Annotated in this window: 90 protein-coding genes and 1 pseudogene (2 of these 91 cut by a window edge); 19 read left to right on the plus strand and 72 right to left on the minus strand. The window is 53.0% G+C overall.

Annotated features, from left to right (window positions below; translation table 11 throughout):
* Positions 1–835 carry the 5' portion of a PQQ-dependent sugar dehydrogenase gene (locus tag ACFOLF_RS12780; protein ID WP_210045226.1) on the minus strand. Its footprint begins 281 nt before the window's first position, so the window shows 835 of its 1,116 coding nt (coding positions 1–835); it begins with the start codon at positions 833–835; its stop codon lies beyond the left edge, outside the window.
* 189 nt (positions 836–1,024) lie between these two features.
* Between ACFOLF_RS12780 and ACFOLF_RS12785 the strand changes: the two genes are divergently transcribed.
* From ACFOLF_RS12785 to ACFOLF_RS12795, 3 genes are all read left to right on the plus strand, one after another.
* The gene (locus ACFOLF_RS12785) at positions 1,025–2,242 is read left to right on the plus strand and encodes an AI-2E family transporter (protein WP_210045227.1); all 1,218 of its coding nucleotides are present in this window, start codon (positions 1,025–1,027) and stop codon (positions 2,240–2,242) included.
* A 141-nt stretch (positions 2,243–2,383) separates the two neighbouring features.
* Positions 2,384–3,931: an MDR family MFS transporter gene (locus tag ACFOLF_RS12790; RefSeq protein WP_210045228.1), complete on the plus strand. Its 1,548-nt coding sequence runs from the start codon at positions 2,384–2,386 to the stop codon at positions 3,929–3,931.
* Positions 3,932–4,241: 310 nt separating this feature from the next.
* Complete coding sequence (locus ACFOLF_RS12795) at positions 4,242–6,857, plus strand: LuxR C-terminal-related transcriptional regulator (protein WP_210045229.1); 2,616 nt, start codon at positions 4,242–4,244, stop codon at positions 6,855–6,857.
* A gap of 66 nt (positions 6,858–6,923) precedes the next feature.
* Here the strand turns inward: ACFOLF_RS12795 and ACFOLF_RS12800 are convergent, their stop codons facing one another.
* The 3 genes from ACFOLF_RS12800 to ACFOLF_RS12810 all read right to left on the minus strand — a co-directional run bounded on the left by ACFOLF_RS12800 (position 6,924) and on the right by ACFOLF_RS12810 (position 10,617).
* Positions 6,924–8,135: an MFS transporter gene (locus ACFOLF_RS12800; protein WP_210045230.1), complete on the minus strand. Its 1,212-nt coding sequence runs from the start codon at positions 8,133–8,135 to the stop codon at positions 6,924–6,926.
* A 150-nt stretch (positions 8,136–8,285) separates the two neighbouring features.
* Positions 8,286–9,152 carry an MBL fold metallo-hydrolase gene (locus ACFOLF_RS12805; protein ID WP_379113590.1) on the minus strand — a complete coding sequence of 289 codons (867 nt, stop codon included), beginning with the start codon at positions 9,150–9,152 and terminating at the stop codon, positions 8,286–8,288.
* A gap of 121 nt (positions 9,153–9,273) precedes the next feature.
* Positions 9,274–10,617 (minus strand): TrkH family potassium uptake protein, encoded by a 1,344-nt coding sequence (locus ACFOLF_RS12810; RefSeq protein ID WP_210045232.1) that lies wholly within the window; start codon positions 10,615–10,617, stop codon positions 9,274–9,276.
* Positions 10,618–10,840: 223 nt separating this feature from the next.
* On the opposite strand from ACFOLF_RS12810, the gene ACFOLF_RS12815 reads away from it, so the two are divergent.
* Positions 10,841–11,266, plus strand: coding sequence for a pyridoxamine 5'-phosphate oxidase family protein (locus tag ACFOLF_RS12815; protein WP_210045233.1), 426 nt, complete (start codon positions 10,841–10,843; stop codon positions 11,264–11,266).
* 851 nt (positions 11,267–12,117) lie between these two features.
* Here ACFOLF_RS12815 and ACFOLF_RS12820 read toward each other — a convergent pair.
* The 5 genes from ACFOLF_RS12820 to ACFOLF_RS12840 form a co-directional block, all read right to left on the minus strand.
* Positions 12,118–14,502 (minus strand): glycoside hydrolase family 95 protein, encoded by a 2,385-nt coding sequence (locus ACFOLF_RS12820; protein WP_210045292.1) that lies wholly within the window; start codon positions 14,500–14,502, stop codon positions 12,118–12,120.
* A 15-nt stretch (positions 14,503–14,517) separates the two neighbouring features.
* Positions 14,518–15,606, minus strand: a complete 1,089-nt coding sequence (locus ACFOLF_RS12825) for a Gfo/Idh/MocA family protein (protein ID WP_210045234.1) — start codon at positions 15,604–15,606, stop codon at positions 14,518–14,520.
* Positions 15,607–15,624: 18 nt separating this feature from the next.
* Positions 15,625–18,036: a glycoside hydrolase family 31 protein gene (locus ACFOLF_RS12830; RefSeq protein ID WP_210045235.1), complete on the minus strand. Its 2,412-nt coding sequence runs from the start codon at positions 18,034–18,036 to the stop codon at positions 15,625–15,627.
* A 304-nt stretch (positions 18,037–18,340) separates the two neighbouring features.
* On the minus strand, positions 18,341–19,198 hold the full coding sequence (locus ACFOLF_RS12835) for a creatininase family protein (protein WP_210045293.1): 858 nt from the start codon (positions 19,196–19,198) through the stop codon (positions 18,341–18,343).
* 21 nt (positions 19,199–19,219) lie between these two features.
* Positions 19,220–20,188: an aldo/keto reductase gene (locus ACFOLF_RS12840; RefSeq protein ID WP_379113588.1), complete on the minus strand. Its 969-nt coding sequence runs from the start codon at positions 20,186–20,188 to the stop codon at positions 19,220–19,222.
* A 392-nt stretch (positions 20,189–20,580) separates the two neighbouring features.
* On the opposite strand from ACFOLF_RS12840, the gene ACFOLF_RS12845 reads away from it, so the two are divergent.
* Entirely contained in the window at positions 20,581–21,510 is a 930-nt protein-coding gene (locus ACFOLF_RS12845) for a phytanoyl-CoA dioxygenase family protein (protein ID WP_210045237.1), read from the plus strand.
* Positions 21,511–21,677: 167 nt separating this feature from the next.
* Positions 21,678–23,312, plus strand: a complete 1,635-nt coding sequence (locus ACFOLF_RS12850; protein ID WP_210045238.1) for a hypothetical protein — start codon at positions 21,678–21,680, stop codon at positions 23,310–23,312.
* Here ACFOLF_RS12850 and ACFOLF_RS12855 read toward each other — a convergent pair.
* The 6 genes from ACFOLF_RS12855 to ACFOLF_RS12880 all read right to left on the minus strand — a co-directional run bounded on the left by ACFOLF_RS12855 (position 23,300) and on the right by ACFOLF_RS12880 (position 28,089).
* Positions 23,300–23,638: a hypothetical protein gene (locus ACFOLF_RS12855; RefSeq protein WP_210045239.1), complete on the minus strand. Its 339-nt coding sequence runs from the start codon at positions 23,636–23,638 to the stop codon at positions 23,300–23,302. The two genes, ACFOLF_RS12850 and ACFOLF_RS12855, sit on opposite strands and share 13 nt — an antisense overlap.
* Positions 23,639–23,708: 70 nt before the next feature.
* Positions 23,709–24,278, minus strand: a complete 570-nt coding sequence (locus tag ACFOLF_RS12860) for a hypothetical protein (RefSeq protein WP_379113586.1) — start codon at positions 24,276–24,278, stop codon at positions 23,709–23,711.
* 52 nt (positions 24,279–24,330) lie between these two features.
* On the minus strand, positions 24,331–24,489 hold the full coding sequence (locus tag ACFOLF_RS12865) for a hypothetical protein (RefSeq protein ID WP_379113584.1): 159 nt from the start codon (positions 24,487–24,489) through the stop codon (positions 24,331–24,333).
* Positions 24,490–25,108: 619 nt separating this feature from the next.
* Positions 25,109–25,831: a VOC family protein gene (locus tag ACFOLF_RS12870; protein ID WP_210045240.1), complete on the minus strand. Its 723-nt coding sequence runs from the start codon at positions 25,829–25,831 to the stop codon at positions 25,109–25,111.
* 41 nt (positions 25,832–25,872) lie between these two features.
* The gene (locus ACFOLF_RS12875) at positions 25,873–27,423 is read right to left on the minus strand and encodes an RNA polymerase sigma factor (protein WP_210045241.1); all 1,551 of its coding nucleotides are present in this window, start codon (positions 27,421–27,423) and stop codon (positions 25,873–25,875) included.
* A gap of 90 nt (positions 27,424–27,513) precedes the next feature.
* Entirely contained in the window at positions 27,514–28,089 is a 576-nt protein-coding gene (locus tag ACFOLF_RS12880) for a dihydrofolate reductase family protein (RefSeq protein WP_210045242.1), read from the minus strand.
* A gap of 180 nt (positions 28,090–28,269) precedes the next feature.
* On the opposite strand from ACFOLF_RS12880, the pseudogene queF reads away from it, so the two are divergent.
* Positions 28,270–28,557: pseudogene (gene queF / locus ACFOLF_RS12885) on the plus strand (preQ(1) synthase); the annotation flags it as partial.
* A 276-nt stretch (positions 28,558–28,833) separates the two neighbouring features.
* Here queF and ACFOLF_RS12890 read toward each other — a convergent pair.
* The 6 genes from ACFOLF_RS12890 to ACFOLF_RS12915 form a co-directional block, all read right to left on the minus strand.
* Positions 28,834–29,007: a hypothetical protein gene (locus tag ACFOLF_RS12890; RefSeq protein ID WP_210045243.1), complete on the minus strand. Its 174-nt coding sequence runs from the start codon at positions 29,005–29,007 to the stop codon at positions 28,834–28,836.
* A gap of 166 nt (positions 29,008–29,173) precedes the next feature.
* Positions 29,174–30,463: an alpha-L-fucosidase gene (locus ACFOLF_RS12895; protein ID WP_210045244.1), complete on the minus strand. Its 1,290-nt coding sequence runs from the start codon at positions 30,461–30,463 to the stop codon at positions 29,174–29,176.
* 30 nt (positions 30,464–30,493) lie between these two features.
* The gene (locus ACFOLF_RS12900; protein ID WP_210045245.1) at positions 30,494–31,339 is read right to left on the minus strand and encodes a helix-turn-helix transcriptional regulator; all 846 of its coding nucleotides are present in this window, start codon (positions 31,337–31,339) and stop codon (positions 30,494–30,496) included.
* 109 nt (positions 31,340–31,448) lie between these two features.
* Positions 31,449–32,270: a carbohydrate ABC transporter permease gene (locus ACFOLF_RS12905; RefSeq protein WP_210045246.1), complete on the minus strand. Its 822-nt coding sequence runs from the start codon at positions 32,268–32,270 to the stop codon at positions 31,449–31,451.
* On the minus strand, positions 32,270–33,142 hold the full coding sequence (locus tag ACFOLF_RS12910) for a carbohydrate ABC transporter permease (protein WP_379113582.1): 873 nt from the start codon (positions 33,140–33,142) through the stop codon (positions 32,270–32,272). Before ACFOLF_RS12910 ends, ACFOLF_RS12905 begins: the two co-directional genes overlap by 1 nt.
* 130 nt (positions 33,143–33,272) lie before the next feature.
* Positions 33,273–34,640, minus strand: a complete 1,368-nt coding sequence (locus tag ACFOLF_RS12915) for an ABC transporter substrate-binding protein (RefSeq protein WP_210045247.1) — start codon at positions 34,638–34,640, stop codon at positions 33,273–33,275.
* A gap of 229 nt (positions 34,641–34,869) precedes the next feature.
* Here ACFOLF_RS12915 and ACFOLF_RS12920 point away from each other — a divergent pair, with 229 nt between their 5' ends.
* The 3 genes from ACFOLF_RS12920 to ACFOLF_RS12930 all read left to right on the plus strand — a co-directional run bounded on the left by ACFOLF_RS12920 (position 34,870) and on the right by ACFOLF_RS12930 (position 39,194).
* A complete protein-coding gene (locus ACFOLF_RS12920) occupies positions 34,870–36,714 on the plus strand; it encodes a cache domain-containing sensor histidine kinase (protein WP_210045248.1) in 1,845 nt (614 codons plus the stop codon).
* Positions 36,715–36,786: 72 nt separating this feature from the next.
* Positions 36,787–37,533, plus strand: coding sequence for a response regulator transcription factor (locus ACFOLF_RS12925; RefSeq protein ID WP_210045249.1), 747 nt, complete (start codon positions 36,787–36,789; stop codon positions 37,531–37,533).
* Between the two features lie 212 nt (positions 37,534–37,745).
* The gene (locus ACFOLF_RS12930; protein WP_210045250.1) at positions 37,746–39,194 is read left to right on the plus strand and encodes an ABC transporter substrate-binding protein; all 1,449 of its coding nucleotides are present in this window, start codon (positions 37,746–37,748) and stop codon (positions 39,192–39,194) included.
* 197 nt (positions 39,195–39,391) lie between these two features.
* Here the strand turns inward: ACFOLF_RS12930 and ACFOLF_RS12935 are convergent, their stop codons facing one another.
* Positions 39,392–39,904, minus strand: coding sequence for a MaoC family dehydratase (locus tag ACFOLF_RS12935; protein ID WP_210045251.1), 513 nt, complete (start codon positions 39,902–39,904; stop codon positions 39,392–39,394).
* Between the two features lie 233 nt (positions 39,905–40,137).
* Here ACFOLF_RS12935 and ACFOLF_RS12940 point away from each other — a divergent pair, with 233 nt between their 5' ends.
* Entirely contained in the window at positions 40,138–40,704 is a 567-nt protein-coding gene (locus ACFOLF_RS12940; RefSeq protein WP_210045252.1) for a GNAT family N-acetyltransferase, read from the plus strand.
* A 219-nt stretch (positions 40,705–40,923) separates the two neighbouring features.
* Here ACFOLF_RS12940 and ACFOLF_RS12945 read toward each other — a convergent pair whose 3' ends face one another.
* The 12 genes from ACFOLF_RS12945 to ACFOLF_RS13000 all read right to left on the minus strand — a co-directional run bounded on the left by ACFOLF_RS12945 (position 40,924) and on the right by ACFOLF_RS13000 (position 54,460).
* Positions 40,924–42,135 (minus strand): MFS transporter, encoded by a 1,212-nt coding sequence (locus ACFOLF_RS12945; RefSeq protein ID WP_210045253.1) that lies wholly within the window; start codon positions 42,133–42,135, stop codon positions 40,924–40,926.
* 177 nt (positions 42,136–42,312) lie between these two features.
* A complete protein-coding gene (locus ACFOLF_RS12950) occupies positions 42,313–43,290 on the minus strand; it encodes an ROK family protein (protein ID WP_210045254.1) in 978 nt (325 codons plus the stop codon).
* A 35-nt stretch (positions 43,291–43,325) separates the two neighbouring features.
* Positions 43,326–44,024, minus strand: a complete 699-nt coding sequence (locus tag ACFOLF_RS12955) for a copper homeostasis protein CutC (protein ID WP_210045255.1) — start codon at positions 44,022–44,024, stop codon at positions 43,326–43,328.
* Positions 44,025–44,045: 21 nt separating this feature from the next.
* Positions 44,046–45,500 (minus strand): M17 family metallopeptidase, encoded by a 1,455-nt coding sequence (locus ACFOLF_RS12960; protein ID WP_210045295.1) that lies wholly within the window; start codon positions 45,498–45,500, stop codon positions 44,046–44,048.
* An 87-nt stretch (positions 45,501–45,587) separates the two neighbouring features.
* Complete coding sequence (locus ACFOLF_RS12965; protein WP_210045256.1) at positions 45,588–46,580, minus strand: ABC transporter ATP-binding protein; 993 nt, start codon at positions 46,578–46,580, stop codon at positions 45,588–45,590.
* Positions 46,577–47,581 carry an ABC transporter ATP-binding protein gene (locus tag ACFOLF_RS12970; protein WP_379113580.1) on the minus strand — a complete coding sequence of 335 codons (1,005 nt, stop codon included), beginning with the start codon at positions 47,579–47,581 and terminating at the stop codon, positions 46,577–46,579. Before ACFOLF_RS12970 ends, ACFOLF_RS12965 begins: the two co-directional genes overlap by 4 nt.
* A gap of 13 nt (positions 47,582–47,594) precedes the next feature.
* Positions 47,595–48,506 (minus strand): ABC transporter permease, encoded by a 912-nt coding sequence (locus ACFOLF_RS12975; protein ID WP_210045257.1) that lies wholly within the window; start codon positions 48,504–48,506, stop codon positions 47,595–47,597.
* 40 nt (positions 48,507–48,546) lie between these two features.
* Positions 48,547–49,473: an ABC transporter permease subunit gene (locus ACFOLF_RS12980; protein WP_210045258.1), complete on the minus strand. Its 927-nt coding sequence runs from the start codon at positions 49,471–49,473 to the stop codon at positions 48,547–48,549.
* Between the two features lie 96 nt (positions 49,474–49,569).
* Positions 49,570–51,204 carry a glutathione ABC transporter substrate-binding protein gene (locus ACFOLF_RS12985; protein WP_210045259.1) on the minus strand — a complete coding sequence of 545 codons (1,635 nt, stop codon included), beginning with the start codon at positions 51,202–51,204 and terminating at the stop codon, positions 49,570–49,572.
* Between the two features lie 121 nt (positions 51,205–51,325).
* Positions 51,326–52,483: an ROK family transcriptional regulator gene (locus tag ACFOLF_RS12990; protein ID WP_210045260.1), complete on the minus strand. Its 1,158-nt coding sequence runs from the start codon at positions 52,481–52,483 to the stop codon at positions 51,326–51,328.
* Between the two features lie 385 nt (positions 52,484–52,868).
* Positions 52,869–53,486, minus strand: a complete 618-nt coding sequence (locus ACFOLF_RS12995; RefSeq protein ID WP_210045261.1) for an NUDIX hydrolase — start codon at positions 53,484–53,486, stop codon at positions 52,869–52,871.
* Positions 53,487–53,521: 35 nt separating this feature from the next.
* Entirely contained in the window at positions 53,522–54,460 is a 939-nt protein-coding gene (locus tag ACFOLF_RS13000; RefSeq protein ID WP_210045262.1) for a M15 family metallopeptidase, read from the minus strand.
* A 125-nt stretch (positions 54,461–54,585) separates the two neighbouring features.
* Between ACFOLF_RS13000 and ACFOLF_RS13005 the strand changes: the two genes are divergently transcribed.
* Positions 54,586–55,503, plus strand: coding sequence for a phosphotriesterase family protein (locus ACFOLF_RS13005; RefSeq protein ID WP_210045263.1), 918 nt, complete (start codon positions 54,586–54,588; stop codon positions 55,501–55,503).
* A gap of 278 nt (positions 55,504–55,781) precedes the next feature.
* On the opposite strand, the gene ACFOLF_RS13010 is transcribed toward ACFOLF_RS13005, so the two are convergent.
* Together ACFOLF_RS13010 and ACFOLF_RS13015 are read right to left on the minus strand one after the other, a co-directional pair.
* Positions 55,782–57,239, minus strand: a complete 1,458-nt coding sequence (locus tag ACFOLF_RS13010) for an MFS transporter (protein WP_210045264.1) — start codon at positions 57,237–57,239, stop codon at positions 55,782–55,784.
* Positions 57,240–57,513: 274 nt separating this feature from the next.
* Positions 57,514–58,086, minus strand: a complete 573-nt coding sequence (locus ACFOLF_RS13015) for an isochorismatase family protein (RefSeq protein ID WP_210045265.1) — start codon at positions 58,084–58,086, stop codon at positions 57,514–57,516.
* A gap of 111 nt (positions 58,087–58,197) precedes the next feature.
* Between ACFOLF_RS13015 and ACFOLF_RS13020 the strand changes: the two genes are divergently transcribed.
* Positions 58,198–59,085 (plus strand): TetR/AcrR family transcriptional regulator, encoded by an 888-nt coding sequence (locus ACFOLF_RS13020; RefSeq protein ID WP_210045266.1) that lies wholly within the window; start codon positions 58,198–58,200, stop codon positions 59,083–59,085.
* Positions 59,086–59,796: 711 nt separating this feature from the next.
* Here the strand turns inward: ACFOLF_RS13020 and ACFOLF_RS13025 are convergent.
* The 21 genes from ACFOLF_RS13025 to ACFOLF_RS13125 all read right to left on the minus strand — a co-directional run bounded on the left by ACFOLF_RS13025 (position 59,797) and on the right by ACFOLF_RS13125 (position 85,701).
* Positions 59,797–61,050 carry an MFS transporter gene (locus ACFOLF_RS13025; protein WP_210045267.1) on the minus strand — a complete coding sequence of 418 codons (1,254 nt, stop codon included), beginning with the start codon at positions 61,048–61,050 and terminating at the stop codon, positions 59,797–59,799.
* 128 nt (positions 61,051–61,178) lie between these two features.
* Positions 61,179–61,430, minus strand: a complete 252-nt coding sequence (locus ACFOLF_RS13030; protein ID WP_210045268.1) for a hypothetical protein — start codon at positions 61,428–61,430, stop codon at positions 61,179–61,181.
* A gap of 45 nt (positions 61,431–61,475) precedes the next feature.
* A complete protein-coding gene (locus ACFOLF_RS13035) occupies positions 61,476–62,339 on the minus strand; it encodes a phytanoyl-CoA dioxygenase family protein (RefSeq protein WP_210045269.1) in 864 nt (287 codons plus the stop codon).
* Between the two features lie 36 nt (positions 62,340–62,375).
* Entirely contained in the window at positions 62,376–63,179 is an 804-nt protein-coding gene (locus ACFOLF_RS13040) for a phytanoyl-CoA dioxygenase family protein (protein ID WP_210045270.1), read from the minus strand.
* 173 nt (positions 63,180–63,352) lie between these two features.
* A complete protein-coding gene (locus ACFOLF_RS13045; protein WP_210045297.1) occupies positions 63,353–64,237 on the minus strand; it encodes a carbohydrate ABC transporter permease in 885 nt (294 codons plus the stop codon).
* A 63-nt stretch (positions 64,238–64,300) separates the two neighbouring features.
* Positions 64,301–65,191 carry an ABC transporter permease gene (locus ACFOLF_RS13050; protein WP_210045271.1) on the minus strand — a complete coding sequence of 297 codons (891 nt, stop codon included), beginning with the start codon at positions 65,189–65,191 and terminating at the stop codon, positions 64,301–64,303.
* Between the two features lie 82 nt (positions 65,192–65,273).
* On the minus strand, positions 65,274–67,028 hold the full coding sequence (locus ACFOLF_RS13055) for an extracellular solute-binding protein (RefSeq protein WP_210045272.1): 1,755 nt from the start codon (positions 67,026–67,028) through the stop codon (positions 65,274–65,276).
* Positions 67,029–67,226: 198 nt separating this feature from the next.
* On the minus strand, positions 67,227–68,384 hold the full coding sequence (locus ACFOLF_RS13060) for an NAD(P)-binding domain-containing protein (protein WP_210045298.1): 1,158 nt from the start codon (positions 68,382–68,384) through the stop codon (positions 67,227–67,229).
* A 33-nt stretch (positions 68,385–68,417) separates the two neighbouring features.
* Positions 68,418–69,845 carry a response regulator gene (locus ACFOLF_RS13065; RefSeq protein WP_210045273.1) on the minus strand — a complete coding sequence of 476 codons (1,428 nt, stop codon included), beginning with the start codon at positions 69,843–69,845 and terminating at the stop codon, positions 68,418–68,420.
* Positions 69,823–71,580, minus strand: a complete 1,758-nt coding sequence (locus tag ACFOLF_RS13070; protein WP_210045274.1) for a cache domain-containing sensor histidine kinase — start codon at positions 71,578–71,580, stop codon at positions 69,823–69,825. Before ACFOLF_RS13070 ends, ACFOLF_RS13065 begins: the two co-directional genes overlap by 23 nt.
* 132 nt (positions 71,581–71,712) lie before the next feature.
* On the minus strand, positions 71,713–72,690 hold the full coding sequence (locus ACFOLF_RS13075; protein ID WP_210045275.1) for an aldo/keto reductase: 978 nt from the start codon (positions 72,688–72,690) through the stop codon (positions 71,713–71,715).
* 137 nt (positions 72,691–72,827) lie between these two features.
* On the minus strand, positions 72,828–75,491 hold the full coding sequence (locus ACFOLF_RS13080) for a hypothetical protein (protein WP_210045276.1): 2,664 nt from the start codon (positions 75,489–75,491) through the stop codon (positions 72,828–72,830).
* A 98-nt stretch (positions 75,492–75,589) separates the two neighbouring features.
* The gene (dgoD, locus tag ACFOLF_RS13085) at positions 75,590–76,771 is read right to left on the minus strand and encodes a galactonate dehydratase (protein WP_210045277.1); all 1,182 of its coding nucleotides are present in this window, start codon (positions 76,769–76,771) and stop codon (positions 75,590–75,592) included.
* A 640-nt stretch (positions 76,772–77,411) separates the two neighbouring features.
* Positions 77,412–78,704 (minus strand): group II intron reverse transcriptase/maturase, encoded by a 1,293-nt coding sequence (gene ltrA / locus ACFOLF_RS13090; protein WP_379219461.1) that lies wholly within the window; start codon positions 78,702–78,704, stop codon positions 77,412–77,414.
* 647 nt (positions 78,705–79,351) lie between these two features.
* Complete coding sequence (locus tag ACFOLF_RS13095; protein ID WP_210046277.1) at positions 79,352–80,032, minus strand: TIGR00266 family protein; 681 nt, start codon at positions 80,030–80,032, stop codon at positions 79,352–79,354.
* Between the two features lie 329 nt (positions 80,033–80,361).
* The gene (locus tag ACFOLF_RS13100; protein ID WP_210046278.1) at positions 80,362–81,291 is read right to left on the minus strand and encodes an MBL fold metallo-hydrolase; all 930 of its coding nucleotides are present in this window, start codon (positions 81,289–81,291) and stop codon (positions 80,362–80,364) included.
* Positions 81,288–82,328: an ABC transporter substrate-binding protein gene (locus ACFOLF_RS13105; protein WP_210046279.1), complete on the minus strand. Its 1,041-nt coding sequence runs from the start codon at positions 82,326–82,328 to the stop codon at positions 81,288–81,290. Before ACFOLF_RS13105 ends, ACFOLF_RS13100 begins: the two co-directional genes overlap by 4 nt.
* A 115-nt stretch (positions 82,329–82,443) precedes the next feature.
* Positions 82,444–83,208 carry an ABC transporter permease gene (locus ACFOLF_RS13110; protein WP_379113574.1) on the minus strand — a complete coding sequence of 255 codons (765 nt, stop codon included), beginning with the start codon at positions 83,206–83,208 and terminating at the stop codon, positions 82,444–82,446.
* Complete coding sequence (locus ACFOLF_RS13115; RefSeq protein WP_210046280.1) at positions 83,141–83,980, minus strand: ABC transporter ATP-binding protein; 840 nt, start codon at positions 83,978–83,980, stop codon at positions 83,141–83,143. Before ACFOLF_RS13115 ends, ACFOLF_RS13110 begins: the two co-directional genes overlap by 68 nt.
* Before the next feature lie 20 nt (positions 83,981–84,000).
* Entirely contained in the window at positions 84,001–84,654 is a 654-nt protein-coding gene (locus ACFOLF_RS13120) for a Crp/Fnr family transcriptional regulator (RefSeq protein WP_210046281.1), read from the minus strand.
* Positions 84,655–84,918: 264 nt separating this feature from the next.
* The gene (locus ACFOLF_RS13125) at positions 84,919–85,701 is read right to left on the minus strand and encodes a nucleotidyltransferase domain-containing protein (RefSeq protein WP_210046282.1); all 783 of its coding nucleotides are present in this window, start codon (positions 85,699–85,701) and stop codon (positions 84,919–84,921) included.
* 158 nt (positions 85,702–85,859) lie between these two features.
* Between ACFOLF_RS13125 and ACFOLF_RS13130 the strand changes: the two genes are divergently transcribed.
* The gene (locus tag ACFOLF_RS13130) at positions 85,860–87,185 is read left to right on the plus strand and encodes a helix-turn-helix transcriptional regulator (protein WP_210046283.1); all 1,326 of its coding nucleotides are present in this window, start codon (positions 85,860–85,862) and stop codon (positions 87,183–87,185) included.
* Entirely contained in the window at positions 87,160–87,978 is an 819-nt protein-coding gene (locus ACFOLF_RS13135) for a WYL domain-containing protein (RefSeq protein WP_210046284.1), read from the plus strand. Before ACFOLF_RS13130 ends, ACFOLF_RS13135 begins: the two co-directional genes overlap by 26 nt.
* Positions 87,979–87,996: 18 nt before the next feature.
* On the opposite strand, the gene ACFOLF_RS13140 is transcribed toward ACFOLF_RS13135, so the two are convergent.
* The 6 genes from ACFOLF_RS13140 to ACFOLF_RS13165 form a co-directional block, all read right to left on the minus strand.
* Entirely contained in the window at positions 87,997–89,061 is a 1,065-nt protein-coding gene (locus ACFOLF_RS13140; protein WP_379113572.1) for a HAMP domain-containing sensor histidine kinase, read from the minus strand.
* Positions 89,051–89,746, minus strand: coding sequence for a response regulator transcription factor (locus ACFOLF_RS13145; protein WP_210046285.1), 696 nt, complete (start codon positions 89,744–89,746; stop codon positions 89,051–89,053). Before ACFOLF_RS13145 ends, ACFOLF_RS13140 begins: the two co-directional genes overlap by 11 nt.
* Positions 89,743–90,363 (minus strand): DedA family protein, encoded by a 621-nt coding sequence (locus tag ACFOLF_RS13150; protein WP_210046286.1) that lies wholly within the window; start codon positions 90,361–90,363, stop codon positions 89,743–89,745. Before ACFOLF_RS13150 ends, ACFOLF_RS13145 begins: the two co-directional genes overlap by 4 nt.
* Complete coding sequence (locus ACFOLF_RS13155; protein ID WP_210046287.1) at positions 90,360–90,995, minus strand: phosphatase PAP2 family protein; 636 nt, start codon at positions 90,993–90,995, stop codon at positions 90,360–90,362. Before ACFOLF_RS13155 ends, ACFOLF_RS13150 begins: the two co-directional genes overlap by 4 nt.
* Before the next feature lie 7 nt (positions 90,996–91,002).
* Positions 91,003–91,581, minus strand: coding sequence for a class I SAM-dependent methyltransferase (locus tag ACFOLF_RS13160; protein WP_210046288.1), 579 nt, complete (start codon positions 91,579–91,581; stop codon positions 91,003–91,005).
* Positions 91,582–91,834: 253 nt separating this feature from the next.
* On the minus strand, positions 91,835–92,767 hold the full coding sequence (locus ACFOLF_RS13165; protein WP_210046289.1) for an alpha/beta hydrolase: 933 nt from the start codon (positions 92,765–92,767) through the stop codon (positions 91,835–91,837).
* A gap of 150 nt (positions 92,768–92,917) precedes the next feature.
* On the opposite strand from ACFOLF_RS13165, the gene ACFOLF_RS13170 reads away from it, so the two are divergent.
* Complete coding sequence (locus tag ACFOLF_RS13170; protein WP_210046290.1) at positions 92,918–93,352, plus strand: RrF2 family transcriptional regulator; 435 nt, start codon at positions 92,918–92,920, stop codon at positions 93,350–93,352.
* Positions 93,353–93,461: 109 nt separating this feature from the next.
* Here ACFOLF_RS13170 and ACFOLF_RS13175 read toward each other — a convergent pair whose 3' ends face one another.
* Positions 93,462–94,817 (minus strand): dipeptidase, encoded by a 1,356-nt coding sequence (locus ACFOLF_RS13175; RefSeq protein WP_210046291.1) that lies wholly within the window; start codon positions 94,815–94,817, stop codon positions 93,462–93,464.
* A gap of 338 nt (positions 94,818–95,155) precedes the next feature.
* On the opposite strand from ACFOLF_RS13175, the gene ACFOLF_RS13180 reads away from it, so the two are divergent.
* Positions 95,156–96,253, plus strand: a complete 1,098-nt coding sequence (locus tag ACFOLF_RS13180; protein ID WP_210046292.1) for an L-dopachrome tautomerase-related protein — start codon at positions 95,156–95,158, stop codon at positions 96,251–96,253.
* Between the two features lie 181 nt (positions 96,254–96,434).
* Positions 96,435–98,144: an alpha-keto acid decarboxylase family protein gene (locus tag ACFOLF_RS13185; RefSeq protein ID WP_210046333.1), complete on the plus strand. Its 1,710-nt coding sequence runs from the start codon at positions 96,435–96,437 to the stop codon at positions 98,142–98,144.
* Between the two features lie 160 nt (positions 98,145–98,304).
* On the opposite strand, the gene ACFOLF_RS13190 is transcribed toward ACFOLF_RS13185, so the two are convergent.
* Genes ACFOLF_RS13190 through ACFOLF_RS13200 form a run of 3 tightly spaced genes read right to left on the minus strand, consistent with a single transcriptional unit; the run spans position 98,305 to position 101,418 of the window.
* Positions 98,305–99,789 (minus strand): nicotinate phosphoribosyltransferase, encoded by a 1,485-nt coding sequence (locus ACFOLF_RS13190; protein WP_210046293.1) that lies wholly within the window; start codon positions 99,787–99,789, stop codon positions 98,305–98,307.
* A gap of 1 nt (position 99,790) precedes the next feature.
* Complete coding sequence (locus ACFOLF_RS13195; protein ID WP_210046294.1) at positions 99,791–100,600, minus strand: ribose-phosphate pyrophosphokinase; 810 nt, start codon at positions 100,598–100,600, stop codon at positions 99,791–99,793.
* Between the two features lie 53 nt (positions 100,601–100,653).
* Positions 100,654–101,418, minus strand: a complete 765-nt coding sequence (locus tag ACFOLF_RS13200; protein WP_210046295.1) for an NUDIX hydrolase — start codon at positions 101,416–101,418, stop codon at positions 100,654–100,656.
* A 631-nt stretch (positions 101,419–102,049) separates the two neighbouring features.
* Between ACFOLF_RS13200 and ACFOLF_RS13205 the strand changes: the two genes are divergently transcribed.
* On the plus strand, positions 102,050–103,507 hold the full coding sequence (locus ACFOLF_RS13205) for an amidase family protein (RefSeq protein WP_210046334.1): 1,458 nt from the start codon (positions 102,050–102,052) through the stop codon (positions 103,505–103,507).
* Between the two features lie 267 nt (positions 103,508–103,774).
* On the opposite strand, the gene ACFOLF_RS13210 is transcribed toward ACFOLF_RS13205, so the two are convergent.
* The 5 genes from ACFOLF_RS13210 to ACFOLF_RS13230 all read right to left on the minus strand — a co-directional run.
* Entirely contained in the window at positions 103,775–104,644 is an 870-nt protein-coding gene (locus ACFOLF_RS13210) for a hypothetical protein (RefSeq protein ID WP_210046296.1), read from the minus strand.
* A gap of 36 nt (positions 104,645–104,680) precedes the next feature.
* A complete protein-coding gene (locus tag ACFOLF_RS13215) occupies positions 104,681–105,598 on the minus strand; it encodes a TIGR03943 family putative permease subunit (protein WP_210046297.1) in 918 nt (305 codons plus the stop codon).
* 10 nt (positions 105,599–105,608) lie between these two features.
* The gene (locus tag ACFOLF_RS13220) at positions 105,609–106,721 is read right to left on the minus strand and encodes a permease (protein ID WP_210046298.1); all 1,113 of its coding nucleotides are present in this window, start codon (positions 106,719–106,721) and stop codon (positions 105,609–105,611) included.
* Between the two features lie 29 nt (positions 106,722–106,750).
* Positions 106,751–107,947, minus strand: a complete 1,197-nt coding sequence (locus ACFOLF_RS13225; protein WP_210046299.1) for a HupE/UreJ family protein — start codon at positions 107,945–107,947, stop codon at positions 106,751–106,753.
* 87 nt (positions 107,948–108,034) lie between these two features.
* Positions 108,035–115,343, minus strand: the 3' portion of a protein-coding gene (locus ACFOLF_RS13230; protein WP_210046300.1) for an S-layer homology domain-containing protein. Its footprint extends 2,129 nt past the window's final position; only the last 7,309 of its 9,438 coding nucleotides appear in the window; the start codon falls outside the window, past its right edge; the stop codon is at positions 108,035–108,037.

A 115,343-nucleotide genomic window follows, 5' to 3' on the forward strand; every position in this document is an offset into this window, starting at 1 on the left:
CTTCCTTAGTCTCATCGCCAATCACCTCAGGCCAGCCGTAATTAAGACCGGGCTCAATCCGGTTCAATTCATCATGGCCGCCCGGAACCGCGGACGGACCATGCTCAGAGCTGTACAGCTCCCCTTGATCATTCCAGGCAAGCCCCTGCGGATTGCGGTGACCATAGCTGTATACATAGGAATTCTCAAAAGGGTTATCCTCCGGCACGGAGCCGTCCGTCTTCATCCGCAATATTTTACCTGCCAGACTGTTCAGATCCTGGGCATTCTCTTCACGCTGCGCGTCGCCTGTCGTGATGTACAGATGGTTGTCCGGCCCGACTGCCAGCCGGCCCCCGTCATGGTTTGACGCGCCGGGTATCCCGTCAAGCAATATGCGCTCCTCCAGCCAGCCGGCCTCCCCATTCTCCCGGATTACGGCTATCCGGTTGAATAATTCACTATTTTGCTCATAGGTATAATAAATGTAGGCCTGCTTCGTGGAGGCGAAATCAGCGGCCAGCACAAAGCCCAGCAGTCCTCCCTCGCCCTCCTGCTTCACGGGATTGCTCAGCTGCAGCTTTTGCCTTGTCATCTGCCCGTCCTTGATCTGTACGATAGCGCCATCGCGCTCGCTGACATAGATGAGATCCCCGCTAAAATCAATTGCCCACGGCGATTGCAGCCCCTCCGCCAGCACTTCATAGCCTGCTCCCCCATCCCCTTCGGCCCGGCTCGTCTGCCGATCCACATCGATAGGCTCCGCCGGATTGGCGGCGCGGTTCGATTCATTCCCGCAAGCTGTAAGCATCATCGTCAACAGGACACCGCACATCATCGTCTTTGCTTTTAACATGATCGATACCTCCGTTTGTTGGTGTTTTGGACGTTAATCTTCTCCCTCCAGCAGTTAATTGTTTGCAAAACTGATCATACGGGTATAAATTTGCGTTTGGACGATAGGCTAATGTGCAATAATAGGAGAAACATCATAGAGATGAAATAAACATGATGTTATTAACGCAAGAAGAGGGGAATTGGTTGCATGCCGGAGCGTTCGCGTGTTTGGTCGGAGCGGTTTCGCTATTTATTCTTGAATAACCGCTTTGTGCTATTTTTATTTGTTCTATTGTTAATTGGACTTAACATTATGATCTTTAATCACGTGTCCTACATCTTCAACCCGCTCATTGCGCTGATCAAGACCGTTGTGCTGCCCCTGATTCTTTCCGGCGTCGTCTACTATCTGGTCAATCCGTTGGTCGACGACATGGAGCGCAGAGGAATCAAACGGATTTACGGGATTCTGATTCTTTACCTGCTGATTATCAGTTTGATTGTCATCGCGGTTGTGGCTGTTATTCCGCTTATCCGCAACCAAATTACGAGCTTGATAGAAAATATACCAGACTACAGCGAAGATGCCCAGCAAAAAATCAAACAGTGGACCGGCAGCGACTTCTTCAGCGAAGTCCAGGCAACACTTGGTTTCCATACTGCCGATTTGACGAAGACCATCACTTCGCGGGCATCCGATTTCTTCGCCAACGCCTGGACCCGGATCGGCGGGGTTTTGGGTGTGGTGACCGAGGTTGTGCTTGCGGCTGTGACGCTTCCTTTCATCTTGTTTTACCTGCTCAAGAACGGCCGCGATCTCCCCCGTTTCATTCTGCAGTTCATTCCTACAGGACTGCGCAAGGAAACCCGGCGTGTCATGGTGGAGATGAATGATCAGATCGCCTCCTATATTCGGGGACAGATTATTGTCAGCTTCTGTATCGGCGGTCTTTTGTACATCGGATACCTGATCATCGGGCTGGAATATTCACTGGTGCTTGCGATTATGGCTGCCTGTACGAGCATCGTTCCTTATCTGGGGCCCGTAATCGCGATAACCCCTGCGCTTATTGTGGCGACGGTGACATCGCCGGCCATGCTGCTCAAGATGGTCGTCGTCTGGACCATAGTTCAGCTGGTTGAAGGCAAATTCATCTCGCCGCAAATTATGGGGAAGACGCTGCGTATTCATCCGGTCACCATCATCTTCGTCATTCTGACAGCCGGCAATCTGTTCGGCATTCTCGGCATTATTGTCGCCGTTCCCGGCTATGCCGTGCTCAAGGTGATCTGCACCCATGTCTTCCACTGGATCCAGCTGCGCTCCGGCTTGTATCCACCTGACGATCTTCAGGAATCCACCACAAAAAGCGGCATTATGCTGAGCAAAAACAGCCCCTCGCCTGAATCCGAGCAGCAAGAATAACCCGAAACGGCTGAAATTATTTTTCGTAGACGAAGTTCCCTGACACCCTGTTGTCAGGGGTCTTCGTCTATAATGAAGCAGACAAGTGAGAGATGGCAAAAAGAAAAAGAAATCTTAAGATGAGTGAGGCGTTCAAAGAAAATGACAACAACAGCGCAAGGAAATAAGGTGGGGATCGTTCTTGCCGGTCTGCTGCTCGGTATTCTCATGGCTTCCATGGACAACACGATTGTCGCTACGGCTATGGGAACGATTGTCGGGGAGCTGGGCGGCCTGGACAAATTCGTATGGGTCACATCGGCTTATATGGTTGCCGAAATGGCCGGCATGCCGATATTCGGTAAATTATCGGATATGTACGGACGCAAGAAATTCTTTATCTTCGGTATTCTGGTCTTCATGCTGGGCTCTATTCTATGCGGTACAGCCACAACGATCGTAGAGCTCAGTATCTACCGCGCGATTCAAGGCATCGGCGGCGGCGCGCTTATCCCGATCGCTTTCACCATCATGTTCGATGCCGTGCCTCTTGAGAAACGGGGCAAGCTGGGCGGATTGTTCGGGGCGGTATTTGGCCTCTCCAGCATCTTCGGGCCGCTCCTGGGCGCTTACATAACGGACTATATCGCCTGGGAATGGGTGTTCTATATTAATCTGCCGCTTGGCATTATCGCTTTCCTGATGGTTGCTTTATTCTACAAGGAATCCCATGAGCATTCACAGCAAAAAATCGACTGGCTTGGCGCATTTACGCTTGTCGGCGGCATCGTCTGCCTGATGTTCGCGCTCGAGCTCGGAGGCAAGCAATACGCCTGGGATTCCGCAATGATACTTGGTTTGTTCGCTGTTTTCGTCGTGCTGGCCCTGCTGTTTCTGTTCGCCGAGACGCGCGCCAAGGAGCCGATTATCTCCTTTGCCATGTTCAAAGACAAGCTGTATGCTTCCAGCAATGTGATGGCCCTGCTCAGCGGAGCGGCGTTCATAACAGCCTCCGTCTATATTCCGATCTTCATCCAGGGCGTTCTGGGAGGCAAAGCAACCAACTCCGGTCTGGTCCTTCTCCCTATGATGGTAGGTTCTGTCGTAACGGCAACCCTTGGCGGTACGCTGCTGACCAAAACCAGCTACCGCTCCATTATGCTGCCGACTCTGGCATTGCTTGCAGCGGGTGTGGCGCTGCTCACGACGATCGGCCCCGATTCCTCCAAGCTCATAATCCGTGTATATATGGTGCTTGTAGGTCTTGGCATCGGCGCTTCCTTCTCCGTGCTGAGCAATGCGGCGATTCATTCCGTGAGTGCCCGGCAGCGCGGCTCCGCCAGCGCCACGCTGAATTTCCTCCGTTCGCTTGGCATGACGCTCGGCATCACGGTCTTCGGCATAATTCAGAGTCATTTGTTTATGAACAGGATGAGTGAATCCTTTGCCGGGGGAAGCGGCAGCGGCGAGGCTCAGATACCGGAAGGCATAGACTTGAGCGACCCTCATGCCCTCTTGTCGCCGGAGCTGCGGGCCAATATCCCGGAGCAGGTGCTGGACAAAATATCGATTGCGCTCTCGTCCTCGATCACGCATACTTTCGCCTGGGCAATCATTCCGGCCGCCCTCGCCTTCTTCGCAGCCTTTGCCATGGGCCGGGACAAAATGGATCCCGCAAGCGAAGGCCAAGGCTCCAGCGCGACGCATTAAAAGCTGGCGCTATCGCCGGCTCGCTGCAGAAGGCAGCTCAAAAGAATTGAAAAAGAAAGTGGTTGAACAAGGTGATCGCCTGCTCAGCCACTTTTTTTTGTGGTCCATTTCAATGAGAAAATTCGCTTATTATTCATGAAAAATGTATAGCATACAAAAACCCTCCCAATATATGCATAATATATTATAATTCGATAGCAAATTTCTGGTAATAAAGATTATTTCATATTTAACACTATCACCTGTTGAGTTTAATAAATTACAGTATAATATAGTCATCACAATGACTGACTTGCCTCATGGAGGAACGATGATTTCCGAAACCATTTTACTGAAAACCAAGACAAGCCTTCCCGCATCCCGGGACAAGCAGTTGCTTCGGACCCGGCTCATGGATGCCATAACACATAATCTTGCCGGCAAACTGACGACGGTCATCGCCCCGGCCGGCTTCGGCAAAACAACGCTGCTCACGCAGACGATTCACCATCATCAGCTTTCCGCAGCATGGGTATCATTGGATGACCGGGATAACGACTCCATACGGTTCTGGCGTTATGTCCTACAGGCCGTGATCGCTGCCGGTTCTCCCCTGCTGTCCGAACGACTCTCTCCCTTGGGGCAGCTGCTGCCGGGAATGACGATTTACACCTTCCTGGATGCTTTCATTAATGAACTGATCGATATTCCCGGGCCCCTTGTCATCGTGCTGGATGATTATCATCGGATAGCCGATGAACGGATTCATGAAGGCCTGTCCTATTTCATAGATTATCTGCCCGACCACATTCATGTGATTATTTCGAGCCGCGCAGAGCTTCCCTTTTCCACCTCCAAGTGGAGGGTCCGGGAACAGCTCGACGAACTGGCAATCGGGCAGCTTCAGTTTACTCTGGAGGAAACGCAAGCCTTCTACCGCGAGGTATCCCATTTACCGCTTTCGCCAGGGCAGATTAAGCGATTGTTTGAACGGACCGAGGGCTGGGTGGCCGGACTCCAGCTGGTATCCATCTCGCTGCGCTCCACCATGGACTACGACCGCTATATCGACAGCTTCAGCGGCCTTCACCGCAATATCGCCGATTATTTATTCAATGAGGTCATGGCTAATTTGCCTTCTGCCATCCACAGCTTTCTGCTGCAAACGTCTGTACTGGAGCGTATAAATGCAGCTTTATGCAACGATGTGACGGGCAAGACGGACGGTCAGGACATGCTGACCAAGCTCAGGACCATGAATTTATTTCTTATCCCGCTGGATCCAGCCGATACGTGGTTTCGCTACCATCATTTGTTCTCCGAATTTCTGCGCAGTCTGATCAGACGGAACCACCCTCTGCTGTGGAGCCAGGGAAACCGCTCGGCCAGCAGATCCTTCATGGCGCAGGGGATGACGGATGAAGCGATCAATCACGCGATTCTGGGCGAGGATTATGAATATGCCATATATCTTCTGGGCGAGCATGCTCCGGTTCTTTTCCAACGCGGGGAATTCTCCACCCTGCTGCGCTGGTTTGAAGCGATAGAACAGCGCGCGGAGCTGCCCTCCGGCCTGTCCCTTCTGCATTCCTTCATGCTTGTTGTAACAGGGCAGTTAGTCCGTGCGGCTGCAGCTCTGGCGCGCATTGAAGAGCGCCATCTGCCGAAAGCTGATGCCGGCGAGCGCCGTCAAATCCGGAGCGGACTGCTTTTTGTCAAATCAAATCTGGTCTTCTACAATTATGATTTTGCCGGCTGGTACCGGTTTTCCGAGGAGATTACCGGTGAAGTTCTGCCCGAGAATCCGATCTTTTATAATTTTAATTACAATATGTCCGAACCGCTCGTCCGACGCACGGCAATGGGACTGAAGGGGGTATTGTCTCCGGATACGGAAGCGATCGCCTGTCAGTTCATGGGCTTGATTGAATCCCATGGCTGGAAGGATTCGCTGATTAACCTGTATGTGAACCAGTCGCTTGCCGAGGGGTTGTATGAATGGAACCGGTTGGACGAGTCGCTGGCCTGCCTGCATAAAGGGGAACAGTCGCCGCGCTTTGAGGAAATTGCCGGATTGTATGTCCCTGGGCAGATTACGCTGGCAGGATTGCAAGCGGTAAGGGGCAGCATGGAGCAGGCGATTGACACGATCCATCACGCTGTGGAACATGTGGCGTCGCGGTCGGAGTTTCAGTGGATTCGTCCACTGCGCGTTTTTCTTGCCTGCTTGTATGTCCGGAACGGACAATTGAACAAGGCCAAGCAGGAGCTGAGCGGGCTTCATCTCTCCGCTTTGGACCGGCCGACGCCTGACCGGCTGTTCGAGTTTCTGGCGCTCGCCCGCTATCTGGGAGCCAGGCGCAAGGAAGCCGAGGCGCTCCGGCTTCTCGGTATCATGAAGCCGCAGGCCGAGCGGGAAAAATGCCTGATGAGCCTGACGGAAATCTCCATCCGGCAGGCGCTTCTGGAGGCGCAAAGAGGACAGCGCTCCGCTGCTCTGCAATATTTGCGCGAGGCGCTGATGATTGGAGAAGCAAACGGCTATATCCGCAGCTTTGTGGACGAGGGCAAAGCCATGGCGGCTTTGCTGCGGGCCAGCCAGCTTGAACGCAGCCGCTGCGCTGACGTTAGCCAGGGCGTATCGGAGGCTTACTTAGCCAAGCTGCTGGGCTTGTTCCCGGAGAACCGGGAGCCGGGACTTGCCAAGGGATCGCTGATCGAGCCGCTGACACAGCAGGAGCTGGTCATTATCCAGTTGATAAAGAACGGGTCAGCGAATAAATCCATCGCAAGAGAGCTGTCTTTGACCGAGGGCACGATCAAAGTCTATCTCTCCCGGATCTACGGCAAGCTCGGCGTCTCTTCACGAACCCAAGCCCTGGTCATTGCAGAGGAGCTGCAGCTGCTTGAGCCGCTTGATGCAGATCACAAAGCCCCCGGCAGCTGACAATTGGGTCCGCCGTCTTGAATATGTCGGGTCAGCTGTCAAGCAGCACAGCGCCATACCGCTCAATCAGCGCGCGGCTCCGCTCTCACGGATCGCAACCGCGCGCTGCTGCCCTTTCAATTTATAGATCATGGCACAGAGTATCAGAGCGCTGCCGTTGATGATAAACACCCAGCGGATCGGCATCCAGGTCCCCAGCAAGCCGCCGATAATAGGTCCGGCCATGGTTGCAATTTGCGACGCCGACTGGTTCAGGCTGAAGGCTCTGCCGCGGAAGGCTGCGTCCGTATTCTGAACGATCATTGCGTTAATAGACGGATAGACTGCCGCGAAGAACAGACCGTAGCCGAACCGCAGTATGCCGAAGCCGATATAATTGGTCACGAAAAACTGCAGCAGATTGCCGATTCCGCCCCCCAGCAGGCCGATGAACAGCATTTTTCCATACCCCATGCGGCTGCCCCATTTGCCCCATCTTGGCGACATCAGCACAGTCGCGATGCCGACGGCCGAGAAGATGATGCCCGAGCTTAGCGAGGCGCTGGTCTTCGACACCCCCATCTCCAGCACATACACCGTAATAAGCGGCTCCAGAATCATGACGGAAAAGGTGCTGATGGCTACCATTCCCAGAAGCGTCATGAAGGCGCGGTTCGCCCATGCCATCTTCAGATCGTCAAGAACATGCGAACGCGCGGCGGAGCGGTTGAAATTTTGTTCCTTTGCAAATACCAATGCGATAATGGCAGATAGAAGCACCACCACGCAGGAGAACAGAAACGCACTGCGGTTGCCGTAATAATGGCTGACCACGCCGCCGATAAGCGGACCGACAATACTCCCGGTAGCTCCGGCTGTCGCCATGATGCCCAGCGCATAGCCTGTTTTTTCCTCCGGCGTATTCGTTGCCACAAGCGCGATCGCTGCGGGCACGAAGCCCGCCAGCAAGCCCTGAAATATCCGGACAACCAGAAACCAGTAGGGATCATGAATAAAATAATTAATCAGATACAGCGCGGCCAGACTGAAGCCTGAGCGGATCAGCATCGGCTTGCGTCCGTATTTGTCAGCCAGCGAGCCCCAGAAGGGAGAGATCAGGGCGCTCGCCAGGAAGGTAATGCCAAAAGCGAACCCCGACCAGATTTCCAGATGCTCCGTCACACCAAGATCGGTATTCAGGAATATCGGGAGAAACGGAATGGAAATGGAGTAAGCCGTGCTGCAAAAGAAAACCCCGATCCACAGTACCATCAGATTGCGTTCCCATGAGAATTTCATTGATCGACACGTCCTTTCAGGGAAAAAAGATTACGAATAAAGTGCTGCCCCAGGAATCTGTCCGACGATAGATTGCAACAAAAAGCCAACCCGGCATCTCCTAAAATGACAAGAGACACTGATTGGCTTCCTTCTTATAAAACATTCGCTTTATGTTTGTCTGAACGTGCGGCTTGCGACGTAAACGAATCGCTCCGCCCTTGCCAGAACATGAGCTTTCTGAGTTGGAAAATTCTGGTAGAGGTAGTCGATGAAGTAACCCGGATTCTCCGCGTTGCCTGTGAAAATATCGTAATGCAGCGGGATCACCGTGTCGGCTCCGGTGAGGGCTGCAAATTCGGCTGCCTCCCGGTAATCCATATTGCCTATAATCCCCCTGCTGGTCCGAAAGTAATCCCGCCCGTTAATAGGCAGCATGGCCAGGTCAACCTGATGGCCGCGTATTTTCTCCACCAGCCCCGGATAAACAATCGTATCGCCGGCATGGTAGAGGGTTACGCCATTGAGCTCAATCAAATAGCCGACATAGCGGTGGTTGCCCTGCGCATCCTCTTCAAGCTGCTCGTGGGCGGCTGGAACAGGCAGAATCCGCAGCTTGGAATGGATGGTTTGCCAGTTCGCCGGATGAGCGGCATACAGCTGTTCCGCAGTTGCCCCAAGCTCCAGAAGCTGCGTCCTGCAAGCCTCAGGCGCGACGATGACGGCATTGGGATTATTCGCTGCCAGATGCGGAATGGTCCCCTTGTCCAGATGATCCCCGTGTTCGTGGGTGATGAGGCATACATCCGCATTCGTAATGTGGGCCGGTTCAATCGGGGCGGGATACGTGCGATCAAGTCCTGAATGTACCGCCAGATAGTCCGATACATAAGGATCGACATAGACCGTTATGCCATCGCCTTTGATGATGACGCTTTCCTGACCAAGGAACCAGACCGCCAGGCAGCCGTATGGCACCTGTGTTTCATTGACTTCCTGAATGAACGCTTCTCCGCTTCGAACGCTTTGTTTCTCCATCTCTTCTGTCATGCCTCCCAGACGACGGCTGCACCATCTTTTTACGACCTATTATATTTAAAAGGTAAACATCATAGTTTTATTCTACTCTTATTTCCCCTGAATTTCTAACCTATTTCTGTTATCCGATAATAATTTTTCCCTCGGGATGGCGGTAAAGCTCCTTGCGAATCCGCGGTTGAAGGGCATAGGCGAGCGTCAAAGCCCCCATCCTTCCGATAAACATCATGATGATGATCACTATTTTGCCGCTGGCGGTAAGCTCCGGAGTCAGCCCCAAACTTAGCCCCACCGTACCAAAAGCAGAGGTGGTTTCGAACAGTAGCTTCAGGAAAGAATGCGACTGTGTGGTCGACATGATCATCGCGCCGGATACGACCAGGGCGATAGCGATGAACGTAATCATGATGGCTTTGTAAGTATGCTCCTTGGACAGCCGGTTGCGGAACAGGACTACATCCTCGCGCCCGCGCATCATCGTTATGACGGAGCCGATCAGAATAACGAAGGTGGTTACTTTAATGCCGCCTCCCGTCGAACCCGGCGCTGCTCCGATGAACATCAGAATGATCATAAAGAACTGCGTGCTCTCGCGAAGTCCGGTAATATCGATGGTGCTTGTCCCGGCGGAGCGCAAGCTGACGGACTGATAGATGGAGGCCAGCACCTTCCCTCCGGCATTCAGAGGCCCAAGCGTCAGCGAATTGCTGAATTCCATCATGAAAATAACGAGTCCTCCGAAGACGATCAGGATTCCCGAAGCCGACAGCACCACCTTGCTATGTAAAGAAAGCCGGCGTGTCCTGCGGTATTCAATCAAATCGGACAGGACAATAAAGCCGATCCCTCCAAGAACGATCAGAATCATCGTGATCACATTGATATAAATATCATTGGTATAGGCGATGAAGCTGCCGTTGATCAATACGAAACCGGCATTGTTAAAGATGGATATGGAATGAAAAACACCATAATAAAGGGCCTTGCCCAGCGGCATTTCGCTTGCCCAGCGCAGCGCGAGCAGAACGGCGGCAGCGGCTTCCACCGTAAGCGAATAGATGATGACTCTCCGGGAGAGCCGGACAATTCCCTCCATATAGTTCTGATTCATCGCTTCCTTGAGAATAAGGCGCTCCTTCAAGGAAACCCTTTTGCCCCATGCCAGTGCGAACCAGGTCGCCATCGTCATGAAGCCGAGTCCGCCAAGCTGAACCATAACAAGAATCACAATATGGCCGAACAAGGTAAAATGAGTGCTTGTATCCACGACCGAGAGCCCGGTAACGCAGGCAGCCGAAGCCGCCATAAACAGCGCATCCAGAAGCCCCAGCCGCTGACCGGGAATAGACGCGACAGGCAGCGATAACAGCAGTGTACCGATAACAATGATCATGGTGAACCCCATCGCCAGAAACTGGGGAGGTGATATTTTCAGCTTTTTCTGCACCGAACTCAACCGATTCATCTCCGCTCCGATTATTTGCACATCCGGGTGCAACATTTGGTTTACTTTATTTACCCTCTACAGTGTATCAAAGTCCCCGCTGCGGGACAAAACTTTCATTCCCTCTCCGGTCTGAAAAAAATCCAGGGCTGACAGCCTTAGGCGGTTCGCCGGATGGATAATAGGGTATTATATCTTCTGGGCATTCCCCCAACATTTAGAACCGATGAGGAGCGATGAGACCATGGCAGTCATTGAGAAGCAGAAGTTGGAGCAGCGCATTACCGCTGCATTGGACAAACATAAATTCGGCTCTTTGGCCACTGTTGAGAATAACAAACCGAAATCACGCTACATGGCCATATTTCACGATGGCTTGAATGTGTATCTGGCGACCGACCGCAAAACGCATAAGGTGGAAGATCTGCAGCATAACAGCAATATCTCGCTGCTGCTTGGATTTGACGGGAAATCGTCGCCGGAAATTGTAGAAATTGAGGGGACCGCCTCTATCACCAAGGATGATTCTCTTCGGCACAAGCTGTGGAATCCTGAGATGAAGCGGTGGTTTAATGGCCCCGACGATCCTGATTATGTGATTCTCGACATTCACGCTTCGCGGATACAATATTCGAATGAGGAAGGCCAGGCGCAGGTGTGGGAGAAGTAATCACAGGTCTGGCAGACAGTAAAAATTAGAAATGGGCAGTTAATTTCCAATCAGTTCTAATGTTGAATGCCGGCTTTGGCAAATGATCTTGAATCCGTAAGTGCCGGCCCGGTGCAAGTTCGATGCGTATAAGGAGACTGGTGTGCGGAAACGAGGTGCTTGGACTCGCAAAGGCTTGGGCTCAGGCTTGTGCCGCTCTGCAGCGGCAGAGTCCTGCGGCAAGCTTGTTCGGCAGCAGTGATGATATGACAGTGCGCAATGGGCACTCTTCTATTGTGTAAGGGTTAAACGGTATTTGGCTGTCGGAGGCTTGCTGCGCCGCCGTTTCAGCGCCCGTCAAGCCCCAGCGGCGGCTCCAGCAAGGATAATCCGCTCTGCATTCTCTTTAGGCCGCGGGTACGGCCTTGTAAGCCGGAAAATCCTTGCTGCGCCGCCGTTTCAGCGCCCGTCAAGCCCTAGCGGCGGCTCCAGCAAGGATAATCCGCCCTGCATTCTCTTTAGCCGCGGGTACCGGCCCTGTAAACCGGAAAATCCTTGCTGCGCCGCTATTGTCTTTTGCCGCTTCCCATTCTTGTTCACAAATAAGTGATGGAAGCAGCTTTTTTTGAGCAGGATCAGCATCGTACGATTCAATTCCGGTTGAGTGAAGGTCCTGTCCAAAAAATGTTCGTGAATGAGTCCGTTCCAATATTCACATAAAAGAACCTCCGGATCCACTGGCATAAGTGGAAGCGGAGGTTCTTTTGGCAATGAGATACAGCGCCGGGCGGGGGATGAAAATTATGAATTGATTTTCGGGATGCCCCCTAACAGGAATGAAGCTTCTAACTGTGGTTAGCGGTCTTGAAAGCTTATTGCCGGAATATCAATGTGTAAACTTCCCCCGGCTCCGTGTCAAATTCCGCGGCAGATGCCGCATCAGCTGGAGCATTTCCCTTGCCGCTCACCGTAAACAGCTGCCCGCTGCCGATCCGGACCCGGCAGCGGCCTCCCAGACGGGAGATGATCCGGGCCGATTCCAGCACGCCGTCACGCCAGCCCATGCTGATCTCGAAGCCCCCGCGGGCGCACAGCCCCGTTACGCTGCCTTCCTTCCAGGCATCCGGCAGCGCGGGGAGCAAATGCAGTTCGCCTGCGTGCGATTGCAAGAGCATCTCCGCGATTCCGGCAGTCACGCCGAAATTGCCGTCGATCTGAAAAGGAGGATGGGCGTCGAACAGATTGGCATATACGCCGCCGCGATGAAAATCGATTCGTCCGTCGTCCTCGACTAGCTTCAGCAGATTTCCGATCAGACCCAGTGCCCGGTTGCCGTCCCTGAATCTCGCCCATAGATTCACCTTCCACCCGAGACTCCAGCCGGTTCCGCCATCTCCTCGGCGTTCCAGAGAATTACGGGCAGCCGCGAACAGCTCGGGCGTACCCTCAGGCGTCCAGCCATTTCCCGGATAGATATCATACAGATGCGACACATGCCGGTGATGCACGTCCTCGTCCCCGTAATCCTGCGACCACTCCTGAATTCCGCCACGACTTCCAATCTGCGGCGGCAGCAATCGGGAGCTTGCCTCCTGCAGCGTCAGCTTCAAATCGTCATCGATCTCCAATTCATCTGCCGCCTGCATGCAGTGGCTGAACAGCTCGCGGATCAAGCTCATATCCATCGTCGAGGCTTGGCTGAGCGCTGGCGTCCGCCCATCCTCCAGCCGGAAGCGGTGCTCGGGCGAGGTGGACGGCGAGGTAATCAGCCCTCCCCGGCCATCATCGATTAGCCAGTCCAGGCAGAACAAGGCGGCCGATTTCATGATAGGATAAGCCTGCTCCCGCAAATAATCGCGATTCCCGCCAAAGCGGTAATGCTCCCACAAATGCTGGCACAGCCAAACGCCGCCCATCGGCCAATTGGCCCATAGCGGATTGCCGTGTCCGTAATCGCCAGGCGGTGCGGATTGCCGCCATAAATCAGAATTATGATGCGCCGTCCAGCCTCTTGCGCCATAATGAACCGCCGCCGTCTTCTTCCCGCTCTCGGCAAGCTCGCCGACGAAGCTCAGCAGCGGCTCGTGGCATTCGCCCAGATTGCACACTTCGGCAGGCCAATAATTCATTTGCGCATTAATATTCAACGTATAGTTGCTGCTCCATACCGGCCGCGCATCCTGATTCCAGATGCCCTGCAGATTGGCCGGCTGCGTGCCCGGACGGGAGCTGGCAATCATCAGATAACGCCCATAGTGAAACAGCAATTCAACCAGATGCGGATCCTCCGCTCCGTATTCCGCGATACGGCGGTTTGTCGGCAGCTCTTCCGGAGCCGGGGACGGCCCCAGCTTGAACTCCATCCGTCCGAACAAGGCTCCGTGATCCCTCTTATGGGCTTCAAAAAACTCATCCGCCGGTTTGCCAACCGCCGCGTCCAGCATATTTCTTGAGGCTTCCCGCGGATCGCGCCCCTCTGTTCCCGGACTTCGGTCATAGCCGTTATAGCTTGTGGCCGCTGCAAAATACAGGACGGCGCTGGTCGCGCCTTCGACATGCAGTCCATCCTGGTCTGTCTTCGATGTACCCCCGTCCTCCAGACGCACAACAAGCCTTCCTTCAAAACGCATGGCGGTTGTCGTATCTTCCTGCCCGTAACGCAGAGGCATATCCGTCTCGTAGTAGTTGGGCAGCACGTCCTCCGGACAATAGCCCTGCAGAACGAGCGCATCCCGATCAGGCAGCTGCCTCGACTTCAGGGGACTGCTTAGAGATGCTTTGAAAGTCAGCATGCCGGGCCGGCTGGCCGTTAAACGAACAGCTATAACCTGATCCGGATGGGATGCGATTATTTCTCTCGTATAAACAGTCTGCCCGATTCGGTAGGTGACCTTTGCCATGCCTTCCGCCAGATCCAGCTCCCTCTCGTATTCCTCCGTCAGCTGGCCGTGATAAAAGTGGAGATGCAAATTTCCAAAGGGCATGTAAGATTGCGTATAAGGCCCCATCATGGAGGATTTGCTGAGGGCTTCGGCTTCCTCATAGCGTCCGTCTGCTACCAGCTGGCGAATCTCGTCCAGCGCCTCCCGGGCAAGCGGGTTATTCCAGTCCTGCGGGCCGCCTGACCAGAGCGTGTCTTCGTTGAGTCCGATCCGCTCCGTATCCACGCCTCCGAACACCATGGCCCCAAGCCGGCCATTCCCTACAGGCAGCGCCTCGGTCCACAGCCGGGCCGGGATGTCATAGGTCAATTTCATCATTTGCAGCCTCCTTCAAGACCGTTGCTCCAGCCCGAATTCTTTCTTGATATCGCTGACCTTGACAAGCTGGCCACCCGCATTGATACTTCGTTCCATGGCGACCATCAGCGCAAGGGTATGAACAGCCTCCTGCGCGTCAGGCAGCGGTGTGATTCCCGCGTCCAGACAATCGGCAAAATATTCGATATAATTCTGATATTCCCCGGCATGATGAGTGTTTCCTTCAAAACGGAAATAATAGAAATGCTTATAATCGAAGGAATGCGAAACCGCTCCTTCACCGGCAAAATGAGTATGGTACCTCATATTGGAGTATTCCGCCCGGCTGGTTCCTTCCGTTCCCCGGATAACACATCCGATTGAAGGCTCGACCTCCTGCCCGAGCGACGGCTGGGTGTAGCTCCCGGCAATCTGGGCCATGCGTCCTTCTCCGTCCCGAAGGAGGAAACGCATGGTATCCCAGCTGGCAAGGCCCAGCTTGCTGCTGGAATCGCTCGTACGGCCAAATCCGGTTACCTCGGTAATGCCGGGCAAATACCAGCGGACCAGATCAACCGCATGAATCATAAAGCCGTACATCCAGCTGAAGCCCTTCTGACGGCTCCAGTCCTTTTCCAGAAACCATCTTCCATCCGTAATGTAGTGGGACTCCACAATCTGAATGTCGCCGTGGCGCCCTTTATCGTAATCCTCGCGCTGACGGATCATCGGCTCGAAGAACCGGGAGCTTTGGCCGACAAATACTTGTTTCCCCGTCCGCCCGATCACCTCCAGCAGCTCGCCCGCCCCTTCCAGCGAAGGCAGCAGCGGCTTCGTGCAGATGACATGCTTGCCGGCTTCAAGAGCCTGACAAACATGCGTAAAATGCAGCTGATCCGGGGTATAGATGGCAATGACCTCGATATCGGGATGGTCCAGCAAATCCTGGTATTCCGTTGTCCAGCGGGAGAAGCCGAATTCTTCGGCGCGCCTTACGCAGATTTCGGGATTTTTGTCGCAGACGAGCTGAAGATCCCACCGTTTGCTGTTCAGGGCTGCGGACATAATACTGCGGCCTTCCCCAAGTCCGATGACGCCAAGCTTGTATTTTTTCTGTGTCATGATCATCGCTTCCTTCACCTACAATTGAATAGTCAACGCCGAGCCTTCATATTCGACCGTCTGCCGGGCCGGTATGCCAGCTTCATCCAGATAGCCCATGCCTTCCGTCATTACTTTCACCTGGAAGCTCCTCTTGACGTTCATCCCGCCGTACGATCCCTGACGGCTTCCGAAGGTAAGCGTTCGGGATTGATCATGGTAAAGAAGAGTCACAGCTGCATGCTCTCCCTGCTCATAGCCGTAACCATCCCCCTCGTCCTCGTAGAGGACAAAGCTGCCGTCAGCTCCGCCGTAAATCAGAAGGGTCCATGGAGCATCGGGCTGTTCGCCGGAATGCTGCACATCGGGTCCAATCGGCACGATGGAGCCGGCGCGTACGAATAATGGCATCGTAGCAAGTCCGGCGTCTGCGTCTATTGTCTGCCCGCCCCCGTAATAATCGCCGGTCCAGAAGTCATGCCAGGATGTCCCTGCCGGCAGATAGACGCTGCGGCTGTGATCATTACCGTCTCCGGCGGCCTGCTCCAGCACCGGATTCACCAGCAGTGCCGGTCCGAACATATATTGATCGCCAATATTATAAGCGGCCGCATCATGGCGGAAATCAAAGGCCAGCGGCCGCATCATCGTGTAGGCTTGATGGGTAACAGCCCCCGCAAGCGAATACAAGTAAGGAAGCAGCCGGTAACGCAGCCGGATAAACTTCACCAGCGTGTCATAAATGACGGTGCCCGGCTCGCCGAATCTCCATACCTCCCGCGGCGTGTCCGTCCCGTGTGAGCGGAAGATCGGCAGAAAGGCGCCATATTGGAACCAGCGCAAATAAAGCTCCCGGTAAGCCGGATCTTCGCAGCCGTCATTATAATCCCCGCCCCAGAACCACTGCTCTTTCTTCGCTGTGAAGAATGCCCCGATATCCGAGGTCCAGTACGGCACGCCGGTGGCAACAAAGTTCAGCCCGGCAGGAATCTGTTTGCGCAGCGTATCCCATTTGGCCGCCGTATCGCCGGACCATGTAATCGCTCCGTAGCGCTGCTGCCCCGAAAATGCCGAGCGTGTCAGGTTGACGACCCGCTTCTCTTCGGTGGTCGCGCGCTGCCCTTCGTAGATGCCTTTGGAATGCTGCAGGGAGTAGGCGTTAATATATTCCGGATCGAGATATTTCTTGGATTGCCCGGTATTGACCAGCAGGCGCTGCTCAGGCTCGAGCCGGACTTCTCCGTTCCAATCCGCCTCGAACGGCTCGGTGCAGTCGCACCACCAGGCGTCGATGCCGTGAGCGAATAAACCCTCGTTCGCCTGCTTCCAGTACAAGCTGCGCGCTTTCTCACTGAACGCATCGTAGGTGGCGCGGTTTCCAAGCAGCGTGTTATGCTCCTTCATCTCCAGATGATTGGACCCGTCATTATTCATAATCGGCCAAATCGAGACCATCAGCTTCGCATGCTTCTCATGAAGCTTGCGCATCATCTCATCGGGATCCGGGAACCGGTCGGGGTCGAACGATTTCTGGCCCCACAGATCGCCGGTCCATGACCGCCAATCGAGAATAATCAGATCCAGCGGGATTTTGCGCTCCCGGTACTCTTCCACGACGGCAAGCAGCTCGGCCTGGGATTCATAGCGCTCCTTGGACTGCGCGTAGCCGAAGGCCCATTTCGGCAGCATCGGCGCTGCCCCGGTAAGCTGGCGGTATCCCGCCACAACCTCATCGAGCTCGGGACCGTAGATGAAATAGTAATCCAGCTCGTCTTCCACTTCCGACCACAGATACGAGCCATGGACATCATCATGAAAGGTCATCAGGCTGTAGCTGTCGACCAGCACGCCATATCCTTTCGTGGAGACCAGCATGGGAACGACGGCTTTCATATTTTGCTGATACAGATATTGGCTGGTGCCCCGTAGGTTCATAATCCCTTCCTCATGCGAGCCCAGGCCGTACAAGGCTTCCCCGGTCTCCCATTCAAAAGCAAGCTTCGTATGATACGCACGGCGTGTCCGGGCTTCCTTGGCCTCGGCCTGGACGCGCACGCCATCGACGGACATGCTCGATTGAACCTCAGAGCTATCGTCATAAATGAAGGTTACCGCTTCCGTCGGAACAAGTGTTTTGCCGCCGGTCTGCGGCTCCCGCGTGAGCAGCCCGCCCTGCTTGTCGCGCCAGGTGAAGGCGGCTGTGGCTTTAATTATTTCGAGAACCAGCTCGGTTGTGCGCAGAGTCACGGTCAAATCGGATTCTTGGATCTCCCACTTTGTACCGGTGCTTGCCTCCTTGAGGACAGCCAGGCTTGGCTTGGTGCTGAATGATTCCTCCAAGGTATAAACGACATGGATAATCGAAGGGGAAACAGGCTCCACCTTGATTCGGCCTTTAGCGGATATCAGAACCAGGCCGCCGGCCGATTGCTCATAACTGATGATCTCCATCCATAAAACTCCTCAGCGATAAATTTGAAGGCAGGCTGGTACCTGCCAAATAAAGGTTGGTTTGCAAACCATGCAGTTTGCTCTAGAGCACTATTAAGGCAGGCTTGCCGAAAATACAGTTTGCTCTGGACCGGTATGAAGGCACGTTTGCCTTTATACCGGTCCAGAGCGCTATCAAGGAGGGTTTGCCGTCAAATCTAACCGGCAAGAAGACTGCTTCCCGGCAATTATATGCTGCTCCGGCTTTTGCCATATTGAAGAATACCTTCCGGCAATGAAGGCCATTATCAGCCTTTAAGGCAGACTATCTAATAAATTCATAAGGCTTCCAGCGGGAATCCTCCGGAACCGGCTCCTGGGCAGGATAGGGCGAGGCGGTTCGCCACTGGCTTTTACTTGTAAGCAATTCGGCATATATCGATTCTATCGCCGCATAATCAATAACCGCAGAGACTTCCGGCTGCTCCCTGATTTCGGCCAGGAGCCTGCCTGTGATCTCTCCTAACTGGAGCAGCGAATCCTCCATGATCCGCTCGCCAAGCTGGCTCGACGCCTCACCGGCATCTGCCCCCAGCGCAAGCCGTCCGCCGCTTCCGGGCAGGCTCTCCAGCTCACGCCGCGATTCATCGATCAAATCCGGACGCAGATACATCAGCTGCGAAATCTCATATTTGCCTGCATGGTCGCCGTCATGGAGCCCTCTTACCAGCTCGGGGTCGCTGCCGACCCACATTGCCACTGGAATCCGGCTCTGAAACAGCTCCGCAGCCCTCCGCAAATCCTCCTGATTCCCGCCGCTGTGGCCGGATACGACGATAATTCCTTTGAAGCCCGCATTCACGAACGCTCTTAACTGATACAGGAAGAAATACAGCATCACATGCGGCGGCATTGCCGTCATATGCGGATTGATCTCCCCTACCTCATCCCTCAGCCAAGGCGCGTGATACCCTGCCTCATGAATGTGGTAGCCCAGTGACGGGGCAACAATTCCGCCGCCGCGCCGCGCCGCTTGTGCGCACAGATACTCCGCCTTGATCGTGTCCAGGCCGTACGCGCTGATCTGTCCATGCGGCTCGCAGATGCCAAGCGGCAAATAAACCAAGGGACATTCCTCCAGCCGCTGCCGGAATTCATCCGGGAACAGCTCCGACCACAGCACCTTCGTCAATTCACTCGCCCCCTATTTATAGAAATTGCGGAACCATGCATGCTTCTTCAGCTTCTGCACCTGCTCCTCCGGCAGCCCGCGGCCGTCGCCAAGCGCGCAGTTCATCTCCACTTCGCGGCTTCTCAGCATGCCCGGAATAACGGTCGATACGCCGGGATGCGAGAGTATAAAACGCAGCGCGATCTCGGGAAGCTGCTCCATGGAAGCGTCCAGATCGCCGGCAATCGCTTTCACACGGTCGTATACTTCCTGCTTCCGGTCATCGCGGAAATACCCGTTGCGGAAGTCGCCCTCCGGGAATGTCGTATCCGGGCCTACGTTGCCGGTAAGACCGCCCTCATCCAGCGGTACACGGATGATCGTGCCGACATTGTGCTTGATGCATGCCGGCAGCAGCTTTTCCTCCGGCGTCTGATCGAAAATATTATAAATGAACTGCACCGTATCGATTACGCCGCTCTCCAGCGCTTTTATCGCATTGTCCGCCTCATGATCGTTAATGGAGATCCCGAAGGCGCGGATTTTACCCTGCTCCTTCAGCTTGACCACCGCATCCAGCCAGTCGCCCTCGCCGCTCCAGGAATCCAGCCACACATGCGTCTGGAGAACATCAATCGTCTCCAGTCCAAGATTCCGCAGGCTGTTCTCCGCGCATTTCATGATATGCTCAGCCGTAAAGCCTTCTTCAACAGGGGTTCCGGCAACCGCCGGCCACTTGAGATTGATTGGCGATACCTTGGTCGCGACATGGATCGTTTCGCTGCGCGATTTGATCAATTCGCCGACCAGCCGCTCACTATGTCCATTGCCGTAGCCCATTGCCGTATCGATAAAATTAATGCCCCGGTCAATGGCCAGATTCAGCGCCCGCAGCGACTCGTCATCCTCTGCGCCTACCCAGCTGCTCTTGCCGATTCCCCATGCGCCGAATCCAACCTCCGATATACGCAAGCCCGATTTTCCCAATGTTCTATAATTCATAGTCATTAATCTCTCCTTCTTCAGTCCTTATCGTGTGCTTACCAAAAGTATAGCGGAATGCGCTCCGGCAAACTTGTCAGGACATGGCCTTACATTTGCGATTTTGTTCAATATCCGGATGGTTCATTTGCTGGAACGTTTGCCGCAGGGACGTATTGTTGAAGGAATCCGATGTTGATTACCGTTGTATCCCGATTTCATCCAAGCTTCAGGCTTCTTTTCCCGCTATCGCCTGGGCTGTTATTTTCCACCACTTATGCGGCATTTGGCAGACGAAAAGCATTTTGAACAAAATTGCAAATTTGGAGGCGTGTTAAGAAAAGTAAGCGGTTGCCCGCTATGTTACGATGTTCCTGCAAGCAAAACGACGAACATAAAGGAGACATGAACCCATGTTGACTCAACAACAAATCGACTACTTTCATGCGAACGGCTATTTGATCATGAGAGGTTTATTTAAAGGCAAAGAGCTGGAGCTGCTGCAAAAAGCAGCCGACGCAACGCAAGCGGAAGGCGTAGCGCGGGAAGGCGAGGAGCACCGCTATTATAAAAATAAAGACGGCAGTGAAACCTACTGGCGTTCGGAGAAAATGTGGCAGCGGGACGATATTTTTCAGGCGGCTACCGTCAATCAGGAGCTTCTGGAGAATATCGGTCAAATCATCGGACATTCCTTCTACCCGTGGAATGACTCGCTAGTTGTCAAGCTGGCCAATTCCGGCGCGCCCGTTCATTGGCATCAGGACCCGCCGTATGGCGCCGCCAAGCGATCTGAAACCTTCGGCATTCCCAACTTCACCACCGATATTTATTTGAATCATTCCGGTGCGGACAACGGCGGCGTATTCGCTATTCACGGGCGCCATCTGGTTGGCCATGTGGATTTGAAGCAGGTGTCCGAGGAAGACCTGTACAATAACTGCGGAGCCGTACCGCTGGAGATGGAGCCCGGCGATGTGCTGTTCCACTGCCTGTCCACGCCGCATGGCTCGTCCTTCAATCATTCCGACAAACAAAGACGGATTTTCTATGTGCATTATGTGAATGAAGATGTGTATCAGGACAGCTATGCGCCTGAAGCCTGGGCCAAGGATCTGCCGGGCTGGAGCGAAGAACGCCGCGAGGCCATCCAGACGATGCTGAAGAAAAGAGTGGAAATGGGTTTTGACGCGACCGATCTGAGCGGGGATATCAAGCTTAACGAGCGCGGCTTCAAATTCCATGGCGAGACGACAACTCCGCCCCGTTATTGGGAGCAGCTGCAGGCGCAATATACCGACGAGGAACGGGCGAAGCTGAAAGTCGTTCATACAATCAAGTGAGCCAATAACCATAAATTTTAAATTATTACCATTTATACCCTATAGGATGAGAACCATAACTTCAAAGTTGAAGACAAAGCCGATGTCCCGTTTCTAACGTGTGCATCGGTTTGCTTTTCTTTAGTTGTAATCAAATTTATGAACAACCTCTTGAAGGGAGTTTATTTATGAAATTCGGTATTCAAGGAACCGTAATCGGCTGGCAGGACCCGTGGGCCGGCGAAGCATCGGACCGGGTAATGCGAACGGGAACGGGCAGCATCTATCCTTCTCAGGACGCAGCCCCGGGTAGGCATGCCTTCATGCGGGCGCTGCAGGAGCTCAGCGCAGAATTCTATGTTCATCATCTGTTTCCGGGACTTGAAGGGCAGAAGGAGCTGCTCGAGGATGCCAAGTCTTATGGCATTGAATTATGTCTGGGCAATGAATATGGGAACATTAACGGCCCCTGGGTGGAAGGCACCAACCGCTATGATATGCCGGACGACGCTCTGCGGGAAGCGGCGGCCAGCGGGAAGCTTATCGGACTGCTGTACGACGAGCCCGAGCATCTGCAGATTAATGCGGGTCAATACCGCAAGGATGGCTGGTTCCCGCATTGGGGCTCCTGCGAAGCGGAGGATCTGAATGAGGCGCGCCGCCTGATGACGGATTCGGTTGCGCGACGTGTCCGCCATGTGCGGGAGATTCTGGCCCGGGCGGGCTTCGACGCTTCGAAGGTCCCTCTCCTCAGCGAGCAGGTATTTCCTGTGCTGTTTCACGCACAAGCCCGCGGAGGAATGGCGCTTTGCCCGAAAATCATGAAGGAATCGTTCCAGCCGCTGCAGCTGGCGAACGCTCTTGGAGCGGCCAGGCAATACGGGCGCGACATGTGGATTTGCGCGGATCTATGGGGGCCCGACGTGGGGCCGTGGCCGATCCGTACGCCGGGATTTCCCGGTCATTCTCCCGAAGAGTTCGGGTCGGCGCTGCGGATGGGTTATTACATGGGTCCAAGCCGCCTGTTTACGGAGAATGTGGATGTGCTTCTGCAATTCAAGGAAGATGTGTTCCGCAAGACGGCTTTCGGCGAGGTATGGGAGGCATTTGTCCGTGAATTCGTTCCGGCTAATCCCCTGAGCTGGACGCACCGGGATGCGGATCCCGATATTGCCGTTATTCATTCCGACGACAGCAATTACGGCCAGAACGAGCGGCTGTTCGGATCTCGTGAACTGGCGGTGCCGGCTTCTTCCCGTTCGGTGTTCGACGTGTGGCATCTGCTTAGCGGCGGTTCAATTCCTGCCCATGGCAATAATATGCATATTGCCGGATTCGATTTCCCGCGCCATGAGCTGAAGCGACTGGTTTCTGCAGATGAGTTCCCCCTCTGGGAGGGGAAAACACTCGACGCTCCAGCCAATATGCATCCACTGTTCTACCCGTCGGGCAATGTGCTGGTCTATGATGAATTCGTCACAGATGCGCAGCTTGGGAATCCCGGGCTGATTGTCGTAGCAGGCTCGTCTGTCTCTGACGAGACGCTCCTTGCGGTTCGCAGGAGAGCGGAATCCGGCGGCGCTACCGTCATTGCGGCGAAGTGGCTGCTTCCTCCACAGTGGCAGGAAGCGCGGCAATTCTCCGGAGGCGGAGCATGGCTGCCGACGACGGACTTCCTCGCGGATGCCGTGATGGAGCAGGCTTCTCCCCTGCTGGGAGCGCGCGACTGCTGGATGCAGCGCTTCGGGAGCTCGGAGGTGCGGATGTATAAACGCGATTCTGCCGGTTTTACGCTCGATTTTGAAGTCCGTCAAATTCGCTGACCTTCGCAGTCCGGCAGAATTGATGATTCGCGGCAAGGATTAGAGATCACAGCCCTGCGGCGGCCAGTCATCCGGCAGTATTTCGTTTTTGTCTGATGGAAGAAGCGTTCGTGGTCATTATTCGTTCGAGGCACATGAGGAGCGTCGTAGCGAGTGAACAGGCCATTCCAAAATCCCTTGGTGTACGCTAACACGTTATTCACCAACACTTCGTCGCCGGGCTTGTTGTAGTTCTGTTGCATCCAATTGAGGAGATGCTCCATGTGGAAGCGCACGGACTCGCTCGTCTGATCGGGGGAGGGTTCCAAGAGTTTCGCTATTTGCAAAATGACGCTCTGCCAGCGACGAACGGCCTCGTAAGTTTGCTGAGAGTCACTCAGTTTACTAAATATTCTGCTAATTCTTTTCAGGAGCGCGAGCCCCTTTTTTAGTCAAGCTTCGGTCCAGCGATTGCTGAACGGCTTGAGTATTTTCAAAGATACGAACACCAGGTAGATCAAGGGGCGGGTTCCCGTCCTCAAGCAAAATGGAACGCACGGCGGCTAAATAATCCTTTGCGATCTCTGCTTCGGTAGACGTCTCCTTCTCGACCTGCCTTTCGATTTCCCGGATGCCGCGTAGTGTTTTCTTGATGCCGATTTTCAATTTGCGATCCTCGTCCACAACGGGCTTGGCGATGTCTTTCAGGTAATGATACTGACAGTATTGGTAAGGCACATTTGGCCACAGATTCGCCATAGCGGGACGACTGGACTGCTTGCCGTAGCTCACCAGACCGATGACGGGAAATTCGAGGTCTTTCACCGGTTGCAGAAGCGCTTGGAGTTCGCTTGCGGAACCGCTTTTCAGGTTTTGGGCCGCCAACATGGTTCCGCTGAATACTTCACGAACGACGTAAAGAGTTTCGTTTCCCTTCTCGGGCTGAACCCCATCCATAGACAGCATGATCCCTTTGTTTTCTTTCACAACGCGTTCTAATTCCAGACGAGATTGTTCCGTAACCGAAGCCGCAGCAAGGTCAGATAACGCTCGTACAGTCTCTATTGAAATTGCGCTCGGATGTTGCAATGCCGCGGCCGTTCAGCTCCTTGGTGATTTCGGCAATGGTTAAGTGATGTTTGAAGCGTAGCTCTCCGACGAGCGCAAGAACGTCAAATCCGTAGGAGGTATGTTTCATGCAAAGAGCATCCGCCTGCGCAGACCTAAAATATCTGGTGAGGTTACCGCAATCCTCATGAGGGCAATGGTAAGCCATGTTCCAAACCTGAATCACGCCGTGGAGCGTAGCGATATTCTTTTTCCAAGTATGGTGGCGTCTCAACTTGTTACCGCAGTCGGGGCAGGTTTCGATTCCCAACCCGAAAGAAATTTTTCTTCTCAGATATGATTCGATTTTTCGGTAAGGGCGTATAAGGAAGACCTCCGTCGATTAGCTTCTCACTACTTCGACAGAGGTCTTGGAATATCCAGTTAGTCAATTGGTCAACCGTAGTTTTTTTCCTATGCCAGCATAATTAACGAACAACCCCCTCTAATCGGAAACATAGAGGGACAATCCGTCGATCTCTCCCGGGAATACCCACAAGAGGGGCGGCTATTCTTTCTCACGATATCCTCCCATCGGAAATAACCACAATTTCGTGCGTTATTCGAGCCTCTGTGTCGAAGTTCTGCTGGAATCCCGGTTATTGCGACAGTGAATTGTGGCTATTCGACCGGGACAAGCCCGAATGTGGTAAATACCACTCCAAATTTTGGATATTCGTTTCAAGGCTGGCCGATCAGAGGAGATTCCGTCACGCATTGGCCTCGCACACGATAAACTCGTTGCCGTCGGGATCGCCGAACACGAAGCAGCGGGCGCCCAGCCGGGTTTCCATGCCGCGGGCGACGGTCGCTCCCTTGGCTTGCACATGAGCCAGAGCCGCATCCAGGTCAGGGGTCTCGATAATGCCGACAGGCTTGCCGGATTCGCAAAGCCGCTTGTCGTCGAAGAGCAGGTCCGCGCCCTTCTCCAGCCGGATGCAGCGGAGCTCAGGGAATCTGGAGTCCGGCTCGGCGGTTCGCGCGACCAATGTTTCGTACCATTCCACGGTTTCATTCAACGTATCGGTATGGATCAGCACATGACCGATCTTCGACAGAAGCGCATGCGCCGGCTTCGATTTGGCCGTTTCCGGCATCCGGTGCGCCTGGCAAATCAGTTTCGAATTGACGGTAAAGACGGAGATATACTCGTCGCTGAACACGTCGGTCAATGTGTCGTACCGCTGACCGGCACAGAAATCGTAAGCGGAGGCGATATCCTTCGTATCAAACATGAGGGTGGACGGAGACCCCCAGGCATTGCTGTCGAGGATGACCTCCGTACCGTCGAAGTCGAAGATGTATATGCCGTCTTCATGTTCTCTCGGGACAATATGCCGTTCGAGCAAATTGGCGTACCATTCAGTTGCCAGCTTCAGATCGCGAACCGGCACGAACACGGACGGCACGCGAGGCGAGATCGGGTGAGACATGTTGAACTCCTCCTTCAATTGGGATATTGGGATTTTTGTCATCATGATCCGGCGATGACAGCTTCAATTCGCGCGATGCCTTCTTCTTCCGCATCCCATGCCGCCTGCAGCCCCTCCTGGATATCCCGCCACCGATTCGCGGGGCTGCCGCCGTAGCCGAACGGGAATCGCGGGTAGAGCCGCACGAACCACTTGCTCACTTGCTTGTAGCAATCGGCCGCCGCCAGAAGTTGAGTTCTGCGATCTGCACCGCGGGATCTATCCGCAAGCAGTTCCAGGAAAGCTGCGGCTTGCTGGCGCGCCTCGGCCAGAATGGCGACCTGGTAAGCATGTCCGCTCAGATCGAGCGTGCTGCGCCGAGCCCCTTCCAGCCAGACGCGATAACCATCCAGACCGAAGACGTAGCCCTTGAGCGGCGGCTCCTTGCCCCGGGCATGATCGACAATCGCCCGAAGCACCGTGTCCTCCGATGAAGGCGGCGACACCCTTCTTCGCAATCCGAAGACGAAGACCGGCCGTTCGTCGGTTTGGCGTCCTAACTGGTCATAGCGATAAACCCGCGTTTCCCCGCTGTATCCCTTGTATCGGATCTCCTGCGAACGATCGTCGTACCCGTGGGCAAAGCCCATTTCGTTCCGCTCCATATTCCAAATAACGGCCGGAATCCCCCGATCGACCGATCCGTGGACGACTGACAGCATTCGGACCTGCATGTCGGGCGTCATCGTCTTCTGCTGCGGTCTACCGACACAAACTCCGCTGAAGCCGAGCCGTTCGACGGTCCGGTAAGCCGCATAGCTCCAGTCGAACGTCAGTATGCCCTGCCAATCGCAATTTTCTGGCATATTGACGCGGAAAGCCTCCGCCGAAATTCCCATCAGATCCGTATACGTGAAATTCGTAATATCGGCCGTGCCCAGCGCTTCGCCGATCATGGCCGAGATGAACGCATAAGGCCTCGGATAGGTCGGCGCCGGCAGCAAACAGGAGCTCGGGTGACCGTGCGTTTCCCGTTCCAGCAAATAGGCGGCAATCTCTTCCCGGAACCGCTCGTCGTTCACTTTGAGCCGGGCTCTGGAGAGGATGTTGTAGACATTGCTTTTCTTCATATTATAGCGGTCCGCCAGTTGTTCCGGCGTAGCTTCTTCATTGGCGGCGGCGTCCAGAACGTCCCTCGCCTGCTTGGACAGCTTGGCGAGCGAGCGGCGAACCAGCTCGGCGCTGGCCTCCTGCTCTTGCCACTCACGTATCTCGTCGGACCGGCCGCGATTCGCAGGTCCCGCCTCGGGCATCTCCTCGATGGCGATCGTGCGCCTGTTGTCCCCTCCGCGGATCGCATTGATCGCCATGCGGCGGATCATCAGACGGAACCAGGCGGCGAATTTATGATCGTCCTTCAACTGGTGCAGCTTGTCTTTCATGCGGATGAACGCTTCCTGCACGATATCGTCGGCCAAGTAGGGATCGCGGACGATACTTTGCGCCCACGACATCGCCGCAGCGCGATACCGGTTGAAAATCGTCTCATATGCCGCATGGTCGCCTTGTCGGATACGCGTTAACAAGTCCTTCAAATCCAACGAATGATCCACGATGCCTCCTTGTGATGGTGAAACCTGCTGTATGCTCACCCTATCAGGATAACCAAGTTATTCGACGAATAGCGGGACTTTCCTGCCGGATTATTTCTGCACCTGATAATGGAGGCAGACAACGCCGGATGGCAGTGTTTTGCTATCAAGCAGTTTAAGGCGAAGCTTGTCGTCGATCCCCTTGAATAACGGCAAACCGCGGCCGACCACGATAGGCGACACCGTAATTTGAAATTCGTCGATCAAGCCGAGCTGCATTAGACTGTGCCCTAACCCGGGGCTGCCGAGGATCATGATGTCCTTGCCGGGCTGTTGTTTCAGTTTCATGATTTCTTCCGCCGCATTGTCTTTCACCAATCGGGTGTTGACCCAGTCTATGTTGTCCAAAGTGGAGGAGAACACGATTTTGGCCGTGCGATCCAACCACTTTGAATGTTCGACTTCGCGCGGCGTGGCCGACGGATTCGAAGGCACGGTCGGCCAATAGTCCTTCATGATAAGATACGTTCCGCGTCCCCACAAAATCGTGTCTACCGTGCTCAGAAGGTTATCGGCGTGTTTCGCCAAGTCGTCGTCATAGGAAATCCAATTGATGTCCATCGTTCCGTTCGGTCCTTCGACGATGCCGTCCAGCGATGCGTGCAGGAATAATACGACTTTTCTCATTGTTCATTCTCCTTTTGTTCTTTAGGTTTCTCCTATCACAGGAACCCGCTGGGGGCGCCTTCGATATGGATTCGACCTATAGACACAATGGAACTTCATTTTCTATCATAGTCGTCGAAAATTTTTTTTGAATTCCATCAGGTGGGGAGATTCACCTTCGAGCGGAGGCTGGAGATTGCCGAAGTGCTGGAGGCATTCGAGAATAGCATCCGGACCGGGATTATTTCGTCAACCCCGAGTTTACGAGCCTTTGCCCCGTCCCCGGGCAGCCGGATTTCGCCACCATCTATATTTCCTATATCCCGGACCGCAAGATGGTCGAGAGCAAATCGCTCAAAATGTACCTGTTCAGCTTCCGGAATCACAGGGATTTCCACGAAGACTGCGTCAACATCATTGAACGATCTGATCCGGCTGATGGAGCCTCGCTATATCGAAGTAAGGGGGAAGTTCACGCCGAGAGGCGGCAAACGAAAGCCAGCCATCGTCGCATTACGGGTCTACGGAATTGGAATACCTACATTCAGCGTAATGGCGAAATGATCGTTTTTGGTACATGACGTATTCAACCATCGGCACATAAAGGGCCGTTTGTGCACAGTTGGTTACTCATCTTTCAAGGAACGAAAGAGCCAATGGAAAATGAGATAGAGCGAACACGTTTAAAGTCGGCGTTTTAACCGGGATCCTCTGGCATATCTGGATAAGCTGGAGAAAGAATGGGATCTCGTTTGTAATAGTTAGTTAATTATTCTGTCGTAGAAAAAAAGCCTCGAAGGTATGGTTCCCTTGAGGCTTAAAATCCATTAAATCATGCTTTAATTTTTTTCTCAATCCTTCAATCACATCTACGGATAATCCGGTAATCTTAGTGACAAATGCGTTGTCCTGTCCGCTTTGAATCAGCTTCAGGGCCACTACCTTTTTCTCCTCTGCTTTTCCTTCGGCATTATTGGTTCTATTATATCGTTTGTATTCCAGGGTTGGAAAATCGACCGCAAAGAAAAAAACCAGGCGATATCTCGCCTGGACTGACTCTCCCTAATGGATTGTATGCTGTTGATTTACAGATCTAGCCTGCCCTTCACTTGCCCTTCAAGAAAAGCTCGATAACGGGAACCGTAACATTCGGCTTCTTGACCGGGAGCTCCAGCGTCAAGGTGCCGGCATGGCGGCCTTCATTGAATGCTCCGGCCTCCATTGTCATTTCCTGCTCGCCCTGAATCATCCGGATCTCGGAGGCATCATGCAACAGCTGCGCATATTCCACCTGGCCGGAGAAGCCCTGAAGATGAATATGCTTGAACGGCCAGTTGAAAATATGCAAATAAAGCCGCCCAGCTTCTTCATTGTACGTAAACCGGCAATCAACCGGGCACTGGAACGATTCCGGAGCGGCGCTGCAGCCGTAAATGGATCGCTTGTGGCGCTTCATCCAGCCGCCGATGCCCTTCAGCCGGTCAATCGCCCGCTCGTCGAATTCGCCTCGTCCGGTTGGGCCGACATTAAGCAGCAGATTGCCGCCCTTGCTTACCGTATCGATCAGCATCTGAACGAGCATATCGACGCTTTTCCATGATTCTTCGTCGCGATAGTAACCCCATGAACCGCTGAAGGTATGGCAGGCCTCCCAGACCACGCGCTGTCCATTGACCTTGATCCATTCGCGGGGCTGATACTGCTCCGGCGTTGTGATATCCCCCGGCAGCTGCAGCCGGTCATTCAGCAGAATATCCGGGCGCAGCCCGCGGATCAGCTTTACCAGCTTCTCGCTCTGCCACTCTTCCTTGCCTTTTCCCGCGAAGCCGGCCTCTGCCGCAATCGAGAAATCATAGAACAGGAGATCAATATCGCCGTAATCGCTCAGCAGCTCCCGTGTCTGCCCATGCAGATAATCGACATATTTGCTGAAATCACGGCTTTTGCTGTCTTCGACAAATCGTTTGTCATTGCGCTCTGGATGCTTCACATCCACGGTATAATCCGGATGATGCCAGTCAAGCAAGGAATAATATAAACCTGCCCGTATATCCCGCGCGCGGAAAGCATCCAGCATCGGCCGAAGCAGATCGCGTCCCGCCGGCGAGTTGGTCGCTTTGTAATCCGTCAGGCTGGAATCCCACAGACAGAAGCCTTCATGATGCTTCGCCGTCACGACCATGTATTTCATCCCCGCTTCCGCGGCCAGGTCCGCCCACAGCTCCGGGTCATACCTATCAGGATCAAAGTGCTTGCGGTATTTGTCATACTGCTCATTGGTCATAAACTCGCGGGATCTCATCCATTCATGTCTGGCGCCCATGGAATACAAGCCCCAGTGAATAAACATGCCGAAACGGTCATGTGTGTACCAATCTGTCCGGTTACCGGTCATTGCGCGAAATCCTCCTGTAAAACGCTGAATTCACATCGCCTGCTTGGTCTGATTGCGGAATTCTCTGGGCGATATGTCGCGGTACTGCTTAAAATGCTTGTTGAAATAATGAATGGAATTATAGCCGCACTCGAAAGCGATATCCGTGACCGATTTATTCGTCGTCTTGAGCAGATACATGGCAATCTGCATCCGCAAACGATGGATGAACTGATTCGGCGTTACGCCGACGGCATGTTTGAAATTCGTATAAAAATAGGTTTTCCCCTTGCCGTACAGCTCGATCAAATCATGAACGTCGATATCCTCGGTGATATGACGCAAAATATATTCCACAGCGGACACGACGCCGGAGTCGATTTCAACCTCCGCATCCCCGGTTCGTGCCGAAGCATCCATCGCATAGCGGAAGACATTGACCAGGATATCAATGAAATACATGAATTGATTCGCTTCCCAGCCCGGGAGCTGTTTCTCCTGCTCCTCATACGCTTTGACCGCTGCAGTCTGGATGCTGTGCGCAAAGGCCGAGGAAGCCGGGATATGCGGCGAAGCCGACTCGGTATAAAAAGGATACAGCAGCCGGTAGCCGTAAGGAATCAGCCGGACGATGGAAGGGGAAAACAAGACCATAATCCACTTGATCGGCTTGTCTGCCTCATCGGCCAGATTATAATGCGGCGCGTAAGGGCGGAAAATAAACACGTCCCCCGCTTCGCCCGTATAGGATTTGTTCAATAATTGAAACTGCGCCTTGTTCTCAAGCAGGACGTTGATTTCCAGCAAATCATGCATGTGCAGCTCATGCTCCACTTCGCCATCGATTCTCATCTCAATCTTGAGCTCTTGCTCCAGCCTCAAATCATGGAAAAACATCGCATTGACCTCCTTTAGGAACTGGTGAACAAGTCCCGGCTGCGCATGCACATCACCCGTGCTCCGTTCAATAAACCTTCCGTTCTCTCACTCACGCCCCCGCCGGTAATCAGCCTTTCACCGAGCCGGAGGTCATACCTGAGATGATATACCGCTGGCCCAGCAAATAGATCACGATAACCGGCAGGGTGGTCAATACGATATCGGCCGAAACCAGATTCCAGTTGACCGAGAACCGTCCGAAGAAGTTGTAGACCGCCAGCGTCATCGGCCAATTCTCCGAGCTGTTCAGGTAATACAGCGGCAGGACGAAGTCATTCCAGGCCCCCATGAAATTCAGAATCGCCACGGTCACGATAACCGGGGTCAGGAGGGGCAGCACAATGGAGAAGAACAGCCGCAGCGGCGGACATCCATCCACAATGCCGGCCTCATCCAGCTCTCTGGGAACGGAGCTGACGAAGCCGTAAATCAGAAATACACTGAAGGGGATGGACATGACTGCCAGCAATATAATGATGCCCAGCTGCGTGTTGATCAGATGCGTCGCCTGCATGACCTTGGTCAGGGTGACGAAATTGATTGGCATCGCGATGCCAAGGATAACGAAGAAATAGAGAAAACGGTTGAGCCTGGTTGCATTCCTCGCAAAAACATATGCAGCAATGGACGACAGGATAATGCCCAGTACGGTCGAGGCGGAAGAATAGAGCAGGCTGTTGAAAAAAGACTGGATCAGCTTGCCCTGCTCGATGACAACGGAATAATTGCTCCAGTGGAGCTTGGTCGGGAGCGACAGACTCATGGTATTGGCCTCTGCCTGGCTTTTGAGCGAGTTGAAGATGATCAAGAGCAGCGGCAAAAACGTAAGGGCGCTCAGCAGCCAGGCGAAGCCGTTGCGTAGAAAGGATTTCAGCGGTGTCATTTTCATTAGTCACGCGCCTCCTCTCTGGCCATAAGCCGTACGACAAAATAGCCGACAATCGTCATAAACAGGAACAGGATGGAGGACAGCGCGGTACCTACACCGTAGCGGCCCATGGAAAATTCCTTGAAGATCGCGGTATAGAGCACATCGGTCGCATATCCGGGTCCGCCATTGGTGAGCACATAAACGACCTCGAACACCTTCAGCCCATGCAGCAGATTGAGCACGGTTGTGACAACAAGCGCCGGCATGAGAAGCGGCAGGGTCACGAAACGGAATTTATGCCAGGCGTTGGCGCCGTCGATTTCGGCGGCCTCGTAATAGGAACGCGAGATAGCCTGCAGACCCGCCAGCAGGATGATCATGATGTAGCCGACGCCCTTCCAGGTGTCCACGCCAATGATGGATTTGAACGCCCAGTTGGCGTCCACCAGCCATTTCTGCGTCAGAACGTCGAGTCCCACGAAGCGGAGTGCGGTGTTGAGCAGGCCTGTAGCCGGATTCAGAATGGATTTGAATATCAGACCGACAACGAGCATGGGCACGATGGAAGGCATAAAGATCAAGACGCGATGAAATCCCTTCATCTTGATGCCTTCATTCACGATCAATGCGAAGATCAGGCCAAGAGCAGTCTTCAAAATAACGGTGGAAACGGTGAAATCCAGTGTATTGATAATGTAGCTCACATATTTTTCATCAGCTGCAAACAGCACCTTGAAGTTATCCAGTCCAATGAAATTAATCGTGTCCGAATAGCTGTTCCAGTCGGTCAAGGAGTAATAAAATCCCATCAAGCCGGGAACAACAAAGAATATCAGATAAAGGGCTAATGTGCCGAATGTAAAATATAGCGGATAGATTTTATTTCTCACAGTATCTCATCCCCACTCGCTGGTTTGACGTTATCGAAAAAGGACATAACCCCGCTAAGGAAGCCCTCGGGCAGGGTTATGATCCGTCCGTCTTTTTATCTGGAATTGCGTATATTCAGCGCTGCGCTGCTTACTTCGTCCAGGCAGGATCTTTGGCTACAGCAGCCATGTCGGCTCTGCGTTTATCGATGCTTGTCAGCACTTCTTCAGGCTTCATGGCATTGCTCAGCATAGCCACGATATCCTTGCCCATGTCCATCCACTGCGGATTGACATAGTTGACGTAGTCCTGGATATCGGTGCCCTTCTTGGTGTAGGTCGCCATCATTTTCTTTTGTTCAGGATTGTATTTGTCCTTCAGTCCCGAGAAGTTCAGGTTGGAAACCGTCGGATCATTATCCAGCATGTACTGCAGGTTCTCCGGCTTCGCCAGGTAAGCCAGATACTGCTTCGCTTCTTCAATATGCTCGGAGCCGGAGTAGATGAATTTGCTTGGTCCGCCCGGATTGATGTAATAAATCTGGTTGTCTGCGAGCGGGATGACGAAGTAGCCGAAGCCGTCCGCTTTCACATTCGGATCCGCTTTCTCAATATCGTTGACGAGACTTTGTGCGGCAAGCGTCATGGCGAATTGTCCGCTTGCCATTTTCGCTGCCGAATCCGCTCCCGTATCCGAGAAGGCATTGTCGCCGAAATAACCCAAATCATAGATTTCTTTCAGTTGGTTCAGCGCCAGAAGCATGGTTGGATCATCGGCGAATTTCTTCTTGTTCGCGTTCAAATCGTTGTACAGATTAGGTGTGACTTCATCATAGCGGGGTCCCGGCTCGGCAAACCACAGGGTATGGTGCCAACCGTCGGCAATCGGCTCGTAGAGCGGCGTCACGCCGGAATCGCTGATTGCTTTGCAGATCGCCTTGAATTCCTCGTAGGTTTTGGGGATGCTCAGGCCCAGCTTCTCGAAGATTTGTTTGTTATAGACGATAACAAAGCTGCTTCCCGTATCCCAGATCGTTTGCGCATAAACTTTGCCGTTAAGCGTCAGCTGCTCGATACTGAGCGGATCTTCACGCTGCACCCACTCTTCGCCGCTAAGGTCGACTGCATTCTTCTCCACATTGTAGTTCAGGCTGATTTCGCTCTGGCCGCTTTGGCCGCCGAACAGGTCGGTCGCTTCCTTGGCGTTCAATTTGGTTTTCAGCACATTGAAATATTGGTCGGCCGGCACGATCTGATAATCAATGCGGATGCCGGTCTCTTCTTCAAATTTCTTGGCAAGCGTCATTTCCGCATCCTTGATCCAGCCTTGGCTGGCGATATAAGTAAGTGTGATATCCTTCTTGCCGGATGTATTGCCCGTATTGCCGGCATCCGTATTATTGCCTGCCGCCGCATTCGTCCCGCCTTCATTCGATGCCTGATTGTTGTTGCCGCCGCAGCCGGCAATCAAGGCCATGATGAGAACAACGACTGCTGCCATCCCTAACGATCTTTTCATGTGACACGCTCCCCTTGGTTGATAACTCGTTTTTGTAACATGCTTGAATCCGCTTTCACCATCGATGTGCTCCCATTATAAATTGTTTGGCAGCGGTTCCACCATGGAGAAAATAGACTCGTTTTATGTACTTTTTTTACCGAATGCGCTTTCAAATACCTTTTGACAAATGACGCAGCAGAGCGGAAAATAAAGCATGATCGGTAATCTGAGGCTCCTGGAGGCAGCTATGTGGAATAAATTCAGAAACATCCAGAGCGTTCTTTTCTTTACCTATTCTCTAATTATCGTGATTGTATTCACTGTTCTGGTGATATGGTTCTATATGTGGGCATCCGATCTGCTGAGGCAGAACGCGGCCGACACGCTTCAGAGCATGGGCCAATCCATGCAGGAGCATAACGATTCGGAAATTCAGAAAATGAATGATGTTTCCTTGAATGTCCTGTATTCCAACCTGGTCAAAACCCATTTTCAGAAGTTCATCTCCGGGGAAGAGGATGAGACCGATCCGACCGGCCTGACCAATCCCGTGATGAATTCCGTCGAGAATGCCAAGCAGCTGGCCGAGATTCTGACCGCTGCAATCGGCCCCTCAAGGCCGGTGGAGCAGCTGTACCTCTATGATTTCAAAAACAAGGTGTACGGCAACGGCTTCGACAATGGAGAGCGCACCTATGATTCCTCCAAGAAGCCATGGTACGAGCAGGTCATCAACAACACCGAGGGCAAAACTATCACGCTTCCCGTCCCCGACGAGGAGATGTCCCGTTTTATTTCGTCCAGCGAGAAGCAGTACTCCATCTCCTTGTTCCGGCTCTTCTACGACAGCTACAACGAACCGATGGGCATCGTGGAGGTCAAGCAGTATTTCAACCGGATCTTCGCGAGCATGATTGAATTTTCCAAGCAAAATCCGTACCAGGCCAAGGTTCTGGTCTACAACGATGCGGGGCAGATCGTCTATCCCTTGCAAGCCGATACGTCCGTATATTCTGCCTACATGAAGCTGCCGACCGGCAAGGCGGCGCAGGCGGAGAACGATTATCTGCCATTCGTGAATCCCGATACCGGCGGTAAAGAGCTGCTGTCGTACCATCATTCCAGCTTTACGGGATGGAATACCGTGATCATTGTTTCGGAGAAAAAGCTGCTTGCACCCCTGTTCGTGTTTACCAAGCGGACGGTGCTGGTTGCCTTCATCATCATGCTGTTTGCCATTCTGCTGTCCTTCGCTGCGGCCAAGCGGATCACCTTCCCCATTCTGAAAATCCACCGCACGATCCGCAGCATGCGCCTGGAGGATCTGGGAACCGGCAGGGTAGCGGCGCTGGAGCTGAACAGCGGCCTGACCGAGCTGGATCATTTGCACTTTTCCTTCCAGCAGATGAGCTCGCGGCTCAAACAATCCATGGACGAGCTGCTTCTGTCGCAGTCGCAGGAGATGCAGGCCAAGCTGGTGGCGCTGCAATCGCAGATGAATCCGCATTTTCTCTACAACACGCTGGCCACGATCCATGCAATGGCTGAGGAAAATATGAACGAGCAGATCATCTCGATGACGGAGAATATGTCGCATTTCCTGCGTTATTTTTCGTCGGACGAATCTCTGGTGGATCTTGGGGAAGAGGTGCTTCACACCGAGAAATATCTGGAGATCAACCAGATCCGCTACGGCAAGAAGCTCGAGTACAGCATCGATATTGAGGAGAGCATCCTCAAGCTGAGGATTCCCAAGCTGATCATTCAGCCCCTTGTGGAGAATTCCCTGAAGTTCTGTACGACGAACGAGCCGCCGTGGATGATTCAGGTCAAAGGGATTATACAGGATAACCGGTGGCAAATCGAGGTGTCGGACAACGGCCCGGGCTTCACGGAAGACAGCCTGAACAGTCTGAACGGCAGAATCCGGGAGATCAACGAGACCCATGTCATTCCCGTGCTCCAGCTCGATGGAATGGGTCTGCTGAATATTTATATCCGCATGAAGCTGACTTACGGCGGGGATATGCTTTTCCGGATTGATAACCGGCCGCGGGCAGGGGCAACCATCATCATAGGCGGAACATTATAGAGGTTGTTTCCGGTGCTTAAAATCAAACTTTTAGGAGTTGCAGCATAGGAGGCGAGCAGCATCGAAGAACGTGTGCAAATCCGGATTATTGTCGCTGAGGATGAGGATCTGATCAGGAACAGTCTGGTCCGCAAAATCGAGAGCATAGACGATACGCTGAAGGTTGTCGGCGCTGCCCAGGATGGCCGCGAAGCGCTGGAGCTGGCCCGCGTGAAGCAGCCTGATCTGCTCGTCACGGATATCCGCATGCCTGTGATGGACGGCATGAGCCTGATCAAGTCCATGCATCTGTACTATCCCCGCGTACGCAAAATCATTACAAGCGGTTATGCGGACTTCGAATATGCCCGCTCGGCCATGCATTACGACGTTGACGAATATTTGCTGAAGCCGATTGCATCCGAGGAATTAAAGCGCGTATTGACGCGCATAAAAACACTGATCGACCATGAACGTTCCGCGTTCAAGGAAAATATGAAGGGCTCTCCCAATCCGGGCGGCAATCCGGAGGAAATTGTTCAACTGGTGCAGAGCTTCATGCGGGCAAATTTCCAGCAGGATCTCAGCATGGAGCAGATCGCGCGGAGCTTCAACTTCAACGCCTCTTATTTAAGCAAAATATTCACCAAATACGCGGAGGAGCCGCCTTCCAAATATTTGACGTCTCTGCGCATTAACGAGGCCAAATATCTGCTGACCCATCATCCGAATCTGACGATCAAGGAAGTCGGAGAACGGGTCGGCTATCCCGATCAGTTTTATTTCAGCCGTATTTTCAAGCAGGTCACCGGCTGTACGCCAAAAGAGTTCCAGAAATAATACATTGTGATAAAAACTCCGTTAAAGACCGTTGGGACGTATTTTCCCTGACGGTTTTTTTCTTATGCCATGGGCGGTGATGGGCGGATTCAGAGACAATTTGTTAACAAATTGATGAAAAAATGGACATATCTTTGCTTTACATTTAATGGGTCAACGCTTATAGGGCGGCAATTCAATGCCTGAAAACAAATGAGAAAAGGTGGCTTATCATGAAGAAAACCGGATTTACGATCGTAATGTGTCTGATACTGCTCTGTCTTTCCGCCTGTACCGGAAACAGCGGCAGCGGCGGGAATAGTGCGGGGAGCGACGATACCGCATCCGTTCAAAACCCGGGAAAGCCCGATGCAGGCGGTAATAATGCGGCGGGTACGAATGGTCAGGCGCAGGGCGGGAACGAAGCGCCGGACGGCCCTGTAAAGCTTGTGTTTGCGACGTTCACCCCAAGCGAGCAGCTGCAGTCGGCCAAGAAGAAGTATGAGGCGGCCCATCCCAATGTTGAGATCGAGCTTCAGACCGCGCAAGCCGAATTTACGGATTTGGATACGCAGCTGGCCAATATCGATAAATTTGTCACGACCACGAATACGGCAATGCTGGCCGGCAAGGGACCCGACCTGATGGAATTGGATATGCTGCCGGCCGGCCAATATGCAAGCCGGAATCTGCTCGCCGATTTTAACGATCTGATGAAGCAGGATGCGACCTTCAGGAAGGAGGATTATTTCGCCAATATTTTGGACAATACGCAAATTGGCGGGGGACTCTACGGTTTACCGCTGTCATTTTTCCTTGACGGCATGGTCGGCGACAAAGACGCCATAGCAAAGGCCGGCGTACAAGTGGACGATTCGAATTGGACGTGGAATGATTTCGTCGAAACGGCGAAGCAGCTGGCAGAGAAGGGCGAGTATCCGAACGCGCTGGGCAGCAGCCCTACCTATTTGCTGACCGAGATGGCCAGCGACAATTATGCCCTGTTCGTCGATGAGGCCAACCGCAAGGCAAAGTTCGATTCGGCTTCCTTCACCAGCCTGATGGAGCAAGTCAAAAAGATGTTCGACGACGGAGTTGTTTTCGACGCTCTGGCCGGCGGCAAACGGACAAAAGTACATACTTATTTCCAGGAAACGCAAATCCAGTCGCCTATGGAGTATCTGATGACACTGAGCGGTTATGACGGCGAGGGGGAGCTGTATACGAAACCGCATGCGCAGGAACTGGGAGCGGGCGGCTATTTTACCCCCAATAGAACGATCGGAATAAATGCCGCCTCGCCCGTCAAGCAGCAGGCCTGGGATTTCGTCAAATTTATCCTGTCGGAGCAAGGCGAGGCCGAGCCGGATCTTTCACTCGGCAACACCGGCTTTGCGATCAGCCGAATCGCCTTCGACAAGCAGATCAAGGAGCTGCGCGCCAAAGGAGAGGTGCCTGCCTACAAGAACGGCCCCGCGGAAACCGACGCGTTCAAGTTCGACCCCGCTCTGCTTGACGGGCTGGAAGGCAGCGTGACGGAAGCGGTTCATTCCGTCGGCAGAAATTCGAAGATAACCGATATCATTACGGAAGAAAGCGAGGCATTTTTTAAGGGCCAGAAATCGGCGGCGGACGTTGCAAAGCTCATTCAGAGCAAAGCTGACCTGTTCCTCAACGAATAAGCTGCAGATACTCTTATCCGGTGTCATGATGTGAGGATGGTCATAATTGACCATGGCGTTATTTTCGTAGTCAAAAGAACCTCCGACCCCACTTAAGCAGTGGATCCGGAGGTTCTTTTGTGTAAAATTCGGATGACTGATTCATAGGACCGCTGTTGGGTGAACCCCAAGTCTGTGCATACTTATTCAGATATGCCTTACTTCTTCTCGACCTGATCCTGCCACTGCTCCGGATGGCGATACTTGACCGTTTGCAGATGCTCGCAATACAGCGCAAGCTCGCCCTCGTTTTTATAGATTTCATAGCTCACGCGGATAAGTCCCATTTCCTTGTATTTCGGTCTTTTGTCCATATGAGTTCTGACTGTATAGATGGTATCACCTATGAAGACGGGCTTGATAAATCTAAGCTTGTCGTAGCCGTAACTGAAAGTATGGATATTATTGTGTGCCATTAACCCCAAGCCATAGCTGAAGACCATCGCGCCCGCAACCAGCCTTTTCTGGAAAAGCCCATCTTCTCTGGCAAATATCTCGTCCCCCACATAAGGATGCATATCAAGAACGAGCGAATTGAACAGCATGCTCTCGCCTTCGGAAATCGTTCTGCGTATCGATCTTACCTGCTTTCCGGGCTCGAATTCCTCGTACATCCAATCCTCGGTATTATAAACGGGAAGATGCTGATGAGGTCTGGTTTGTTCGGACATTTTGGCGGCAGCTCCTTTGCTTTCAGTTTTCATTGGTATTCTGGTAGTACCAAGAAAAAGAATAGCATGATTCCTTCCGGCCGGCAACTTTTGTTTTCGGATTCGATGTTGGCATAGAAGCAATCCGCCTGCTTTCCGTACAATTTCCACTTTATTCCTTCGCCTTCATCTTCTCTTCATCTTCCTGGCCTATAATGACTCTATCCACTCCCTAGCGAAAGCCGGTATGTCTGATGATTAATGGCTCGCAGCCATTCCCGCTGCTGCAGACCAAGCGTTTGTATTTAAGACAGTTGAGAATCTCGGACGATCATGATTTGTACAGCGTATACGCCGATGCGCAGGTTACGAGGTTTCTGGATTGGTACGGTCCCGGCTCGGTAGAAGAAGCACGGGAGCTGATTCAATCCTGGAACGAGCATTATGAGATGAAGTCGCTCCTGCCGTGGGGGATTGCCAGAAAGACGGATGATGCTCTGATCGGCACGATTATGTACATGCCCCTTAGAGGAACGTTCGAGACGGAACCGCTGTTCCCGATTACGATCGGTTTCGAGCTGGCAAGGCCTTACTGGAATCAGGGGCTGATGACCGAGGCGCTGGAGGAAGTAACGGCTTACGGCGCCCACCATATCGGCGCGCACCGGATTCAGGCCGATGTGCGGCCAGAGAATGAAGCTTCTATCCGTTTATTGAAAAAATGCGGGTTCAAGGTCGAAGGATTGCTGAAAAAATATCTCAAGCACGAGGTCACGCAGATCTTCCTCGACGTGATTGTGCTTGCCCTCATTACGAGCTGAGCCGTTCTCGGCCCGATGGACGCAGCCTCCATCATGACTTCTTGTATGCCAGAAGAGATAGCTCGGCTCTTGCCGTCCTTAGAAGCGCAGCATGTTTCTTCACAACGCATGGATCCATACTTTTATAATTTAGAAAGGGACTGCTCCTCAGGTTTTTCAAAACCCTCGGGCAGTCCCTTTTTATCCGCCTGCTTTACAAGCACAGAGGCACAGAGATGATTAAGCCTTCGCACGGGCACTGCTTTTCTCCTCATGTTTGATCAATCGCGAAGCCGCGATGAACCACACGAGGAAAGCAAAGCATAGTAGCCCGATGAAGCCATAACCGCCGAATACGTCGTACCGGGACGAGAAATAGCCGAAGCCAAGGCCTGCCAGGATGTGAATCACATTCAGTCCCAGTGACTGGAATGAATCGATCGTCGCCCTCGTGGAGGAATCGATCCGATGATGCAGACAGCCGCTGACAAGAGGCTCCATCACGCCGGAGAACAGACAGACAAGCAGCAGAGCGGCAAGACCGCCGTAGTCCCGGCTCGCAGCCGCAAGGGCAAAGCCGACAGCGAATATAGCGGTCACGGTGAAAAGCAGCGTCCTGTAGCTGAAGCGCCCGATCAGCAGATGGGCCAGAAGGTTGCCGGGAAGCCGCAGGAGCATGAGAGCGGTAGATAGAACACCGAAATAGACAACCGGCATCTCCAGTCGTTCTGCATACAGCTGCCAGAATTCATCGATGAAGCCTACCGCTGTTCCTGTCACCATTCCCGAAACCACGACAAGGCTGACGCCGGGGTTTGACCGGAAGAAGCGAAGAGACACTGCGACATACTGTTTGAAAGGTATCGTTGCTTCTTCCGGAGTATCGTCCGCTGCCGCTGCCGGTTCCACCAGGAGAAACGAGATGACCAGAGCAATCAGCGCGCTCCCGAGCGAAATCCAGTAGTTCAGCTCCAGGCCAAACCGGCTGGCGAGAAAGCTTCCGCATAATGCGGCCAGGATGGCGCCAATGAAGTCGCAGGCATTGAGGAAGCCCAGTTGTTTTTCGAACGAAGCCGCCTTTCCCTGCAGCACCAGCGAATCGTAGAGCAGGGCATTCTCCGTGCCGCTGCCGGCCGAACGGCTGATGCCCGCCAGGAAGACAACCAGGGCAAAATGCCAGAATTCATCCGCAAGCAGCAGAATCACAAACTCGCTGCAGCCGAGCACGGCACTTAGTACCAGCATCCTTTTGCGTCCCCATTTGTCGGCCATCACGCCTGTAGGAATCTCCAGGAGAACAATCGTCAAGGCGTAAATAATTTCCGTATACACGACCATCTGAATGGTCATGCCCCGCTCCTCCCAGTACAGCCGTTCGATGACATAGGCCGGGATGAGGCTGGAAAAGAAGCGAAATGCGTACAGCATCCGCAGATTGGTTGTATAGTCCATCAGGTGCTCCCTTCATGATATCGGATTGGGCTGTTAAAAAGCTCAATCGGAATCAGGAGGCGCCCGTGGAGGACTGGTGTCTAAGGCTTAGCAGGGAGGTCTTGCGAAAGCTGCCATGGACCCATCTCCTTCAAAGCGAATTGTTATCCTCATCATAATTCTCCGAGGCATAGCGGGTCAATGGGAGTTAGCAGCGGTTGAAGCAGGCTGGAACCGGAACATGGCGGCAGCCCCGATAAGTCCGACATCGTCGTGCAGGCCGGCAGGAACGATTTCGTATGAACCTTGGTAAGGCTTCATTACGAGCTTCTCCGTCTCCTCGCGCAGCATCGGGAACAGCTGGCCGGCCGCCTTGCTCACGCCTCCGCCAATAACAATCCGGTCCGGATTGAAGGTATGAACCGCATTGGCGAGACCGAGCGCCATATAGTGAATGGCCCGCTCGATTACTTCAAGAGCGACAGCATCCCCCTGCTCACGGGCTTCGAATACCGTCCTGGACGAAACCTCTTCCCCCCTTGCAGCCGCAAGCTCCGCAATCAGCGACGGCCTTTCCTGCATCAGGACCAGAGTCGCATTCCGGATGGCCGTGCCCGAAGCGAATGTCTCCCAGCAGCCATTGCGGCCGCAGCTGCAGACAGGACCCCCCGGATCGATAATGTTATGTCCCAGTTCTCCGGCGAAGGAGTTCGTACCCAAAAGCAGCTCGCCGTCCAGCACGATGCCGGCTCCAATACCGGTGCTGAAGGTCACATACACCATATTTGCAGAACCCCGGCCGGCTCCTCTTGCATATTCGCCCCAAGCGGCGGCGTTCGCATCGTTGACGACCTGCACAGGGGCTCCAAGCTCCGCCTCCATCCATTTCTTCAAGGGGATATTCGTCCATTCCGGAAGATTCGTGCCATGGAGCACGATGCCGTCCCGGCTGTTGACCGCACCGGGCGATGCCAGCCCCACACCGGAGAGCGTGCGCCCTTCAGCGACGGATTGAACCATGCCGGTAATGCGCATGACAACCTCTCTCGCCGTTGCTGCTCCCGCCGTTTCCGTACGTTCACGCTTCAGCATTTTACCGCTCGAGTCAAAAAGCGCAGCTGCTATTTTCGTCCCTCCCAGATCCACTCCAACTACATATTTATCTATATTATGCAAATCAAACTCACCTATTTTCAGCTTCTTTTAGTAAATCAGTTGGCTGCTCCCTCATGCAGAGTATCCGCCAGCGCCCGGAGCGCGGCAGGATCGATCGGCGCAAGGGTTGACCGCCCAAGACGGACTGCCGTGCCAAAATGCACCTCCGTCACTTCGGTTTGGCGGACAAAATCCGCAATTCCCTCCGCCGCCATTCCACCGCCGGCAAGAATCCGCAGGCTGCTGCCGCTTGCTTCCTTAACCAGCCTGCGGATGACGTGCGCCGCGTCCATTCCGGTGGGAAAACCGCCGGAAGTTAATACCCGCGAGATTTGCGGATAACGCATCAACGTCCGCAATCCGGCTGATTGATCAGACAGCTCGTCGAAGGCGCGGTGATACGTCACGTCCAGTCTGCCTGCCGCGGCCAGAACGCGTTCCAGTCCGTGCTCGTCAATCCTTCCTTCCCCGGTAAGGCTTCCGAATACAATGCCTGCAGCGCGTGTCGAGGCAATGGCTTTAATCTCTGCGACGATGGCATCCAAGTCGTAAGTATCGTAGTTGAAGGAGCGGCTATGCGGCCGGACCATGACATTGACCGGAATGCTCACAGTATCCGCCACCTGCTCAATCATGCCGATCCCAGGCGTTAAGCCGCCCTCGGTAATGGCTGTAATCAATTCAATCCGGTCCGCCCCGCTTTGCTCGGCCAATATGGCGTCCTGCACACATGTAGCGATAACCTCCAGAATCATAACAATGCCTCCTTGTTTTCTCTATTCTCTTTCACTTGAACGCAACACGGCATAATCCGCGAGAAGCCTGGCGCCGTAACCGGTCGCCCCCGCTTCGGAATAGCCGGCATCCTGCTTGTACTGAACCGTACCAGCCATATCGATATGCACCCAGCTCATAGACTCGTCAACAAAACGCCGGATGAACAGCGCCGCCGTAATGGCCCCGGCGAGCGTTGAAGTACCGACATTGCGCAAGTCCGCGTAATCGCTGCCCAGCTCGGCCTCATACTCATCCACCAAGGGCATCGGCCACAGCCGCTCCCCATTGCGCTCGCCGATCCCGACAAGGCGGCTGGTCATTGCGGAGTCGCCCCATATGCCTGCGAGTTCAAGACCAAGAGCTGCCCCTACATTGCCTGTCAGCGTCGCAATGTCGATCGCTTCCGCTGCGCCAAGCTTCGCCGCGTGCAGCAGCGCATCCGCCAGCACAAGCCGGCCTTCCCCGTCCGTATTGGCAACCTGAACGGTCAGCCCGTTCGGATAACGGATGACAGACGAAGGCAGCATAGCCCTCGCGTCCGGCAGGTTGTCCGCCACCGCAATAAGGGCGGTAACATTGACATCCGCTTGCTGCCGGACCAGTATATCCAAGGCTCCGATGACGGCGGCAGCTCCGCCCATATCCATCCGGGCGTCGCTGATATCGCGGCCCGTCTTCACGTTCATGCCGCCCATATCAAACGTTATGCCTTTGCCGATCAGCGCAAGCATAGGAAGCCCGGCATTGCCTTCGTACTTCAGCTCAATCAAAGCGGGAGGATGCTTGCTGCCTGCTCCAACCGCAAGCAGTCCGTTCATTTGACGGTCGATGAGCTCCTGCCCGCGATAAACATGAATGTGAACGGGCGTACCGGCAAAACGCGCCAGTACCGCTTCAACAAAGCCGCCCGGGTTCAACGTTTCCGGCGTTTCATTGACAAGATCCCGCGCCGCCATCGCACCTTCTGCCCGGATGCGCGCCTTCGCCACTACCGCATCCAGATCGGATGCCGACAGCTCCGTCCACTCGCTCGGGTCTATGTTTAAAGCAGCCGTCCCTTCTTTACGGGTCGAGCCCCGATATTTATCGAACCGGTACAAGCCCAGCAGCCAGCCTTCCAGCCAGGCCTGCAGCCATTCGTCTGCTGCCGGGCCCGCTTCGCCGCTGACCGCAGCCGCAAGGCCCCGGACAAGCGCCGCCGAACCGCGGCCCTCGCGCAGCACAGCGCGGGCGCTGGTTCCACCGGCGCGGCGTATATGCTCCAGCGTTACCTTCTTGCGTGCACCCATGCCTATGGAGAGCATATCTGTTTCGTCTTCGGACCTGCCGTACAGCCAGGTTACAACCCCCGCCTGCTTGCGGTCTTCGCGCAGCTTGAGGGGATAAGGCTCCTCCACATATGCCGGCTGAATGCGGACATCCGCCGTCAGGGCGGGTTCGATCGTCAATTTCATGGCTGCTCCCTCTATTCCATTCATATTCGGGGTCTCTTGTCTACTATAATAGTCAAAAACCATCCATAATAGCTATTGTCGCCCTGCTCAATGCGCCTGCTTCATTACTTCTTCGTCATACAAATGGCAGGCCACCTGATGTCCTGGCTCGATTTCCTGGAAAACAGGCGCTATCTGCTTGCATACCTCCATACAGGCAGGACAGCGTGTGTGGAAACGGCAGCCTGACGGAGGATCAACGGGGCTGGGGATATCTCCCTTCAGAATGATCCTCTCCCTCTTCGCGCTTGGATCGGGAACAGGCACAGATGACAGGAGCGCCTGCGTATACGGGTGCAGAGGACGATCATACAGACTGTCCTTATCTGCCGTTTCTACCAGAGAACCCAGATACATCACCCCGATCCGGTCGCTGATATGCTCCACTACGCTCAGGTCATGGGAAATAAATAAATACGTGAGCCCGTACTGCTCCTGGAGGTCCTGCAGCAGATTAAGCACCTGGGATTGGATCGACACATCCAGCGCGGAGACCGGCTCATCCGCCACAATCAGGCTTGGACGGACGGACAGCGCGCGCGCAATTCCGATCCGCTGCCGCTGACCGCCGCTGAATTCATGGGCGAAGCGCTCGGCATGCAGGCCGCTCAGACCCACCGTTTCCAGCAGCTCGCGAGCCAGCTTGTCCCGTTCCTTCGGGCTGAGCTTCGTATGAATGAGCAGCGGCTCGGCTACAATATCCTTCACTTTCATCCGCGGGTTGAGGGAGGCATACGGATCCTGGAACACCATCTGCATTTCCTTGCGGATCGGCCGCATCTGATTATCGTTCAGACCCGTAATATCCTGGCCGTTGAAGTATACTTCGCCGCCTCCCGGCTTAAGCAGCCGCGTCACGAGCCGGCCCGTCGTCGACTTGCCGCAGCCGCTCTCCCCGACAAGGCTGAACGTCTCCCCTTTGCGGATCGCAAAGGAAATGCCGTCGACCGCATTCAAATATTTTTTGGCGCCCAGCCACCCCTTCTGGACCGCAAACGACTTCCGGAGTCCTTTGACTTCGATAAGCGGAGTCTCCTTCATGCGCTTTCGCCTCCTTCCTGATCCGTCTGCTGCGACAGCCAGCAGCGGCTTTTACGACCTTGTAGTCCCTCGACCGGCAGCAGATCCGGCTCCTGCGTCAGGCAGCGTTCCATCACATACGGGCAGCGAGGCGCAAATTTGCAGCCTGCCGGCATATGCGACAGATCCGGAACATTGCCCGGGATCGAGTCGAGCCGGCGCACCTTCTGGCGAAGCTTCGGCACTGAATGAATAAGCCCCTTCGTATAGGGATGCTGCGGATTATCGAACAAATCTTTCACAGATGCCTCTTCAACTACACGCCCGGCATACATAACTACAACCCTATCGCACATCTCGGCAACAACGCCCAGATCATGCGTGATGAGCAGCATGCCCATGTTTTGTTCTTCCTTCAGCCGCTTCATCAGATCAAGAATTTGCGCCTGAATGGTCACATCCAGCGCGGTTGTCGGCTCGTCTGCGATGAGCAGCTTCGGATTGCAGGACATCGCCATCGCAATCATGACCCGCTGCCGCATCCCGCCGGAGAGCTGATGCTGATAATCGTTCATCACTTCCTCCGCACGGGGAATGCCTACAAGCTTCAGTGTATGAACCGCATGCTCGCGGGCCTGCTTCCGGCCATAGCCCATATGCAGCATAATCGGCTCCATCAGCTGCTTTCCGATTTTGAGGACCGGATTCAACGACGTCATCGGCTCCTGAAAAATCATAGCCAGATCCTGACCGCGAATGCGGCGCATCTCCGCCTCCTTGATTTGGGTCAGGTCATTCCCCTCGAAACGGACAGACCCGCCGGCGATACGTCCGGACGTATCCTTGAGCAGTCTCATGATCGACAGCGAGGTTACGCTCTTGCCGCAGCCGGATTCACCTACGAGTCCGAGCACTTCCCCTTTATTGATATGAAAATCAACGCCGGCCACCGCCATTACACTTCCGCTGCCGCGTTTAAATTCCGTTTTCAAGCCTTTCACTTCCAGCAATTTTTGCGTCACAGCTTATCCCCCCTTAGTTTTTCGTCTTGGGATCAAGAGCGTCGCGCAGGCCGTCCCCTACCAGGTTAAAAGCCAGCACAGTCAAAAAGATCGCAATGCCGGGAAAATAAACGACATGCGGAGCAATGCTCAAATAATCGCGCCCCATGCTGAGCATGGCGCCCCAATCCGGCTCGGTCGCCTTCGCTCCCATACCGAGAAAGCTCAGGGAAGACGCCGCAAGAATGGCCGTTCCGATCTTCATTGTCAAATTCACAATAACGCTTGGCAGCGTTTCGGGAAAAATATGCCGCCAAATGATACGGCCGTTCTTCGCCCCCATCGAGCGGGCCGCTTCCACAAACAGCGTTTCCTTGGCCGACAGCGTAACGCTGCGGATAATACGGGCAAAGGATGGAATACCGAATACGGCTACCGCAATCACTACATTGGACAAGCCCGGACCGAGGATTGCAACGATCCCGATGGCGAGCAATAAATCAGGGAATGAGAACATAACGTCGCTGCCGCGCATGATGAGCTTATCCGTCCACCCGCCGTAATAACCGCTAAGCAGACCGAGGAACGTCCCGGCAACAGCCGCAATCAGCACCGCGCTGAGGCTGACCGCGAGCGACAGCCTTGTTCCATCGATAAGGCGGCTCATAATATCCCGGCCATATTCATCCGTCCCTGCCCAATGCTTCGCTGAAGGCCCGGACAGCAGTTCATCGTAGTTCGGCAGATCGGGATTATAAGGCGTCAAATAAGGGCCAAAGATGCCAACCATCACAAGCAGGATAATAAAAATCCCGGCCGCCAGCGACAAACGCTGTTTGCTGAATTTGCGGAAAAACTCCGCGATGCGGCTTGCGGAGGGTTCCGGCGCAAGCACTTGTACCGGCGCGGAAGACCCGGCTCCATTAACCGTCGGAGTATGGTTCATTGTAATACCCCCTTAAGGATTCGCTAAAGTATTTGCTGGTCTAGTTCGACGAATAACGGATTTTCGGATTCAATACGCCGTACAGCAAATCAACAATCAGATTGATCAGAATAAATTCGGTGGCGAACAGCAGCAGCTCCGCCTGAATAACCGTATAATCGCGGAATGAAATGGAGTCGACGAGCAGCCTCCCAAGACCGGGAATGCTGAATACCGTCTCTACCATAACCGATCCGCCAAGCAGGAAGCCGAACTGGAGGCCCGCAACGGTAACGACCTGAATCAGCGAGTTGCGCAGCGCATGCCGCCCGACGACAATGAATTCGTGCAAGCCTTTAGCCCGGCCTGTCCGGATATAATCCTCCCGCATCGTCTCCAGCATGGAAGAACGGGAAAAACGCGCGAGCATGGACATAATGCCCGCTCCGAGTGTAATGGATGGCAGGACATAGCTTTTCCAGGAATCAATGCCGCCCGTAGGGAACCAGCCCAGCTCCACCGAAAATAATTGAATCAGAACGAGACCGAGCCAGAAGCCCGGAACCGAGATACCGGAGATCGCTGCCAGCATCCCGCTGTAATCCGGCCATTTGTTGCGGTTAATGGCAGAAACAATTCCGATCAGCACGCCGGCGATCAGCGCCCAGCCCATACTGACAAGTGTCAGCCAAATCGTCGGCATGAAGCGGCTTTGCAGCGTTTCCGTCACCGGCAGCCCTGTCTTGAGCGAGGTTCCGAGATTCCCTTGCAATAAATCGCCCATATAGTGGATATACTGCTGCCATAAGGGAAGATCCAAACCAAGCGTGGCGCGGATGGCGTTGATCTCTTCAAGCGTAGCGTCTTTTCCCGCCACGAGCCGTGCCGGGTCGCCGGGGATGAGATGAATAAACATAAACACCAGCACGGATACGACAAACAGCAGCGGAATGACTCCGATAATTCTCTGCAATGTATATCTTCCCAAATCGCGAGCCTCCTTCAAAATAGGAAGGGGCGCTATCTGAATATGGATTCAGAAGCAGCCCCAAGCCATTCTTCGATCATTTAAAGACATATTAGATTACTTTTTGATTTCGGCATTTTTCACGTTGATGGAGCCGTCCGGATATACCTTAACGCCGTCTACATAGGATTTCTTGCCGGTAATCGTTTGATCGACGCCCAGGAACGCCCAAGGCGTATCTTCCCAGATCGTTTTTTGGATGTCGCCGTAGATGGCTTTCGCCTTCTCCGGATCTGTCGCCTTATTGGCTTCCTCAATCCATTTATCTACGTTGTCGTTTTTGTAGTAAGCCGTGTTCGATCCTGCAGGAGGGAACATATCACTGCTGAACAAACCTCTTGTCGCGCCGTCCGCATCACCGGAGGATGGCGACCAGCTTACGTACCACATTTGAATTTTGGCGTCCTCAGGTGTTGCAGCCGAGTTGATTTGGTCGGACAGTGTCGCGCCTTCCATCGATTTCACTTCCAGCTTGATTCCTACCAGCGCCAGCTGCTGTTGAATGAACTGCATGCCTTTTACGGATTCGGAATCATTCTCGCCCCAGATTTCCGCTTCGAAGCCGTCCGGATAACCCGCATCCGCAAGCAGTGACTTCGCTTTTTCGATATCGTAGTCATAGCCCGTTTGCTGAGCATAATATTGCGTTTTGGATGACATGGTGGAATCCAGCTTTGTGGCAAGACCCGATTTGACGACTTTAATATAAGCATCCTTATCGATCGCATAGTTAATGGCTTGACGTATCTTCACGTCATCATAGGGAGCTTTCAACGTGTTTAATGTAATATAGCGGACAATCGTGGAATCGGCTTTATCCACTACGATGCCATCTTTGCCTTCAACCTCGGCGACCTGCTCCGTCGGCATCGGGTAGATGAAATCGGCCTCACCCGTTTTGAGCATCGCGATACGCGAACCGTTCTCCGGTACGGGCTTGAAGGTAATGCTGTCTACCTTAGGAAGTCCTTCCTGCCAGTAGTCGGCATTCTTTTCTACGACCAGGCGGTCGCCCTGCACCCATTCTTTCATTTTGAAGGGACCTGTGCCAACCGGATTTTGGCCGATTTTATCGCCGAACTTCTCCAGCGCGGCAGGGCTGATCATCAGCGCCATTGCCATTTTGTTCAAGAAGGCATTGTACGGCTCGCTCAGTGTAATGACCACTGTTTTTGCATCAGGCGTTTCAATTTTGGCAACCTTCGTGAAGCTTTTGCGCATTCTCAGGTTGTTCTTCTCATCCAGAATACGTTCAATATTAATCTTGACCGCATCTGCGTTGAAGTCCGTTCCATCCTGGAACTTCACATTCTCATGCAGCGTGAAGGTGTAAGTAAGACCGTCATCGCTTATTTTGTAGCTGTCGGCCAAGGCCGGGACCAGGGCCATATTCTCGTCAAAGCCCATCAAGCCTTCATAAATCGATCTCGAGCCGCTGATAGACAGCGTATCGCTCGTATTATGGGGATCGAGTGTAATAAAGTTGGCGTTAACCGCTATGACAATATCATTGCCGTCTTTCGTGGCTGCCGGCTGTTCTGCTGTATCCGCAGCCGTGTTTCCCGCATTCGCGGCATTCCCTGTATTCTCTGTACCGCCGTTATTGCTGTTATTGCTTCCACAAGCCGACACGACAACTGCAACGATCATAAGCAGCATGATCAAAGACCAACTTTTACCTTTAAACCTCATGTTTATCCAACTCCCCAAAGAAATATTTGATCTATAGAATCGCTTCACACCGTGCAGCGCCAAGGAATGGCAGGTCTGAAGAATATTCTTAATTAAAGCAGGAAAAAATTACGGATTTCTGCTAATCAAGCTTGAAGAACCTCATCTGCGAGAGCAATCCGGAGCCAATCATGACACCCCGTTCATTCAGCTCGGAGCGGAAGATGCGAAATGATCCCCGAAGCGGTTCCCATACGATTTCCTTCGTGCACAGCTCCTCCACCTCTTCGTAGATGGCGGGAAACTTGTCCACCAGCTCGCCGCTCAGGATGACGCTGTCCGGGTTATACATGCAGACGACGTTGTTAACTGTAATGGCGATATACTGCAAAGCACGCTCAATCAAATATTTCGCCCATCCCTCGCCCGCCTGCCTTGCTGCGAACAGCTCCTCAATCGTCGCAATCGGTCTGATTTTGTTGGCCTCGGATAGAAGCGAACTGATATTAATGTAGGTTTGCAGGCAGCCCGCTTTGCCGCATTCGCACATCATGCCGCTCGGGTCAATGGTCGTATGGCCGATTTCACCCGCGCTGTTTGTTTCCCCGCGGTATATCTCGCCCTCAAGAATAAGCGCAGAGCCAACGCCATTGCCAAAACCAAGCAGCGCCGTGCGCCTGGAGCCGATGGCGGCTCCTTTCAGATGCTCGGCCAGCGCCTTGACCTTCAGTTCGTTATCCACCGCAACTTCGTAGCCGGTGAGCTCCTTCAAGCGCTCTGCCAGCTGCACGTTCTTCCAACCGAGCTGAACCGAGAAAACAACGATGCCTGTCTGGTTGTTGACAATGCCGGGAAGTCCCATTCCGATTCCGAGTGCGCGGGTTTTATCAATCCCGTGTTGTTCCATAAGATCATGGATGGCCTCACTGATCCGCATGAGCGTAACATCCGGCTTCTCGTCGCTGGTGCGGGTGTATTTGCTGCTGCATACGATATTCCCTTGAATATCGACAATGCCGATATTCATCTGATGGCTGTCCAGCTCAACGCCGACCGAGAGGACCGAGGTGTCTGCGATGCCGAGAAGCGTTGATTTGCGGCCCAGGCCAACCGACACCTGATCGGATTCCAGTATATAGCCCTGATCAGCCAGTTCTCCGACAATGCGGCTTACCGTTGTTGCGCTCATTCCGGTTTGTTTGGCAATGGCAGCCCGTGAGATGGGAGCCTGGTTTTTGATAATTTCAAAAACCGTCAGCCGATTCTGCCGCTTCATGAAGTCCTGATCATGTTTCTTCAAGGCTGGATCCCCTCTTTATTTTCTCCATTGGATTAAATAGAAAGAAAAATTACTGTAATTTGGGTATAACAAGAAAATTTTATAATGTAATCAAGAAAATTGGCTCTATCAATCTTTTATATTCTCCAGTGATATTAATAATATAAAAGAATATCTTAATGGTGTCAACATAGATGACATAAAATTGTTTGAGTTTATCCCTGTTTTGGTGGGAAAACAGATTATTCAGCTCATACTTAAATCTAAAATCTCATTGGTTTATTGAGGTACAACGCTTTCATATATGTAACATGAATACGACACCAATGACCATCTGAGGTGACGCAAAAAAACCTGCCAGGGCAGACAGGCTTTTCTTAAAGCTTTATTAACTGGAACAGGTTCCCTAATCGAACATGATTTCCCCGCTGCCCATTCGGCACAATTCGAACAGTCTGCGGATTTGCTTCTCCGTATTGCGGTCCGTGGATAACTCCGGCAGCTCATGCTCCCCAAAGAATCCAACATCCAGAGTCTCCATACTTGCCTGCGCTTCGCCGCCAATAATCTCGCACTGTATAAAAATCTTATATACATGCGAAGGTGATGGCGGATGATCGTGAAATTTCTTGTCCAAGATTCCCAGCAGCCGCACGGGCAGCACGTCATAGCCGGATTCTTCCTTCGCTTCTTTGACAGCCACTTCCTTCGGCGACAAGCCGATATCCGCCCATCCGCCCGGCAATGCCCATGCCCCGTCTATGCGCTCTTTTACGAATAACAGCTTGTCATCCCGAAAAATCACGCCGCGTATATCCACCTTCGGAGTGGCGTATCCCGTCTCGCTTGCGAACAGCTCTCTTATCTTCCCTGTCTCCACGCCGGTATACGAATTGAGAATTTCGATGCTTAATGTCCGCAACTGCTCAAACCGGTCCAGATCATAAATATCCTTGGAATAAGCAAGTCCAGCCTGGCTTATGGCCTGGATCTGCTTGGCCCATTCCAGCCACTTCAGCTGCATTGGCATTCCCTTCTTTCGGGTAAGGTATGATGGCATTATTCCACATCAAAATCAAAATACTTCTTCGGATAAGGCTCTTTCTTCAGCGTGTAATGCCACCACTCCTTGCTGTAGGGCTCGAAGCCCCCCTTGATCATCGCATTCTTCAGCACATTGCGGTTGTGGGTCTGTGCAGCCGTGATCTTCTTCGTCCCATGCGTGGAGACAGGTCCCAGGAAATCAAACCCGCTTCCCATGTCGATTTCCTTTCCCGTCTTCGCGTTGACGATCGTCAAATCAACGGTGCTGCCCCGGGAATGGCCCGATTTTTTTGCCAGATAGCCATTGAACAGATCCTTTTTCTCCACATCCGGGTAGAAAATCTTCTTCATCTTGACGTCCTTGGTGTCTTTGGACCAGCTCGCAAAATAATTCACGGCCTTCTGCGGCCGGTAGGCATCGAAGATTTTGAGCAAATAGCCCTGGGCAGCCAAATCCTTGCCGACCGCCTTCAGCGCATTGGCCGCCTCGGCCGACATGATCGCAAACGGTGCATTATAGCCGTCGATTCGTTTCCCGATAAAATTATAATCTCCATAATAGCGGATATCGAATTGTGCGGAGGGGATCGCCTCATCCAGATAGACCAAACCTTTGGGCAAATTCCGTTTCTTCGCAATCGCCGGTGGCTGCTGCTTGTCCGCATCCTTCTTGTCCGCCGCTTGCTTCTCTTGGGCAACAGGTTGGATGGCTGCTTCGCTTGCGGGACTCTTCTCCGGTTCTGCCTCGTGAACCGGAAGGGCAGATTTTGCAGGATTCTTCTGATCGGGCGGCGGCACTTCCGCCTTCTGCTCTATCTGCATCCCGGGATCCGGCTTCGCCGCCTGCTGCCTGCTCCCGGGCGTATTGACAGCACATGCGGATAACAGCAGCATCATGAGACATAAAATCATGATCCCTCTCATCCGCATTCTTTTCCCAGGAAATCTGTTCAATTCCTAATCCTCCTTCGCATAACTTCCGCTCAAATCATTATCAAGCATGCTACAATTATACTATATTCCGGTTAATATAATCGGGTATAATCATAAGTATCAAATGATGCGGAGGAGTGTTGTCGATGCTTCAAACGGTAACCGGTTCCATCGATGAACAAGCTGCAGGTCGCATTCTCGTGCATGAGCATGTAATGGTCGGATTTGTCGGGGACGGGAAGCTCAAGCCGTCCGATTATGATAATGAGGAGGTCATTGCAAGCATCCTCCCCCTCCTCCTGAAGCTCAAAGAAAGCGGCTGCTCCACTTTTGTGGACTGCGCGCCTCAATATTTGGGGCGGGATCCTTACATACTGAAGGCACTCGCGGAACAATCGGGAATGCACATCATAACGAACACCGGTTTATACAAAAGCCCCTATTTGCCGGCTTACGCTTATGAAGCGGACGAAGTCGAATTGGCCGCTCTCTGGATACGGGAGGCCAAGGACGGCATCGGAGACAGCGGCGTATATCCCGGCTTTATCAAGATTGCGCTCAATGACGGAACAGCCATCAATGACACGCAGGAGAAGATCCTGCGCGCAGCCATTCGCACTTCGCAGGAGACCGGCCTGCCCATTCAATGCCATACCATTGGCGGAGACACCGCTCTCCATGCGGACGAAATCATGAAGCAGGCCGATTTTGCGCGGGAACGGTTCATCTGGGTGCATGCCCAAACCTGCACCGATTTGACCATCCACCGGAAGCTTGCGGAAGCAGGCATGTGGATCTCCATCGACTCGATCCTGCCGGGCACATATGAGAAGCATGCCGGGCTTCTGCGGCAGCTGATCGAACATGGCGCCGGAGATCGTATTTTGTTGTCTCAGGATACGGGCTGGTACACGGTGGGAGAGGAGGGCGGCGGGACGTTAAATCCTTATCACCGCTTGTTCACGGAATTTATCCCCTTTGCGGCAGCAAACGGCCTGGATGCGCAGTGGCTGGAGCAATGCGTCACCCGCCATCCGTTTCAGGCCATGAGCCGGCGGGACTGACAACACAGCGGCGGAATGCTGCCATCGCATGCATATATAATGATGGGGATGAAATATTTAACAGGGCTGTCCCGATAATGTTCGTATGGATGAGTCAGTCCCAAAAATTTCATAAAAAAGAACCTCCGAATCCACTGCTTAGTGGGTGCGGAGGTTCTTTTCGCAAATGTGTGCAGGTCAAGGGAGGACCGAGAAATCAAAAATCGTTTTTTGGGATGGCCCCTTTTGGGAAAATTTTCCGACATCGCTGCCTGGACACAACGGGGAGTCTAATTTCTTCAATTCGCTTTAATCCGCTGCACTCTGCCTTCCCTTAATAGCGAAGCGGCCAGCGCAAGTATTGTAGCGGCCGCCAAAGCTATGAGCGCCCATTGATAGCCGCGGATAATGAGCTGCAGATCCGTCCGGTTCAGAACGGCATCGGAGCCGGCATACAGCACATCCTTCAGTCTTGGCGGCAATGCCAGACCAACAATCATCAAGGATACGGCAGTGCTCAGCACCTGCCCCATATTATTGAGCATCGAGCGGAGCCCGTTGGCGACGCCCCGCCTGTTGTCGGGAACAGAGGACATGATCACCGTCGTATTGGGCGTCATGAACAAACCGGTCCCCATTCCAATAAGCAGCATGCCGCATGCCAGCACCGGGTAAGACTGCTCAGCCTCCAGAACCCCGAACAGCAGCATCAGCCCGATCAGCGATAAAATGATGCCCGACGAAGCCAGCACACGGACGCTGACTCTGCGGGTCAGCATTCCGGCAACCGGGGAAATGAGGAACATCCCCACCGTTACCGGCAGCACTCTCAAGCCCGCTTCGAAAGCATTGAGCCTATAGGCGAATTGAAAGAACAGCGCAAATAACAGAACAACAGCCGAACGGGAAAAGGAATTGAGGAATGTCGCCACATTCGCCATTGCGAAACCGCGATTTTTAAACAATCCCAGATCAAGGACGGGCCAGGCAGTACGCCTCTCATGCCAGATGAATAAGGGGGTGAATATAACAAACAGAATGATGCCTCCGAGCACGATTCCGCTTCCCCAGCCTAATTCGGAGCTTTCCGACAAAGCGATGACCAAACCGCCCAGAGCCACAAAAACCAGGGCTCCGCCCCACAAATCAATCTTTTCCTGCGACCGCGCCACCGGGGTGCGGCGTAAAACAAAAGCTCCCCAAACCAGCGCCACCAGCCCGATCGGCACATTGAACCAGAATACCCACTGCCACCCCCACGTTGCGGCAACCACTCCACCCAGCACCGGTCCTAACAACTGCGCCGAAGAGGCTATCAAAATATTGATACTTAGACCCGTTCCAAGCTTGGCTTTGGGAAATACATCCGTAATCAGCGCTGTCGTGTTGGTAATCACGATGGCTCCGCCTACAGCTTGAATCACTCTGAACATAATTAATATGCCTGCGTTGGGAGAGAACCCTATCGCAAAGCTGGATATGGTAAATATCGTCATACCGATCAGATACAGCTTCGTTCGCCCGAAAATATCCGATATTTGCCCGAAGATCAAGATCAAAATCGTATTGACCAGCATATAGGACAGCAGAATCCAGCTGGAGGTGAAGGCGTCCGCATGAAAATGCCTGCTTACTTCCGGTAACGCGACGTTAAGCGTGCCGATGTTGATAATGACAAGAAATACGCCAAGACTGGTTACCGTCAGCACCAGCCAGGGATAATAGTCATCGGAGCGAAAGCGCTCAAATATTTTCATAAACCATTGTCTCCTTCGTAAAAAGGCCAGGAAGAAACGGCTGTCGCCGTCCTGTTGGCGGCTCAGCCACGTTTCTTCCTACAGAAATATAAGCAAAGTATGGAGGTGTTTTATACTTTCTTATATTTCAAGAAGAAACGGCTCTTGCCGTCCTTTTGGCGGCGCAGCCAAGTTTCTTCCCACAGAAATATAAGCAAAGTATGGAGGTATTTTATACTTTCTTATATTTCAAAAAAGCCCGGAAGGTTCAGGCGCCTTCGGGGCATTTGTGTTTTCATCTATTGGCGGATTGCAAAATTTCTTCCGTTGTCCGAATCCGTCCGACTCGCGGAAAGATCGCACTCATGACATAATCATGCTCGTTCTGGGTAAGACCGGATATTGCGTCGCTGGCAAAAATAAGCTGGTAGCCATGCTGAAACGCTTCCCGGGCAGTCGTATCCACACCGATGCCGGAAGCAATGCCGCATAATACGATCGTATCCAGCTTGCGGCGGCGCAGCTGCAAATCAAGATCCGTGCCATAAAACGCGCCCCACTGTTTCTTCGAAATCACATGGTCAGTGTCGGTTACACCGATCTCGGGGATGATTTCATCCCAATCCTCCGAACGGTCTCTTTGGGGCGGCGCCGCATCCACCTTCGGGCTCAGCATGTCTTTCCCATCCCGGCTTGATACCCGCACCAGACCGACGAACGATCCTTTTTTCCGAAAAACGTCGACCAGCGCTTTGGCCTTTTCAGTTACCTGCTCCCCGGAGAACGGGGCATAATTGCCGCTTACAACACCCTTCTGCAGATCGATGACGATCAGCGCGGTTGATTCCCAATTGAATAATGGTTCCATTCCCGCTCACTCCTTACGAATAATGATTATGAACCATAGACCGTGTTGACTCGATGTTCATTATTTTGTACTATTGGTCATACAGTTGTCAAGTGAGGGGACATGGTAATTATGATTGTAACCAAGCATGAAATTATCAGCTCGGCTTCAAGGCTTTTCTCGGAGCGCGGGTTTCCTTCGACCTCCATTCAGGACATTGCGGATGATTGCCAAATTGCCAAAGGCTCCGTCTATAAGTATTTCCCTTCCAAGGAGGATCTATTTAATGATGTCTTCGATCAATGCCAGCAAGTCTTTTTTGAACAGGTAGAGGAGCTCAAGCTTGTTTACGGACACTCTCCGAAAGAACTGATGCTGCGCCAGACCATTTTTCAACTCCAATATTTTATGAAGCACAAGTTTGTGCTCGTTGATTTTAAAGAGCTGCCCATCCAGCAAAACGCCAAATTCGTCCCGCTGCGTCTTCGTGTACGAGTGAGATTGCTGAATTGGCATAAAGAACGCATGTTGAATACGTACGGACAGCTCATTGAATCTCATATTTGGGATCTGGTTACTTTGTACAAGGCCATTCTGAAGGAATATTTGAACTGGATTATTCAGAGCGGGATACCGATTTCCGTCGAGGAAACAGCCTCATTGATCATCGATCGATTGGATGCTTTGGTCGAACATATCGTGCTTGCCCAGCCAAAGCCGGTGCTAAAAGAAACGATGATTGTGAAATATATGAACCGCGGGATGGATGGCCAAATCGAGGATAAGGAGCAGATGATTGCAAAAATTTGTGAAGATATCAGCCTGCTGATCAACGAGCTGCCATCCGGAAACGCATACCGGCAGGAGCTTCAGGAGATTCTGGTTTTGTTCAGAGCGGAGATAGGGAAGCAAAATCCCAACGCTCCGCTCATTCAAGCGCTGCTGGCTTATCTGGAGAAGGAATACGAGCTCAAGAGCCTCGTCATCCAATTAAGGAATGTCCTATTATTTGAGAAATAAGAGACATGCCTGTTTAAATCTGCATATTAAAAAAGAAATCCATGCCCGGAATCCGGATAAACGATAAGCTGGGCATCCGGAATCCGTTGAGACAAAATAGAGGACTGGAGGGTTTTTGAACCGAAAATCCCTGCTCCTGCTGCACCGATCCGACTTCCGCCATGCTCTAACGGCTGCCCCGGGACTCCTGCAAGGAAAAACCGGCTTACACCCCATTCAGCCTCCTTTTCGGCCTTCTAAGCCGAAAAATACTTGTTGCAGTGTCGATTCGGCTGTCCTCACACTCTATCTGCTGCCCCAACAAGGAAAAACCGGCTTACACCCCATTCAGCCTCCTTTTCGGCCTTCTAAGCCGAAAAATCCTTGTTGCAGTGTCGATCCGGCTGCCCTCACACTCTATCAGCTGCCCCAACAAGGAAAAAACGGCTTACACTTCCTTCAGCCTCTGTTTCGGTCTTCTAAGCTGGAAAATCCTTGCTCCAGCTCCGATCCGGCTGCCCTCACACTCTATCTGCTGCCCCAACAAGGAAAAACCCGCTTACACCCCATTCAGCCTCCTTTTCGGCCTACTAAGCCGGAAAATCCTTGCTGCAGCGTCGATCCATCGGTTATCTCTCCGGGTTTCCCTACTGCCTCGAGCGGTAAATCGACGGTCCTGCTATTGGTTGAAGGCTAAAGCTGTTGCTTCCCCCTGTGAAGTGTACAATCCTCCTAGCCCGCTGCCGATGCCGCTGGCTCCGTCGTGCTGCGCGCAGGCTTCTCCACAAAAACAGCGAGCAGCAGCTGTGCCGCCATAATGAACACGACGACAGCCGACAGACGGAAGCCGCTCAGATCGTCAGCGATCAGCACCATCAGCATCATGGCGCAGGCACGCCCGATATTCCAGCATACCTCGCGCAGCACCAGCGCTTCGATCCGCATCTCTCCCCGCAGGGGAAGCCCCCCGATCAGCTTGTAGTTATAGCCGTCCAGAGAAGACTGGATGACCGGATTGCCGATTGCGCCCGCCAGCATAAAACCGACCACCGTAACAGGAGACAAGCCAGTCATCAGCAGGCAAGCCCCCGCCGTCGTCAATACAGCTCCGCCTGCCAGACAGGTGCGGATATGGGCTTCTTTGGCGAACCGGGAGAACAGATAGCTTGCGAGAATCGAGAAGAATGACAGCACCGCGTTCAGCAGGCCGATCCGATCCTCCTCCCCGAACGTCTGATAAAGCAGCAGAACAGGCAGCAGCAGCTGCACGCCCTGCCGGGCGCCAAACAGCAGATTGCCGAATACGGCCTTGCGCCATGCTTTATTCCGTCGGAATACAATGGACATATGCCGGATGTAATACCGTTTCTCCCTCGTGCTGGGCACCTTATGGCGGATCCGGTGGCTGATTAATGCCGTAGCCAGATAGAACAGAAAGGCCAGCGCAAAAATGACCAGATAACCATGCAAGCCGGGCATGACAAGGAAGATTCCGGCAGAGACGAGCGGTGCAGTCAGATTGGCGGCAGTGGAAACGACAGAATTAAGGCCGATGAAACGCAGCCTGTTCCCGTCGTTCGACACTTCATACGTCAGCGTCCAGAAGCCGATCCAGTACAGGCCGCTGGCGATTCCGAAAAAAACCGCAAACAGCTCGTAATAGGTGACAACCTGGGTGCCGGCAGCAACAACGAACAGGTAGAATACGGTATACAAACCGATTCCGATTCGGAACACCGGCATTTTCCCGAACCGCTTGGCAAAGCCGCCGCTGATCAGGAAGCTGATCGCCGTCGAGATGAAGACGATAAAATTATAAAAGCCGTTCACCCAAAGATCTTCCGTCAGCCGCCACAGATATAGATTCAGGAACGTTCCTGACATGACATAGGCAAAGGTGAACAAGCCCTGCAGCAGCAGCGTCAGCCGTGCGTCTGCGGATAGTTTGCCGGTTGGCGGGGTTGGTCTGTTTCTGTCGGTATCCATCACGGCGCAAGTCCTTTCTATTCCTGAAATCCCACATACAATAAACCGATTTGCATAGAGTGAAGCTTATAGATGCTTAAAGTCAAAAAGCAGACGGCCCATCCGAACCGGCCGCCTGCTTTCTTGATTTATAATCCCATCCGGCGCGCCTTCAGCATACCGTCTGCTACAAGGACGGCGAATGGTTCCGCCTCCGGATGAAGCCATTGAAAAGACGTTCCAGCACCGCTGCGCCGCGCAAGCAGCGCCCTTGGACAAGTGCGGGGCAGAAGCCGGTAACGGCTCCGTTCCCAGATCAGGTAGTAAGGATAACCCTCAAGCTCGATATTAGCCGGCAGCGCCACGAACTCTTCGGGCGGGCCGAGAACGATATCGCTCATGGTACGTCGCTCTCCTCGCATCGTTCTCCCTGGTATCGGCAGCTATTACCCCTTGATGTGGTACAAGCCGTATACATTGTCCATCGGCGTGTATTCTTCCGCAATGTCTTCCATGCGGAATAGCTGCTGAACGCGGGGAGTCATGGAATCATAGACATCCTTAGGAATCGGCATTCTTCCGCTGGTGGAATCCCAGGCGCGCTGATAGATGAAGGTGAACAGGCCCCGCGGTTGATCCGACCGGTTCGGGCAGCCGCGATGCCATACTTTTTTGTCCCGGATCAGGAAGGAGCCCTTGGGCATGATCGCCTGCTCGAAATGCATCACTTCGCCGAGCTTCTGGATGAGCTTCGGATTCTTGAATATATGATCGGGATTCAGATGAGTGCCTCCCGGATAAAATTCCGTTGCTCCGTTCAGCTCCGTGAAATTGCACATCGGAATGTGAAGGACCAGACTGTGTGTCGGCGTGGTGAAATTATACGTCTCCGGGAAAAGCGGCCCCGTATCGGAATGCACCGGTTGCTTCTTCGTGCCGCCAGGCATCGAATTGTTCGACGCCAGATAGCGAAGCGTCAGATCCTCGCCCAGAATCTGCTCGGCAATGTCCAGGAAGAAGGGATTGGCAACCACGTCCTCCTCAATAAAAGGAGCCATAAACGGCAGGTCCATGCGCATGTTTTTCGTTTGTCCCTGCGCGTTGAACTCGCTGTCGCCGTAGCTGTAATTCTTCTCGAATTCGGCCAGAATCTGGCTGAATTTCTCGTTGATCACATCCGTCCGTTCGGGCCCCAGCACATCCTCGACAATGATGGCGCCATTCGCCCGCAGCAGCGCTGTCGCGAATTCCAGCTTGTCGGGATCAAACCGACCATTCTTGCGTTCTTCTTCTGACAATTGGATTTTCATCTTGAATCTCCTTCCGGTTGCGGGATGGGGCTGCCCTTAGGAGCCCATTTCGGCCTTCTTGCGGACTGGCAGCGCTTCAAAGCGGAACAAGCGTTTCAATCGTGCCGATGCCCCGCTGTAGAGGGCTTCGGATATCACAAGCCGTGGACTGGTAATATCCCACCACCGCTGATAAGTCAAAGTCAGGCTGACCTGTTCTTCCGCACTTTCGTTCGCGCACTCCCTGTGCCACAGCTTGCTGTCGCAGATCAGAACCGCGCCCGCAGGCACATTGACCTTCACGGACGGGGATCCCTCCGCCAGCTTCCGGATAACAGCCTCCGAGTAATGCCGCGCAATATGCTCCGGCTGCGCATGACTTCCCGGCCAAAGCTCAGGAGCGCCGCTGCCTTCGTTTAGATCCATGAGCGGAATCGTGACATGGAGCTTATGCGCAGGCAGGCGGACATGCTCCGTCTCGGGAAACAGCGGCTTTGACTCGATAGCAAGCTCGGAAGATACAGCCGCCCCGGGCTTGCGGATATCCGCTCCGATAACGCGCAGCACGCAGTCTGCGCCGATTATCTGGTCAATTACACCAAGCATCAATGGATTCTCCGCAATATCCGGATCAATGAACGGCGCCGCCGCCGGCAGAGAAAGCGGATTGCCGTCATTATTGCCGCCGGTTTGTTTCCTTGCCTCCCCGACAGCTTCCTGCAGCGTCTGAAGGCGGTCGGGTTGAAACATATTGTCCAACACGACATAGCCCCGGATGTGGAGAAGAGCGGCGGCAAGCTCGAGCTTGTCTTCGCCGATGGATTGTGCTTGTCTTTCTTCGTCCGATAGCCGGATGGTCATTCGAATTTCCCCTTTCGACTGGAAGGATTTCGATTGCAGCTTGCTTACAGCTATATTGTATAGCGTAAATAGAGATAGTTAAGAGCAATTCTGTCGCAATAGAAGGCGACAATCATCCTGCCATGCCTCTGGTCTGCATCCTGCATGACGGATGATTTTCCACATTGTTCCGGCTATTCCTTAACGGAACCGATCATGATGCCATGGATGAAATAACGCTGGATGAACGGATAAACCGCAATAATCGGCAGCATGGAGATAATGATTTTCGCCGCATTCAGCGTCTTGTCGGAAACAGTCGCAATACGGACGGCTTCCTCGGCGGACATGTTCTCCAGGTTCACCTGCACGACAAGCTGCTGAATATAAGTCTGGAGCGGGTAATTCTCTGTCTTGCTCATGAAGATCAGACCGTCCAGGAAGCTGTTCCAATGCATCACGAGACTAAACAGCGTGATCGTGGCCAGCGCCGGCACCGACAGCGGGATATAAATGCTGTACAACGTATACCAGGGACCCGCCCCATCCATCTTCGCCGCCTGATCCAGCTCCCTCGGTATGCTTCGGAAGAAATTCATGAGCAGAATAACGTTGAACACAGGAACGGCAACCGGAAGCACCAGCGACCAGATGGAATTGACAAGGCCCAGACTCTGCACCGTCAGATAAATGGGAATCAGACCGCTCTTGAACAGCATCGTAAAGACCAGAAACCACATGAACACATTGCGGAGCTTGAATTCCGCTTTTGGACGCGACAAGGGATAGGCGATCAGGATCGTCATGATGAAATTTACGGCTCCGCCGAGAAACACCCGCTTCAGGGATACCCAGAAGGCGAGGAAAAAGGCTTTGTCATCGACAACCGTCGAATAGGAGCTCAGATTGAAATCAACCGGCCATAATCCGACCAGGCCGGCGTTCGATGCGGCGCTGCTGCTGAAAGACAGGGCAAGCGCATGCCAGATCGGCGCAATACTCAGCAGGGAGACAACGGCCAGCACCGCAATGATGATACCGTCGCCCAGCCGTCCGCTGAAGGACCGGTCGCGTACCATTCCCTCACGGACCAGAGCGGAACTCAAAGCTTTTTCATTTGACACATCTACACCTCCGCTCCGTCAGAAAATCCGGTAATCGCTGAATTTGTTGGCCAATGTGTACGCGATGACGATCAGGATGAAGCTGAGCGCCGATTTGAGCAGCCCGATCGCCGTTGCCAGCGAATACTGCATCTCAAGAAGTCCTGCCCTGTACACATAGGTATCGATGATATCGCCCGTCTGATAGACGGCCGGATTATACAAATTGAATACTTGATCGAATCCGGCATTCAGCACATTGCCGATGCCCAGAGTCGCCAGCAGAATGACCGTAGTTGAAACGCCCGGCACCGTAATATTCCAGATCTTCTGCATCCGGGTTGCCCCGTCCACCTCGGCCGCTTCGTAAAGCGCCGGATTAATGCCCGTCAGCGCAGCCAGATAGATGACCAGATTGAAGCCGAGCTCCTTCCAGACGTCGCTGCCGACTACAATGACCGGAAACCAGGTATTGCTGCCCAGAAACAGGACCGGATCGATGCCAAACCACTGAAGAACGACGTTAATGCTGCCGTTCAAGGATAAAATTTCACTCAGGATGCCTGCCAGGATAACCCAGGACAGAAAATGGGGCATGTAGACGATCGTCTGCACCCAACGCTTGAACAGAATATTTTTCACTTCATTGAGCAAAAGTGCAAACACAAGAGGCACAACAAGATTGAAGATGATTTTCAAACTGGCCAGAATAATGGTGTTGCGGAAAATGATGAGACTGTCGTTCATTTGAAACATATAGCGGAAATTTTCCAGTCCGACCCATTCCTGATCCTTGAAGGGCACGCCGGGAAAATAGTTCATAAACGCCACAACAGATCCCAGAAGCGGCGTTGTCTCGAAAATCAGCAGCAGCGCAATGCCGGGGAGCAGCATGAGCAGATAATGCGTTTGCGGCTTCAGAGCGCGCATAATCGATCAACTCCAATCCTGTAAAATCGGCCCCTGGTGCCGGAGGCTGTACCCGCCTCCGGCGCCGCCTTCGCCAATTCCGCTATTCTTTGATTGCTTCTTCTACTTCCTTGATGATCTTGTCGCCGCCCTGGCTTTTCCACTGCTTCACGAAGGTATCGAAGGAATCCAGAGGAGCTCCGCCAATGATGATCTTCAGGAAGGTTTCGTCCTCCAGCTTCGTGAGATTGGCCCAACGCGTCTTCATGGTTTCCGTTGGCGAATAGAGCAGGCTGCTTACTTCCTCATAATCGCTGTCAAGCGGGGCGCCGCCCACCACATAAGCCTGGAAGCTTCCCGTTTGGGTCAGCGTCAGCCCATCCTTGACCGCCTGCGGATAATTCTTCACTACGGTCGGGTCATCCATATATTTCTTGGCCAGCTCATAAGCATCCTTGACTTCAGGCTCCAGCGTGGATGGATCAATCTTGCCGTCCACCGCATCAAGGATCGCATGTCTGCGGTTCGAGACAGCTCCGATATCATCCGCGTTGACGCGGAACACATCCAGCGTATCGCTGATTTCGGTCGTAGCGACTTCCTTCGTCCAGCGGTCGAAGAGATCCTTTGGAACATCAGCCGCCTGGCGGTTCATGCCGATCCTCATGTTGACGCCCTTCATCACCAGCTCAGGGTGCTCGTAGCCTTTGCGGACAACGAGATAATCGAGTGAAACCGGCTGCAAATGCGTTAGCAGCTTGCCGTCCTTATCGGTCGGCGCGGCGTAAGCTTTCCACTGGGCATCCGGATTTTTCTCGAAGGATTGGGTCAGGTCGCCCCAGCCCATCCACCACGGACCGAAGAACAACCCGTTTTGTCCGCTCAGGAACAGCTCATTGGGATTTTCACGCAGGAAGAACTCCTTGTCGATCAGACCCTTGGCATACCAGTCGCGGAGCTGGCCCAGCGCTTCTTTCGTCTCCGGCGTAATGGAGCCATAGGTTACATTGCCGTCCTTATCCTTGATCCAGTTGCGCGGGAAGGAGTGGAAGGAGCTGAAGATGGCGTCAAAGCCATGCGCCCGGTTCCCCTTGTCGCTGGAAAGCTCGGATTTGTTGGGCCCGGTGAGGCCGACCGTCTTGTCGCCGCCCATCTTGTTGTCTACAAAGGCTTTGGCTGTTGCTTCAATATCGGCGATTGTCTTGGGCTCCGGCAGCTTCAGCTTATCCAGCCAGTCCTTGCGCACCCACAGCACCGTGTAAGCGTCACCCTTGATCTGAATGCTGGGAATGGCATACAGCTTGCCGTCGAAAGTCGCGGATTCCAGCGCCTGGCCCTTGGCTAGATCGACCTGCAGCTCCTTGACCTTCGGTGAAGCATATTGATCGAAGACATTCGTCAAGTCCTCCAGCAGTCCGGCTTTCACCATCATGCGGAGCTGCTCTTCATTGACCTGCATCGCATCGGGAATTTCACGGCTGGCAATGGCCAGCATAACCTTTTGGTCATACGGGTCGCCATCAACGGCGCTCCACTCGCGATGGATCTTCATGTTGAGCGTGTCTTCATAAAACTTCGTCAGCACATTGTTATCGACGGTTTGCCCTGCAGGCAGACCTGCGTCGCCCGGAGGCAGCACCTGTGCGATATTAAGCGTGACAAGCTCTTTCTCCGGCCCGTACGGATCTGCAGCCTCTCCCGCTGCGGGGGCTGCGCCTTCTCCCTCGCTTACAGCGTTCCCTGTGTTTGCGGGCGCATTTGATGGCGAATTCGCATCATTGCCGCCTGTATTGCTGCTGCAAGCGGTTGCAAAAAGAAGAAAGAATAAAGCCGTTCCGACAAACCACTTCTTTCTCATGGTAAACCTCCCTGTTATCGATTCATGATTTGGTGAAGATAGGAACATTATACGGCGGAAATCGGCAGCCCAAGTAGTACCATCCATCGTCCGTTTGGGAGATAAACATCTTCCGCTTGACTGCCTTCCCGGGGGAAGGAAGGGGGAAGTTCCCCCTTTTTCCGTGCCGGATTACTCCCTGCCCTCATCTCTCCTGGTTTATGGAGCCAGGACGATATCCCATTCATGAATCTCATAGCTGCGCGCCCCGTTCACGATGTACGGATCCTGCTTCACCCACTGCTCCACTTCTTCAAAATTCCCTGCGCGGTAGATGACAAGTCCCCCTGCCCCATCGACAAACCGCCCGTTGGCATGCAGTTTCCCGGCCGCCCGGCAATCATCCAGAAATTGCAGATGATCCGGGCGGTACTGTACGCTTTTATCCGCATCCAGCATAGGCAGAAATACGGCAAAATACTTCCTGCTCCCGGCTTCCCGCTGCTTGTCGTCGCCAGCCATCTGGTAGGAATACAGCGCCGCCATATCAAGACTCCCGAAGCCATCTCCAACCGCCTGGTTGATAATGGCCTGAACCCGCTTGCCGGCATTCAGCTGAACGCCGGACAGCTCGCCCATATCAGCCGCCAGATTCATATCCTTGGCCAGCAGCTTCAGCGCAAAGCCCGGCTGGAATGAAGACTTGGCAATAAATTGGGTATAGTGGCGCTCCATGATCCTGCTTTGGGCGAAGCTGTGATTCAGAATATCAAACAGCAGATCCGGATCGAGACCGGCCTTGCAGCCCAGCGCGTAGGCTTCGCTGACCGCCTGCGAGTGAATGCCCACCATCAGCTGATTGATCAGCTTCACCGTAGAGCCGCTTCCCGATGCGCCAACATAGCTGATCCTGCTGCCGACCGCCTCGAACAGGCTGTGCACTCGGTTATAAGTCTCTTCTTGTCCTCCGACCATCACGCTCAGCGTTCCGGCGATGGCTCCGGTCTCGCCGCCGCTTACGGGAGCGTCAAGGAATTCCACGCCGGCTGCTTCGGACTGCGCATAGAGCTTGCGGTTCAGTTCCGGCGATACTGTACTGCAATCAATCAGAACGAGTCCTTCCCGGGCATGCTGAATCAGACCGCTATCACCCGAATATACCTCTTCAACATCCGAAGGCAGCGGAAGGCAGGTTATAATGACATCCATCTGAGCTGCCAGCTCGGCAAGCGACAATCCCGTACGGCCACCTTGCGAGGCAAACTGCTGCTCCCGGCCGGAGCTTCTGTTCTTCCCGTAAACCTCAAAGCCTGCTTTCAGCAGGTTGACTGCCATTGGCAAGCCCATTGTTCCCAGTCCGACAAATCCAATTTTCATTTTCACTTCATACCCCTCCATGTTTTCCTTGTTTTATGGTCTTTCCTGCACGCTGGCTCCTTGCCCGCGCTTGCGGAATTCGCTTGGCAGAGCGCCGACCTTCTTGCGGAACACCTTGCTGAAATATTTCTCGTCGGGATACCCGCATTTCTCGGAAATCCGGTAAATCGGCTCGTTCGTCTGGCTGAGCAGCGACTTGGCATAGTCGACTCGCGCATCCCTTATATACTCGTTGAAGGTTTTCCCCGTAATGTTCTTGAAGCATTCGCTGAAATAGCTGCGGCTGATGTGAACCTCCTCCGCTACCTCCGTCAGCTTCAGATCCAGGCTGATATTGCGGTTGATATAATCGACAGCCTTGATCACACTAGCCATCATGTCATCGGAATAGTGGGTTTCCACGAAGGAGCTGCGGATATCCTTGCGCATCTTCTCCAGCCACAGCAGCCAATCTGCCCAGCATCGCAGCTCCGCCCTGTCAAATACAGATGTCAGATCGAGGGGCACGTATCTCTCCCACTGCACCAATATCCAATAGAACATGCTCTCCAGCTTGTCGGCTGAGGGACGGATCTTCTCCAGCTCCGATACAAGCGCGAGATAGCGCTCCTCATCGTACACCAGTTCAAGCGACGACCATTCCTCGCGCAGCTGGTACAGCAGCTTCTCGGAAATCTGCCGGTCCTCTCTTTCAAAAGAGTCCAGATCCACATCATAAACGCTGCGGCCAGGCTCATATTCATAGAAAAAGTCATGCGAAGCATAATCGACCAGAAGCTTGCAGATCTGCTTCCGGTTATGGTCCCGGATCCCAACCGTGCGAATCACCGCCCACTTGCCCGAAAGTTCCTCACACTCCCTGATTCTCCCGACGATCTCATCCTCGCGTGCCGGAGAGAGCTCCGGCAGCAGCCACACATCCCGGTTGATCTCGCTTACGCCCTGCTGCTCCGTCGGCAGCAGTTCATCGAGAAAATCCGGCCTTTCCGACGAGAGTGCGGCGAGCAGCAGCACCCTCTCCGCGCTTTCGCCGACTGTACCGCCGACTGTGCGGACAACGACAGACGGAGCTTCAGGCAGTTTCTGCTCACGGGTCCGCCGGAGAATCCGGGTGAGAATGTCGCGCATATTGTCCTTCTCCAGCTCCACCTTGGCGATATAATCGATGGCCCCGAGCCGGAGAGCCTCCTGAACATGCTCGAACTCCTGATAAAAGGTCAGCATCACGATCCAGATGCCGGGATAATGCTCCCGGACCTCCCGCAGCAGGTCAAGCCCCGACATGGACGGCATGGCGATGTCAGTGATCATCAGATCAACGGGATGGCTTTCCAGAAATTGAAGCGCTTTCTTTCCGTTCTCCGCTTCGCCTACAACCTGAAGCCCGAATTCGCTCCAGGGCATGAGGGAAACAATTCCCTTGCGCACCAGATGGTCGTCATCCACGATCAGCACGTTCATTGTCATCCCGCTCCTTTGCATTCATGGGAATCCGAATAAGGATTGTCGTTCCCTGCTCTGCTGCGCTCTGGATTCCGAATTCGGCCCTGTCGCCGAATTGAAATTCAATCATCCGCCGCACATAATTGACGCCGATGCCCATTCCCGTCTTGTGGTTAGAGCCATTCGCCGAATCCGGGGCATGATCCTGCTCCAGCAGCCGGCTGACTGCCTCCTCATCCATGCCGATGCCGTTATCAATAACCCGGATGCCGATCCTCTCGTCTTCCTCCTCGGCAATGATCACGCGGATAATCCCGTCATCTGCCATCCCGCCGTGGTACAGCGCATTTTCCACAAGAGGCTGAAGAATAAAGCGCGGAATCAGCGTATCCTCGATCGCCGGATCGGTATCGATCCGCACGTCGAACTGAAAATTATAACGGATCTGCTGCAGGGCCACATAATGCCGGAGCGCGCCGATTTCGTCGGCAATCGTAGCCGTCTTGCCTTTTCCGAGATTGTAGTAAAGCAGCTTGTTCAGCGTCGACACAAGACGGTCAATCTCGTCATGACCCTGCAGCCGGGCCAGCCAGCGGATCGTATCCAGCGTATTATGGGTAAAATGCGGATTGATCTGATGCATCAGCTTCTCCACCTCCAGCGCCGCTTTGCGTTCCTCCTTCTCCTTCACCTCATGCAGCAGCTCCCTTATCCGGATACGCATATCCTGAAAGCGCAGGAGCAGAAAATCGAACTCCTTCACATCCGTAAATGTAACGGCGGACTTGAAATTGCTCTTGGATATCAGCATAATTTCCCGGTTGAGACTTCGCAGCGGACGATAGACCGTCCGCCAGACAGCCCAGGCAAACAGCAGGCTGAGCCCGATCGATGAAACGCCAAGCACGAAGAACCGCAGCAGCCACCCGTTAATCTCCCGGTCGTACTCCTTCTTCGGGATAACGCTTACAATCATCCAGCCCTGCTGGCTTGCGGCCTGGAACAGGTAGGCGTCCTGCTGCCCGCTGTTTGCGGCGTAGCTGCTGCCGGCCTGGAACGACGCGGAGCTGCTGTAGGCGATGCGGCCGCTGTGATCCACAATCAGCAAACTCGCCCCGTTCTTGGGATCGCCCCCGTCGAAAATATCCTCCACTTCGGTCTCGATATAAATGTAAATCGGTTCGCCTTCCATCAGAACACTACGGGCGACTGAAACGACCATTCTTCTGTTCTGATAGTTCTGTGAATCATAAGGCCCGTAATAGGTGAAGCCCCTGTCCGCACTGTAATCCTCAAACATAGGCAGACTATGAATATCCAGATTGGATGTCGGGCAATAATTGGAGAACAGGATTTTTTTGGGGCCGGGCATATAATAACAGACCATGCTGAGATTCGGGTTGGAAAAGCTGATCAGATTGATTTCATTAATGACTTCGTCCCGCATCAGTTTTTTTTCATACAGGTCGGAGGTCGTCAGGTAAACCGACAAATTCTGGCCGACGCTGCCATCGAGCGAGAGCTGCTGGGACACATATTGGAGATGATGAAGCGAGGTTTCGAGCGATTGCTTCTTTTGGCTTAAAGTGCTCCGGACCCCGTCTTCAATTTTATGGTCCAGTATGGAATAGATCGTGTAGTAGGAAATCGCGCCGATAAGGGCAAGCGGTATCAGCGTGCTGGACAGCAGCACGGCAATCAGCTTTCTTTTGAGTGAACGAGGACCTTTCAGCATCTGTAGAAGCGATTTCACATGTGTGCCCCTTCCTGCCGGGTAGTAGAGACATTTTCCGTTCGAGCCTCAGCGGGAAATCATAAAGCACGAAAGGAGGCTGACCCGAAAAGCGCAGATGCGCTTAGGTCAAGCCTCCCGCTGGCAGCTGTGTCAGGTGACGGATTTGCCTCTGGACGATGTATAGAGCGCATACCATTCCTCGCGCGTCATGAGCCCGGCCTGCTTCACGGCATCCCGGCAGTTCAGAATGCGCTCCGGATTGGCCGACCCGATCACAGGCTGGATCAGCGCCGGATGGCGCATCAGCCAGCCCAGAACAATCGACTCGCCCGTCGTTTCTTTGCGCCGGGCCATCTCGGCAACCAGCTCGCGGGTACGGACAACCTCTTCCGGAGCATTATCCATGCTGCGTCCGGTGTAGATGCCTTTCGCAAGCGAAGACCATGCCTGAATTTGGATATTCTCCAGCATGCAGTGCTCCAGGAGCCCTTCCGGAAAAACAACATGGACGGACTCGCGCTGATTGACCAGTACGCCCCGGTCGACCCAGCTTGAATCCAGCAGGCTCATCTCCAGCTGGTTGGCCACCAGCGGATCGGGCAGCTGGGCCTGCAGAAGCTTGATCTGCCCCGCGTTCATATTGGAAACGCCAAAGTGTCTGACTTTGCCTGCCTGCTTGAGCGTCTGAAACGCTTCGGCGACTTCCTGAGCCTGGAACAGCGGATCAGGACGGTGCAGGAGAAGAATATCCAGATAATCTGTACCCAGCCGCTTCAGGCTGCCGTCAACGGCGCGTAATATATGCTCCCGGGAAAAATCATACCGCTGCGGGGAATGCTCGTCCGCGAACCGGGTGCCGCATTTGGACTGAATCACAATGGATTCGCGCAAGCCCGGCCTCTTCCCGAGAACGCTTCCAAAAACAGCCTCGGCCTTGCCTCCCGAATAGATATCGGCGTGGTCAAACATCGTAATCCCGGCCTCAAGCGCAGCATCGACCGCACGCTCCGCCTTCAACAGGTCCGCATCGGTAAGGGGATCATGGTTGTTGCTTCCCCCAAGGCCAGTCGTGCCGTAAACGATTCTGCTGCTGGTGATATTCCGCTGCTGCAATGGAAAAACGTTCATAGGATACCTCCAAGTTAGACCGAATTGTTTTTATTATAACCCCTTTGACAATCCCGCGTGATACACTTTTGTCTTCTGTTTGCTCTTGAAACCGCTTTTTTATCATAGTAAATATTCCCATATCGGACGAATATCCCCTAATTAGAAGACGTTATTCCACCCCGGAGGACAAATGTGGAATGCAGGACATAATAAGGAGGGCCCGCCATCTCCGTGTCAAAACCCGGAGCGATCCAGGCATCGGTCCCGTTATCCAGTTCCAGATAATACATCAGGGAATAAACCGAATCCGTATAGGACGATGGTATCACGGCGCGATACAGGTCGCCGTCCCTCTCCATCTCCGCTACCGCGAACCGTTCGGCCTGATTGACATGGCGGTAATGCAGGTAAATCCGCAGCTCCTGCGGGGCCGATGGAGCAGTTGCGGCAATTTGGACCGGCATTCCCGGATTGTAGGACTCAGGCTGAATATGCTCATATGACGGGGACGGTCCCCGCAGCGGTCTTACATATTCCCCGATTTCCGTCTCATTCGGTCCCTCAGCTCCGGCACCGGCCGGCCACTGCCTGTATATCCGGTGCATCTCTTCCAGATCCTCCGTTATCGCCGGGAGGCGGTCAGCCCAATGCCCACGCATATAAGACTTATGGCCAAACGCGATATCGCTGCGGTAAACGCCATCAGCTGCCGCTATAATCTGCTCCCAGGCTTCCTTCGCCAGATGGTACTCCTTCAAGGCGTAATACAAAAACCGCACATCGTTGGAGCGCTCGAACAAGGCATAAGCGGTTCCCGCCTGGAATTTCCGTGCGAAGAACCGGCCCAGGCCCGCCAGAATCCGCACATCCGCCGCCAACCGCCGGAAGGCTGCATTCTGAGGCTTGTCCGCCAAGGCTTCGGCTTCCATCAAGCTGCTCATAGCTCCTCCTGCCCATTCGTCAAGACGGAAGCTTACCTCCTGGGGAGTTGCCTTGCCGCTGCGGGTTCCGCTTATTACAGCGTCCGCGAAGGCATTGATGGAATAAAACATTTCGGGATCAAGGGGACTTGCTGCTCCGAACGTCTTCGGCTCCGGCAGGTCGTAGTCGTATTGGGACGGCTTGGTCTTGATGATCGCAAGATTCGTATACATCTCCGGCCAATAATCCACATTCGCGGAGGATGGATGATGCGCGACAGTAATCAGAGGAAGAATCCGGCTGGCAAAGGCCAGCGCCTTCTCGGCAGCCCCTGCGGATGCCCCGTATTCATGGCGCAAATATCTTCTCCATACGTCAGGATCCGTATCCGGATTATACAGCAACCTTCCCCACAGCCGATAAGTGTAACCGTATTTGATCCAGTCTTTGCCTTCCAGACGAAGCGGCTCATCGGCATACAGCTCCCTGCCGCCTGCGATGCCCGATGTCTTGCGGCCCTTGAAGGACAGCGGCTCGAACAGCTCCAGGCCGGCAGCCCCGCCGAACGACGCCGCCCGGCTGCTTCCCGCTGCCATGACGGGATCGCCCCACAGCAGAACGCGCTGCGTCCCCGGCCATACCCGGTACAGGATATCGTAATTGCGGCTGCGCGTCAGAAAATCCGCATATCCATAGCGGGTTACCTTGCGGGAGCCCGCTGTAACAGCTGCATATTGGGAGCCCTTGAAATCAGCCTCCGGCATTTCCCTCTCCCGGTTATGCGCGGGGTGATAAGGCAGTCCCATATGCTCCGCCCAGAACTTGGGCGAGACCGTTACCTGCCTGCCTGTACTCTCCCGCACCATTTCTATCATGGACGCCTCCACCCCTTTTGAATGGATATCGACGCTGACAGGCCGGTCGATGGCGGCAATCCCGGACAACGCCGCTCTCCAGAATTCCTGAGCGGGCTCCGGAATGCCGCTTTCGTAATGAACCCGCAGGGTCAGGCCGGCAATAGAGGTGCAGGACTGCAGCAGCAGGGTAAGCGCATCACGGCAGTAAGCGGCGTGATTGTCCTTCGTCAGTCCCGTGATCCGGTAATGGGGATGGGGACTGTCCGGCAAATCGTAGGCGTTGGTCCAGATGCCGACATGAAAATCGAGACCGCGGCGGCTTACCTGCTCCCCGATATAGCGGAGCATGTCCAGGTTGCGGGCCGCTTCTCCCCCGGGCAATCCCTCAACCCTTACGTCATATCCGGGGACATCCAGCAGAAAGGGATAAGCAAAATACATATAATTGTCCCGGATATCCGGATCATGACCGTAATCATAGCCCATCCCGAGGGCAAGATTGAAGCGGTTGAAGCGATGCCGGGCGATTTCGTTCAAATATTCATTCCAGAAAGCCTTATCGTAATACCAGGGCTTGTCCTCCGCCTCGCTGACAAACATCCTGCTGAGGCTCCTGACTTTGTTCGCCGGCTTCTCTTCCGTTCGCTTCCAATCATGCAGCTCCGCCATAGGATCGGAGGCATATTGAATCCGGTCCGCAAGCTCCAGCAGCGCATAGATGAAGCCTCTGTCACCGGATGAATAGATCACAATTGTTGTGCGGGCCGGTCCCGTCTGCCGATCGATGATGAACGCTTCCGCAGCAGCGGGAACATTTCCGGCTTCTCCGCCGGCATCACTGGCTTTAACAAGTCTGATAGCTGCTTCCGCGCCGGATGAATTCGCGTCGCTTTGCGGAATGAGCGTTATGGAACGTCCCTTCAAGGCTGCAGACAGCTGTTCGACTGCCCACCCGAGGGGCGTCCCGCTGCCCTCCTGTTCCATATGATCCCTCATAAGGACCACCTTCTTAAGATCAGCCGTTCTCTGATCTGCTTCCATGTTCCGCAGCCTCCTAATTGAATCAGTTGATCAAGCTGGTCTTGGACAAGCTGTACTGTCGGTGCGCTTCTGCTTGCCCCGTTATCCGCGGTTGCGGCCTACCAGTCCCGGACAGATCCGTCAAGCGCATTCAGCTTGGGAACAACGCCGAGCCGCTTCGCAGGACGGGCCTCCGCCGCTTCCTCCGAGAAGGTCACGCCAAGTCCCGGACCATCCAGCGGAAAAGCATACCCGTTCTCCACGACCGGATAGGGCGAGGCTACAGTCGTATCCAAATCCCCGGCGTTGCTGGCCGATGCGGGAAGCTCCAGCAGCGCTACATTGGAGAACGCCAGCGATACATGCAGCGCTACATTGGAGAACGCCAGCGATACATGCATGCTGGCCGCCGTTCCAATCGGTCCCCAGTTGTTATGCGGTACCAGGTTGACATAATACATCTCGGCAATCGCTGCGATTTTGCGCATTTCGGTAATGCCTCCGCACCAGCAAATATCCGGACGCAAATAATCGACAAGACCGCCTTCGATCAATTCGCGGTAATCCCATTTATTGTGTCCCCGTTCTCCGGTAGCCAGCGGGATGCTGGTATACGGTCTGAGCCGGCGGTAAGCCTGCGGATTCTCGTGGCGGATGGGATCCTCAATGTACAGCGGGCGGAATTTCTCCACATTCTTCGCCAGCATCACCGCATAATCGGGATCATAACGGCCATGGCATTCGATAATCAGATCCACCTCGTCGCCCACTGCCGCACGGATGGCCTCTGTATATTCAATCTGCTGCATGACGGCGCGTTTATGATCATGCAAATTGAGATCGTCCCAATCGTGGAAAGCGCGGTAACGGATCGCCGTAACGCCCCGGTCTGCCAGCAGCTTGGCCTTGCGGGCAATTTCTTCTGCCGATTTGCCGGCAACCGGTCCGTATACCCTCACCTTGTCGCGGGCCAACCCTCCCAGCAGCTGATATATGGGAACGCCAAGCGCTTTTCCTTTAATATCCCACAAGGCAATATCAATGGCAGCAATCGCAGAACCCGTTACAGGCCCGCCCCGGGCAAACAGGCGGCGAAAGCATGACTGCCACAAATGCTCGATCCGCTGCGGATCCTCTCCGATGAGATAGGGCTTCAATTCTTCGATCATGCCGATAACCGCCCTCGGCGTGAAGTTCGTTCCTTCTCCATAACCGGTAATGCCTTCGTCCGTCTCCACCTTGACAAACACGCCGTCGCTGGACAGATAGCTTGTTACCTCTGTAATCTTCATCTGCTTCATCTCACCCTTCTACTGTTCAATATGCAAAGATGTTCTCCACTTATGTGTAATTTCGGGCAATCCCTTACAAGTGTACCTCAGAGGTAAGCGATTCCATGGGTAAATAAGTCTGCTGTAACGTATGGCAATCATCCAGTGACATGCTTCTGATCAAAAATGCTGACGCAGCACAAATAGATCTCTGAAAGATTCAGAGATCTACTTCATGCCATCCATAGTTTATATGGATGTTTAAAACAAATTAATTACATGAATTACCACTTTTTATGCTTTTTAACGGGCTTGCAGTATTTTTTAATGATTTTAGGGTCATAGCGCACCTTGTATACCCAGATTACTTTTTGCGTTTTACAAAAGGGTTTGGGATCGTAACAACAATGTTTTGATTTCTTGTGTCTTGCCATCTTTTATCCTCTCCTTAAGTTAGCATCAGTTGCATAAACAATATATGGATTTATTTATGAACCGTAACGGCTAACGTCATGACGGGACAATAACATGGCAGTTGTCACAGTCTGCAGCTGATGTTCGGTGGGAACTAGAGTAAGGGACTGAATAATTTCAGCCCCTCCTCATCAAACCGTACGTGAGGTTTTCCCTCATACGGCTTTCCGATGTTCGTCATTCATGTGCATGCGATTTACGCAAGCGCCTTTAATCTATGCATGTGGCTAAGCAACTTCACTTCTTGTCCGGAACTGCGCCAGTTGCTACGCTGGCGCTTCTTAGCGTACCACTTCGTTAGCCGTTGCCGAATGTACCAATCTAGCTTCGTCATCCACTTCGTGCTGTACGGCGTCGCATAATAGTTCTTCCAGCCTTGTATTCTCAGGTTGAGCCATCTCACGTGTTCTTCGAACGAAACGTGCCGCATCTTAGGCGGAGCGAGTCGTTCTTTTACGACTTCCCGTACATGCTTCTCTGCTTTTACGCAGAGCCATTGTTGGGTCGTGTAATACACACGTTTCTGTCCCGTTTCCGCTTTTGTCTTCCGGTGGTGCATGCCGAGGAAGTCAAAGCCTTCTTCTCCCGTCCATCGCCCCACAATCCGCGTTTTCTCCGGATGCAAGGTCAGTTCCAATCGCGCCATAATCGTTTGTATAAGCTTAAACGCATGTTGCGCGTCCTTCCTTGTCTTGCATACCACGACGAAATCGTCTGCATACCGCGTCAATTCTCCGACCCCTTTGCCATGTTTCTCCCACAATAGATCGAAGTAGTTCAGGTAGATGTTCGCAAGTAACGGCGATATCACGCCGCCTTGCGGCGTGCCAAGGTCGGTCCGTCTTACTTGCCCTTCCTCCATCACGCCTGCTCCGAGCCATTGCCGGATCAGCTTGAGTATACGTCTGTCGCTGATTCTCATTTCCACCAGCTTCATCCGTTTCTCTTGGTTCATGTTGTCGAAGTAGCCTTGGATGTCCACGTCGACCACCCAATTGCCTTTACGGTTGCATGCTTTGCGGATTCGCTCGAGCGCTTGTTTTGCGCCGCGCTTTGGTCGAAAGCCATACGAGCATTCCTGAAAATCGGCTTCAAAGATCGGTTCGACAATCCGTTTCGTTGCCATTTGTACGACGCGGTCTCTCACCGTCGGAATGCCCAGCGGACGTTTTCGTCCATCTTTCTTCGGAATGTAGTGGCGACGAACGGGCTGGGGACGGTAGCTATTCTTCAACAGTTGTTCTTGGCATTGTGCGACGAATTGATCTTCACCTATCTTTGCAATATCAGCCATGGTCTCACCGTCTACGCCTGCCGCACCCTTATTTGCCCTCAATCTTCGCCACGCTTCCTGAAGGACATCCAGTCGATGAACCTTGTCGTACAGTGCATGAAATTTTCTACGCTTGCTGATCTTGGCAGCATGACCTAGCTTCTCTTGGAGTTGTTGAACTTTTTCCCTAGGTGTCGTTAGCCATTTGGCAATCACTCACTCGTACCTCCTTGAAAAGCTTGAACAAAGCAGGGCGCCTTCCCTCCCGCAGGTTGTGTTGTCCTGCATTCTTCGGTACTATGCACCCCTCGGACTCCCTTCCTGCAGATGGCTCACTTCGTCTTTTTGACTTATAGAGTCTCTCGCTACGAAAAAAAAACTTTCGTGCAGGGGAGGGTCTCCCCAGTTCACTGCATTATCTTTCCTACCATGCCGATCCCATTACACCGGGAGATCCTTCGCTGTTGTTCCAAGTTCTGCACAGCTTCCTTGGCCTTCGTCTACGTTTGCAAGACTCGGCTTCCCCTTTTTCCTCTCGCGAGGCCTTTTTGACGATGCGGCAGGATTCACTTCATGTTACGGCCTGGTATGTTGCTCGCCTTGTCTCCGACAAGTACTTTGTCGATGCGCTTTTACGCACAGATTTCGCCATGCGCAAGCATCCTAGCTACAAGGGTGGCTTGGTCCCTCCCTTGGTTGGACTTTCACCAACTAGATAATGCGTGCTTCTGGGCACGCCAAACAAAAAAGACCTCTGATCGTCTCAGAGGTCTGCAAGATATTGCTTTTAAACTGTCTTTTCATAGAAAAAGGGTGCACCGGCAGCCTTTCCCCAAGGAGAAGCATCAACAAAAAACCAGGCGCTAGCCGCTTGTCGGAATAAACCGTTTGATCCAGCTGCCGAAGCCGGCCGCATTGCGGCTTTGGATGAGTACAACGCCCTCGCCCCGAAAACGGCAGACAATGGCTTCCCCGCTCGTAAAGCTGGAGAACCAGCCCTTGGAGGCCTTCTCGATCTTGTACTCCATATAATCCGGCCAAGCGACCAGATGTCCGTTATCGATGATCATTTCCTCGCCGGGAGCGAGGTTAATGGCATGAATGGCCCCGAAGGAGGACAGGAAAACCGTACCTCTTCCACTGATCTCAATGATGAAGAAGCCTTCGCCGGACAGGAAGCCGCGCGCCAGATTTTGCATTTTGGTGTTGACTTCAATGCCGGATGTACCGGCGAGAAAGCCGTCCTTTTGGACCAACAGCTTATATGTACCGTCCAGCTCGATCGATTGAATATCCCCCATGGAGGAAGGAGCCAGCAGCGCCTCTGCCCGCCCGCGTGCTGCGACGAGTTCCTGGAAGAAGAATTTCTCCCCGCTGAGCATCCGCCCGAGTCCCCTCATAATTCCACCATCGACGGTTCCCTTCAAGTCAATCGTTGGCGACATGGAAACCATTGCGCCCATCTCCGCCTTCACACTTTCTCCCTGCTCCATCTCTACCTGAAGAAGCGCGAATGCGCCTTCATATAAAACTCTATGCTTCATGATCTCTACCTCCAAGTCTGGATACAACCACCATGCTGCCAGTATTGCCCGTTCAAAAGTCAGCGATTCTTATGCCAAATGATTCTTGGCTCCTGGTGACTTCGCGGGATATTACTGCAACCGCTGGATGCAGGCTTGCCGCAGCCCGGTTGTCAGTAACTGAACATCTGCTGTTATTATTATAGATGAGTTCAATCCCATTAACAGTATATCAAGCTAAAATTCTTGTAAAATCCTTGCCATCCTTGCGTAAGAAAAAAGAAGAATGCCCCCGATAACGCCCAGGTTGCATTCTTCCTCATTCGTTCAAATTCTTACCGGCATGCCTGTTATGCTTCCGCCAAGTCAAACACCATCAAATCCCTGCCCATGGTAATCGGGCCGCTGTAGATCTCTTTCATTCCCGCCATATAAGCTTCTTCTGCGGCCGCGTCGGGCGTTGGAGCCGGGATATGATGCGTCAGCACGAGATGCTTGGCTCCCGCTTGACGGGCGATCTCCGCCGCTTCCAGCGTTGTCGTATGGTACTTGGCCGGATTGGACAGCGCCCGGGCCTGCTCCGGATAGGTCACGATCAGCGAATCAAGCCATTCCTTGTTGTAGGCTTCATGGACGAGCAGGTCAACGCCATCGCTGTATTTGACCATATTGGGCACCGGAATCGTATCTCCGGAGATGACGGCCGATTTCCCGTTGTACTCGAATTTGTAGGCCACGGCAGGATAGACGGGTCGATGGTCCACTTCAAAAGCGGTAATGCGGATGCCATCCCTGTCATAGATAATGCCCTCATTGCGTTCAATATACTGAATTTGCGAGCCGGCTTCGTCCGACAGATTGTAGCTGACACGCAGCTTGACGTCGAATTCGAAGGACTCGCGCATTTTGCCGATAATTTCCCGGGTCGTGTCCGGACCATACACCTGCATCGGCGTCGAGCGCCCCTCGAATACCCGCTCCGGAGTCACATGCGTTCTCCAGCTGGTAATGAACACATCGAAGAATCCGCCATTATGATCGTAGTGATGATGGGTGAAAAGCACATCCGACACCCGCTGCGGCATTACGCCCGCCTTGATCATCTGATCGACCGCCGCACCGCCGCAGTCGACCAGGAATGTCTTATCCCCCGCCAGCACAACTACGCCGGCCTTGGCCCTGCCATAGAAGGCCCGGGGCGATCCTGTCCCGAGCAGAACCACCTTCAGATGCTCGTGATAATCGGGAAGCACATTCAGCTGAGGTTGAATAAAGGTCATGATTTCACTTCCTCCAATATCGACAGATCCAGCAGGCCGCTCAAGTCCGGCTTGCCTTCCACATCCTTGATATAGCCCGCGTCGACGGCAACCTGGGCCATCTGCTCCAGCACATCCAGATCGATGTCCGTCGTCAAGATCAAATGCTGCAGCGCCGCCTTGATCAGGTTAAGCTCAAGTCCTTTGCCCGACAGCTCTTTTAATTCGTCGCTGACAAGCGAGTAGGCGTCATCGGGGTTCGATTTGATATAGTCGATCGCCTCTATATTGGCCTGGATGGCCTCTTTCACCGTACCGCGGTATTTTTTCAGAAAATCATTGTTAGCGACCAGGATCGTAAGCGGATAGTTCCCGTCATTGGGCGGAATTTTGTCCCAATCGACCAAAATATCTCCGATTCCCTGCTCGACGATTTGCGTGCCCCACGGCTCCGGCAGCAGCGCGGCATCGACCTGATTCTGCTTCATGGCCACAAGCGTATCGGCCGGCGCCATCGTGATCAGCTGCACGCCGGAGACGTCCTTGGTTACACTGAGTCCGTTCTGCTGCAGCAGCAGACGCAAGGAAATTTCATTCGTGCTGCCTGTGGTCGGAATAGCAGCGGTCTTGCCTGCAAGGCCCTTCACGCCGGCAATATTCGCGCCTTTCCGCGTTACCAGCACAGCACCGCCGTTATTGGCGCCGGAGACGATCGTAATATTTTTGCTGCGCACATATTGATTCGTAACCGGGCCCGGTCCGACATAGCCGATATCGATCTGCCCGGTCGCCATCGCCGTCGAGAAATCGGAGCCGTTATCGAAAGCCTGCACCTCGATTTTCACATCGTCGCCGAAAGCCTTTTGAAAATAGCCGTTCTTGATGGCGATAAACGCCGGCGCGTGGGTGACATTCTTCAGCAGCCCGATCTTGACGGTGGCCGGCTTGGCCGCCTCGCCGTCCGAGCCGGCGCTGCCTTCATTATTGGAGCCGCAGGCGCTCAGCAGCCCCGCGAGCACCAGGATAAGCACCATGGACAGCAACCATTGTTTTTTCATTCAAACTTTCCCCTCTCTATTATAAAAAACAAGTGATGAGCGCTTAACTTGCTGGTAACACCTGCAAGGTTCGAAAGGCCGTTTTACGCATGCGCAGCCCAATCCTTGCAGCGGACTAGGATTTGGCGGAATGGAGGCCGTAGCGCACCATGATCCGGTCCTCAATCCGTTTGAACACGAGATGATCGGAGACCGTTCCGATTACTGCAATGAGCAGAACGACGCACAGCATAATGGACGTATCGCCGATGTTTCGCCCTTCCTCCAGCATCTGCCCAAGCCCGACACCTCGGGCAATCAGCTCGCCGGAGACAAGCGCGCGCCAGGCGAACGCCCAGGCCATCCGCATACCGGTGATGAGATGGGGAACAGCGGCCGGCACCATGATTTGAAAAAACAGCTTGACGCCCCGTCCGGTTCCGAACATCTCCGCCGCCTTCAGATACAGGGAGGGAATGTTCCGGAAGCCGCTGCGGCTGGAAATCGCCATCGTCCAGGTCGCGCCGATGGTCGTGATGAATACGACCGAGAAATCATTTAATCCAAACCAGATGATGGCAAAAGGAAGCCAGGCGATACTTGGAACCGTCTGCAGCGCGACGACCAGAAAGCCGAACGTCTCGTCCACGAACCGGTTCCGGGCAAACAGCACGCCAAGGGACACTCCGATCACGCAGGATAATGCGAAAGCTATAATAATCCGGCGCAGACTGCTGTATACCGCTTCGAGCAGCTGGCCGTTGACCAGTCCGTCGTAAAAGGTATGAAAGGTTTGCAACGCGGAAGGAAACCGCCAGCCCCAGCCAAATATTCTATAGGCTGCCTCCCAGATAAGAATCAGAAGAATTAGAAAACCTGCCTTTTTGAAAATCGTAATCATCGCCGTATTCCTCCTTCACCACCTTCTCCAGTTCATCTGCCAGCGCGTCCAGAATACGGCTTTCAATATGATGGATCACAGAATCTCCCGAATTGCGCGGTCTTGCCGCCTGTACGGCAAATTCTTTCTTGATCTTGCCCGGCCTGGTGGACATGACCAGCACCCGATCGGATAACAGCACCGCTTCGCGGATATTATGGGTAATGAACAGAACCGTCTTGCGCGTCTTCATCCAGATCGATTCCAGCTCCTGATGGAGCAGCAGCCTCGTCTGTTCGTCCAATGCGGCGAATGGTTCGTCCATCAGCAGGATCTCCGGGTCCATGACGAGTGCCCGGGCAATGGCTACCCGCTGCTTCATGCCTCCCGACAGCTCATGCGGGTAACGGTCGGCAAACTTGCCGAGATGCACCATGCGGATCTGCTCCATGGCCAGATCGTACCGCTCTTGCTTCGAAAGTCCCCGCTGCTTCAGCCCGAAGGCTACATTGTCCAGCACCGTCAGCCATGGAAACAAGGCATGCTCCTGAAATACGACGATCCGGTCGGGACCCGGAGCGGTTACCTTGCGGCCAATCGCCTCGATCGAGCCGGTCTCCGCTTTTTCCAGCCCCGCCACCAGATTAAGCAGCGTCGTTTTGCCGCAGCCCGACGGGCCGACGATCGATACGAATTCGCCTTTCTCCACCGTGAACGATACGTTCTCAATCGCGGTAAAAATAGCGGCGTCCCTCTGCTTGAATGTCTTTCCTACACCTTCAACCTTGATCATGGCTTACCTCCAAGTCTCCACTAGACACCGGACAGAAACTGTGCGGAATCATGGATGAACACGCTCTTCTTCTCGTAGCTTATCAGTCCCTGCTCCCGCCATTTGTTGAGTGTTTCCGTAACGGTCTGCCGGCTGCACCCGACTATAAAGGATATTTCCTCATGACTCAGCTGCAGCGCGATCTGAAGCGTGCTGCCTTTGCGTCTGCCCAGCTGCAGCAGAAAATGCGCCAGTCTCCAGGCGGCAGGACGCGAAATCAGCATCTCGACGTACCGCTGCGTTTGCAGCAGCCGCCTTGCGTTCGACAAGGTCAGCGCGTACAGGACATCGGTGCGGCTTTGCAGCAGATTTTTGAATACCGGCGCCGCAATCGTCAGCACCTCGCTGCTTACGATGCATCTGGCATCCCGCTGCCGTTTCTCCCCGATCAATACCTCCGCAGCTCCAAAAACCTCTCCGACATGGCGCAGAAACAAAGTGATGCTTTGCCCTTCCTGCGCCGATTGGGAAATCTTCACAAGCCCGCTGCGGACATAATAAATTTCATCGCTGTTGTCCTCTTCCCGGAAAATATACTCGTTCTTCTTGCAGCTCCGGAGCTGCCCATGCTCCTCAAACAGCTGCGCCAGCAGCGCACTTTCCCGCTGGGCCTCGGCGGATTGAAAGTCTTCCAAAACCGTATTCACCTCATTTATATGCTATATCCATTTTAATTCATAGTTATCGGATGAGTATTATGTACATTATAATGAATAAAGCCTGTCGAAAACAGTCGCTTAGCCGACAAAATTTTAAATTTCATATCCGGACTCAAATGAAAGCCTTTGAATAACCCATCTTATACGGTTCGGAATCGGGATGCGCAGTATAAATAGCCGTAAGAGAAAACAAAAAGAAGCATGCCGCGAGCCGCGCATGCTTCTTCCCCTATGCCAAGGTTACTCCCAAGCTTGCCTCAGTGCGGCTCGAAACAACTCATCCAGTTGACTGTTCGTCGCTCCCTCCGAGACAGGCGTACTTGACGCCAGTCCCTCATAATAAGCGATACGCTCTTCCAGATACGCATTGAGAGGATCAATCCGGGCCTCAATATCCAGCTCGTCGCCTGCTTTCTTCCGGACAAGCAGCCGGTCAATGGCCATCTTCAGCCCGCTGCCTCCCGGCACAAGCGTTTCCACCAGTGCTTCAAATTGAATAGGGGGCATCGTATTCCTCCGCTCAATCCACTCGCAGGCCAGAATCGGGCGAAGCACATAGAAGTATTTTTTGATCTTCACCTGTTCGCCCTGCAGATAATCCCTGTAGTTGCCTTTGGCCATATGAAGATAATGGTGCATGCAGGATCGCGGCGAGAAGGTCAGCGGAGACAAGCGGCGGATCTGCTCCGCAGCCGCTCCGTTCTCCATATAAGTGATTGGCGATTGCAGCCATTCCAGCAGCGGCGGGTTGGATTTGCGGAAAAGATTCAGAGCCTTCTTCATATCCCAACCGTTAATATCCAGCATCCCGCTGATCGGACGCTCAATCACATCTCTTCTGTTGAATATGGACAAATAATCATCTATAGGACGAACATAGATGAACCTAACATCATAATCGCTGTCTTTGGATGCAAATCCCCATGCCCGGCTGCCTGATTCGCATGCATAGAGAATTCTCACGCCCTCTTCCTGCTCGATCAGCCTCAGCTGTTCCATAATTTGTGCCTGGTATCCGGTCATGCCGCATTCCTCCTTCTTCCTTGGAACATCTTCTCTTATTTCACGGCCAGTGAACATGGCGAAAGTATAGCGAGCGTTCTTGGAATTTTTCCATATCCCACCCTGCACTCCCCTGTTACAATAAAGAATATGACTTGAATGTAAGCGGGGAGAGCGCATTGGCCAAGGAAAGCTTTGATAAGGAAATCCAGTTTCTGCGGATGCTTGTCCTGACGAGCGGGGCATACAGCCGCCAACAGTTCGCCGACCGGCTCGGGATCTCTGTACATACGTTTGACAAAACCATCCGCAAATTAAAGGAAATCGTCGGCGCCGTGCAGCAGCAGCAGCCCGAGGAACAAGGCCGGGAGCTGGCGGAGACCATCCGCTTCCAATACTATGATTCCGCCGATCCCATGCTGCTGTTTCTGTTCCGCGCCAAGTCGCTCAAGGAGTCCGAGAGCCAGCGGATCTCCCTGCTGCTGGCCGCTCTTCACGGGCAGCCGCTGACGGCCATGGAGCTGCTGGATGTGTGCTGCGGCGGCCTCGCGGACGACCTGCCCTTCCCGGACGAGAAGACCATCCGCTCGGACCTCAAATATCTGGAGGAGGTTGGCGTCATCCGCCGCGAGCCCGGAGCGCGCCCTTTCCGCTACCGGATGCAAAACGATCTGGTGCAGCAGCTGTCGGACGACGAGCTGATGGATCTGTTTGATTTTGTCGATGTGATGGCCAATACCCGGGTTCCTTCTGTGCAGGGCTATCTTCTCCGAGACGGCCTGAAGAAAATCCTTGCCCGCAGCCATGACGGCAGAGATGCCGTCGAGCCATTCTTATATAAATATCATTATTACTCGCGTATTCTTGACGAGGCGCATCTGTTCACGCTGCTTCACGCGATCGGGAACCGGCGCAGGGTGCGTTTTCTCTATTTCTCCCCGAAATCGGAGAAAAGCTATGCCTCCCGCAATACGAATCCGCTGTTCGAGCGCGATACGGAGGGAAGACAGGAGCGCACGCTCCCGCTTAAGGTGGTCTACGATCACCAATATGGGAGGTGGTACCTTCTCGCCCATAACCGCAGGGAAGGCACCCGCAAATACCGTCTGGAGGGCATCACCCAATTCGAAGAGGATGACCAGGTCACCGAAGACTTCTTCCAGGGGAAAAGGGAGGAGCTGGACCATAAAACGGCGCACAGCTGGCTCATCGATACGGGAGCGCCCGCAGCCGTCCGGGTACGGTTTTATAATCCCGAAGCATCGCAGCCGAATTTCATCAAGGAACGCGTTCTGCTCCAGGGGCAATGGGGCAGCATCACGGATGAGGATGAGCAGTCCTTCATCTATGAGATCCTCGTGAACGGCATAACGGAGATTAAACCATGGCTGCGCAGCTTCGGCTCCAGCTGCGAGGTGCTTGCGCCAAACCAGCTGAGGCGTGAAATGATTGCGGAATGGAAGGAGATAGCGGCCTATTATGAACCTGTTCGAGAAGATCTTTAATTATCAGATTATCTCCCGGCTGGAGGACTCGGGCACCTTCATGGCCACTTCGCATGAGCGCTCTTGGCTGAAGAGCATGCTCCTGCACCCTTCAGCCAGGGATGCCTTCCGGGAGGAGACATTCACGAAGCTGCAAGCGATTCTGGAGCCGGATGAAGCGATGGATCTGCAGGAGCATTTTCTGGAGAAGGCCCAGAGCCTGCAGCGGCAGGTCATTCATCCTCTGCTGCGCCCGCTGCGCCGTTATATTTTGCAGAAAAAGGGGATTCGCATCGTTTACAGCCTCAAAGGCGGGCGCGTATGTCCGGAGCAAACGGGGTTTCCGTACAAATTGGAATATTCCATGGTGAAGCGGGAGTGGTATTTGCTCTGGTACCATTTTCGGCACCGTACCTTCATGAGCACCAGGCTGGAAAAAATCACTGCCGCAACCGGCTATGAACTAATGCCCGGACACAAGGAGCATGCCCTTAAGCAGGTGGACCGCATGCTCGCATTACCCAAAGAAACAGCCGTCGTGGAGGTTGTGCCGACGTATAACCGGGAGCTCTCCCGTATTCTGTATGCCTTCTCCTGCTTCGAGAAGGACGTGACCTATGACGCGGACAATCAGCTTTATCGGATCTGCTTGAGCTTTGCCCAGGACGAGCGCGAATACATGCTTTCGAAGCTGCGTTTTCTCGGCAAGCGAGTGCGGATCGTTGAGGGGGAGCATATGAAGCGGCGGATGCTGGAAACATCCCGAAAAGCGCTTGAACGCTATGGGGCGATGAGTGAAAATGATGCTCGTTAGCGTCAGATGATGGCCCTTCTATACCATAAACTCCATCCAGAACTTATAATGGCCTTCGTGGTGCTCCAGCCATATCCGTCCGCCATGCAGCTCCACGATATGACGGGCGATCGACAGTCCCAGTCCGGAGCCTGCCGGCATGTTCTCGTCACTGCGGGAAGGCTCCATCTTGTAGAACCGTTCGAACAACCGCTCCTCCTGCTCCGGCGTAACCGGTTTGCCGCGGTTGGCGATAGACAAGACCGCATGGTCTTTCCGCTGCAGCAATTCGATCCGGATCTCTCCGGGCCTCTCAGAGAATTTCAGTGCGTTCGTCAGCAGGTTATCGATGGCCCGCACGATTTTCTCCACATCCATCCGCACCCGGACAGGTCCCGGATTTTGTTCTTTGACCATCATAATTCCCTGCTCCCTGGCAACCGGTTCGAACTCGGTGATGATTTGTTCCAGAAGGCTGTTCAGATCCACCTCCTGCAGGGCTAACCGGACGTCGCCGCCGGTCAGCCGGGTATATTCGAACAAATCGTCAATCAGCTTCTTGAGCTGCTGCGTCTTGTTATAGGCATTATCAATAAAACGTTCCTGCTCCTGCTCATTCTGATACTTCCGTGTCTTGAGCAGATCCAGATAGCCTATGATGCTGGTGAGCGGCGTTCTCAAATCATGGGATACGTACGTAATCAGCTCCATCTTGGATTTCTCGAGCTGCCGTTCCCGTTCCATCTGCTGCTGAAGCTGCACCGCCATCTGATTGATGTTCCGGCCCACAAGCCCCAGCTCATCCTCCCGGGCCGCAGGCACCCTGCAGCTCAAATTCCCGCTGGCGATCAGCTTCAGACCATCCGTAATGGCCCTGAAGGTCCGCACAATTCGGTGGGTAAACAGAAAAAAGAAGATAAAAAAGCAGAGAAAAAAAGAGAGGGGATTCAGAAAAAGGGTAAGAGTGCCAGCAGATTCCGGCGTAAAAAAATTGGCCAGCAAATTACCGAGCACAGCAAGCAGCAGGCTTAAGACAAACGTCCAGAGCATTTGGCCGCGGATACTGTTGCGGCCTCCCAGTATGGCCCAGATTTTATTTATCAATCTTATATCCCACTCCCCAGACGGTCTTGATATACTGCGGCTCCCGCGGCTTCAGCTCGATTTTCTCCCGGAGATTCCGGATGTGGACCATCACTGTATTTTCCGAGAAGAATCCGGTCTGATCCTTCCAGACCCGCTGATAGATATGATCGACATTAAACACATGCCCGCGGCTCCCCGCCAATAATTCCAGAATGGAGAATTCGATGGGAGTAAGAGATACCGGTGCGCCGCGAACCGTGACGGTGTGTTCATCCTTATTGATGACAAGCTCATCGATGCGGATCTCCCCCTCATCGGCGTCCTGGTTTGCGGAGGAGGAGTAGCCCTGTCTTCTAAGCTGCGCTTTCACGCGGGCCATAAGCTCCAGCGGATTGAAGGGCTTGGTCACATAATCATCCGCTCCGGTCGACAAGCCCATGATTTTATCGAGATATTCCTCTTTGGCCGACAGCATAATGATGGGGATTTGCGACTCCTCGCGGATTTGGAGACAGGCTTTGATCCCGTCCAGATTAGGCATCATAATATCCAGTATGATCAGATGGATCTGACCGCTCTTCAGAGTATCCAGAGCCTGCACCCCGTCTTCCGCTTCCAGCACATGATAGCCTTCATTGCGCAGGTAGATATGAAGAACATCGCGGATTTCCGGATCATCGTCAACGACAAGAATCGTACTCATCGGCCCAGCGTTCCCTTCCTCTCATTGCGCAGGCGGGCAGACCATTTGATAATGCCCAGAACAACGAGCAGTACGATCGGCAGCCACAGCAGTTTCATGCCATAATTATAAATCACATAACCCACCTCCTGCACGTGGTTCCCGACAAGACGGCCGAGGAAAAAATAAATCAGCGTCCACACTAAGCCTGCCGCATAGGAAAAAAATGCAAACAGCTTGAAGCTCATCCGATTTAGCCCTGCAAGATAGGGCATAATATGGCGAACAAGGGGAAAGAAATAGCTCACACACAAGGCTGATTTTCCGTATTTGGATATGAGCTTCTCCGCAAATTTCATAGCTTTCCCGATCCGTGCCTTCCGCTCCCATCTGTTCAGAATCGGTCTGCCGTACCTGCGTCCCATCGTATACCCGAACGTTAGCCCCGACAGAACGCCCAGATACGTACACAGAAACGCCGGCAAAGGAAGCAGGCTTCCGCTCACCGTCACCGCTCCGGCTGTCATGACAATGACCTCATTGGGAACCGGAATACTGATAAGGCCCAGACATAAGACGAAGAACAGCGCAGCATAGCCAAAATGCTGAATCAGCCCCAGCATCATATCCGCGTTCATTCAACCTGCCTCCTCTGAACCGCAGTCCGCGGAAGAAGCCATGTCCCTGCCGCATAATACATCATCTCCGCCAGCAAAATGGCACCGGCCATATCCAGCCACACATGCTGCTTCACAAATACGGTCGAAACGATGATTGACCATCCCATGACGACAACAAACCATCGTGTCATTCTGGAAAGATTCGTGCAGCTCGACACGCCTTTGAGCATCAGGTAGCTGGTCAGAACATGAATGCTCGGAAAGCAATTATACGGACCATCCGAATGGTAAATCATATTTACGAGCGAATAGAAAAGCCCATGCTCCGTAATCGTCGGACGGGATATTGTCGTTTGATAAAAATAATACGTCAGATAGCATCCAATCAAGCCGAGGCTCAAGGCCAGCAGCGTCCGGTAATAGACCGTTCTGCTCTTCATGAACAATACGATCAGCATGATCATAATGAAGGGATACCAGATCAGATACGGGATAATAAAGGCGGGCAGAAAAGGAGTACGTTCATCCAGTCCCGTCGCCAAACTGCTGACATGGGCCCCTGCGCGGTTCAATATCTCATAAAATACATTCAATACCGGTATGGCCAGCATCCACAGCAGCGGCAGATACCGTTTTGCTCCCGCGATCATGGCTGTCTCACCCTTTTTTGCGGCATATATAGACGAATGCCGGAGGAATATTAAGCGGAACGAATTTGATTTGCTCAATTTCAAAATGCTCGCTCAGCTGCTTTTTCATCTGCTGTGAATATTGAAAAGCAATAAACAAGCCGCCGGGCCTCAAGGAAGCCACGATTTGACCGACCAGCCTGTCCCGCACCTCCTGGGGGAAGTTGAAGAAGGGCAGACCGCTGAGGATACAGTCGAGCTGCTTGATGTTTTCACTGCGCAAAGCAGCTTCGAGCTCTCGGCAGTCTTCATAGCAGGAGAAGGCCGGGTATTGGTTTTGCAGCTTATGACGCAGACGCGTGTCCTGCTCGAACAGCAAGACTTTCGTATCCTTCCGCCGGGCCTCCTGAATGTATTTGGTGATCGCGCCGGTCCCGGCTCCAAGCTCCGCGACATGGTATACCTGATTCCATGGGACAGCATTTATCATTTGTTTGGCCAGAAATTTCGAGCTTGGGGTCACGCTCCCGATGATTCCGGGCGAGCTTAGAAACCTCGACAGAAACAGAAAGTTATCCTGAATACGTGTTCTTATATTAACCTGCATGTTATCGCCCTCCTTTATCCAACAGTTATTATCCTATCCAAAAATTCTGCGGATAAAGTGGGGGAAATTCTGAATATTTTCTGAAGAAAATGGGGACAAACAAGAACTTGATCCCATAAACAAAAATAGCCGCGATTTACGCGGCTACCGCATCTTATAAAGAAAAACAAAAACACCCTCAGAATTGAATCGGAATCATACAAATGGCTCCCATTCAACTTCCAAGAGGTGCTCCTGGTTAAAGCAGGACTCTTCACTTTAATGCTGCGGCTAATGCGTTAACATACTCGTTTCTGGCATGTTGGCTTACTTTCGCATTAGGAACGACACTCTCAAAGCCATGGAAACATCCCGGGTACAACTGGAACTCCACGTCAACTCCCGATTGGGCAAGCCGCGCGACATATTCAATGGTTTCATCACGAAACGTATCTAATTGACCCACACAAGTGTATGTGGGGGGCAAGCCAGCCAAATTATGCGCGCGGGCAGGAGCTGCATATTGGGATATCTCCCCGTCTGCATGTTCTCCTAAATACATGCTCCATGCAGCTGTATTTTTAGATCGATTCCAGGTTGCTCTTTCGTCCGTTATTTCGTAGCTTGAAGGAGTCGTATTACGATCATCGATCATTGGATATAGCGGCATTTGAAAAACGATCGACGGTCCGCCTTTATCGCGAGCCATTAAAGCCAAAGCAGCCGTCAAGCCTCCGCCAGCGCTCGCACCGGCAATGGCTATACGGGTCACATCGATATTCAGCTCGTCAGAATTGTCAGACATCCACTTTAATGCCTTGTAACAATCCTCAATCGCCGCCGGATATGGATGCTCCGGTGCCAACCGGTAATCGACCGACACGACGATACAATTAGCCGTTATAGCGAAGGTTTGGCATAAACCGTCATCCATGTTAGGGTGTCCAATAACATAACCCCCTCCATGGATCCATAACAAAGCAGGAAGCGCAGCTTGATTTCGATTCCTCGGCTCATAAATCTTTACCAGCATTTCCTGGCCGGCTGCTCCGGAAATATGGCGGGAAATCGTAATAACATCTTCGGATTCCTGGGCGGGAGGTATAGGGGCTTGTCTTATCATGGCTAAATCCCCAGGCAGATGTATAGGCGGCAATAACGACAAAATCGGTCTTAACTCCGGTACGACTCTGCTAATGAAATCCATACAACTTAAACCTCCTCAAGATCATTCAATTGGCCTGCAATTTAATTGTGAATTATTAATCACAATTAAAAATTATCATGAACCGATAATAGATGTCAACTCAGAGAAAATGATATAGTAAGATATAATACCGCGATACTGGAGGAGAACATGCAATTACTAATTCAATCCGGGGAACTGGGCCCGACATGGTTTCATGTCGCTCTGCGCGCCCTTGTTCTTCTTTCTAGAACGGATAAATTGTTGAAGAGTCAAAATATAGCCAACGAATTAGGTGCGGAGCCAAGCTATGTGCGAAAGATCCTGGCAGCACTATCGAAAGCTGAAATCGTATCCGCCCATGGAGGTCGCGAAGGTGGTTATGCATTGGCGAAATCACCGCGGGAAATTACAGTTGGCGAAGTCTACCGGGTGCTTGGGAAATCGCAAAGCACGCCTTATTGGTCTGTGCCAAGCACAGGAACTGAACAGTTTATTTCTTTGCTGATTGATAAAGCAGAACAGCAGTTTCAAAGTACTCTGGATGTTTATTCGATCGAGGAAATTGACAGACAGGGTGCATTATTTAAAACATTCCAGAAATAAATGAATAGATGACGATAAGAAAATGGAAGCCTCTTGGACAGCGGCTTCCATTCTTGAATAGATATAAGGCTTGAACAGGGGACCGCTGTTGGCTCCAACAATCAGAGAATCAGACCATTTTCAGAAACTCTACGATGGTCAGCAATCCTTTATCGAAATTCTCCAGATGGAAATGCTCGTTGGGCGCATGGAGATTCTCATCGGGAAGCCCGAAGCCCATGAGCACGACCGGCACGGACAACTCCCGGGCCAGCGCTTCGACAATCGGAATGGAGCCGCCGTCTTTGGTGAATACGGGACGTACGCCGTATACGCGCTCGTAGGCGTCGGCCGCCTTTTGCAGCACGGGAACGGACGGATCGATGGTATACGGATTGCCTTTCTCCCGCTGCACGACAGTTACTCTCGCTCCTGCAGGCGTATGGCTGCGGATGTGGCGTTCGATTTTGTCCAGAATATCCTGGGGATCCTGCTTGCCTACCAGGCGGCAGGTGATTTTCGCGTGAGCTTCGCAAGGAATGACCGTCTTCGTGCCTTCACCCTGGAAGCCGCCGTACATGCCGTTGATCTCCAGCGTGGGCCGCGCTCCGGTCCTCTCCACGTAGGAGTAGCCTTCCTCGCCGTATAGCGCATCAAGATCGAGGGTGATCTTTTGCTGCTCATCGTCGAACTCTTTCCTGGCAAGCTCGGCTCTCATTTCCGGCGTAAGGTCAGGCACATCGTCATAAAATCCATCGACTGCAATGCGTCCCTTATCGTTATGAAGCGAAGCGAGCAAGGAAACCAGGGCATGGAGCGCATTTGGAACGCCGCCTCCGAAGGTTCCGGAGTGCAGGTCGGTCTTGGCTGTTCGTACGGACACATCAAGCGAGCAGAGACCGCGAAGGCCCGTGCTGATCGCCGGCTTGCCCGGAGCAAGCAGCTCAGTATCGGAGATGAGCACCACATCCGCCGCAAGCTTGTCCTTGTATGTATGGATGAAAGGATGGAGATTGGTGCTCGTTACTTCCTCTTCGCCTTCAATAATCAGCTTGATATTGACCGGGAGCGGCTCTTCCGACTGGATCAAGGCTTCGATGGCCTTAATATGCAGGAACAGCTGGCCTTTGTCGTCCGTCGCTCCTCTGGCATACAGCTTGTTGTCCCGGATGTCGGGCTCGAAGGGAGGCGTCTCCCATAAATGCAGAGGGTCCACCGGCTGCACATCATAGTGTCCATAGACGAGAACCGTAGGCCTTCCGGGAGCATGCAGATGATCCGCATAAAGGATCGGATGCCCTTTTGTTTGATGAATCTCGACGTTGTCCAGACCTGCCCTCTTCAGGGTGTCCGACAGCCAGCTGGCCGCCCTGTTCACATCTTCCTTATGCTCGGACAGCGCCGAAATACTGGGAATGGAGATCCATTCCTTGAGCTCGTTCAGATGCTGTTCTCTCCGCTGCTCGAAATAAGCTTTATAATCCATGGGTAGGCCTCCTTATATAACCAAATCCCGTTCTCCCCCCGCTTGAGTATCCTTGCAGGATACGGCGGTGATCCGGGCTGGTCCATCTTTTGCCATTATAACCCGAGTTGGGAAAAAACCAAAAAGACTTTGTATCCTAAACCTATCCTTGCGTGGAATTGGCTCCGCTTCCGGAGCTGGACTGCTGACTTTTCCGTATGGCGGCAAAAATTCTCCCCCTATGGCGTTCGCCAACTGGGCTGCCAAGCTCCCTTGATTAGACTGCGATTCCATCCATAAAAAAGCCCCAACCCGCATATATAGGTGTTATCTGCGCGAATCTGGTGGGGGAGGATATCATGAAACCGATGTTACCCATTGAACATTATTTCGGTAAGTTAGAACTTGTTCATTCATTTTATGGGGCTATGCCGACAGGTGTTAGTGTTTCAGAAACCGGGCGTATTTTCATTTGCTTTCCGAGATGGGGAGACGACGTTACCTTTACGGTGGCGGAAATTGTTGAGGATAGATTGCAGCCTTATCCCAGTATAGAAACCAATTTGGCAAACCCGTGGAATATCACAATGTCTTTCATCAGTGTCCAAAGTGTGTTTGCTGATGGAAGGGGAACGCTTTGGGTATTAGATACAGCAGCACCAAATTCTACTGAACCTATTAAAGGCGGGGCAAAATTAGTCGCTGTAGATTTAAAAACAAACACAATAAGCAAAGTATATACATTTACAGAAGATGTTGTCCTGCCAACAACTTATCTGAATGATGTCCGATTTGATTTTCGTGTTGGTCAAGCAGGTTTTGCCTATATAACGGATTCATCTTCCAAAGGACCAGGAGCGATTATTGTCGTAGATTTAGCAAATGGAAATGCGTTTAGACGGTTGAATGGAGCAAATTCAACTTCACCCGATCCCTATTTTATACCGAAAGTAGAAGGTAAAATTTTGATGAACCGAAACAAGGACAGCTCTACTTCTCCTTTTAGAGTGGCCTCTGATGGGATAGCGATTTCCCCTGACGGTAAGCTATTATTTTTTTGTCCGCTGTCCAGTCGTCATCTGTACTCGATCCCAACAGAACGTATAAGAGACAGAACGATATCGGATATGGATTTACGTTATCATGTGAGATATTGGGGAGAAAAAGGTGCGTCAGACGGAATGGTCACCGATGCAAAAGGAATCGTTTATGCCGGAGACTATGAAAACAACAGCATCCGAAAGATATTCCCGAATGGCTCAATGGAGACTATCGCACATGAACCGGGAATTTTATGGCCGGATACTTTCTCAATTGGTCCGGATCAATACTTATATGTTATTGTGAACCAATTACATCGGCAGGCAAGCTATCATTATGGAAAAGACCTGCGACAAAAACCTTATAGTTTACTCCGTATGAAAATTGATGAATTGCCTGCTCCTACCTTTTCATAAAAAATAACAGTTGATAACGATTTCTACACTAAGCAACGTATGGACTTCGCGATGCCCGCAGAAGAGCCAGGAATGATAAGGCGGTAATTGGGGGAATTTAGAGCGGTAACGCTGTATCTCTCCGTGCATATGAAACAAGCTATCCATCGGAAATCTCTGAGGAGGAACGTATAACTTGACAATGCTTAAAAACAAACCGGATAAAATGCAGCCGCCCATGCCGGCTTCTTCGCCTACACTGGGGCAGTATCTTTTCGATTGTCTGAAAGCGGAAGGCATTACCGAAATTTTCGGCATTCCTGGCGATTACAATTTCAGCCTTCTGGATACATTGGAGGGATATGAAGGAATCCGATTCGTCAATGGACGCAACGAGCTGGGAGCTGGATATGCGTCTGACGGCTACGGACGGCTACGAGGCTTGTCGGCGCTAATTACAACCTTCGGCGTTGGGGAGATGAGTGCCTGCAATACGGTAGCGGGAGCGAACAGCGAATATGTGCCGTTAGTGCATATCGTCGGAGCTCCGAAATCGAGGGATCAAGAGGCGCATAAGCTGATGCACCATACGCTGCTGAACGGCGACTTCGGCGTATTCCGGCAAATATACACGCACCTATGCGCCTATACGGCGATTTTGACACCGGAGAACGCCGAGGAGGAGATCCCGGCGGCCATCCGCATAGCCAAGCGAACCCGCAAGCCGGTCTATCTCATGGTAGCGATCGATTTGGTGACAAAGCCCATCGTCCGTCGAACTATTCCGGAGGAGATGCAAAGCGCGACAAGCAAGCCTGCCCTTGAAGCAGCGATTCAGCATATTCGCGGACTGTTGAACGGCACAAACAACGTGGTGCTGCTTTCGGACATGCTGACGCTCCGCTACGGATTCAGAGATGCCGTCCAGCAGTTGGCGCTGCGCTTAAACTTGCCAGCCGCATCTCTCCTGCTTGGCAAGAGCAGCTTTGACGAACGGCACCCGAATTATATCGGGGTATACGGCGGAGCTTTCGGCAGCGAACAGGTAAGGAATATCGTTGAAAGCGCAGACTGCATGATTGCGGTCGGAATGATCTGGACCGACGTCAATTCGGCGAATAATACGGCGAAGCTCGATCGCCTTCGACTCGTCGACATCCAGCCGGAGTTTGTACGGGTCGGAGAATCAATGTACGAGCAGGTTATGGCGGCGGATCTCATCGCTGCCTTGAATGCGTGCGGCTGGACCCGAAGCGGACCTTTGCCTCAGATCTCCTTCCCGTATGATGAAATAATTGGCGAGCCTGATCAGTTAATCCGGGCGGCAACGTATTATCCCCGCTTTCAGAGTATGATGAAGGACAAGGATATTGTCGTGGTTGAGACTGGAACCTTTGCGTATGGAATGTCACAGGTGCGGCTTCCGGCGGGAGCCGATTATATTTGCCAACAGGGCTGGCAAAGCATCGGCTATGCAACCCCTGCCGCGTTAGGAGCATGTATCGCGGCACCGGACAGGCGTGTACTGCTGTTTACGGGAGACGGCTCTCTGCAGCTGACGGTTCAAGAAATCAGCACGATGCTGAGCAACGGCTGCCGGCCGATTCTATTTATCCTCAACAACAGCGGCTACACGATCGAAAAATATTTGAACGTTAAGACTTCCAATCAGAGATACAATCAAATTCCCGCCTGGCATTATACGCAGCTGGCAGAAGCCTTTGGCGGAAAGGCGTTCACTGCCCAAGTGCGCACCAACCGTGAACTGGACGAGGTGATTGCTGCGGCAGAGCAAGCGCAAATAAATCAACTGTGCATCATTGAGCTGATTACCACTGACCAACTGGATGCACCGGATTATCTCATCCGCCTCCGCAAGTATTTGGAGGAGCAGGAACGTGGAGGACGCTGAGCAGAAGTTTCGAGTTAGTCGAAAACAAACAATTACGTGCCTATGTTGATCGATATGTGTCAGACTGAACAGTATAAATCAATAAGAGTTAAAATGCCTGAAAAACCATCGCCAATGTTTGGCGATGGTTTTTTACCCGGTTAGACTGCCCCGTCCGCTCTTACAAATGAGCCAGCAGGTTCGCCCGGATATCGGCAATGGTGTGATCAACAAGCAGCTTCCCGTCCTCGAAGACGACTTCAAGCACATCATCCGCCTGCTTCGCCTCATATTCCGCCACGCTCAGATTGTCGGTGAACGTCAGATTGCCGTCCTTCTCTTCCACAAGCACCAGACCCGTTTGCGATTTCTTGACTCCGCTGTCGGTCTTCGGATCCTTGTAAATCTTCCGTTCTTCGCCATTCACAATCGTGAAGGTGGATTTCAGCGCGAACCCGAACGTATCCCGCGTATTGTACTGATACGTGTATGATCCGATTCCGAATACCATGTTGGTTGAAGCGAAGCCTTTGGCCGCAAGCTTCCCGCATATCTCTCGGCAGCGCGCGATCGTGATGGCATCGCCATAGATGGCGCCGATGTGGCTGTCGAGCTGCTTGTAGCCTTTCTCCGTCACCGTGCCGCCGAAAATATCCCAGAGAATCTCGATCACACCCCTGCGCTCGAACTCATGCGTGGAATCGGGATCGCCGCAGATGATTTTAACAGGATCCCCGCTGTCCGGGCGGATGACCACACGGCCGTCCCGGCTCAGAATATCCTCCTTCAAGCCGCGAATGACCACATCCAGCACGCTCCACAAATCCCAGGTATCCGATACGATGGAAACAAACCCGCTTGGATATACCTCTTTGATCAGGTAGCGGTAGGAAGCCATTTCGTCCGTGCCATGTGCGCACATCACGCTGTGCTCGGTCGCCGGAATCGAAGTGCCGACCAGTTCTTTCTCGATATTGGCATTATAGTAATCCTCCAGGAACAGGATCGACGGAATCGTATCGGTCCCCGTGAAGGAAATCAGATGGCCTGCGCCGCTGCCCTTGGCCGCCTCCAGCGAGCCCATGCCCCGCATCGAGAAGTCATGGCCCTGGAAGGGAACACCCGACGTGTCGCCACTGGTTTCCTTAGCGAACTGCTCCAGAATTTTGCGGTACTCGAAGGCAAGCGTCGCGCTTGTCGTCGGCATCCACAGCTGGCAGGACATCAGGGTTTCCAAATAATTCGTCAGCCAGAAAAATGCCGGTTTCGTGTTCTCGATCGTCAGCATCGGCACCTTGACCGGCACAAGCGTCCCTTCCTTGACCGCTTTGATCCTGATCGGCAGATAGCCCAGATCGTGCAGCTCTTCAATATGCGACGCATCGGGCTCCACTGTGCCCAGTGCATATTGAATGACTCTTTTATATTCATTCGTCACTTCCTCTTTGGCACGGGCGAAGAAATGCTCATTGAAATAGTGGATCAGATATTCCTTGATGAAGGCCTGGAAACCGAAGGCCACAACCCGGTCGATCGTCTCCAGGCGGCTGGTGCGAGCGGTCCAGGTAGAGTAGACCAGCTCCGTTCCTTTGGGATATTGATTCTTGTGACTGACCTTATAGAAATCGCAGAGCAGGGTAGCTGGATAGACGAATGGCTGTGTCATGTTAGAAACCTCCGATTTCAAATAGCTGAATTTTGTCATGACCGGCTTGATCGAGAATCGTGTTGGTGGTGAATACTTTATCTATCAGATCGGTTGTCAGGATTGTACCCTGGTGGATCGACTTCTCGCAGTGACCGACCAGCAGATAGACAGGGGATGCGCCGATCTCCCTCAGCTTCTCCGCGCTTCTGATGAATGTCCCGCCGTAGGAGCAGAGATCGTCCACGATAATAACCTTGAACGGCTCCGCCGGGACTGTCCCGACGATATCCAGGCTCTGAATGTCCCCCGTCTGGAAATCGCGCGACTTGAAGCCGACCAGCTGCTTGTAGCCCTTCACCTTGCTGTAGCGCTTCTGCGCGCCTGCATCGGGGAAGAACAGATAATCCGTATCCCGGTCGAAGCCCACCTCATCCGCCACCTGTTCCAGCAGCTCGACCGTCGGGTACTTCGCCTTACTCCGGTTCAACAGGGCCAGCGTCACATCCGAATGGGGCTCGATTACGGTAACGTCCTTAAATTGAAGCGAGTTGATCAGATTGGCTGCATATTTCAACGTAAAAACCGATGCGCCCTCCACACGGTCCATACGGCTGTAGGGCATGTAATAAATCAGCAGGGAAGCCGGCTTATCCCGTTCATCCAGCACACTCTTTACAAACATCAGCTTGATCAGATCACTGTCATTCTCGTATTTGAACGATATGGCGTTAAGATCCTGAATATTGGCGCTGATCGATTCGCCATCCACCAGCGTTTCGCCGTTGGGGAAGGTTCTGAACGCCAGTTCCACTCCGTTTAACTGAATCATCCTGGGTCACGCTCCTTGATTCATAATCGCCGGCGCCGCCGCAAATTCATCTATTAGCCATATATCGACAGCCTCGGCTCAAGATCTGTGAACCGGTACAGCTGTGCGGCGCGCTGGGAATACAGATTGGACTGCTTCAGCCCGCCATTCCCATCCCGGACTTCCTCAATAATGCCTTGGCGGCTCTGGGTGGATGTGATCTTGCGGATAAAGTTCTGCTCCTGAAATTCCGGCACGACGGTCTGGATGACCTGGTAAAGCTCGCTGATCGTAAATTCCTCCGGCAGCAGCTCCCGGGCAATCGTCGTCGTGAGCATCTGCTGGCGAATCTCGCCCAAGGCGTCCTCCAGAATCTGCCGGTGGTCAAAAGCCAGATCCATCTTCAGCGCTTCCTCTACCGGAAACAATTGGACATCGGCGGCATCGACTGAGGCTCTGCGCCTTTGCAGCACCCGCTCATTGACCAGCGCCAGAAAAGCATGCGAGATGATCCAGCCTCTCGGGTCGCGGCCCGGCTCGCTGTAAACATTGAAGTATTCGATATGTACATCGTCCACGCCGGTTTCTTCCTTGAGCTCGCGCCTCGCGCAGTCGTATACGGTTTCCGTATCCAGCGTGAAGCCTCCCGGAAGGGCCCAGGCCCCCTCATAAGGCCAGATCTTGCGCTGGATCAGCAGCACCTGCAAATCCCGCTTCGGCAATGATTTCTTGAGCGTACCCCTTTCGGTGGAAACAATAGTGAAAATAACAATGTCCGTGGGCGCACCGTCCGGCGTCCGATAGCGGCTTGCTTCGTAATTGGATTCATTTTCTGCCATGGAGACCCTCATCACCGCCGTTCTGTATTTTCAATTCGATAATGTCATTATGACATAATTAAAGGAGATGTCAAGGAATTATTCTAAAATAACGGTCCCTCATTCCATAGTCGAAAAAACAAGAAGAAATAACCCCGACGCGCTCACGTTGAGGTTATTTCTTCTTTCGGACCAGTAATTGCCTGAAATTATTGAGGTTATTCGATATGACTATTCCGTCAGTTCCTGCACATCCGAATTTCTAAGGTTGTTTCTGCCATTACGTTATTCAGGGAGCCAATTCAGGAATTATCTGTAATAAAAGAGGGATGGCCTACCAATTGCAAGCAAAACAATGATCGACGGTATTGTATCCGCTTACATCGAGTTTTATTCGGTTTGTCAATTCGATGATTTTATTCCTATAATAATAACACTCGATGACATATAATCTGACATAATAAAAACAAAATTTCATATCATGGAGGTGAAGAGTTCAGTTCCGCCCTTTTCGATCCCGTTTCCTTGTTTTCATGTAAGAAAAACTACATATCATGGAGGAATGAAATTGAAAAAAAAACTTTTCACGCTCACTGCCATTATTTTGATTGCCCTCGTGCCTCTATCCTCGGTTTCATTTGCCGCTCCCGCTATGACATTCAAGATTGAAGAGGCGACTGTCGCTGACATGCAGTCTGCAATGGCATCGGGAAAGTTGACCTCTGTCGAGCTTGTTTCCATGTATTTGGAACGCATCGCAGCCTACGATAAAGAAGGCCCGAAGCTGAACTCTGTTCTCGAAATCAATCCGGATGCCCTGGCCATAGCGGAAGCGCTTGATGTTGAACGGGCCACGAAGGGACAACGCGGACCGCTTCATGGCATCCCGATTCTGCTCAAAGACAATATTGATACCGGTGACAAGCTGCACACAAGCGCCGGTTCCCTGGCCCTCGCCCATTCGTTCGCCCCCGACGATTCCTTCGTGGCCAAGCAGCTGCGCGAAGCCGGAGCCGTCATTCTGGGCAAGGCCAACATGACCGAATTCGCCAATTATAAGACAAGAGGCATGCCGGGCGGATACAGCTCCCGCGGAGGCCAGGTGCTCAATCCGTACAAACCGGGCGTCTTCGGCACCGGCGGCTCCAGCTCCGGATCAGGTGTTTCCGTATCCTCCAATTTGACCGCGATCGCGATCGGAACCGAAACCTCGGGTTCCATTCTGAGTCCCGCCTATAATAATTCGGTTGTCGGCATCAAACCGACAGTTGGTCTTGTCAGCAGGGACGGGATCGTCCCGCTTGCCCATAGTCAGGATACGGCCGGCCCGATCGCCCGCACTGTGGCGGATGCCGCCGTTCTCCTGGGGGCCCTGACAGGCGTGGATGACAAGGACCCTATCACCTCCGCCAGCGTGAATAAATCCTATTCGGACTACACACAATTTTTGGATATTGACGGACTGGAGGGCGCACGCATCGGGATTCCGAGAGAATACTATTACACATCCGGAATTACGGATGAAGAGAAAGCCATATTTGACAAAGTGGTAGCAGACTTGAAGGCACAAGGCGCCGTTATCGTCGATTATGCGAATATCCCTTCAGCCAATGAATTAGCCCAGTTCAGCTCATCCGTCTTCATGTATGAATTCAAGGGGGATATGAATGCTTACCTGAGCAGCTTGGAGGCAGACTCTCCGATGAAGACATTGACGGACATTATTGAGTTTGACAATAAGAATTCCGTGGATAACCTGAAATACGGCCATACGCTGCTGACGGATTCCGACGCTACGAGCGGAACCTTGACGGAATCGCAATATATCCGGGATCGTCTCAAGGACTTGCGTTTGTCCCGGACCGAGGGCATTGACTTTACCATGAACAAACACAACCTGGATGCGCTGCTCTTCCCGAATACCCGGAATGCGGGCATTTCGGCAAAAGCCGGATATCCATCAATCACTGTTCCGGCAGGCTACACGAAGGAAGGTAAACCGGTTGCCGTTACCTTTGCCGGTATGGCTTACAGCGAGCCGACTTTGATCAAGGTGGCCTATTCGTTCGAACAGGCTACCCATTACCGCATCCCGCCTGTGCTGAAATAAGGCTGGAGGAATCAGCTCCGCCGCCCTTTGGAGGCTGAAGCCAAGTCTTCTTGCTCAAACCCCGGAATCTTCGGATTCCGGGGTTTTTCCTGCGAATGACCGCAATCGATAGGAAACAGGGGCGAGTGAATAAGATGACTTATCGAACAGCGCCCCCTTATTTTAAAATGAGCGGAAACGCCAAGGAAGCCATTCCACTGCTTTCGGTACGGTAACGGACAAGTTCGGCGCAGCCTTCACCATCATAACGGAGGTCTGAAATAGCTCTTATTTGACGGTGAACGTACCTTTGAACCGTCCGTCGCTCAGCGCGAAATTGTAGACTCCGGGCAGGGGCTTGTTGAACACAAACAGATTGTCGCCCTGTTTTAAAGGAGCGTCGATATTCAAATCCTGCGAGATCAATCGGAGGTTATTGCCGGCGCCAGACTCGACATGAAGCACCGCTTTAATCATAGAGCCCGTTGCAAATTCGGTGTTTTGAGGATTGAATCCGGTCGTGTTTACTGTAATTTGCGCCACCTGAAGGTTATTGTCTTCATCATATGCGGCCTGCTGCGATTTCTTGAGGCCCAGTTGTCCGACCGAAATCCGGTCCTGATTAACAAGGATAAGTGCCGCCATCACGACAACGACAGCGCCCAGCAGTCCTGTCGTCCATACCGGCAGCTTCCGCGGCTGATTGCCTTCAGTAGTCGGAAGCTTCTTCCGCGGCGGTTTGGCGGCTTGCCAATCCATCGCTTTTTGCAGCAGCACAAGCAAAATAATGTATACGACATCGACGGCAAACACGACTTTGCCGGACGAGAAGAACAGCAATCCCAATGTTACGGAAGCAAGCGTCCCGATGCTTCCGAGCAGAGCCGCCTGTGCGGAGAACAGCAATCCGTAACGTATGCCGCTTAAATATCCGAGCACCCAGGCACAGCATACGGAGAAGGCCATCGATATTGCCAGATTGTATTCAAAAACCTGTATGGAGACGATGCCGACCGACGCGCTTGCCAGAATGTTCAGGATTGCAGCGATCAGCTTCGCCGAAGCTTGCGGCATGCTTTCTCTGCGCCGCCTGATTAATAACAATAGATAACCTGCTGCCAGCCAAATGATCGCCAGGCTGCTAATACTGAGCACCATGTATTTGTCCTCCTCTGGTTGCCAGAGCGCGTACGTTTAGATTTTCGAAGCGAAATCCCAATCCGGATATACATACGGCACTTCCGGAGCCGCAGCCGGCTTGATGGAATCGATATTAATCTTGATGACCTTCAGACCGTCGAAGACCGTCTGGCCAATCGTTCCCGTGATGGAAATCCAGCTGTCGTCCTTGTACTTGGCCGCATCGGCAGACTCCGCAATGATTCCATATGGAGAAATATCCGCTATGCAGTGCGTCATCGCCATTCTCCCGACAATAAACTGGTTCCCGGCCAGTCCCTTCTGACGGTATACAAAACCCGAGATCGTTATCGTCCTGTCCTGGAAGTTATCGACAAAGGTATTCATCGCCTGAAGCTTCTCGATAAACCACTCGTCCTTCATCTCAATAACATCCTGCTGATATAGCAGGATTCCAAGCTTCGCGTAATCTTTATTGTACACGTCTGTTTTGAACAATTGCTTTAAAGCAGGATCGGCATCACCGTCCAACTCCACCAGCTCTGCCGGAGCTCCACCCGCAGCCGCGGCGCCACCGCCGCCGAGATTCATTCCCTTGTTTTTGGCAAGCGAGCCCGCAAGCGCTGTATTGGGCAGCAGTCCGCCGAATACAAGCGGAAGCACAAACAGTCCGTAGATTATCACATTTTTGAGCAGAGAACGCGGAGGCTCATGAGTATGCCCGTCATGATCATGGTCATGCCCGCAGTCGCAAGCGGCTGCAGGGTTACGAATGGACATGACGGTCAAATACCATTGGAAGCCCGCCATAATCAACAGTCCTACCGAAGCTATATCCACGTAAATGATGAGGTGGGGCGCAATGTAGAGCAGGATATTCCCGGTAAACACCAGATATAAAATCAATGCCGAGAAGCCTGTCATAATGAGTGCCTTTAAACCGTGATGCAACAAATTCCATTGGTATTTCATCTGATCCCCCTCACTTCAGCACCCAGGCTTCAAGCGCCCATGAACCCGCATAGACAAATACGAATACGAGGGAAGCCAGCAGCAGGACGAACTTCGTTTTGAATACCGCCAGCATCATCAGCAGGCTTTTAAGATTTAACATGGGTCCGAATACCATAAATGCGACAAGCGCCCCTTTGGAGAACGTCGTCATGAAGGATTGCGCAACGAACGCGTCTGAAGTCGAACATAAAGAAAGGATAAAACCCAAGCCCATCATGAACAGGTTGGAACTGCCCTGGCCATGCCCTAAAGCGAGCAGGCTGTTCTGCGCAACGAAAGTTTGAAGCAATGCTACCAGCATCGCGCCAAACATCAGATACTTGCCCATGTCAAAAAACTCGCTTACCGAATGCCCCATTAAATCTGCCAGCTTGCTCCGTCCCGGGGAATGAGCATGGTGATGGGCATGATCGTGATGGTCGTGGTTATGAACATGATCGTGGTGATCGTGATGGGCGTGATTATGGTTATGGGCATGATCGCGATGGTCGTTATCCTGATGATGATTCTGCGATCCGCTTCCTCTCAGCACGTCCGTACGCACATAGCGGTATACGATCAACCCGACGACTAGCGCCACGGCTAGAGCAAGCCCCATCCGGGCCCAAACAATTTCCGGGCGGCTGCGAAAAGCCGTCCAGGTAGACCAGAAGACGATGGGATTCAGGATCGGCCCGACCAGAATAAAAGCTGACGCTGCATGAAGGGGCATCCCTTTCCGGATCAAATTCCTTACAGCCGGAACCATTCCGCACTCGCAAATGGGGAAAATGATCCCGATGAGTCCTGCCACAAGTATGCCCAGCAGCGGATTTCTTGGAATCAATCTGCGGATGAATGCGTCCGAAACATAAACCTGAAGAACAGCGGAAACAAGCACGCCGATCAGGATAAAGGGCAGCGCCTCCAATATAACGCTGACAAACAAGGTTTTAAATATTTGTAATCTGGGCTCTCTCAAGGCTTCTCCCGGTGTATGGCTCGAGAAGTAATAGAGGACGCAGATTACGGAAAGAAACAAGACTGCAAACAACCCTGCGTTCGATTTGCGCGGTTGTGTCTGAGCAGCAGCTTGGTGCAATCGTATCCCCTCCTGGGTTGCTTCCTGCCTTATCCTGTGAACGCCCGTTCAAACAGCCATACTCCACCTAGAACAAGCGCCACTCCGGAACCTGCAAGAACATATTGTCTGGCATATTTATAACGGTGAAGCAGAGCCAATAGCGGAATCAACACCGCGACAATGGTAATTTGAACCGCCTCGATTCCCAGATTAAAACTGATCAGATCAACCGCCATTTCTTTTTTGGGAATGTCCATTTCTTTGAGAATATCAGCGAAGCCCATACCATGAATGAGCCCGAACAAAAAGGTCAGCACCCAGCGGTGCGATACGTTTTGGCGGATGATATTGTCGAGCGCGACATAACAGATGCTCAGGGCGATGCCCAGCTCAACCAGCTTCGGAGATACATGAAGAATTCCGAGAACGGTTAAGGTTAGTGTCAGGCTGTGCGCAAGCGTGAAAGCCGTAATCATCGTTGCATACTGCTTGAAGGTTTGCCGCGCGATCAGCAGTGAGAATAAAAACAACAGATGGTCGTAGCCGCCGAGAATGTGGTGCATCCCAAGCGTAAAGAAGGAAAACCATCCGGACATGGCACCGCCGCCGTTTTCGCGTTGTTCCGATGCAGCAGCAGGATCAGCTGGCGCAGCATCCGCTTGCTCGCTTAGATTCTGCGGCAATCCGGAATATTCCGCATCCATCAGCTGCAGCACCCAGGTGCGGTTGTTGGCCGACAAGGCCGATGTGCTTTTCTGCGTTCCATAGTTGACGGTCAGCAAATCCACATAGTTGGTTTTACTGTCCTCCTTGTACAAATTATCCGTTAAGGATATCGACTGGGAAGCAGTGACAGGCGGATATATGACAGTGAGAGCCATCTTGGAAGCATCTCCCTGACGGATCAGCACGAAGCTTTCAATCTCAGACCAGGCTTGCGGCTCGCCTCCAATTTTGAGAATAATGTTTTTTTGAAGGATATCCAGCATCTTATTTTTTACAGCATCGAATTCCCCTTCATCCAGCATCTTATTTTCGTCAATGTCGCCGGCAGCCAGCTCAATAACAGACAATTCATCGAGAGAAAAGGTCATTTCCGTTTGTTCTTTGGTTAAATTAAGGGTGTTATAGGCCGCACTGTAAGCATGGGCATTTGCCACTTCTTTGAAAGGAAGCACGGATAGGGCAAAAGCAGCCAGGAAGATCAGCGTGATTCGAAAAGCACTGGTTGGGCGTACAAGCATGATTTTCCTCCAGGGTTGAGGGTAGATTTGATAGAAAAGGAGGATACCATTCTTTCGAATGGCATCCCCTTGAAACTACGTCGCCCTTTATTCCTTTATTACGTTATAAATGACTTGTGCTGCCTCCGCGCGCGTTGACTCGCCCTTCGGAGCAAACTCGCCTGATGCGCGGCCTTTGATCAGTTTAAGATTGGCTGCAGCCTTGACATAATCGGCCGCCCAAGGAGAAACCTTGCCCATATCTTTGAACGCAGTTTCTGCAGTGGCGTCCGGCTTGGCATTATGGAGCAGCTCGTAAGCCTTCATCATCATAACGACCATCTCTTCCCGGGTGATCGATCCGTTCGGGTCAAAGACCGTTTCGCTCCTGCCTTTTATGATACCTGCCTTATAAGCCTCACTGACTGCATCGGCATACCAAGCGTCCGATGCCACATCCGTGAATCTAACGTCCGTTTTCTCCGTGAGTTTCAATGCTTTCACAAGCATCATTGTAAACTCTGCACGGGTAACTGTTCGGCCAGGCTCGAAGGTTGCAGCGCTCGTGCCGTTAATGATTTGCTTGGCGATGAGTTCCTGCACAACACTGTAGGACCAATGAGAAAGCGGCAGATCCACAAATGATTTGCTGATCTCAAGAACGGCGTATTTACTGAAGTGGCTGATTTGGGCTACAAACTCGCCATTCGCATATTGTCCACCGATATACTCCAATGCTCCGCTGTCGGAGATGTAATATATTCCCGCCAATTTCGGATTAATGCCTGCATCAGCCTTCAATCGGATGGTAATCGGCTGATCGAATTGAGACAGCTTGACCGTGTTCCCGCCAGCTGAAGTGATAGACAAGCTCAATTCGTATATTTGTCCCGACAGCTTGACGACGGAGCTGCTGGAATTTCCGCCTTGCTTGAGAACATCTGACGCCTCTTCGCTGCTGAGCGGTTTTAATATCAGCGATATTGAACCGTCCTGCAATTCCGAAGCGGTAAGCTTGCCCTCAAGCTGCTTGATAACGGCCGATGGAATGCTGAGCACAATCTCATCAGATGCTATTTCCAGCGGCTTGTCTCCGAGCAATTCTGCCGAATTGGACGGCAGCTTGACTTCGGTTATCGTCGAAGCAATCGACACTGTCCCGCTGTCCTTCAGCTCGTCACCCAAAACCGTCTTCGTCGTTCCATCCTCAGTCACAGGCTCAGTGCTTGAAGGCGGCTGAGTACCCGGACCCGGATATTGATACGGAATATCGGTTTTCGCCGGAACCGTCACTTCAATCGTAACGGTGTCGGCGCTCGTGCTGTCCGCAATCTTCGTGACGGTCAGCACCACGTCCACTTTCGTCTCCGCTGCCGGTGGCACAATTGTGCCGTCGGTTTGGATGACGCCCGTATTGCTTGAGCTTTTAATTGCTACCGTGAAGCCAGCCGGGACGCTTGGCAGCGTTAAGGTCGTCGCATCCTTCGCAGGTGCGTCGATGCTGGTCAGCTCCGCCGCTACTTCTGCCGCGGTTGGACTTGGGGCGGCCGTTTTCGCCGGTACCGTCACTTCAATCGTGACCGTATCCGCGCTCGTACTGTCCGCAGTCTTCGTGACCGTCAGCACCACGTCCACTTTCGTTTCCCCTGCCGGAGGCACAATTGTGCCGTCGGTTTGGATTACGCCCGTATTGCTTGAGCTTTTAATCGCTACCGTGAAGCCAGCCGGGACGCTTGGCAGCGTCAAGGTCGTCGCATCCTTCGCAGGTGCGTCGATGCTCGTCAGCTCTGCCGCTATTTCTGCCGCGGTTGGACTTGGGGCGGCCGATTTCGCCGGAACCGTCACTTCAATCGTGACCGTATCCGCGCTCGTGCTGTCCGCAATCTTCGTGACCGTCAGCACCACGTTCACTTTCGTCTCCGCTGCCGGAGGCACAATTGTGCCGTCGGTTCCGATGACGCCCGTATTGCTTGAGCTCTTAATCGCTACCGTGAAGCCGCTTGGAACATCTGGCAGCGTCAAGGTCGTCGCATCCTTCGCAGGTGCGTCGATGCTGGTCAGCTCTGCCGCTACTTCTGCCGCGGTTGGACTTGGGGCGGCCGTTTTCGCCGGTACCGTCACTTCAATCGTGACCGTATCCGCGCTCGTGCTGTCCGCAGTCTTCGTGACCGTCAGCACCACGTTCACTTTCGTCTCCGCTGCCGGAGGCACAATTGTGCCGTCGGTTCCGATGACGCCCGTATTGCTTGAGCTTTTAATTGCTACCGTGAAGCCAGCCGGGACGCTTGGCAGCGTTAAGGTCGTCGCATCCTTCGCAGGTGCGTCGATGCTGGTCAGCTCCGCCGCTACTTCTGCTGCGGTTGGACTTGGGGCGGCCGATTTCGCCGGTACCGTCACTTCAATCGTGACCGTATCCGCGCTCGTGCTGTCCGCAGTCTTCGTGACGGTCAGCACTACGTCCACTTTCGTCTCCGCTGCCGGTGGCACAATTGTGCCGTCGGTTCCGATGACGCCCGTATTGCTTGAGCTTTTAATTGCTACCGTGAAGCCAGCCGGGACGCTTGGCAGCGTCAAGGTCGTCGCATCCTTCGCAGGTGCGTCGATGCTCGTCAGCTCCGCCGCTATTTCTGCCGCGGTTGGACTTGGAGCAGTCGATTTCGCCGGAACCGTCACTTCAATCGTGACCGTATCCGCGCTCGTGCTGTCCGCAGTCTTCGTGACGGTCAGCACCACGTCCACTTTCGTTTCCCCTGCCGGAGGCACAATTGTGCCGTCGGTTCCGATGACGCCCGTATTGCTTGAGCTTTTAATCGCTACCGTGAAGCCAGCCGGGACGCTTGGCAGCGTCAAGGTCGTCGCATCCTTCGCAGGTGCGTCGATGCTGGTCAGCTCCGCCGCTACTTCTGCTGCGGTTGGACTTGGGGCGGCCGATTTCGCCGGAACCGTCACTTCAATCGTGACCGTATCCGCGCTCGTGCTGTCCGCAGTCTTCGTGACCGTCAGCACCACGTCCACTTTCGTCTCCGCTGCCGGAGGCACAATTGTGCCGTCGGTTTGGATGACGCCCGTATTGCTTGAGCTCTTAATCGCTACTGTGAAGCCAGACGGGACGCTTGGCAGCGTCAATGATGTCGCATCCTTCGCAGGTGCGTCGATGCTCGTCAGCTCTGCTGCTATTTCTGCCGCGGTTGGACTTGGGGCAGTCGATTTCGCCGGTACCGTCACTTCAATCGTGACCGTATCCGCGCTCGTGCTGTCCGCGGTCTTCGTGACCGTCAGCACCACGTTCACTTTCGTTTCCGCTACCGGTGGCACAATCGTGCCGTCGGTTCCGATGACGCCCGTATTGCTTGAGCTCTTAATCGCTACCGTGAAGCCGCTTGGAACATCTGGCAGCGTCAATGATGTCGCATCCTTCGCAGGTGCGTCGATGCTCGTCAGCTCTGCCGCTACTTCTGCCGCGGTCAGATCCACAGCGGACACTTTCATTTCGGTTGTATTTCTGACACGCAGCCTGTCTCCTTCTGCGTACTTGCCCGAAAGAGCCACCGTTTCTAGCGTATCGCCTACCTTTATGGCCGGAATCGGACCACTCTGATTGACAATGTAACCATCCACAAATACGAGAACTGGCCCGCTTCCATCATTGATGATGAAGGAATTGTTATCCGGGATGGTTTGGACGGTACCCGATACTTTTACCAATTGCCCCTGATAACTATCGGAAATGGAATCCTTGGTAGACACGGTCTTCGGTTCGATCGGTGTTCCACTGCTCACCTTGACGATGCTGTTGGCGAATCTGTCAAACTCCAGCTCGGTGTTGTTCTCGAAAATTTTCTTGTGGCCGTAGATCCGGACCACGTCGCCCAGAGCCAGACTGCCCTCCGGAACTTCGTTATATGCCATAATTCCTCCGGTATCGTCTTGCACATATACCGCATCGAAGAATACTCCGGCAGCCGTCGTTACTTTTCCTTGTACGACAAATGGCGTATCTTCAGGTCCTTGACGCGCATCGCTGATGCTGATGAGCTTCGGCTCCAGATGGGATAACCAATTCATGGAGTTGAAAGCAAATTCATTATTCCCCTTCGGATCGAAGGACTCGTCCATCTGTTTATCGTTAAAAATATTCATTCCGGATACGATAATTCTTCCGCCGCCGCTCAATGTTTCAGATGCGATAGCAGGGATTACGGAGCCGCCCGTCAGATCAGCAGGTGCCGGAGACGGTACCACCAGATACTGCTGAGTATCGGGTTTAACCTGCCCTCCAGAGATCTGGAATGTTGATTCGTTGCCTCTTGCCAGAATGGTAACGGAATCACTATCCGTGAGAGCCGCTTTATTGCCGCTTCCATCGTTTTTGGCTAAGCTTGCTCCGCTGTAATACTCGATTGTCGACACGAAGTCGGTCAGGTAGTTGCTCAGGAGCCCCGGATGCAAACGAACCGAATAGTTCGACGTAAGCGGAGTGCTCCAAAAGTTTCCGTATGCCGTCTCATCCGCAATACCGTCGTTATTGACCAGTATGGTCGAGCCAACAGCATCCAGAATCGGATTCAGAGCTTGATTGGCGCCTCCATAATTGCTCTTGTCGGCGAGCCACAGCGAACCGCCATTATCTGTAAATTTCTTGATCGCTGCGATTTCATCCGTACTGTAAGCTGAAGCGGGATGAGAGATATACAGCACAGATACATTGCTCAGGACAGCATCAGTCAGCGTCGATGGATTTTCTGCCACCGTATACCCCTGCTGTCTCATCTGGGTAGTGAACAACTTCAAGTTGTCCTTGTACGTTCCTGTATCCAGCGTACTGTTCTCGTTATGCTTCGAAGCATCAATCAAGATTGTTTTGCCCAGCGGCGTCTTGATTGTGAACTGCTGCACGTACTTATTCTCGCCCAGATCCTGATCGGCAGTTAACACCACAAGTATAGAATGGCTGCCAGTTGGCGGCGATGTCCAAACGACACTTGCCGTGGCATTCTGACCGGAGGCAATCGATCCAACTTCAACCTCTCCGATCGGGTGCGTCAGATCATCGTAATAGAAAGCAGCTTTGACATTTGTGACATCAACGCTTCCCATATTGGCTAATCCGGCATTCAGAGTTGCTGGTGTGTTGCCAACAATTGCACCGTCTGCAGATGTCAAATTACTGACTCTTACAGATACCGGCTCTTCGGGCGACCAGAACGGTGCGGAATACAGCCGGTCTCCGTCCGCCTGGGTTGCACGAACCACAAACCACTGCTGCCCGCCAACGACATTTACGGTTGGAGTCCAATGGAATGAAGTGGATTCAGAAGTAGGAGTAAACGTATCGATAACCGTTCCGCCATTGGTAACCAACTCAACTTTGGCAACATTATCATTGGTTACGGTCTTTAAATAGCTGTATTTCGGATCGCTTTTCTCTTCCCATACGGAATCGCTCCCCGTAATGTCAAACGACAAGGTTTTCGTATCGACAGTCGATCCCATGTACCATCCGCTCGCCAGAGCGTCAAGCTTGGCATTCGGGTCTTCAGTCAAGTAAACTCTCATCTTGCGCATAGCATCCAGCAGCGAATCCTGAGTAAGGTCCTTCGAAACAATGACTGTGCGCTGCTTCGTTTGACCCCAGGTGGCATCGTGATTGTCTTCTCCATAAGTCGGAGCGATATGCCATCCCAAATCAAGAGCGCTGAAGAATTTATCCTGTGAATTGGCATAGGAATAGTTCCCTGAACCATTTCCGACCTCCAGCATCGTAAACAGCTTATCCACATTTTTGTCGTATGGAATGAAGTTGTTGAATGAGGTCGTCGGCGCGTTCGGATGATTGAATTGCGCTACGATATTGTCATAGGTCATAATCCAGGCATAATAGCTCTGAAGATCCTGATATTTGCCATTATCCTGCATACGATCGATAAAGTTATCGGTCCCGAATACGTTTGAGTGTCCCCATGTAGTAGACGTCATCTCAAATGCCGGGAAAACGACGAAGCTGCCGTCCTTGGTGTACTCGCTGGCTACATCCTTCGTTTCCTGCCAGTCGGCGCCGCCTGTTCGTTCAGGCATCCCATTGTGGTCGACAGAATCCGTTCCCGTGAGATCCGAATCAATATCATGAGAGTGGTCAGAGAAAGCAAAGAAGTCGTAGTCATGCGCCAAAGCGGCCTGTACGGCCTCAACCGGCGTACCCGCAGCATCGTGCGAGATATTCGTGTGATTGTGGGTAGTGCCGTAATAGTGATTGCCGCCTGTAAAGCGCTCAGCGATCTTGAAGGTCCAGGACTGGGTAGTCTCATTGTCCAGAAGATCCTTGACCTTGACGGTGACAGTATGCTCTCCGAAGCTCAGATCATCTGCAGCCGTTAGCGCCAGACTAAGGGCGCTGTCCGAAGCTGCCGCTTTGGAGGTAAAATCTGTTCCGTCGATTTGGATGCTGAAGCCTGCCGAAGCCGTCGTATTGATTGCGTTCGGATCCTCCCAGTTCAGAGAAATGACAGGATGCTGCGTTTCGATCTCTTCATTTTGACCGGGGACAAGATTATAAACCTCCGGACCGTCGGTATCCTCGACCAGAGGAACCTCAATCGGATTTGCTGCAGTTCCTTGCGATTTGATATCGCCCAAAGCCACTGCTTCAATGTAATAATAGAACTTGTCCGCCGGAACGTCGGCACTCAGGATCACTCCATTGTAGCTGTGGCCATCTCCGGATAACAAAGGCACCGCAGTATACGTACTGTCGGACTCGCCTCTATAGTACAAGGTAACCGAATCGGCATATTGGGCTGTCGCTTTGAAAGTGACATCTGTATGAATGTAGGCCTTCACAAGCGGAGTATGGCTTAATTGAAGCTCGCCTCTTATATCCGCCGTATTGCGCGGGAGCACAACATAACCTGCCGTATAGGGAGAGGTCATTTTCGACTGGCTTACAATCCCAGTGAATGTGTAAGTCTCGCCAAGGTTGACGGCTCCGCCTGCGACATCAATACCTGTAAGCGCCAAAATGCTCACGATGGCAGAGTTCGTTCCGTTCGTCACCGTCACGTTATAATCGGTAACATTGACCGGAATGTTCGTCACCTGGGCTTTAAAGGTTACAAGCTTGCCTTCAAGCGTCTCGGCAGACGAATAATTCGACAATTGGTCCAACGTGACAGGAATGGCCGCCGGCGCCGCATCTGCGCCTTCATCCGTAATGGAAGAAGGAACAAACTGCGAAGTGCCCGCAGTAAACACCAAACGTCCGGTAACCTTGTATTTCTCGCCTGTAAGTACAGCGGCGGTTAATCCGCCGATCACGTTAATGGCTCCAGTTGCGTCCTGGAGATAGAAATTCGTATTTTCTTTTCCCAGCGCCTGATTATCGCTCGTCGCTACACCTTCAATGGTTGTATTGAAGCCAATA

The sequence above is a fragment of the Paenibacillus sepulcri genome (genome assembly GCF_042647105.1).
Taxonomy (GTDB): Bacteria; Bacillota; Bacilli; order Paenibacillales; family Paenibacillaceae; genus Paenibacillus_Z; species Paenibacillus_Z sepulcri.

Bases quoted from the DNA above. Each gene is read 5' to 3' on its own strand.
- ACFOLF_RS12920 (WP_210045248.1), top strand. From the start codon at position 34,870: ATGTGGAATAAATTCAGAAACATCCAGAGCGTTCTTTTCTTTACCTAT.
- ACFOLF_RS13020 (WP_210045266.1), top strand. From the start codon at position 58,198: ATGATTGTAACCAAGCATGAAATTATCAGCTCGGCTTCAAGGCTTTTC.
- ACFOLF_RS13015 (WP_210045265.1), bottom strand. From the start codon at position 58,086: ATGGAACCATTATTCAATTGGGAATCAACCGCGCTGATCGTCATCGAT.
- ACFOLF_RS12795 (WP_210045229.1), top strand. From the start codon at position 4,242: ATGATTTCCGAAACCATTTTACTGAAAACCAAGACAAGCCTTCCCGCA.
- ACFOLF_RS12815 (WP_210045233.1), top strand. From the start codon at position 10,841: ATGGCAGTCATTGAGAAGCAGAAGTTGGAGCAGCGCATTACCGCTGCA.
- ACFOLF_RS12930 (WP_210045250.1), top strand. From the start codon at position 37,746: ATGAAGAAAACCGGATTTACGATCGTAATGTGTCTGATACTGCTCTGT.
- ACFOLF_RS12785 (WP_210045227.1), top strand. From the start codon at position 1,025: ATGCCGGAGCGTTCGCGTGTTTGGTCGGAGCGGTTTCGCTATTTATTC.
- ACFOLF_RS13210 (WP_210046296.1), bottom strand. From the start codon at position 104,644: ATGGTGCTCAGTATTAGCAGCCTGGCGATCATTTGGCTGGCAGCAGGT.
- ACFOLF_RS12800 (WP_210045230.1), bottom strand. From the start codon at position 8,135: ATGAAATTCTCATGGGAACGCAATCTGATGGTACTGTGGATCGGGGTT.
- ACFOLF_RS13190 (WP_210046293.1), bottom strand. From the start codon at position 99,789: ATGACACAGCCATTCGTCTATCCAGCTACCCTGCTCTGCGATTTCTAT.
- ACFOLF_RS12845 (WP_210045237.1), top strand. From the start codon at position 20,581: ATGTTGACTCAACAACAAATCGACTACTTTCATGCGAACGGCTATTTG.
- ACFOLF_RS12975 (WP_210045257.1), bottom strand. From the start codon at position 48,506: ATGAACCATACTCCGACGGTTAATGGAGCCGGGTCTTCCGCGCCGGTA.
- ACFOLF_RS12895 (WP_210045244.1), bottom strand. From the start codon at position 30,463: ATGACCGGTAACCGGACAGATTGGTACACACATGACCGTTTCGGCATG.
- ACFOLF_RS13045 (WP_210045297.1), bottom strand. From the start codon at position 64,237: ATGGTACGCGACCGGTCCTTCAGCGGACGGCTGGGCGACGGTATCATC.
- ACFOLF_RS12900 (WP_210045245.1), bottom strand. From the start codon at position 31,339: ATGTTTTTCCATGATTTGAGGCTGGAGCAAGAGCTCAAGATTGAGATG.
- ACFOLF_RS13155 (WP_210046287.1), bottom strand. From the start codon at position 90,995: ATGATCGCGGGAGCAAAACGGTATCTGCCGCTGCTGTGGATGCTGGCC.
- ACFOLF_RS12820 (WP_210045292.1), bottom strand. From the start codon at position 14,502: ATGAAATTGACCTATGACATCCCGGCCCGGCTGTGGACCGAGGCGCTG.
- ACFOLF_RS13080 (WP_210045276.1), bottom strand. From the start codon at position 75,491: ATGGAAGCAGATCAGAGAACGGCTGATCTTAAGAAGGTGGTCCTTATG.
- ACFOLF_RS12825 (WP_210045234.1), bottom strand. From the start codon at position 15,606: ATGACACAGAAAAAATACAAGCTTGGCGTCATCGGACTTGGGGAAGGC.
- ACFOLF_RS12805 (WP_379113590.1), bottom strand. From the start codon at position 9,152: ATGGAGAAACAAAGCGTTCGAAGCGGAGAAGCGTTCATTCAGGAAGTC.
- ACFOLF_RS12995 (WP_210045261.1), bottom strand. From the start codon at position 53,486: ATGCAGCTGAAGTGGCTGGAATGGGCCAAGCAGATCCAGGCCATAAGC.
- ACFOLF_RS13075 (WP_210045275.1), bottom strand. From the start codon at position 72,690: ATGAACGTTTTTCCATTGCAGCAGCGGAATATCACCAGCAGCAGAATC.
- ACFOLF_RS13145 (WP_210046285.1), bottom strand. From the start codon at position 89,746: ATGAGTACGATTCTTGTCGTTGACGATGATCCGGAAATCCGCGATGTT.
- ACFOLF_RS13050 (WP_210045271.1), bottom strand. From the start codon at position 65,191: ATGCGCGCTCTGAAGCCGCAAACGCATTATCTGCTCATGCTGCTCCCC.
- ACFOLF_RS13205 (WP_210046334.1), top strand. From the start codon at position 102,050: ATGACATTCAAGATTGAAGAGGCGACTGTCGCTGACATGCAGTCTGCA.
- ACFOLF_RS12935 (WP_210045251.1), bottom strand. From the start codon at position 39,904: ATGTCCGAACAAACCAGACCTCATCAGCATCTTCCCGTTTATAATACC.
- ACFOLF_RS13115 (WP_210046280.1), bottom strand. From the start codon at position 83,980: ATGATCAAGGTTGAAGGTGTAGGAAAGACATTCAAGCAGAGGGACGCC.
- ACFOLF_RS12965 (WP_210045256.1), bottom strand. From the start codon at position 46,580: ATGAAGGAGACTCCGCTTATCGAAGTCAAAGGACTCCGGAAGTCGTTT.
- ACFOLF_RS13195 (WP_210046294.1), bottom strand. From the start codon at position 100,600: ATGATTCAGTTAAACGGAGTGGAACTGGCGTTCAGAACCTTCCCCAAC.
- ACFOLF_RS13105 (WP_210046279.1), bottom strand. From the start codon at position 82,328: ATGAAAAAACAATGGTTGCTGTCCATGGTGCTTATCCTGGTGCTCGCG.
- ACFOLF_RS13170 (WP_210046290.1), top strand. From the start codon at position 92,918: ATGCAATTACTAATTCAATCCGGGGAACTGGGCCCGACATGGTTTCAT.
- ACFOLF_RS13180 (WP_210046292.1), top strand. From the start codon at position 95,156: ATGAAACCGATGTTACCCATTGAACATTATTTCGGTAAGTTAGAACTT.
- ACFOLF_RS13010 (WP_210045264.1), bottom strand. From the start codon at position 57,239: ATGAAAATATTTGAGCGCTTTCGCTCCGATGACTATTATCCCTGGCTG.
- ACFOLF_RS12955 (WP_210045255.1), bottom strand. From the start codon at position 44,024: ATGATTCTGGAGGTTATCGCTACATGTGTGCAGGACGCCATATTGGCC.
- ACFOLF_RS13165 (WP_210046289.1), bottom strand. From the start codon at position 92,767: ATGGATTTCATTAGCAGAGTCGTACCGGAGTTAAGACCGATTTTGTCG.
- ACFOLF_RS13040 (WP_210045270.1), bottom strand. From the start codon at position 63,179: ATGACCATCCGGCTATCGGACGAAGAAAGACAAGCACAATCCATCGGC.
- ACFOLF_RS13005 (WP_210045263.1), top strand. From the start codon at position 54,586: ATGCTTCAAACGGTAACCGGTTCCATCGATGAACAAGCTGCAGGTCGC.
- ACFOLF_RS12915 (WP_210045247.1), bottom strand. From the start codon at position 34,640: ATGAAAAGATCGTTAGGGATGGCAGCAGTCGTTGTTCTCATCATGGCC.
- dgoD (WP_210045277.1), bottom strand. From the start codon at position 76,771: ATGAAGCAGATGAAGATTACAGAGGTAACAAGCTATCTGTCCAGCGAC.
- ACFOLF_RS12840 (WP_379113588.1), bottom strand. From the start codon at position 20,188: ATGAATTATAGAACATTGGGAAAATCGGGCTTGCGTATATCGGAGGTT.
- ACFOLF_RS13065 (WP_210045273.1), bottom strand. From the start codon at position 69,845: ATGAACGTGCTGATCGTGGATGACGACCATCTGGTGCGCAAGGGAATT.
- ACFOLF_RS13035 (WP_210045269.1), bottom strand. From the start codon at position 62,339: ATGAAAATCCAATTGTCAGAAGAAGAACGCAAGAATGGTCGGTTTGAT.
- ACFOLF_RS13095 (WP_210046277.1), bottom strand. From the start codon at position 80,032: ATGAAGCATAGAGTTTTATATGAAGGCGCATTCGCGCTTCTTCAGGTA.
- ACFOLF_RS13060 (WP_210045298.1), bottom strand. From the start codon at position 68,384: ATGAAAATTGGATTTGTCGGACTGGGAACAATGGGCTTGCCAATGGCA.
- ACFOLF_RS12810 (WP_210045232.1), bottom strand. From the start codon at position 10,617: ATGAATCGGTTGAGTTCGGTGCAGAAAAAGCTGAAAATATCACCTCCC.
- ACFOLF_RS12985 (WP_210045259.1), bottom strand. From the start codon at position 51,204: ATGAGGTTTAAAGGTAAAAGTTGGTCTTTGATCATGCTGCTTATGATC.
- ACFOLF_RS13055 (WP_210045272.1), bottom strand. From the start codon at position 67,028: ATGAGAAAGAAGTGGTTTGTCGGAACGGCTTTATTCTTTCTTCTTTTT.
- ACFOLF_RS12850 (WP_210045238.1), top strand. From the start codon at position 21,678: ATGAAATTCGGTATTCAAGGAACCGTAATCGGCTGGCAGGACCCGTGG.
- ACFOLF_RS12790 (WP_210045228.1), top strand. From the start codon at position 2,384: ATGACAACAACAGCGCAAGGAAATAAGGTGGGGATCGTTCTTGCCGGT.
- ACFOLF_RS12945 (WP_210045253.1), bottom strand. From the start codon at position 42,135: ATGGACTATACAACCAATCTGCGGATGCTGTACGCATTTCGCTTCTTT.
- ACFOLF_RS13225 (WP_210046299.1), bottom strand. From the start codon at position 107,947: ATGCTTGTACGCCCAACCAGTGCTTTTCGAATCACGCTGATCTTCCTG.
- ACFOLF_RS13160 (WP_210046288.1), bottom strand. From the start codon at position 91,581: ATGCAGGTTAATATAAGAACACGTATTCAGGATAACTTTCTGTTTCTG.
- ACFOLF_RS12905 (WP_210045246.1), bottom strand. From the start codon at position 32,270: ATGAAAATGACACCGCTGAAATCCTTTCTACGCAACGGCTTCGCCTGG.
- ACFOLF_RS13185 (WP_210046333.1), top strand. From the start codon at position 96,435: ATGCTTAAAAACAAACCGGATAAAATGCAGCCGCCCATGCCGGCTTCT.
- ACFOLF_RS13110 (WP_379113574.1), bottom strand. From the start codon at position 83,208: ATGATTACGATTTTCAAAAAGGCAGGTTTTCTAATTCTTCTGATTCTT.
- ACFOLF_RS13175 (WP_210046291.1), bottom strand. From the start codon at position 94,817: ATGGATTATAAAGCTTATTTCGAGCAGCGGAGAGAACAGCATCTGAAC.
- ACFOLF_RS13200 (WP_210046295.1), bottom strand. From the start codon at position 101,418: ATGGCAGAAAATGAATCCAATTACGAAGCAAGCCGCTATCGGACGCCG.
- ACFOLF_RS13125 (WP_210046282.1), bottom strand. From the start codon at position 85,701: ATGACCGGATACCAGGCACAAATTATGGAACAGCTGAGGCTGATCGAG.
- ACFOLF_RS13135 (WP_210046284.1), top strand. From the start codon at position 87,160: ATGAACCTGTTCGAGAAGATCTTTAATTATCAGATTATCTCCCGGCTG.
- ACFOLF_RS12960 (WP_210045295.1), bottom strand. From the start codon at position 45,500: ATGAAATTGACGATCGAACCCGCCCTGACGGCGGATGTCCGCATTCAG.
- ACFOLF_RS12880 (WP_210045242.1), bottom strand. From the start codon at position 28,089: ATGAGAAAAGTCGTATTATTCCTGCACGCATCGCTGGACGGCATCGTC.
- ACFOLF_RS13030 (WP_210045268.1), bottom strand. From the start codon at position 61,430: ATGAGCGATATCGTTCTCGGCCCGCCCGAAGAGTTCGTGGCGCTGCCG.
- ACFOLF_RS13100 (WP_210046278.1), bottom strand. From the start codon at position 81,291: ATGACCTTTATTCAACCTCAGCTGAATGTGCTTCCCGATTATCACGAG.
- ACFOLF_RS12830 (WP_210045235.1), bottom strand. From the start codon at position 18,036: ATGGAGATCATCAGTTATGAGCAATCGGCCGGCGGCCTGGTTCTGATA.
- ACFOLF_RS12870 (WP_210045240.1), bottom strand. From the start codon at position 25,831: ATGTCTCACCCGATCTCGCCTCGCGTGCCGTCCGTGTTCGTGCCGGTT.
- ACFOLF_RS13025 (WP_210045267.1), bottom strand. From the start codon at position 61,050: ATGGATACCGACAGAAACAGACCAACCCCGCCAACCGGCAAACTATCC.
- ACFOLF_RS13215 (WP_210046297.1), bottom strand. From the start codon at position 105,598: ATGAAATACCAATGGAATTTGTTGCATCACGGTTTAAAGGCACTCATT.
- ACFOLF_RS13150 (WP_210046286.1), bottom strand. From the start codon at position 90,363: ATGAACGCGGATATGATGCTGGGGCTGATTCAGCATTTTGGCTATGCT.
- ACFOLF_RS12865 (WP_379113584.1), bottom strand. From the start codon at position 24,489: ATGAAACATACCTCCTACGGATTTGACGTTCTTGCGCTCGTCGGAGAG.
- ACFOLF_RS12940 (WP_210045252.1), top strand. From the start codon at position 40,138: ATGATTAATGGCTCGCAGCCATTCCCGCTGCTGCAGACCAAGCGTTTG.